The sequence below is a fragment of the Streptomyces sp. NPDC005492 genome (assembly GCF_040605995.1).
GTDB lineage: Bacteria > Actinomycetota > Actinomycetes > Streptomycetales > Streptomycetaceae > Streptomyces.
In genome coordinates this window covers 1-112,832 of sequence record NZ_JBEXDX010000014.1, presented here as the reverse complement: position 1 = coordinate 112,832, position 112,832 = coordinate 1, and the positions used below count along the sequence as shown (strand labels likewise).

Annotated in this window: 107 protein-coding genes, 2 pseudogenes and 1 riboswitch (1 of these 110 running past the window's edge); of the genes and pseudogenes, 47 read left to right on the top strand and 62 right to left on the bottom strand. The window is 70.0% G+C overall.

Annotated elements, in window-relative coordinates:
• The 5 genes from ABZT04_RS20900 to hisN all read right to left on the bottom strand — a co-directional run.
• Positions 1–819, bottom strand: the 5' portion of a protein-coding gene (locus ABZT04_RS20900; protein ID WP_356058214.1) for an ABC transporter permease. The gene continues 45 nt to the left of window position 1, outside the view; the window shows 819 of its 864 coding nt (coding positions 1–819); it begins with the start codon at positions 817–819; the stop codon falls past the left edge of the window.
• On the bottom strand, positions 816–1,583 hold the full coding sequence (locus ABZT04_RS20895) for an ABC transporter ATP-binding protein (protein WP_356058213.1): 768 nt from the start codon (positions 1,581–1,583) through the stop codon (positions 816–818). The genes ABZT04_RS20900 and ABZT04_RS20895 overlap by 4 nt, the downstream gene beginning before the upstream one ends.
• Before the next feature lie 151 nt (positions 1,584–1,734).
• Positions 1,735–2,151, bottom strand: a complete 417-nt coding sequence (locus tag ABZT04_RS20890; RefSeq protein ID WP_355917607.1) for a Fur family transcriptional regulator — start codon at positions 2,149–2,151, stop codon at positions 1,735–1,737.
• Positions 2,152–2,262: 111 nt separating this feature from the next.
• Positions 2,263–2,655, bottom strand: coding sequence for a CBS domain-containing protein (locus ABZT04_RS20885; RefSeq protein WP_356058306.1), 393 nt, complete (start codon positions 2,653–2,655; stop codon positions 2,263–2,265).
• A gap of 205 nt (positions 2,656–2,860) precedes the next feature.
• Positions 2,861–3,661: a histidinol-phosphatase gene (gene hisN, locus ABZT04_RS20880; RefSeq protein ID WP_356058211.1), complete on the bottom strand. Its 801-nt coding sequence runs from the start codon at positions 3,659–3,661 to the stop codon at positions 2,861–2,863.
• Positions 3,662–3,898: 237 nt separating this feature from the next.
• Between hisN and ABZT04_RS20875 the strand changes: the two genes are divergently transcribed.
• The gene (locus ABZT04_RS20875) at positions 3,899–4,504 is read left to right on the top strand and encodes a TetR/AcrR family transcriptional regulator (RefSeq protein WP_356058210.1); all 606 of its coding nucleotides are present in this window, start codon (positions 3,899–3,901) and stop codon (positions 4,502–4,504) included.
• Between the two features lie 10 nt (positions 4,505–4,514).
• Here the strand turns inward: ABZT04_RS20875 and ABZT04_RS20870 are convergent, their stop codons facing one another.
• The 4 genes from ABZT04_RS20870 to ABZT04_RS20855 all read right to left on the bottom strand — a co-directional run bounded on the left by ABZT04_RS20870 (position 4,515) and on the right by ABZT04_RS20855 (position 8,105).
• Complete coding sequence (locus ABZT04_RS20870) at positions 4,515–4,838, bottom strand: multidrug efflux SMR transporter (protein WP_355917598.1); 324 nt, start codon at positions 4,836–4,838, stop codon at positions 4,515–4,517.
• An 86-nt stretch (positions 4,839–4,924) separates the two neighbouring features.
• On the bottom strand, positions 4,925–5,935 hold the full coding sequence (gene rsgA / locus ABZT04_RS20865; RefSeq protein ID WP_355917595.1) for a ribosome small subunit-dependent GTPase A: 1,011 nt from the start codon (positions 5,933–5,935) through the stop codon (positions 4,925–4,927).
• Positions 5,936–5,947: 12 nt separating this feature from the next.
• Positions 5,948–7,282 carry a 3-phosphoshikimate 1-carboxyvinyltransferase gene (aroA, locus tag ABZT04_RS20860; protein WP_356058208.1) on the bottom strand — a complete coding sequence of 445 codons (1,335 nt, stop codon included), beginning with the start codon at positions 7,280–7,282 and terminating at the stop codon, positions 5,948–5,950.
• A 100-nt stretch (positions 7,283–7,382) separates the two neighbouring features.
• On the bottom strand, positions 7,383–8,105 hold the full coding sequence (locus tag ABZT04_RS20855; protein WP_356058206.1) for a M50 family metallopeptidase: 723 nt from the start codon (positions 8,103–8,105) through the stop codon (positions 7,383–7,385).
• A 50-nt stretch (positions 8,106–8,155) separates the two neighbouring features.
• Here ABZT04_RS20855 and ABZT04_RS20850 point away from each other — a divergent pair, with 50 nt between their 5' ends.
• The 8 genes from ABZT04_RS20850 (at position 8,156) to def (ending at position 15,404) form a co-directional block, all read left to right on the top strand.
• On the top strand, positions 8,156–8,971 hold the full coding sequence (locus tag ABZT04_RS20850) for an SOS response-associated peptidase (RefSeq protein WP_356058205.1): 816 nt from the start codon (positions 8,156–8,158) through the stop codon (positions 8,969–8,971).
• A gap of 1 nt (position 8,972) precedes the next feature.
• Positions 8,973–9,599, top strand: coding sequence for an alpha/beta family hydrolase (locus ABZT04_RS20845; protein WP_356058203.1), 627 nt, complete (start codon positions 8,973–8,975; stop codon positions 9,597–9,599).
• Between the two features lie 246 nt (positions 9,600–9,845).
• On the top strand, positions 9,846–10,529 hold the full coding sequence (gene sigR, locus ABZT04_RS20840; protein WP_019058309.1) for an RNA polymerase sigma factor SigR: 684 nt from the start codon (positions 9,846–9,848) through the stop codon (positions 10,527–10,529).
• Positions 10,526–10,828, top strand: coding sequence for a mycothiol system anti-sigma-R factor (gene rsrA / locus ABZT04_RS20835; protein ID WP_356058201.1), 303 nt, complete (start codon positions 10,526–10,528; stop codon positions 10,826–10,828). Before sigR ends, rsrA begins: the two co-directional genes overlap by 4 nt.
• A 125-nt stretch (positions 10,829–10,953) precedes the next feature.
• A complete protein-coding gene (locus ABZT04_RS20830) occupies positions 10,954–12,261 on the top strand; it encodes an HD-GYP domain-containing protein (RefSeq protein ID WP_356058200.1) in 1,308 nt (435 codons plus the stop codon).
• Positions 12,258–13,514: an HD domain-containing protein gene (locus ABZT04_RS20825; protein WP_356058198.1), complete on the top strand. Its 1,257-nt coding sequence runs from the start codon at positions 12,258–12,260 to the stop codon at positions 13,512–13,514. The genes ABZT04_RS20830 and ABZT04_RS20825 overlap by 4 nt, the downstream gene beginning before the upstream one ends.
• Positions 13,515–13,618: 104 nt before the next feature.
• Complete coding sequence (locus ABZT04_RS20820; RefSeq protein WP_356058197.1) at positions 13,619–14,599, top strand: hypothetical protein; 981 nt, start codon at positions 13,619–13,621, stop codon at positions 14,597–14,599.
• A 154-nt stretch (positions 14,600–14,753) separates the two neighbouring features.
• Entirely contained in the window at positions 14,754–15,404 is a 651-nt protein-coding gene (gene def / locus ABZT04_RS20815; RefSeq protein ID WP_356058195.1) for a peptide deformylase, read from the top strand.
• Here the strand turns inward: def and ABZT04_RS20810 are convergent.
• A complete protein-coding gene (locus ABZT04_RS20810) occupies positions 15,380–16,360 on the bottom strand; it encodes a helix-turn-helix domain-containing protein (protein ID WP_356058193.1) in 981 nt (326 codons plus the stop codon). The two genes, def and ABZT04_RS20810, sit on opposite strands and share 25 nt — an antisense overlap.
• Before the next feature lie 93 nt (positions 16,361–16,453).
• Between ABZT04_RS20810 and ABZT04_RS20805 the strand changes: the two genes are divergently transcribed.
• The gene (locus ABZT04_RS20805) at positions 16,454–16,612 is read left to right on the top strand and encodes a hypothetical protein (protein ID WP_356058191.1); all 159 of its coding nucleotides are present in this window, start codon (positions 16,454–16,456) and stop codon (positions 16,610–16,612) included.
• On the opposite strand, the gene ABZT04_RS20800 is transcribed toward ABZT04_RS20805, so the two are convergent.
• The 10 genes from ABZT04_RS20800 to ABZT04_RS20755 all read right to left on the bottom strand — a co-directional run bounded on the left by ABZT04_RS20800 (position 16,590) and on the right by ABZT04_RS20755 (position 29,030).
• Positions 16,590–17,045, bottom strand: a complete 456-nt coding sequence (locus ABZT04_RS20800) for a hypothetical protein (RefSeq protein ID WP_356058189.1) — start codon at positions 17,043–17,045, stop codon at positions 16,590–16,592. The two genes, ABZT04_RS20805 and ABZT04_RS20800, sit on opposite strands and share 23 nt — an antisense overlap.
• Before the next feature lie 140 nt (positions 17,046–17,185).
• Positions 17,186–19,267 (bottom strand): putative Ig domain-containing protein, encoded by a 2,082-nt coding sequence (locus ABZT04_RS20795; RefSeq protein ID WP_356058187.1) that lies wholly within the window; start codon positions 19,265–19,267, stop codon positions 17,186–17,188.
• Between the two features lie 298 nt (positions 19,268–19,565).
• Complete coding sequence (locus ABZT04_RS20790) at positions 19,566–20,585, bottom strand: ribonucleotide-diphosphate reductase subunit beta (RefSeq protein WP_356058186.1); 1,020 nt, start codon at positions 20,583–20,585, stop codon at positions 19,566–19,568.
• Positions 20,585–22,975, bottom strand: a complete 2,391-nt coding sequence (locus ABZT04_RS20785) for a ribonucleoside-diphosphate reductase subunit alpha (protein WP_356058185.1) — start codon at positions 22,973–22,975, stop codon at positions 20,585–20,587. The genes ABZT04_RS20790 and ABZT04_RS20785 overlap by 1 nt, the downstream gene beginning before the upstream one ends.
• Positions 22,976–23,119: 144 nt before the next feature.
• Positions 23,120–23,197, bottom strand: a riboswitch (cobalamin riboswitch).
• A gap of 77 nt (positions 23,198–23,274) precedes the next feature.
• The gene (locus ABZT04_RS20780; RefSeq protein WP_356058184.1) at positions 23,275–23,781 is read right to left on the bottom strand and encodes a GNAT family N-acetyltransferase; all 507 of its coding nucleotides are present in this window, start codon (positions 23,779–23,781) and stop codon (positions 23,275–23,277) included.
• Between the two features lie 76 nt (positions 23,782–23,857).
• Complete coding sequence (gene mctP, locus ABZT04_RS20775; RefSeq protein ID WP_356058182.1) at positions 23,858–25,468, bottom strand: monocarboxylate uptake permease MctP; 1,611 nt, start codon at positions 25,466–25,468, stop codon at positions 23,858–23,860.
• Positions 25,465–25,716 carry a DUF3311 domain-containing protein gene (locus ABZT04_RS20770; protein WP_356058181.1) on the bottom strand — a complete coding sequence of 84 codons (252 nt, stop codon included), beginning with the start codon at positions 25,714–25,716 and terminating at the stop codon, positions 25,465–25,467. The genes mctP and ABZT04_RS20770 overlap by 4 nt, the downstream gene beginning before the upstream one ends.
• Positions 25,717–25,854: 138 nt before the next feature.
• On the bottom strand, positions 25,855–26,055 hold the full coding sequence (locus ABZT04_RS20765) for a YbdD/YjiX family protein (RefSeq protein WP_356058180.1): 201 nt from the start codon (positions 26,053–26,055) through the stop codon (positions 25,855–25,857).
• Positions 26,027–28,177, bottom strand: coding sequence for a carbon starvation CstA family protein (locus ABZT04_RS20760; RefSeq protein WP_356058178.1), 2,151 nt, complete (start codon positions 28,175–28,177; stop codon positions 26,027–26,029). Before ABZT04_RS20760 ends, ABZT04_RS20765 begins: the two co-directional genes overlap by 29 nt.
• An 88-nt stretch (positions 28,178–28,265) precedes the next feature.
• Positions 28,266–29,030, bottom strand: coding sequence for a GntR family transcriptional regulator (locus tag ABZT04_RS20755; RefSeq protein WP_356058177.1), 765 nt, complete (start codon positions 29,028–29,030; stop codon positions 28,266–28,268).
• A 309-nt stretch (positions 29,031–29,339) separates the two neighbouring features.
• On the opposite strand from ABZT04_RS20755, the gene ABZT04_RS20750 reads away from it, so the two are divergent.
• The 4 genes from ABZT04_RS20750 (at position 29,340) to ABZT04_RS20735 (ending at position 34,257) form a co-directional block, all read left to right on the top strand.
• On the top strand, positions 29,340–30,626 hold the full coding sequence (locus ABZT04_RS20750) for an extracellular solute-binding protein (RefSeq protein ID WP_356058175.1): 1,287 nt from the start codon (positions 29,340–29,342) through the stop codon (positions 30,624–30,626).
• A 98-nt stretch (positions 30,627–30,724) separates the two neighbouring features.
• Entirely contained in the window at positions 30,725–31,711 is a 987-nt protein-coding gene (locus ABZT04_RS20745) for a sugar ABC transporter permease (RefSeq protein ID WP_356058174.1), read from the top strand.
• Positions 31,708–32,571 (top strand): carbohydrate ABC transporter permease, encoded by an 864-nt coding sequence (locus tag ABZT04_RS20740; protein ID WP_356058172.1) that lies wholly within the window; start codon positions 31,708–31,710, stop codon positions 32,569–32,571. The genes ABZT04_RS20745 and ABZT04_RS20740 overlap by 4 nt, the downstream gene beginning before the upstream one ends.
• Before the next feature lie 9 nt (positions 32,572–32,580).
• Positions 32,581–34,257: a glycoside hydrolase family 3 protein gene (locus ABZT04_RS20735; protein ID WP_356058171.1), complete on the top strand. Its 1,677-nt coding sequence runs from the start codon at positions 32,581–32,583 to the stop codon at positions 34,255–34,257.
• A 75-nt stretch (positions 34,258–34,332) separates the two neighbouring features.
• Here ABZT04_RS20735 and nagB read toward each other — a convergent pair whose 3' ends face one another.
• Positions 34,333–35,118: a glucosamine-6-phosphate deaminase gene (gene nagB / locus ABZT04_RS20730; RefSeq protein WP_356058170.1), complete on the bottom strand. Its 786-nt coding sequence runs from the start codon at positions 35,116–35,118 to the stop codon at positions 34,333–34,335.
• Between the two features lie 207 nt (positions 35,119–35,325).
• Here nagB and ABZT04_RS20725 point away from each other — a divergent pair, with 207 nt between their 5' ends.
• A complete protein-coding gene (locus tag ABZT04_RS20725; RefSeq protein ID WP_356058168.1) occupies positions 35,326–36,396 on the top strand; it encodes an SIS domain-containing protein in 1,071 nt (356 codons plus the stop codon).
• A gap of 350 nt (positions 36,397–36,746) precedes the next feature.
• On the top strand, positions 36,747–38,213 hold the full coding sequence (locus ABZT04_RS20720) for a PAS domain-containing sensor histidine kinase (protein ID WP_356058304.1): 1,467 nt from the start codon (positions 36,747–36,749) through the stop codon (positions 38,211–38,213).
• Positions 38,214–38,369: 156 nt separating this feature from the next.
• Here the strand turns inward: ABZT04_RS20720 and ABZT04_RS20715 are convergent, their stop codons facing one another.
• Positions 38,370–38,627 (bottom strand): WhiB family transcriptional regulator, encoded by a 258-nt coding sequence (locus ABZT04_RS20715; protein WP_006142322.1) that lies wholly within the window; start codon positions 38,625–38,627, stop codon positions 38,370–38,372.
• Positions 38,628–38,947: 320 nt separating this feature from the next.
• On the bottom strand, positions 38,948–39,916 hold the full coding sequence (locus tag ABZT04_RS20710) for a diacylglycerol kinase family protein (RefSeq protein WP_356058167.1): 969 nt from the start codon (positions 39,914–39,916) through the stop codon (positions 38,948–38,950).
• Positions 39,917–40,032: 116 nt separating this feature from the next.
• Between ABZT04_RS20710 and ABZT04_RS20705 the strand changes: the two genes are divergently transcribed.
• Positions 40,033–40,491 (top strand): hypothetical protein, encoded by a 459-nt coding sequence (locus ABZT04_RS20705; RefSeq protein WP_356058166.1) that lies wholly within the window; start codon positions 40,033–40,035, stop codon positions 40,489–40,491.
• 16 nt (positions 40,492–40,507) lie between these two features.
• Here the strand turns inward: ABZT04_RS20705 and ABZT04_RS20700 are convergent, their stop codons facing one another.
• The 3 genes from ABZT04_RS20700 to ABZT04_RS20690 form a co-directional block, all read right to left on the bottom strand.
• Positions 40,508–41,623: a SigB/SigF/SigG family RNA polymerase sigma factor gene (locus ABZT04_RS20700; RefSeq protein ID WP_356058165.1), complete on the bottom strand. Its 1,116-nt coding sequence runs from the start codon at positions 41,621–41,623 to the stop codon at positions 40,508–40,510.
• A 17-nt stretch (positions 41,624–41,640) separates the two neighbouring features.
• Entirely contained in the window at positions 41,641–42,054 is a 414-nt protein-coding gene (locus ABZT04_RS20695; RefSeq protein ID WP_004925829.1) for an anti-sigma regulatory factor, read from the bottom strand.
• Positions 42,055–42,320: 266 nt separating this feature from the next.
• The gene (locus ABZT04_RS20690) at positions 42,321–42,581 is read right to left on the bottom strand and encodes a UBP-type zinc finger domain-containing protein (RefSeq protein WP_355917503.1); all 261 of its coding nucleotides are present in this window, start codon (positions 42,579–42,581) and stop codon (positions 42,321–42,323) included.
• Between the two features lie 62 nt (positions 42,582–42,643).
• Between ABZT04_RS20690 and ABZT04_RS20685 the strand changes: the two genes are divergently transcribed.
• Positions 42,644–44,239 (top strand): Na+/H+ antiporter, encoded by a 1,596-nt coding sequence (locus ABZT04_RS20685; RefSeq protein ID WP_356058164.1) that lies wholly within the window; start codon positions 42,644–42,646, stop codon positions 44,237–44,239.
• A 205-nt stretch (positions 44,240–44,444) separates the two neighbouring features.
• Here the strand turns inward: ABZT04_RS20685 and ABZT04_RS20680 are convergent, their stop codons facing one another.
• Both ABZT04_RS20680 and ABZT04_RS20675 read right to left on the bottom strand, forming a co-directional pair.
• Positions 44,445–45,344, bottom strand: coding sequence for a pyridoxal-phosphate dependent enzyme (locus ABZT04_RS20680; RefSeq protein WP_356058163.1), 900 nt, complete (start codon positions 45,342–45,344; stop codon positions 44,445–44,447).
• A gap of 31 nt (positions 45,345–45,375) precedes the next feature.
• Complete coding sequence (locus ABZT04_RS20675; protein ID WP_356058161.1) at positions 45,376–45,966, bottom strand: N-acetylmuramoyl-L-alanine amidase; 591 nt, start codon at positions 45,964–45,966, stop codon at positions 45,376–45,378.
• Positions 45,967–46,265: 299 nt separating this feature from the next.
• Between ABZT04_RS20675 and ABZT04_RS20670 the strand changes: the two genes are divergently transcribed.
• The 6 genes from ABZT04_RS20670 to ABZT04_RS20645 all read left to right on the top strand — a co-directional run bounded on the left by ABZT04_RS20670 (position 46,266) and on the right by ABZT04_RS20645 (position 50,462).
• Complete coding sequence (locus ABZT04_RS20670; RefSeq protein ID WP_356058160.1) at positions 46,266–47,672, top strand: family 2B encapsulin nanocompartment shell protein; 1,407 nt, start codon at positions 46,266–46,268, stop codon at positions 47,670–47,672.
• Positions 47,673–47,785: 113 nt separating this feature from the next.
• Positions 47,786–48,883, top strand: a complete 1,098-nt coding sequence (locus ABZT04_RS20665) for a family 2 encapsulin nanocompartment cargo protein polyprenyl transferase (RefSeq protein WP_356058302.1) — start codon at positions 47,786–47,788, stop codon at positions 48,881–48,883.
• 172 nt (positions 48,884–49,055) lie between these two features.
• On the top strand, positions 49,056–49,664 hold the full coding sequence (locus ABZT04_RS20660; protein WP_356058159.1) for a GNAT family N-acetyltransferase: 609 nt from the start codon (positions 49,056–49,058) through the stop codon (positions 49,662–49,664).
• 4 nt (positions 49,665–49,668) lie between these two features.
• Positions 49,669–49,866, top strand: coding sequence for a hypothetical protein (locus tag ABZT04_RS20655; RefSeq protein WP_356058157.1), 198 nt, complete (start codon positions 49,669–49,671; stop codon positions 49,864–49,866).
• Positions 49,867–49,875: 9 nt separating this feature from the next.
• Positions 49,876–50,217 carry a DUF952 domain-containing protein gene (locus ABZT04_RS20650; protein ID WP_356058156.1) on the top strand — a complete coding sequence of 114 codons (342 nt, stop codon included), beginning with the start codon at positions 49,876–49,878 and terminating at the stop codon, positions 50,215–50,217.
• Positions 50,214–50,462 carry a hypothetical protein gene (locus ABZT04_RS20645; protein WP_356058154.1) on the top strand — a complete coding sequence of 83 codons (249 nt, stop codon included), beginning with the start codon at positions 50,214–50,216 and terminating at the stop codon, positions 50,460–50,462. The genes ABZT04_RS20650 and ABZT04_RS20645 overlap by 4 nt, the downstream gene beginning before the upstream one ends.
• Here ABZT04_RS20645 and ABZT04_RS20640 read toward each other — a convergent pair.
• From ABZT04_RS20640 to ABZT04_RS20630, 3 genes are read right to left on the bottom strand one after another with little or no spacing between them, the layout of a single operon-like run.
• Positions 50,449–51,201 carry a VOC family protein gene (locus tag ABZT04_RS20640; RefSeq protein ID WP_356058153.1) on the bottom strand — a complete coding sequence of 251 codons (753 nt, stop codon included), beginning with the start codon at positions 51,199–51,201 and terminating at the stop codon, positions 50,449–50,451. The two genes, ABZT04_RS20645 and ABZT04_RS20640, sit on opposite strands and share 14 nt — an antisense overlap.
• 43 nt (positions 51,202–51,244) lie before the next feature.
• Positions 51,245–51,661: a VOC family protein gene (locus tag ABZT04_RS20635; protein ID WP_356058152.1), complete on the bottom strand. Its 417-nt coding sequence runs from the start codon at positions 51,659–51,661 to the stop codon at positions 51,245–51,247.
• 10 nt (positions 51,662–51,671) lie between these two features.
• Positions 51,672–52,082: a helix-turn-helix transcriptional regulator gene (locus ABZT04_RS20630; RefSeq protein ID WP_019058262.1), complete on the bottom strand. Its 411-nt coding sequence runs from the start codon at positions 52,080–52,082 to the stop codon at positions 51,672–51,674.
• A gap of 209 nt (positions 52,083–52,291) precedes the next feature.
• Here ABZT04_RS20630 and ABZT04_RS20625 point away from each other — a divergent pair, with 209 nt between their 5' ends.
• The 3 genes from ABZT04_RS20625 (at position 52,292) to ABZT04_RS20615 (ending at position 54,328) form a co-directional block, all read left to right on the top strand.
• On the top strand, positions 52,292–52,489 hold the full coding sequence (locus ABZT04_RS20625; RefSeq protein WP_356058151.1) for a 4-oxalocrotonate tautomerase family protein: 198 nt from the start codon (positions 52,292–52,294) through the stop codon (positions 52,487–52,489).
• Between the two features lie 131 nt (positions 52,490–52,620).
• Positions 52,621–53,547, top strand: coding sequence for a LysR family transcriptional regulator (locus ABZT04_RS20620; protein ID WP_356058150.1), 927 nt, complete (start codon positions 52,621–52,623; stop codon positions 53,545–53,547).
• Between the two features lie 292 nt (positions 53,548–53,839).
• Positions 53,840–54,328 carry a hypothetical protein gene (locus ABZT04_RS20615; RefSeq protein WP_356058148.1) on the top strand — a complete coding sequence of 163 codons (489 nt, stop codon included), beginning with the start codon at positions 53,840–53,842 and terminating at the stop codon, positions 54,326–54,328.
• A 355-nt stretch (positions 54,329–54,683) separates the two neighbouring features.
• Here ABZT04_RS20615 and ABZT04_RS20610 read toward each other — a convergent pair whose 3' ends face one another.
• From ABZT04_RS20610 to ABZT04_RS20600, 3 genes and pseudogenes are all read right to left on the bottom strand, one after another.
• On the bottom strand, positions 54,684–54,950 hold the full coding sequence (locus ABZT04_RS20610) for a hypothetical protein (protein WP_356058147.1): 267 nt from the start codon (positions 54,948–54,950) through the stop codon (positions 54,684–54,686).
• Positions 54,950–60,169 (bottom strand): DUF6531 domain-containing protein, encoded by a 5,220-nt coding sequence (locus tag ABZT04_RS20605; protein ID WP_356058146.1) that lies wholly within the window; start codon positions 60,167–60,169, stop codon positions 54,950–54,952. Before ABZT04_RS20605 ends, ABZT04_RS20610 begins: the two co-directional genes overlap by 1 nt.
• 692 nt (positions 60,170–60,861) lie before the next feature.
• Positions 60,862–61,153, bottom strand: a pseudogene (locus tag ABZT04_RS20600) (hypothetical protein); the annotation flags it as partial.
• A 30-nt stretch (positions 61,154–61,183) separates the two neighbouring features.
• Here ABZT04_RS20600 and ABZT04_RS20595 point away from each other — a divergent pair.
• Positions 61,184–61,539 (top strand): annotated as a pseudogene (locus ABZT04_RS20595) (tyrosine-type recombinase/integrase); the annotation flags it as partial.
• A gap of 7 nt (positions 61,540–61,546) precedes the next feature.
• On the opposite strand, the gene sodN reads toward ABZT04_RS20595, so the two are convergent.
• On the bottom strand, positions 61,547–61,942 hold the full coding sequence (gene sodN / locus ABZT04_RS20590) for a superoxide dismutase, Ni (protein WP_020123534.1): 396 nt from the start codon (positions 61,940–61,942) through the stop codon (positions 61,547–61,549).
• Between the two features lie 145 nt (positions 61,943–62,087).
• Here sodN and sodX point away from each other — a divergent pair, with 145 nt between their 5' ends.
• Positions 62,088–62,522 (top strand): nickel-type superoxide dismutase maturation protease, encoded by a 435-nt coding sequence (gene sodX, locus ABZT04_RS20585; protein ID WP_356058145.1) that lies wholly within the window; start codon positions 62,088–62,090, stop codon positions 62,520–62,522.
• Here sodX and ABZT04_RS20580 read toward each other — a convergent pair.
• Positions 62,426–63,055, bottom strand: coding sequence for a CGNR zinc finger domain-containing protein (locus ABZT04_RS20580; RefSeq protein ID WP_356058143.1), 630 nt, complete (start codon positions 63,053–63,055; stop codon positions 62,426–62,428). The genes sodX and ABZT04_RS20580 overlap by 97 nt on opposite strands.
• Before the next feature lie 100 nt (positions 63,056–63,155).
• On the opposite strand from ABZT04_RS20580, the gene ABZT04_RS20575 reads away from it, so the two are divergent.
• Entirely contained in the window at positions 63,156–63,914 is a 759-nt protein-coding gene (locus ABZT04_RS20575) for a class I SAM-dependent methyltransferase (RefSeq protein ID WP_356058142.1), read from the top strand.
• Positions 63,915–64,014: 100 nt separating this feature from the next.
• On the opposite strand, the gene ABZT04_RS20570 is transcribed toward ABZT04_RS20575, so the two are convergent.
• Genes ABZT04_RS20570 through ABZT04_RS20560 form a run of 3 tightly spaced genes read right to left on the bottom strand, consistent with a single transcriptional unit; the run spans position 64,015 to position 66,746 of the window.
• Positions 64,015–64,821: an amino acid ABC transporter ATP-binding protein gene (locus ABZT04_RS20570; protein ID WP_356058141.1), complete on the bottom strand. Its 807-nt coding sequence runs from the start codon at positions 64,819–64,821 to the stop codon at positions 64,015–64,017.
• Positions 64,818–65,756, bottom strand: coding sequence for an amino acid ABC transporter permease (locus ABZT04_RS20565; RefSeq protein WP_356058139.1), 939 nt, complete (start codon positions 65,754–65,756; stop codon positions 64,818–64,820). The genes ABZT04_RS20570 and ABZT04_RS20565 overlap by 4 nt, the downstream gene beginning before the upstream one ends.
• A 33-nt stretch (positions 65,757–65,789) precedes the next feature.
• A complete protein-coding gene (locus tag ABZT04_RS20560; RefSeq protein ID WP_356058138.1) occupies positions 65,790–66,746 on the bottom strand; it encodes an ABC transporter substrate-binding protein in 957 nt (318 codons plus the stop codon).
• A 500-nt stretch (positions 66,747–67,246) separates the two neighbouring features.
• On the opposite strand from ABZT04_RS20560, the gene ABZT04_RS20555 reads away from it, so the two are divergent.
• The 4 genes from ABZT04_RS20555 to ABZT04_RS20540 all read left to right on the top strand — a co-directional run bounded on the left by ABZT04_RS20555 (position 67,247) and on the right by ABZT04_RS20540 (position 70,575).
• Positions 67,247–68,470 carry an NADP-dependent malic enzyme gene (locus ABZT04_RS20555; protein WP_356058137.1) on the top strand — a complete coding sequence of 408 codons (1,224 nt, stop codon included), beginning with the start codon at positions 67,247–67,249 and terminating at the stop codon, positions 68,468–68,470.
• A 247-nt stretch (positions 68,471–68,717) separates the two neighbouring features.
• Entirely contained in the window at positions 68,718–69,683 is a 966-nt protein-coding gene (locus tag ABZT04_RS20550) for a zinc-binding dehydrogenase (RefSeq protein ID WP_356058136.1), read from the top strand.
• Positions 69,684–69,796: 113 nt separating this feature from the next.
• Entirely contained in the window at positions 69,797–70,006 is a 210-nt protein-coding gene (locus ABZT04_RS20545; protein ID WP_355917422.1) for a helix-turn-helix domain-containing protein, read from the top strand.
• On the top strand, positions 70,006–70,575 hold the full coding sequence (locus ABZT04_RS20540) for a Clp protease N-terminal domain-containing protein (protein ID WP_356058135.1): 570 nt from the start codon (positions 70,006–70,008) through the stop codon (positions 70,573–70,575). Before ABZT04_RS20545 ends, ABZT04_RS20540 begins: the two co-directional genes overlap by 1 nt.
• A gap of 103 nt (positions 70,576–70,678) precedes the next feature.
• Here ABZT04_RS20540 and ABZT04_RS20535 read toward each other — a convergent pair whose 3' ends face one another.
• The 7 genes from ABZT04_RS20535 to ABZT04_RS20505 all read right to left on the bottom strand — a co-directional run bounded on the left by ABZT04_RS20535 (position 70,679) and on the right by ABZT04_RS20505 (position 79,863).
• Positions 70,679–71,758, bottom strand: a complete 1,080-nt coding sequence (locus ABZT04_RS20535) for a helix-turn-helix transcriptional regulator (RefSeq protein ID WP_356058134.1) — start codon at positions 71,756–71,758, stop codon at positions 70,679–70,681.
• Position 71,759: 1 nt separating this feature from the next.
• Complete coding sequence (locus ABZT04_RS20530; RefSeq protein WP_356058133.1) at positions 71,760–72,668, bottom strand: hypothetical protein; 909 nt, start codon at positions 72,666–72,668, stop codon at positions 71,760–71,762.
• Positions 72,669–72,856: 188 nt separating this feature from the next.
• Positions 72,857–73,048: a DUF6104 family protein gene (locus ABZT04_RS20525; RefSeq protein WP_168530193.1), complete on the bottom strand. Its 192-nt coding sequence runs from the start codon at positions 73,046–73,048 to the stop codon at positions 72,857–72,859.
• Positions 73,049–73,134: 86 nt separating this feature from the next.
• Entirely contained in the window at positions 73,135–76,947 is a 3,813-nt protein-coding gene (locus tag ABZT04_RS20520) for a multifunctional oxoglutarate decarboxylase/oxoglutarate dehydrogenase thiamine pyrophosphate-binding subunit/dihydrolipoyllysine-residue succinyltransferase subunit (RefSeq protein ID WP_356058132.1), read from the bottom strand.
• Between the two features lie 281 nt (positions 76,948–77,228).
• Entirely contained in the window at positions 77,229–78,335 is a 1,107-nt protein-coding gene (locus ABZT04_RS20515) for an ATP-binding protein (protein ID WP_356058130.1), read from the bottom strand.
• A complete protein-coding gene (locus ABZT04_RS20510; protein ID WP_019075191.1) occupies positions 78,332–79,072 on the bottom strand; it encodes a response regulator transcription factor in 741 nt (246 codons plus the stop codon). The genes ABZT04_RS20515 and ABZT04_RS20510 overlap by 4 nt, the downstream gene beginning before the upstream one ends.
• A gap of 113 nt (positions 79,073–79,185) precedes the next feature.
• Positions 79,186–79,863, bottom strand: a complete 678-nt coding sequence (locus ABZT04_RS20505) for a spermidine synthase (RefSeq protein ID WP_356058129.1) — start codon at positions 79,861–79,863, stop codon at positions 79,186–79,188.
• Between the two features lie 193 nt (positions 79,864–80,056).
• On the opposite strand from ABZT04_RS20505, the gene ABZT04_RS20500 reads away from it, so the two are divergent.
• Positions 80,057–80,866, top strand: coding sequence for a rhomboid-like protein (locus tag ABZT04_RS20500; protein WP_356058127.1), 810 nt, complete (start codon positions 80,057–80,059; stop codon positions 80,864–80,866).
• Between the two features lie 362 nt (positions 80,867–81,228).
• On the opposite strand, the gene ABZT04_RS20495 is transcribed toward ABZT04_RS20500, so the two are convergent.
• Entirely contained in the window at positions 81,229–82,050 is an 822-nt protein-coding gene (locus tag ABZT04_RS20495; RefSeq protein WP_356058126.1) for a GNAT family N-acetyltransferase, read from the bottom strand.
• 555 nt (positions 82,051–82,605) lie between these two features.
• On the opposite strand from ABZT04_RS20495, the gene lon reads away from it, so the two are divergent.
• Positions 82,606–85,023, top strand: a complete 2,418-nt coding sequence (gene lon / locus ABZT04_RS20490; protein ID WP_356058124.1) for an endopeptidase La — start codon at positions 82,606–82,608, stop codon at positions 85,021–85,023.
• A gap of 73 nt (positions 85,024–85,096) precedes the next feature.
• Here the strand turns inward: lon and ABZT04_RS20485 are convergent, their stop codons facing one another.
• Positions 85,097–85,912: a lysozyme gene (locus ABZT04_RS20485; RefSeq protein ID WP_356058122.1), complete on the bottom strand. Its 816-nt coding sequence runs from the start codon at positions 85,910–85,912 to the stop codon at positions 85,097–85,099.
• A 201-nt stretch (positions 85,913–86,113) separates the two neighbouring features.
• On the opposite strand from ABZT04_RS20485, the gene ABZT04_RS20480 reads away from it, so the two are divergent.
• Positions 86,114–86,596 (top strand): MarR family transcriptional regulator, encoded by a 483-nt coding sequence (locus ABZT04_RS20480; protein ID WP_356058121.1) that lies wholly within the window; start codon positions 86,114–86,116, stop codon positions 86,594–86,596.
• A 21-nt stretch (positions 86,597–86,617) separates the two neighbouring features.
• On the opposite strand, the gene ABZT04_RS20475 is transcribed toward ABZT04_RS20480, so the two are convergent.
• Positions 86,618–87,406, bottom strand: coding sequence for a protein phosphatase 2C domain-containing protein (locus tag ABZT04_RS20475; RefSeq protein ID WP_356058120.1), 789 nt, complete (start codon positions 87,404–87,406; stop codon positions 86,618–86,620).
• A gap of 353 nt (positions 87,407–87,759) precedes the next feature.
• Between ABZT04_RS20475 and ABZT04_RS20470 the strand changes: the two genes are divergently transcribed.
• From ABZT04_RS20470 to ABZT04_RS20450, 5 genes are read left to right on the top strand one after another with little or no spacing between them, the layout of a single operon-like run.
• On the top strand, positions 87,760–90,429 hold the full coding sequence (locus tag ABZT04_RS20470; RefSeq protein ID WP_356058119.1) for a nitrate- and nitrite sensing domain-containing protein: 2,670 nt from the start codon (positions 87,760–87,762) through the stop codon (positions 90,427–90,429).
• A complete protein-coding gene (locus ABZT04_RS20465) occupies positions 90,426–90,929 on the top strand; it encodes a roadblock/LC7 domain-containing protein (RefSeq protein WP_356058117.1) in 504 nt (167 codons plus the stop codon). Before ABZT04_RS20470 ends, ABZT04_RS20465 begins: the two co-directional genes overlap by 4 nt.
• On the top strand, positions 90,926–91,336 hold the full coding sequence (locus tag ABZT04_RS20460) for a DUF742 domain-containing protein (protein WP_356058116.1): 411 nt from the start codon (positions 90,926–90,928) through the stop codon (positions 91,334–91,336). The genes ABZT04_RS20465 and ABZT04_RS20460 overlap by 4 nt, the downstream gene beginning before the upstream one ends.
• Entirely contained in the window at positions 91,317–91,958 is a 642-nt protein-coding gene (locus ABZT04_RS20455) for an ATP/GTP-binding protein (protein ID WP_356058115.1), read from the top strand. Before ABZT04_RS20460 ends, ABZT04_RS20455 begins: the two co-directional genes overlap by 20 nt.
• A 36-nt stretch (positions 91,959–91,994) precedes the next feature.
• Complete coding sequence (locus tag ABZT04_RS20450) at positions 91,995–93,248, top strand: styrene monooxygenase/indole monooxygenase family protein (protein ID WP_356058113.1); 1,254 nt, start codon at positions 91,995–91,997, stop codon at positions 93,246–93,248.
• On the opposite strand, the gene ABZT04_RS20445 is transcribed toward ABZT04_RS20450, so the two are convergent.
• From ABZT04_RS20445 to ABZT04_RS20430, 4 genes are all read right to left on the bottom strand, one after another.
• Complete coding sequence (locus ABZT04_RS20445; RefSeq protein ID WP_356058301.1) at positions 93,221–94,255, bottom strand: C40 family peptidase; 1,035 nt, start codon at positions 94,253–94,255, stop codon at positions 93,221–93,223. The genes ABZT04_RS20450 and ABZT04_RS20445 overlap by 28 nt on opposite strands.
• A 142-nt stretch (positions 94,256–94,397) precedes the next feature.
• Positions 94,398–94,718, bottom strand: coding sequence for a hypothetical protein (locus ABZT04_RS20440; RefSeq protein ID WP_356058112.1), 321 nt, complete (start codon positions 94,716–94,718; stop codon positions 94,398–94,400).
• Entirely contained in the window at positions 94,711–95,361 is a 651-nt protein-coding gene (locus ABZT04_RS20435) for a helix-turn-helix domain-containing protein (RefSeq protein WP_356058110.1), read from the bottom strand. Before ABZT04_RS20435 ends, ABZT04_RS20440 begins: the two co-directional genes overlap by 8 nt.
• Positions 95,362–95,416: 55 nt before the next feature.
• Complete coding sequence (locus tag ABZT04_RS20430; RefSeq protein ID WP_356058109.1) at positions 95,417–96,355, bottom strand: diiron oxygenase; 939 nt, start codon at positions 96,353–96,355, stop codon at positions 95,417–95,419.
• 316 nt (positions 96,356–96,671) lie between these two features.
• Here ABZT04_RS20430 and ABZT04_RS20425 point away from each other — a divergent pair, with 316 nt between their 5' ends.
• Positions 96,672–97,322 (top strand): hypothetical protein, encoded by a 651-nt coding sequence (locus ABZT04_RS20425; protein WP_356058107.1) that lies wholly within the window; start codon positions 96,672–96,674, stop codon positions 97,320–97,322.
• 16 nt (positions 97,323–97,338) lie between these two features.
• Here ABZT04_RS20425 and ABZT04_RS20420 read toward each other — a convergent pair whose 3' ends face one another.
• From ABZT04_RS20420 to ABZT04_RS20390, 7 genes are all read right to left on the bottom strand, one after another.
• Positions 97,339–97,854, bottom strand: coding sequence for a DUF3291 domain-containing protein (locus ABZT04_RS20420; protein WP_356058105.1), 516 nt, complete (start codon positions 97,852–97,854; stop codon positions 97,339–97,341).
• Between the two features lie 45 nt (positions 97,855–97,899).
• Complete coding sequence (locus tag ABZT04_RS20415) at positions 97,900–99,357, bottom strand: penicillin-binding transpeptidase domain-containing protein (RefSeq protein WP_356058300.1); 1,458 nt, start codon at positions 99,355–99,357, stop codon at positions 97,900–97,902.
• 8 nt (positions 99,358–99,365) lie between these two features.
• Entirely contained in the window at positions 99,366–100,724 is a 1,359-nt protein-coding gene (locus ABZT04_RS20410; RefSeq protein WP_356058104.1) for an FtsW/RodA/SpoVE family cell cycle protein, read from the bottom strand.
• A 61-nt stretch (positions 100,725–100,785) separates the two neighbouring features.
• Positions 100,786–101,256: an SH3 domain-containing protein gene (locus ABZT04_RS20405; protein WP_356058103.1), complete on the bottom strand. Its 471-nt coding sequence runs from the start codon at positions 101,254–101,256 to the stop codon at positions 100,786–100,788.
• 69 nt (positions 101,257–101,325) lie between these two features.
• Positions 101,326–102,531, bottom strand: a complete 1,206-nt coding sequence (locus ABZT04_RS20400; RefSeq protein ID WP_356058298.1) for a HAMP domain-containing sensor histidine kinase — start codon at positions 102,529–102,531, stop codon at positions 101,326–101,328.
• A gap of 65 nt (positions 102,532–102,596) precedes the next feature.
• Entirely contained in the window at positions 102,597–103,313 is a 717-nt protein-coding gene (locus ABZT04_RS20395) for a hypothetical protein (RefSeq protein ID WP_356058101.1), read from the bottom strand.
• A gap of 93 nt (positions 103,314–103,406) precedes the next feature.
• On the bottom strand, positions 103,407–103,913 hold the full coding sequence (locus ABZT04_RS20390; RefSeq protein WP_356058100.1) for a dual specificity protein phosphatase family protein: 507 nt from the start codon (positions 103,911–103,913) through the stop codon (positions 103,407–103,409).
• Positions 103,914–104,009: 96 nt separating this feature from the next.
• Here ABZT04_RS20390 and ABZT04_RS20385 point away from each other — a divergent pair, with 96 nt between their 5' ends.
• Together ABZT04_RS20385 and ABZT04_RS20380 are read left to right on the top strand one after the other, a co-directional pair.
• Positions 104,010–104,813 carry a nuclease-related domain-containing protein gene (locus tag ABZT04_RS20385; RefSeq protein ID WP_356058099.1) on the top strand — a complete coding sequence of 268 codons (804 nt, stop codon included), beginning with the start codon at positions 104,010–104,012 and terminating at the stop codon, positions 104,811–104,813.
• Positions 104,814–104,888: 75 nt separating this feature from the next.
• Positions 104,889–105,581, top strand: coding sequence for a Clp protease N-terminal domain-containing protein (locus ABZT04_RS20380; RefSeq protein ID WP_356058098.1), 693 nt, complete (start codon positions 104,889–104,891; stop codon positions 105,579–105,581).
• A gap of 639 nt (positions 105,582–106,220) precedes the next feature.
• Here ABZT04_RS20380 and ligD read toward each other — a convergent pair.
• On the bottom strand, positions 106,221–107,102 hold the full coding sequence (gene ligD / locus ABZT04_RS20375) for a non-homologous end-joining DNA ligase (protein WP_356058097.1): 882 nt from the start codon (positions 107,100–107,102) through the stop codon (positions 106,221–106,223).
• 54 nt (positions 107,103–107,156) lie between these two features.
• Between ligD and ABZT04_RS20370 the strand changes: the two genes are divergently transcribed.
• Positions 107,157–108,182, top strand: coding sequence for a Ku protein (locus ABZT04_RS20370; protein WP_356058096.1), 1,026 nt, complete (start codon positions 107,157–107,159; stop codon positions 108,180–108,182).
• 21 nt (positions 108,183–108,203) lie between these two features.
• Here ABZT04_RS20370 and ABZT04_RS20365 read toward each other — a convergent pair whose 3' ends face one another.
• Positions 108,204–109,961, bottom strand: coding sequence for a beta-ketoacyl-[acyl-carrier-protein] synthase family protein (locus ABZT04_RS20365; RefSeq protein WP_356058095.1), 1,758 nt, complete (start codon positions 109,959–109,961; stop codon positions 108,204–108,206).
• Between the two features lie 395 nt (positions 109,962–110,356).
• Here ABZT04_RS20365 and ABZT04_RS20360 point away from each other — a divergent pair, with 395 nt between their 5' ends.
• Positions 110,357–112,744 (top strand): endonuclease/exonuclease/phosphatase family protein, encoded by a 2,388-nt coding sequence (locus ABZT04_RS20360; RefSeq protein WP_356058297.1) that lies wholly within the window; start codon positions 110,357–110,359, stop codon positions 112,742–112,744.
• Positions 112,745–112,832: the final 88 nt, after the last annotated feature.

Here is a 112,832-nt window from a genome sequence, read left to right as displayed (position 1 = left end):
CAACCGGCCTGCCACACGCACCAGTTCGGAGAAGACGACCCCCAGGACCGCGACGCACACGATGCCGACGAACATCACGTCGTTCTCGAACAGTGCGCGGGAGTCGAAGATCAGATGACCCAGGCCGTTCGTCGCGGCGATCTGTTCCGAGGCCACGATGACCAGGACGGCCACGCCCGCCGCGATCCGGGCGCCGACCAGGACCGCGGGGAGCGAGGCGGGCAGGAGGACGTGGCGGAACATCTGCCACGGGCCGGCGCCGAAGACCAGGCCCGCGTCCCGGTGGCCGGAGGGGATCGCAAGGACAGCCGACATCGTCGAGATCCACACGAAGAAGAAGACCGTGGCGGCCACCAGCGCCACCTGCGGGCCCTCGCCCAGGCCGAACATGTTCAGGAAGATCGGCAGCAGGGCCAGTTTCGGTACGACGTACAGGGCGTCCAACAGCGGTTCCAGCGCTGCCCGGACGAGCGAGAGGGAACCCATCAGCAGGCCCAGCGTGTACCCGGCTGCCGTGCCGATCGCGTAGCCGCCCAGGACGCGCTTGGTGGTGGCCCACACGTCCGGCCACAGGTCGCCGGCGGCGGCCCGGTCCCAGCCGTCGGAGAAGATCGTGGAGGGAGCCGGGTAGACGCGGGGGTCGATCCAGCCCTGGGTGGCGGCCAGTTGCCACCACAGGATCAGGACGAGGGGTACGGCGACGGCGAGCGAGAGTTCCAGTGCGCGTCGGCGGCGGTGGGTGCGGACCGGATGGAGTTCGTGCGGGCCAGGACGGCGGACCAGGACCGGTTCCTCGCGGCCGGGGGCGATCGTGGTCATGCGGGCACCGCCTCCTTCCGCAGCAGTTCCCACAACTCGCCCTTCAGAGCGGTGAATTCGGGGGTGTCACGGATGTCGCCGGTGCGCGGGCGCGGGAACGGCGGGCGATGCTCGGCGATGATCCGGCCAGGCCGGGCGGACATCACCAGCACGCGGTCGCCGAGGACCAGCGCCTCCTCCAGGCTGTGCGTGATGAAGAGGGTGGTCGTGCGCAAGGTCTGGGTGATCTCCAGGAGTTCGTCCTGGAGGATCGTGCGGAGCTGGGCGTCCAGGGCGGCGAACGGCTCGTCCATCAGCAGGAGTTCGGGTTCTACGGCGAGTGCGCGGGCGATGGCGACCCGCTGGCGCATACCACCGGAGAGGGTCGCCGGGTAGGCGTGCGCGAAGTCGGCGAGGCCCATGCGGGCCAGCCACTCGTCGGCGCGGGCGTTCGCCTCGCGGCGCGGTACGCGCTGGACGTCCAGGCCGAAGCGGACGTTGGCGCGGACCGACTTCCAGTCGTAGATGCCGTAGTCCTGGAAGATCATGGCCGCCGGGCGCGGGCTGGACGTGCGGATCTCCAGGGTGCCCGTGCTGGGGCGCAGCAGGCCCGCGGCGATGCGCAGGAGGGTGGACTTGCCGCAGCCGGACGGGCCGACCAGGCAGACGAACTCGCCCGGGGCGACGGCGAGTTCGAGCGGGCCGAGGGCGCGGACCTGGTGCGGGGCGCGGCCGAAGGCGCGGGTCAGTTGGGTGGCGTGGAGTTTTGGGTGCGGGTCTCCCACGGTTGCTCCTCGCGGAGTGCGGTACGTCCGTCTGCACGGGTGGGGGGTGCCGGACGACGATATGACGGACCGTCAGATTCGGGAAGGCCGTACGCAGCACAAAGCCCCGGCATCCGTGTCGAACGGATGCCGGGGCCTGCGAAGGGACTTGCTACGCGCTCGCGCAGTTCGGGCACAGTCCGCGGTACGTCACCTCGACGTCCGAGACCGTGAAGCCGAAGCGCTCCGAGTCGGGGAGGTCGGCGAGCGGGTTGCCGCCCGGGTGGACGTCGCGGATCTGGCCGCACTGGGCGCAGACCAGGTGGTGGTGCGGGCTGTGCGCGTTCGGGTCGTAGCGCTTGGCTCGCTTGTCGGTGGCGACTTCGAGGACCTCGCCGAGGGAGACCAGCTCACCGAGCGTGTTGTAGACCGTCGCCCGGGAGATCTCCGGGAGCTTGGCCACGGCGCGGGAGTGGACCTCGTCGGCGGTCAGGTGGACGTGGTCGCCGTCGAGCACTTCGGCCACGACACGTCGCTGTGCGGTCATCCGCCATCCGCGTCCGCGCAGCCGCTCCAGAAGGTCACTCATGCAGGCCAGCCTAACAGCAACGTGACCAGTTCACGAATAGGTGTGACTTTGGAGGGCTGCTGGACTTGGACTGAATCCAATCACTGCTCAGGTCACTGTTCAGGTCACTGCTCAGACGGGGACCTGCTGTCGTGCGGGTGCCCAGCAGCGGATGATGTCGCGGACCGAGACGATTCCGGCGGGCTCGGCGCGGTCGAGGACGATGAGATGGCGGAAGCCGCCGTGGGCCATCGCGCTCGCCGCGTCCTCCAGCGTCCAGGCCGGGGTGGCGAACACGACGTCGGTGGTGGTGTGGGCGCCGGCGCGCTCGGTGTCCGGGTTCTGGCCCCGGCCGATCGAGTTGAGGATGTCGCGTTCGGTGAGGATCCCGATACCGCCGGCGTCGGGATCGAGGACGACGGCCGCGCCGACATGACGCGAGGACATCAGGGCGGCTGCCTGGCGGAGGGTGTGGGCGGGGCCGATGGTGAGAACCACCGTGCTCATGGCGTCGCGGACCAGGATGGGATGCAGCATGGGGTGAGGCCACCTCCTAGGGAATCCGTGTCGGTTCACGGGTCTCGGGCCCGTCGGTTGCCGGCCGAGGCTTCGCTAGTTACCGGATTCACAAGTTCACAAGTGGGGGGACTCTCAGGGTCGCAGGTAAAGCACGGGTCAACAAGGGGGCGCGGGTGGCTGGTTGGGGGCGTGTACAGGCGTCCCGTCAGGCTCAGTAGCGCTGGTTGAGATACCCCAGAAACTCGTCGTGCAGGATGCCGTTCGACGCCGCCGCGTTGCCGCTGTGCGGGCCCGGGCGGCCGTCGAGGCCCGTGAAGGTGCCGCCGGCCTCGGTGACGATGATCGCGTTGGCGGCCATGTCCCACAGGGAGAGTTCGGGTTCGGCGCAGATGTCGACCGAGCCCTCGGCGACCATCATGTAGGGCCAGAAGTCGCCGTACGCGCGCGTGCGCCACACCTCGCGGGTCAGGTCCAGGAAGCCGCCGAGGCGGCCCTGGTCCTCCCAGCCGGTGAGGGAGGAGTACGCGAAGGAGGCGTCCGAGAGCTCGGAGACCTGGGAGACGCGCAGGCGGGTGGCGGAGGACAGGCTGCGGCCGGTGTAGGCGCCGTGGCCCTTCGCGGCCCACCAGCGGCGGCCCAGGGCGGGCGCGGAGACCAGGCCGACGACCGGCTGGAAGCCGCCCTCCGACGCCTCCGTCAGGGAGATCAGCGTGGCCCACACCGGGACGCCGCGTACGTAGTTCTTGGTGCCGTCGATCGGGTCGATCACCCAGCGGCGGGGGCCGGTGCCCTCGATGCCGTACTCCTCGCCGAGGACCGCGTCGCGCGGGCGGGCGCGCTGGAGATGGCCGCGGATCAGTTCCTCGGCGGCCTTGTCCGCCTCGCTGACCGGAGTCATGTCCGGCTTGGTCTCGACCTTGAGATCGAGCGCCTTGAACCGCGCGGTCGTCGCGGCGTCGGCGGCGTCCGCGAGGACATGGGCGAGGCGCAGGTCATCGTGATAGTCGGCCATGCGTGAACCGTATCTTCAGCGGTCGCGCCGGGGCTACAGGGTCCGGTGCGCGAAACGGGAGGTGACGGGAGGTGACGAGAGGTGGGGGACCGTCATGTCCTTCCCCTGAGCGGCGCTCTCCCCGTCAACTCCCGCGCGCGATGGCCGAAGTGCGCCCCCTGGCGCCGCCGCGAACCCTTGACAGTGCTCCTGTGCGCGTCAAATCTGGGCGCAGAGCCGCTCGTCCCCGGGAGGCGGATGATGCCTGCAGCGCGGGAATCCCTGTTGGACGCCGCTTATACGGCGCTGGCACGCCGGTCGTGGTCCACCGTACGGATGGTGGACGTGGCCGCCGCGGCCGGAGTGTCCCGACAGACGCTGTACAACGAGTTCGGCAGCAAGGAGGGGCTCGCGCGGGCCCTGGTCAGAAGGGAGGCCGACGGATATCTCGTCGGCGTCGACCGGGCGCTGGGCGCCCATGCCGACGCCCGGGACCGGCTGACCGCGACCGCCGAGTGGACCGCGTCGGCGGCCCGCGAGAACGCGCTGGTACGCGCCATGCTCACCGGCTGCTGGAGCGAACGGCTGCCCTCGCCGACCCTGTCCGCCGTGCCGTCCTCCTCGGCCGTACCGGCACAGCGCCGGGCCGACGGACCGCTGCCCTCGCCCGGCGACTTCGTGGCCGTCGTCCGCGATCGCGCGGTTGCGGCACTGGCCGGACCTGGAGCGGCCAGGCCGGACACCGCCGACCTGGCCCGGTCCTGTGAGCTCGTCGTACGTCTGGCGCTGTCCTGTGTGTCCGCGCCGCCCGGCGAGGGCGGGGTCGGGGAGTTGGTGCGCAGCGCGCTGGGGCCCAGCAAGTAACAACCGGTGGTCAGTGTGCGGAGCCCGACAGTTGGAGGCCGATCACGCCGATGATGACGAAGCTGATCGACACGATCTTCAGGGTCGACACCAGGTCGCCGAGGAAGATCATGCCGTAGATCGCGGTGCCGGCCGCGCCGATGCCGGTCCACACCGCGTAGGCGGGGCCCACGTCCAGCTTCCGGAGGGAGAGGGTGAGGAGGCCGAAGCTGCCCAGGGCGAAGGTGCAGAAGGCGACCGTGGGCCAAAGCCGGGTGAAGCCGTGGGACAGCTTCAGGCACACGGCGAAACCGGTCTCCAGAATTCCGGCCACGACAACCAGCAGCCACGCCATGTGCTGTCCTCCCGTTTGTCCGGCTCGGTGCGATTATGCACTTACCGAACTTGAGTCCCCACAAACACGCGGTGGTCGGCCGGTGATCAGTCGCCCTCGGTCCGCTCCCGGGTGGCCAGCAGCCGCCGTAGCGAATAGAGCCGCTGCGGGTCGGCGTGGCCGTCGGCGACCCACTGGTCCAGGGCGCAGTCCGGCTCGTCGTGGCTGCACGCGCGCGGGCAGTCGGCCGTGCCCGGCTCCAGGTCGGGGAAGGCCTTGATGACCCGGGACGGGTCCACGTGGTGCAGGCCGAAGGAGCGGACGCCCGGGGTGTCCACGACCCAGCCCGAGTCGTCGGGCAGCGGGATCGCGCGGGCCGAGGTCGTGGTGTGCCGGCCGCGGCCGGTGACGGCGTTGACGATGCCGGTGCTGCGTCGGCGGTCCGACGACACCAGGGCGTTGACGAGGGTCGTCTTGCCGACGCCGGAGTGCCCGACGAACGCGGTGATCTTGCCGTCCAGTTGCTTGCGGACCCGCTCCACCGCGCTGCCGTTCTCCAACTCCTCACGGCTCGTCACGACGTACGGGACACCCAACGCGCCGTACAGCTCAAGGAGTTGGTCCGGGGACGCCAGGTCCGACTTGGTGAGGACGAGCAGCGGTTCCAGGCCGCCGTCGTAGGCCGCCACGAGGCAGCGGTCGATGAGGCGGGGGCGCGGCTCGGGGTCGGCGAGGGCGGTGACGATGGCGAGTTGGTCGGCGTTGGCGACGACCACCCGCTCGTAGGGGTCGTCGTCGTCGGCCGTGCGGCGCAGCACGGAGGTGCGCGGCTCGATGCGGACGATCCGGGCGAGGGTGTCCTTGTCGCCGGACAGGTCGCCGATGATGGCCACCTGGTCGCCGACCACCGCGGCCTTCCGGCCCAGTTCGCGGGCCTTGATCGCCATCACGACCCGGTCCTCGACGAGGCAGGTCAGCCGGCCCCGGTCGACGGTGACGACCATGCCCTCGACCGCTTCCTCGTGCTTGGGGCGGATGTTGGTGCGCGGCCGGTTGCCCTTGCGGTTGGGGCGCTGGCGGATGTCGTCCTCGTCGGTGTTCTTGCCGTAGCGACGCATGGCGTGAGTCCCCTACGCCCCGTCCGCCCCGTCGCTCCCGAGCATCCCGGTCCACAGGTCGGGAAAGTCCGGGAGGGTCTTCGCCGTCGTCGCCACGTTCTCGATCCGCACGCCCTCGACCGCGAGGCCGATGATCGCGCCCGCGGTGGCCATGCGGTGGTCCTCGTAGGTGTGGAAGACCCCGCCGTGCAGGGGGCGCGGGCGGATGTGCAGACCGTCGGCGGTCTCGGTCACGTCGCCGTCCAGTTCGTTGATCTCCTTGGTGAGCGCGGCGAGCCGGTCCGTCTCGTGCAGCCGCAGGTGCGAGACACCGCGGAGCGTGGACGGCGAGTCCGCGAGGGCGGCCACGGCCGCGATGCCCGGGGTCAGTTCGCCGACCTCGCCCAGGTCCACGTCGATGCCGTGGATCGCACCCGAACCGGTGAACTCCAGCCCGTACTCGGTGAGTTCGCAGGAACCGCCCATCTCGGTGAAGATCTCCCGCAACCGGTCACCGGGCTGGGTGGTGCGCGCCGGCCAGTCCGGTACGAGCACCTTGCCGCCGGTCACCAGCGCCGCCGCGAGGAACGGCTGGGCGTTCGACAGATCCGGCTCCACGGTCAGGTCCCGGCCCAGCAGCGCGCCCGCGGTCACCCGCCAGACGTTCGGCTCGCCTCCCGACTCCGGGGTGTCCACCTGAGCGCCGACCGCGCGCAGCATGTCGACCGTCATCCGGATGTGCGGCATCGAGGGGAGGGAGGAACCGATGTGCCGGACCTCGACGCCCTGGTTGAAGCGGGGCCCGGACAGCAGCAGCGCGGACACGAACTGGGACGAGGACGAGGCGTCGATCTCCACCGGCCCGCCGTCCAGCGCGCCCCCGCCGTGCACGGTCAGCGGCAGCGCGCCCCGGCCGTCGTCGTCGATCCGGGCACCGAGCACGCGCAGCGCGTCGATCACACCGTGCAGGGGACGTTCGTACGATCGGGGGTCGCCGTCGAAGCGGATGGGGCCGTCGGCCAGCGCGGCGACCGGCGGCAGGAAGCGCATCACCGTGCCCGCGTTGCCCACGTCCACGGTGGCCGGGCCGTGCAGGCCCGAGGGGATGACCCGCCAGAACTCGCCGGAGCCGTCCGGGCCCACGCCCTCCTCGATGCCGACGCCCATCGCGCGCAGGGCTCCGGCCATCAGCAGGGTGTCGCGGGAGCGGAGCGGGCGGCGCAGCCAGCCGGGTTCGCTCGCGAGGGCGGCGAGGACGAGGGCGCGGTTGGTGACCGACTTGGACCCGGGCACATGGACCGTCGCGTCGACGGCTCCGGCGGCGGTGGGGGCGGGCCAGAGGGCGGTTTGGTCGTTGTTCGGGGCCATGCGCCCCACTGTATAAGCAGGCCGTCTCCCGGGTGCCGCGCCGTTGTGGCCGGTCGTACCCGCACGGCGGTACCGCGGCTCGGGTCGGCTCCGCGCCGCGTCACCACTCCAGCAGCCACCTGCCGCCGCCGATCAGCGAGCACAGCGACACCAGGTGGAACAGGAACAGCCACAGGCCCCCCGGTACGTGGGTCAGCCGGGCCAGTTGGTCCGCGTCCGAGTCGCCCGCGCCGCCCCTCGACCTCTTGGCCTGCAACTCGAAGGCCGGGCGCACCCCGCCGAGGAGCAGGAACCACACCACCGCGTACGCGAAGGCCGCCTGGACCTGAGGACCGGTCAGCCAGGAGACCAGGAGGAAGGCCGCGCCGCTGAGGATCACCGTGAGGGCGCCGTAGGCGTTGCGGATCATCACCAGCATGGCGATCAGCAGGAGGGTCGACAGCCACAGGAGGAGCGTGATGTGGCCGGCGCCGAGGAGGGCGGCGCCGCCCAGGCCCAGGAGCGGGGGAGCGGTGTAGCCGGCGGCCGCGGTGAGGATCATGCCGAGGCCGTGCGGCTTGCCCCGGCTGACGGTGAGGCCGCTGGTGTCCGAGTGCAGGCGGATGCCGGTGAGGGTACGGCCGGTCAGCAGCGCCACCAGGCCGTGACCGCCCTCGTGGGCGATGGTGATGGCGTTGCGGGAGAGGCGCCACACCCCGTGCGGGACGACCACCGCCAGCGCGGCGACCAGGGTGGCGATCACCACCCACAGATCCGGGTCGGGCTGGCTGCCGAAGACCTCGTCCCAGAGTGCGGGTATGGAGGCGATTGCGGTGCTGTCCATTGGTGGCGGAGGCTCCCGTGGGTGTCGTCGAATCTGGCAGTCTGGCACGTATGTGCGGACGGTATGCAGCGAGTCGTGGGCCCGAGGATCTCGCAGGAGTCTTTGAGGTTGAGAAGTGGGAGCCCGAGGAAGTTCTGGCTCCCGACTACAACGTGGCCCCGACCAAGGAGGTCTATGCCGTCCTCGACCGTCCCGTTAAGGACGCGGACAGTGCTGAGCCGGTTCGGCAGTTGCGCCGGCTCAAGTGGGGACTCGTGCCGAGCTGGTCGAAGACCCCCGAGGGCGGCGCGCGGATGATCAACGCGCGCGCGGAGACCGTGCACGAGAAGCCGTCGTACCGCCGCGCCTTCGCCGCCCGGCGCTGCATCATCCCCGCCGACGGCTACTACGAGTGGGTCACCGCCAAGGACGAGCGGGAGCTGGAGGTCGAGGGCAAGAAGAAGCGGCAGCGCAAGCAGCCCTACTTCGTGCTCCCCGCCGACGGCTCGGTGTTCGCGATGGCCGGGCTCTACGAGTTCTGGCGGGACCGGACCCTGCCCGACGACCATCCGCTCGCCTGGTGGGTCACCTGCTCGGTGATCACCACCGAGGCGGAGACGACCCCGCTGGCGGTCGCCCCGGCCGACGGACCGCACGCGCTGGCCGACATCCACCCGCGGATGCCCCTGATGCTCACCCCGGACCGCTGGGACTCCTGGCTCGACCCCGCCCGCACCGACCCCGACGAACTGCGCGAACTGCTCGCCCCGCCGCCCGCCGGACTGATGCGCGCCTACCCGGTGTCCACGGCCGTCAGCAACGTCCGCAACAACGGACCGGAGCTGCTGAAGGAGCTGGAGGGGCCCGAGGAGGGCACACTCTTCTGATGTGAGCGAGATCATCGAGACCGAAGCGGGAACGGCCCGCATCACCTGGCACCGGGCGAAGAAGGCGCGGCTCGTCCTCGCCGTCAGTCATGGCGCGGGCGGTGGCATCGAGGCCCGCGACCTCCAGGCCCTCGCCGCCGCGCTCCCCGCGCACGGGGTCACCGTCGCGCTGGTCGAACAGCCGTGGCGGGTGGCCGGGAAGAAGATGGCACCCGCGCCGAAGACGCTCGACACCGGCTGGCGCGGGATCTGGCCGACGGTGGCGAAACCGGGCCTGCCGGTGATCTCCGGTGGCCGGAGCGCGGGCGCCCGCGTGGCCTGTCGTACGGCGACGGCGCTGGGCGCCGCCGCCGTCCTCGCCCTGAGCTTCCCGCTGCACCCGCCCGGCAGGCCCGAGAAGTCCCGCGCCGCCGAACTGCTCGGGGCCGGGGTGCCCACGCTCGTCGTACAGGGCGGAAACGACCCGTTCGGGAAACCGGAGGAGTTCCCGCCGGGCGAACACGAACTCGTCGAGGTGCCGTACGGCGACCATGGTTTCGCCGTGCCCAAGCGGGCGGAGATCGGTCAGGAGGAGGCCCTGGAGATCATCACGGGGCGCGTGGTGGAGTGGACTCGAACACTGGGGTAAGGGGCGGGAATGCCGAGCCCGTTACCACTGTTGAGGCGGACAGAGAGAGACCTTCAGAGCCGTAGAGAGGAAGTCCGCCGCATGGGTTCGACCTTCTGCCCGGCCCGTGGCAGCCGCCCCGACCTGGACTGGTCGGTGCTGCACGCGACCAAGGCCACCCCTATTGGGGCGGCGGGCGGACCGGATCGTCGTCTATCCTCCGATTCTGGTGGCATCGGCTTCGGTGCCACCCGGAATCTTGAGGAGGTGGGTCCGGTTCCCGGTACCGACGCAGGGACCGAACACGGCCAGGCGGAGCAGCCCGAGGGCCAGGGCACGAGCACGGAGTCCACGACGGAGCGCAGTGCGCGCTTCGAGCGGGACGCGCTCGAATTCCTCGACCAGATGTATTCGGCCGCGCTGCGGATGACCCGTAATCCGGCCGACGCCGAGGACCTGGTGCAGGAGACGTACGCCAAGGCGTACGCGTCCTTCCACCAGTTCCGTGAGGGCACCAACCTCAAGGCGTGGCTGTACCGGATTCTCACCAACACGTTCATCAACTCGTACCGCAAGAAGCAGCGTGAACCCCAGCGCTCGGCGGCCGAGGAGATCGAGGACTGGCAGCTCGCCCGTGCCGAGTCGCACATGTCGACCGGTCTGCGCTCCGCCGAGTCGCAGGCGCTCGACCACCTGCCCGACTCGGACGTGAAGGAAGCGCTCCAGGCGATCCCCGAGGAATTCCGCATCGCCGTCTATCTCGCGGACGTCGAGGGCTTTGCGTACAAGGAGATCGCGGACATCATGGGGACACCCATCGGTACGGTGATGTCCCGGCTGCACCGGGGCCGCCGTCAACTGCGCGGCATGCTCGAGGACTACGCGCGTGACCGCGGACTGGTCCCGGCCGGCGCCGGAGAGTCGAACGAAGCGAAAGGCTCGGGCTCATGAGCTGCGGAGAGCCGCACGAGACGGACTGCAGTGAGGTCCTCGCCCATCTCTACGAGTTCCTCGACAGGGAGATGCCGGACGCGGACTGCACCAAGTTCGAGGTGCACTTCGAGGAGTGCTCGCCGTGCCTGGAGAAGTACGGCCTGGAACAGGCCGTGAAGAAGCTCGTCAAGCGCTGCTGCGGACAGGACGACGTGCCGACGGATCTGCGCTCCAAGGTGATGGGACGCCTGGAGATGATCCGGTCCGGACAGGCCGTGCCCGAGCACGATGTGACGGCCTCCCCGCAGGAGTCCTGACCCTCCGTCTCTTCCCTGCCCATCACCCGTTCGTGCTAATCCGCGGGTGATAAGCCCGCACGCCTCCCGCGACCGCCCTAGGCTCCTCGGCCTGGACAGGCATGGTCGGGGGAAGGGCACTGGGCATGGAGGCGACACCGGCACGCGCACGTGCGTACGTCGTCTGCGTCGCCGTCGGCGCCCTGTGCTGTCTGCTTCCGCTGCCGGCCGTCCACACACCCTGGTGGGCGGTCGCGCTGCTGGCCGCCCTCTACGCCGGGTGCGAGCAGGTCGCCCGCCGACGGTTCGCCGGCACCTTCTACCCCGTGCTGCTCGCCGCGGCCTTCCTCCTGCCACCGCCCGCCGCCGCGCTCGTACCGCTGCCGGGCGCCCTCCTCTCCCATGTCGAGCAGGGTCCGCCCTGGCTGCGCCGGAGCTGGCGGGCCGCGCAACTCGCGCTCGCCGTCTGGGCGGCGGGACGCGTGCACTGGGCGCTGGGCGGGCGCGACGCGGTCGTCGCGTCCGACTTCCCGTACGCGCTGGTGCCCGCCCTCGCCGCCGTCCTCGTCTTCTGTCTGGCCCTCACCGTCCTCGACGGCGGGATTCTCGCGCTGGCCGCGGGGATGCCCGTACGACGGACCTGGCGCGGCCTGTTCCTACGGTCCCTGGCGCCCATCGGCGTGCACGGGCTCGCCGGGCTGATGATGGCCGTCCTGTGGCGCAGCCCCTACGGCCCCGTCGCCGCGCTGCTCGTGCTGTTGCCGATGGGAGTGTCCTGGTGGGTGTTCGCCCAGTACCACCAGGAACGCGCCGCCCATCAGGCCACCATCCGCGCGCTCGTCCAGGCCGTCGACATCAAGGACGGGTACACCCGCGGGCACAGCGAGCGGGTCGGGCAGGCCTCGATGATGATCGCGCGCGAACTGGGCATGGACGACGCCCGGGTCGAGGTCCTGCGCTTCGCCGGGATCCTGCACGACGTGGGGAAGCTGGGCGTGCCCACCCGGCTGCTGCGCAAGGACGGGCCGCTCACTCCCGAGGAGCGGCGGGTGATCGAACTGCATCCCGAGTACGGGCACGAGATGGTGCGCGGAATCGGTTTTCTCGGCGAGGCCCGGGCGGCTGTCCTGCACCATCACGAGCGGTTGGACGGGAGCGGGTATCCCTACGGGCTGCTGGGCAGTCAGATCCCGGAGTCCGCGCGGGTGGTCGCGGTCGCCGATGCCTTCGACGCGATGACGTCCACGCGGTCGTACCGGCGGGCTCGGCCGGTGTCTGCCGCGCTGGAGGAACTGTCGCGCTGTGCCGGTACGCAGTTCGACCCGTTGATGGTGCGGGCGTTGGTGCGGGCCCTCGGGCGGTGTGGGTGGCATCCCTCGGTCACAGCCGACGAGGTCCACTCACCCATTGCTTTCCCACCCACTCCACCCGTTTCCAGCGGGGTGAGAGGTTGACGAACAGACCATCTCCCTCCCGCCCCATCCGCCTCCTCATCCACACCTCCGCCACCCTCCTCGCCACCACCTCCCTCGCCCTCACCCTCTGGACCGGCATCGAAGAACGCGGAGTCGCCCTCGCCTTCGGAGTGCTCGTCGCCGTAGGGGAGTTGAGCCGCTGGAACGGGACGACCGGCCTGCGGGAGACCGCGCCCCTCGGCGCCGCCGGCGCCCTCTCCTACGCGCTGCTCGGCGCCGATGCCGGGCAGCCCACCCACCACGGTCTCTTCCAGGTCGTCGCCGTGGTCGTCGCCGCCTCGCTCGTGGGCTGTGTGCCGCACATCGCGCGCGGTCGCAGCCGGACGCCCGACCATCTGGCGCGCCGCGTCCTGACCGTCGGCTTCGCGGCCGTCTGCTTCCAACCCCTGTACAGCCAAGGGGTGTTCGGACACTGGGGCGGCCCCGCCTACGCCCTGCTGCTGCTCGCGCTGCTCTCCCTCACCGCCCTCTGCGACGCCGTGCTGGCCGCCGCGCTCGCCCACTCCCGCACCGGATGGCGCTTCGGCCCGCTGCTCCGGGACGAGCTGCGCGGGATGCCCGGGATCGGGTCGGCGGTCTGCGCCACCGGCGCGGTGATGGCGCTCGCGGTCGCGGTGGTCGGGCTGTGGGCGGTGCCGGTGTTCTCCGTGCCGCTGCTGCTGACCCAGCTCTCCTTCCGGCGGTACGCGGCCGTACGGACCACCTACCGGCAGACCATCGCCTCCCTCGCCCGCTCCACCGAGATAGCGGGGTACACCCCGGCCGGGCACGCCCGCCGGGTCGCCGCGCTCTGCCAGGCGGTCGGGCGGGACCTGGGGCTGTCCGAGCCCGACCTCACCGTCCTGGAGTACGCCGCCCTGATGCACGACATCGGCCAGCTCAGCCTCGTCGACCCGGTACCGGCCGGCGCCACCGCCGTCCTCCCCGTGGAGGAGCAGCGGCGGATAGCACTGCTCGGCGGGGCCGTCGTACGGCAGACCGGGGTCAGTCCTCAGGTGGCGGCCGTCGTGGAGCGGCAGGCCGACCCCTACCGGGAGCAGCCGCTCAGCGCGCGAATTGTCCGGGCCGTGAACGCGTACGAGGAGAAAACCCGGGCAGGCGGCCCGGGCGGGCCTCTTCGGGCGCTGGAGGAGCTGCGCCTCGGGACCGCCGGGGACTACGCTCCCGAGGTCGTGGAAGCGCTGGCCCGGGTGCTGTCCCGGGACTGTCTGACCTTGCCCTCGGCTGGGTAACCCATGGGTAATGAGCGCCCTTCCAGTCGTACATGGTTGGATGCGAAGAAGAGGGTGTCCGGGGGCATGGCCAGCCCACTGAACGGAACTGGCAGGCGGGAATCGTGAGGATCTTCGGCAAGGGACGGCACCGGCCCTCCGCCTCCTGGCGGCAGGCCACAGACCGCGCGTTCACGCTGATCGGCGACGGTCGGTACGAGGACGCGGGCGCGCTGCTGACGCGGGCCGCCGATCTGGAGCCCTGGCTCTCCGAGTCCTGGTTCAACCTCGCCCTGCTGCACAAGTTCCGGCACGACTGGGAGCAGGCCCGGGCGGCCGGTCTGCGGGCCGTCGCGCTGCTCGACCGGGAGGCCGGCGCACCTGACTGGTGGAACGTGGGCATCGCGGCCACCGCCCTCCAGGACTGGCCGCTGGCCCGGCGGGCCTGGCAGGCGTACGGCCTGCGGGTGCCGGGCGGGGTCGCCGCCGCGGGCGAACCGGCCGGTATGGACCTCGGCAGCGCGGCCGTACGGCTGTCGCCCGAGGGCGAGGCCGAGGTGGTGTGGGGGCGGCGGCTGGACCCGGCCCGTATCGAGGTGCTCTCCATCCCGCTGCCCTCGTCCGGGCGGCGCTGGGGCGAGGTCGTGCTGCACGACGGAGTGCCGCACGGCGAGCGGACCACCGCCGCCGGGCACTCCTACCCCGTGTTCGACGAGATCGAGCTGTGGGCGCCGTCGCCCGTGCCGACGTGGGTGGTGCTGCTGGAGGCCGCGACGGAGGCGGACCGGGACGCGCTCGAGCAGTTGGCCGCGGACGCGGGGTTCGCGGCGGAGGACTGGTCGTCGTCGGTGCGGTTGCTGTGCCGGATGTGTTCCGAGTCGCGGATGCCCTCCGACGAGGGGGACGGGGAGCATCTTGATCCCCATGACCACAGTGAGCCCGGTCATCCCGGGCCGCTGGGGCATCGGACGGACGGGCAGTTGTGGGTGCCGGAGCGGGAGTGCGGGTTGGCTGCGCCGGCTTCGCTGGTGCGGGGGTTGTTGGACGGGTGGGTTGCCGACAGCCCTGATTCTCGGGACTGGCGGGATTTGGAAGAGGTCTGCTGAGGCGGCTCGCATGTGCGGGCTCGTTGTAGCTGGCCGCGCCCACGCGGCGGAGCCGCATATCGGGCACAGTCCCGCGCCCCTAAAAGACAAAGCACTGCACGTACCCTGTATCAGCAACTTCACCCCCTTGGTTTTGAGGAAGGCGTTCGTCGGCATGGCGCAGCAGGACACCGATCAGCAGCACGTGGGCGTGCTCCCCGTGGATGACGAGGGATTCGTCGTCGACACCGAGGAGACCGAGGAGCGTGAGGCGGCCTGGCGGGAGCGGGGGACCTCGCGGGCGATCACGGTCGTCGGGAATCCGGTGCTGCACAAGGAGTGCGCGGACGTCACCGATTTCGGTGCGGAGCTTCAGACGTTGGTCGCGGACATGTTCGCCTCGCAGCGCACCGCCGAGGGGGTCGGCCTCGCCGCCAACCAGATCGGCGTGGGCCTCAAGGTCTTCGTCTACGACTGCCAGGACGACGAGGGCAAGCGGCACGTCGGGGTCGTCTGCAACCCCAAGCTCGTCGATCTGCCCGCGGACAAGCGGCAGTTGGACGAGAGCAACGAGGGGTGTCTGTCGGTGCCGACCGCGTACGCGCCGCTCGCCCGCCCGGACTACGCCGAGGTGACCGGCCAGGACGAGCAGGGCAACCCGATCAAGGTGCGCGGCACGGGCTACTTCGCCCGGTGCCTGCAGCACGAGACCGACCACCTCTACGGCTACCTCTACATCGACCGGCTCTCCAAGCGCGACCGCAAGGACGCGCTGCGGCAGATGGCCGAGAACGAGCCCCGCTACCCCGTGGTCGCCAACGACTGAGCCTCCGGGCCTCGGAACGTGCGCCGGTAGGCGTTCGGGGTGATGCCGAGGGCCCGGACGAACTGGTGGCGCAGCGCGGGCGCGGTGCCGAAGCCGGTGCGCCAGGCGATCGCGTCCATCGTCTCGTCCGTCCCCTCCAGCAACTGCTGGGCCAGCAGCACCCGTTGGCGCAGGATCCAGCGGTACGGCGTGGTCCCGGTCTCCTGCTGGAAACGGCGGGCGAAGGTGCGCGGTGACATATGGGCACGGGCGGCGAGCTGTTCGACGGTGACCTCCTGGTCGAGGTGCTCGGCCATCCACACCAGCACCTCGCCCACCGTGTCGCACTGCGAGCGCGGCAGCGGCCGCTCGATGTACTGGGCCTGGCCGCCGTCCCGGTGCGGCGGTACGACCATGCGCCGGGCGATGGCGTTGGCGACCTCAGGGCCCTGTTCCTTGCGCACGATGTGCAGACAGGCGTCGATGCCGGCGGCCGTACCGGCGGAGGTGATCACCGGGTCCGCGTCGACGTACAGCACGTCCGGCTCCACGACGATCTTCGGGTACCGGCGGGCGAGCAGCTCCGCGTGGTGCCAGTGCACCGCGCACCGGCGCCCGTCCAGCAGCCCGGCGGCGGCCAGCACGAACACGCCCGAGCAGACACTGAGCACCCGGGCGCCCCGGTCCACGGCCCGCCGCAGCGCGTCGAGCAGTTCCTCGGGATACTCCCGCGCCGCGTAGGTCGCACCGGCCGGTACGGCGATGAGATCCGCGCTCTCCAGCCGCTCCAGGCCGTGCTCGACAGCCAGCGAGAAGCCCGCGTGGGTGGACAGGGTCGGACCCTCGGCCGAGGCGACCGCGAAGTCGTAGACCGGCAGGCCCTCGTCGCTGCGGTCGAGGCCGAACACCTCGCAGACGACGCCGAGTTCGAAAGGGTGCACGCCGTCGAGCAGGACGACGGCCACGTTCTTCAGCATGCTGCCAGTGTGCGCCAGATGTGGCAGTAAATCGAGGGTGGACGGCAGTACTGCCACTCACGGTAAGGAGTGTAAGGCGGGACAGTGGTGTCTATGAACACAGCCATGGACAACCTCATCGCCCTCCTGACCGTCCTCGGCATCTTCGTCGCCGTGACCTTCCCTTCGCTGCTCGGCATCGCGCGCGAGCGGCGCATCGACCGTCAGATCAGGACGGCCCACCGACTCATCACTTCGTCACCACGACGGTGACCGACCACTCCTGAATGCCCTTGCAGGAGATCTTGTGCGGGGCGGTCGCGCACAGCGGCCGGGACGAGGTGAGCTTCACGGTCCCGGCCTTGACCGCCTTGTACGCGTTGCTCGCGTCGCCGGGCCGGATCAGGATCCCGCTGTTGGTGGCCTCCAGGCCGGTGCCGGCGGTCTTGACCGGCGCCCAGGGCCGGGCGGTCGTCCCGTCCAGCAGGATGCGGACGGTGTGACCGGTCGCCAGGCAGAACGTGCCGTTGGTGTCACTGGCGGCCAGGTTCTCCTTCGCCGTACAGCCCGATGTGCTCTTGCTCGGTGTGGGGGACGCGGACGGCGACACGCTGCCGCTTCCGGTGTCGGACTTCGTGCCGCAGCCCGCGAGGGCGAGCGCCAGGGTGGCGACGGCGAGGGACGGACCAAGGATCGATCGACGCATGGGGGGCCTCCTTGCCCCTTTGACGTGTCACGGACGCATCCGGATCCCCTGTGAGGGGTGAAGTATTCGTGGACATGACAGGGCCCGCATGACAGAGCCCCGGCCGCTGCGAGACGGCCGGGGCTCAGCTCATGAGGAGGTCAGCTGGTCGTCACGGCGGTGTCGTCGAGGACGAAGCTGGTCTGGAGGGAGGAGTCCTCGACGCCGCTGAACTTCAGCGAGACGGTGGAGCCGGCGAAGGAGGACAGGTCGAAGCTCTTCTGCGCGTACCCGGTGGCCTTGTTCAGGTTCGAGTACGTCGCGAGCGTGGTCGAACCGGCGGTGACCGTCAGCTTGTCGTACGCGGTGCTGGTGGAGGTCTCCGCGGTGTCGATGTGCAGGTAGAAGGTGAAGGTGGCCTTGCAGCCGGACGGGACGGTCACCGACTGGGACAGCGTGTCGGTGTGGGTCGAGCCGTAGCCGTCGAGCCACGCGTAGTACGAGCCCGCGTGCGCGGCCTCGCCGGTGTCGTTGGTGATGACACCGCTGCTCGCGGTCCAGGTGGTGCTCCCGGACTCGAAGCCCGCGTTGCCCAGGAGCTGGGTCGAGGTGCAGGTACCGCCGCCGGAGGTGCTGACCGTCCAGGTGAAGGAGGCCGAGCCGGAGGCGCCGGTGGAGTCGGTCGCGGTCACCGTGACGGCGTAGGTGCCGGCGGTGGACGCGGTGCCGGAGATGAGACCGGTCGAGCTGGAGATGGACAGCCCGGTCGGCAGCCCGCTCGCGCTGTAGGTGAGGGTCGCGCCCGCGCTGTCCGAGGCCGAGATCTGGAGGCTCGCCGAGCTGCCGGTCGCGGTGGACTGGCTGCCCGGGTTGGTGACCGTCACCGTGTTGCCGGTCGTGGTGCCGGAGGTGAAGGCGGCGGTGCCGTCCGGGGTGCCCCAGCCGGTCGGGCCGTCGTAGCCGGTGCCCGCGGTGCAGAAGTAACTCGGCGAGCAGGAGCCGTTGTTGCCGCTGGTGACGTCGTACAGGTTGCTGGTGTGGGAGTAGGGGTACTTCGCCGGGTAGTCACTGGAGCCCGGCGTGCCGGCCAGCGCGTAGACGCCCGCGATGATCGGGGACGAGGCGCTGGTACCGCCGTAGACCGCCCAGCCGGAACCGCCGTAGGTGTCGTAGACGGCCACGCCGGTGGCGGGGTCGGCGACGGCGGAGACGTCGGCCTCCATGCGCTTGGTGCAGCCCGTGTCGGTCTGCCAGGACGGCTTCGCGTCGTAGGCGGAGCAGCCCGAGCCGGTGCCCTCGGTGCTGCTCGTCTTCCACACGGACTCGGTCCAGCCGCGGGAGTTGGAGGAGGAGGAGAGGGCGGTGCCGCCGACGGCCGTCACGTACTGGGACGTCGCCGGGTACTCGGCGCCGTAGGCCTCGTCACCGGAGGAGACGGTGATCGCGACGCCCGGGTGCTTGAAGTACGAGGTGTCCTCGCTGGTCTGCGAGGAGGACTCGCTGCCGCCCCAACTGTTGGAGACGAACTTCGCGCCCAGGGCGACGGCCTCGTTCTCGGCGGTGCCGAGGTTGGCGTCGGTGGCCGAAGTGGCCTCCACCAGAATGATGTTGCAGTTCGGGCAGACCGCGCTGACCATGTCGATGTCGAGCGCTTCCTCGCCCGCCCAGCCGGTGTCGTTCGTCGGCAGGGACGTGGTCGAGCCGGTCTGGCTGACCTGCTTGAAGCAGCCGCTGGCCTTGGTGCAGGCGGAGAGGCCGAAGTTGGAGCGGTACGTGGCCAGGTCCGACTCGGCGTTGGGGTCGTTGTACGCGTCGACCACGGCGACCGTCATACCGGAACCACCGGTCGAGGGCAGCGCGTACGCGCTGTGCAGGTTGGCCGGGCTCAGGCCGGACACGGCCGCGGCGGCGTCCGCGTGTACGGCGGCGGCCAACTGCTGCTTGATGTCGGTGCGCCGCTGCGCGAAACAGGCCGCCTGACCGGGGGCCGCGGTCGCGCACAGGTGCTCGGTCGGCACCTTCTGCCCGGCCTTGCCGGTCGAGTGGACGGCCTGGGCCGCGGGGGCGGTCAGGGCCTTGGAGTTCTGGGTGACCTTGGAGACCTGGGCGGACTGGGTGGTGGCATGGGGGACCGTCTGCGCACCGGCGGGCGCCGCGGCCACCAGGCCGAAGACGCTCAGGGTGAGGGCGGGTATCGCGGCCGTAAGGAGTCTTCGCAGACTGCGTCTGGGCTTCTCACGCATGGGGGTACTGCCTCCGTCGAGTCGATGGGAGTGGGGTTCCTCGGCGTGGTGGCAGGCCTGTGACGCGCGTAGCGGCGGCGTTGAACGTCGTCATGGGCATGACACTTTGAGCGTTCTGTGATGCCGTCCGTGGAGTCGTTGTGCGTGACATGAACAGGACGGGCAGAACGTAGCCGGGGCGAGGAGACCGGGAACAGATGCCCCCCAAGAACTTTGCCGCCCCATAGAAAGTCCATGGACGGCCCATGGAAGCTCCATGGGCCGTCCCAGTCCTTACGACTGCCTCGCGGTCCTACGGCTAGAAGTCCTCGTCGAGGTCGACCGACCCCTCCACCGCGACCTGGTACGCCGACGGGCGGCGCTCGAAGAAGTTGGTCAGCTCCTGCACACCCTGCAACTCCATGAAGGAGAAGGGGTTTTCGGAGCCGTAGACCGGGGCGAAGCCCAGCCGCTGGAGGCGCTGGTCCGCGACGCACTCCAGGTACTGGCGCATCGAGTCGGTGTTCATGCCCGGCAGCCCGTCACCGCACAGATCACGCCCGAACTGCAGCTCCGCCTCGACGGCCTCTTTCAGCATGTCCGTGACCTGCTGCTGGAGTTGGTCGTCGAACAGCTCCGGCTCCTCCTTGCGGACGGTGTCGACCACCTCGAAGGCGAAGCTCATGTGCATGGTCTCGTCGCGGAACACCCAGTTGGTGCCGGTGGCGAGGCCGTGCAGGAGACCCCGGCTGCGGAACCAGTAGACGTAGGCGAACGCGCCGTAGAAGAACAGGCCTTCGATGCACGCGGCGAAGCAGATCAGGTTGAGGAGGAAGCGGCGGCGGTCGGCCTGGGTCTGGAGGCTCTCCAGCTTCTCGACCTCGTTGATCCACTTGAAGCAGAACTCGGCCTTCTCGCGGATGGAGGGGATGTTCTCCACCGCGTCGAACGCCGCCGCGCGGTCCTCCGGGTCGGGGAGGTAGGTGTCCAGCAGGGTCAGATAGAACTGGACGTGCACCGCCTCCTCGAACAGCTGACGGCTCAAGTACAGCCGCGCCTCGGGGGAGTTGATGTGCTTGTACAGCGTCAGCACGAGGTTGTTCGCCACGATCGAGTCGCCCGTCGCGAAGAACGCGACCAGCCGGCCGATCATGTGCTGCTCACCCGGCGTCAGCTTCGCGAGGTCGGCGACGTCGGAGTGGAGGTCGACCTCCTCGACGGTCCAGGTGTTCTTGATCGCGTCCCGGTAGCGCTCGTAGAAGTCCGGGTAGCGCATGGGGCGCAGGGTCAGCTCGAAGCCCGGGTCGAGAAGGTTCTTCTCGGTGTTCGGGGTGGTCATTACTGGCAGGCCTCGCAGGACTCGGGGTTTTCCAGGGAGCAGGCGACCGCGTCTTCGTCGGGCGTCGACTGCTGTACGGGGACGGTGGCTTGGGCTTGCGCCTGGGCGGCGCGGGCGATGCGGGTCGCCGGGCGGGAGCGCAGGTAGTACGTCGTCTTCAGGCCCTGCTTCCAGGCGTACGCGTACATCGAGGAGAGCTTGCCGATCGTCGGCGTCTCCAGGAACAGGTTCAGGGACTGGGACTGGTCCAGGAACGGGGTGCGGGCGGCGGCCATGTCGATCAGGCCGCGCTGCGGGATCTCCCAGGCCGTGCGGTACAGGTCGCGGACGTCCTGCGGGACCCAAGTGAAGCCCTGCACCGAGCCGTTGGCCTCGCGCAGCGCCTCCCGGGTCTGCGCGTCCCACACGCCGAGCTGCTTCAACTCGGCCACCAGGTAGGAGTTGACCTGAAGGAACTCGCCGGACAGCGTCTCGCGCTTGAAGAGGTTCGAGACCTGCGGCTCGATGCACTCGTAGACACCCGCGATGGACGCGATGGTGGCCGTGGGCGCGATGGCCAGCAACAGGCTGTTGCGCATGCCGACTTGGGCGATGCGTTCCCGCAGCGCCGCCCAGCGCTCCGGCCAGGTCACCTCCACGCCGTAGTGGTCGGGGTGCAGGACGCCCCGGGCGGTACGGGTCTTCTCCCAGGCCGGGAGCGGGCCGTTGCGCTCGGCGAGGTCGGCGGAGGCCTCGTACGCGGCGAGCATGATGCGCTCGGCGATCCGCGTGGACAACGCCTGCGCCTGCGGGGAGTCGAAGGGGACGCGCAGCTTGAAGAAGACGTCCTGGAGGCCCATCGCACCCAGGCCCACCGGGCGCCAGCGCGCGTTGGAACGGCCCGCCTGCTCGGTCGGGTAGAAGTTGATGTCGACCACGCGGTCCAGGAAGGTGACGGCGGTACGGACCGTCTCGTCCAGCCGCTCCCAGTCGATGTCACGGGTCGCCGTATCGACAAATGCCCCCAGGTTCACGGAACCCAGGTTGCAGACCGCCGTCTCGCCGTCGTCCGTGACCTCCAGGATCTCCGTGCAGAGATTCGAGGAGTGGACGGTGTGGCCCGGCTCGGCCGTCTGGTTGGCGGTGCGGTTGGCCGCGTCCTTGAAGGTCATCCAGCCGTTGCCGGTCTGCGCGAGGGTGCGCATCATGCGGCCGTAGAGGTCACGGGCCGGGATGGTCTTGAGCGCGAGCCCCTCGGCCTCCGCCTTGCGGTAGGCCGCGTCGAACTCGTCGCCCCACAGGTCGACCAGCTCGGGCACGTCGGCCGGGGAGAACAGCGACCAGACGCCGTCCTCGTTCACCCGGCGCATGAACTCGTCCGGGATCCAGTGCGCCAGGTTGAGATTGTGCGTACGCCGGGCGTCCTCACCGGTGTTGTCGCGAAGCTCCAGGAACTCCTCGATGTCGGAGTGCCAGGTCTCCAGGTAGACCGCGGCGGCACCCTTGCGCCGGCCGCCCTGGTTCACCGCGGCGACCGAGGCGTCCAGCGTCTTCAGGAACGGCACGATGCCGTTGGAGTGCCCGTTCGTCCCGCGGATCAGCGAACCGCGGCTGCGGATACGGGAGTACGACAGGCCGATGCCACCGGCGTGCTTCGAGAGGCGGGCGACCTGGTGGTAGCGGTCGTAGATGGAGTCCAGCTCGTCCAGCGGGGAGTCGAGGAGGTAGCAGGACGACATCTGGGGGTGCCGCGTACCGGAGTTGAAGAGGGTGGGGGAGGAGGGGAGGTAGTCGAGGCGGCTCATCAGCCGGTAGAGCGCGGCGACTTCGTCGAGCGCGCGGACGCTGTCGTCCTCGGCGAGACCGGCGGCCACGCGGAGCATGAAGTGCTGGGGCGTCTCGATGACCTTGCGGGTGATCGGGTGCCGCAGGAGGTAACGGCTGTACAGGGTGCGGAGCCCGAAGTAGCCGAAGCGGTCGTCGCCCTCGGTGTCGATCAGCGCGTCGAGGCGGGCCGCGTGGAGCCGCGCGAACTCGGCGGTGCGGTCGGCGATCAGGCCCTCGCGGTGGCCCACGGCGACGGACCCGGTGAAGGTCGTGACGCCCTGGGAGGCGGCCTCGGCGGCGATGCCGATCGTCAGCAGCCGGGCGGCCAGCCGGGAGTAGACCGGGTCCTCGGAGATGAGGCCGGCGGCGGCCTCCGTGGCCAGTTCGCGCAGTTCCGTCTCGTCCGCATGCGCGGAGCGGCCGCGCAGGGTGGCGGCGGCGACCCGGCCGGGGTCGGCGTCGGGAAGGTCGGCGGTCAGCTCGGTCAGGGTCCGCAGGATCGCGGTGCCGGGGCCGTCGGCTCCGGTCGCGGTGTCCTCGTTCGCCTGGGTCGCTGAGGCCGGCTCTGCTGGCGCGATGGTCACGGTGGGGCTCTCCCTCGCTCGGCACGGGGCCTTGCGGGGGCGGACGGCAGCTCACGAGCGCATGGCGCGTCGCGTCCACCGGCCCACTCCACGAGGCCCGGACGTCATGCGCCCGGACCGGGTCGGCCGGGCACGCCGTCGGCAGGTCCTCGGACTGACCAGGTGCGCGTATACGCACAAGTACACCGTTGCGGGACAGTTCCGGATTCGCACCGGATTCCCCTGCGGCGACAGCGAGCATGAGCATACATCTTGTGCCGGGCTGCCGTGGCACCCCCAGATGTTGTGTCGCGACGGTTTCACAGCGTCAGTTGATAGGTGAGCAGAGTGAGATCGTCCAGGTGCGGCACGGGATTCCAGTCCCGGTCGGGTGTACGGACGAAACCCAGACGTTCGTAGATGCGGTGGGCCGCGTGCATGGAGCGCTGGGTCGACAGGACGACGGTTGTGCAGCCCCCTGTGGCCCGGGCGCGGTCGACGCAGGCGCGGACGAGGGCTTCGCCTGCGCCGCGGCCGCGGGCGGCATGGTCGACGGCGAGGGCGCGGATCTCGGCCTCGCCGGGGCGCGCTATGTCGGCCACGGGTCCGGGCCCGGGGACGAAGGTGACTCCGCCGAGCAGCCGGTCGCCGTCCACGGCGACCAGGACCTCGGCCGCGGCGGCCCGTCTCGCGACGTCCTTCAGCACGGGCAGGTACTCGTCGCCCTCGCCGTAGTCGAGGAGACCGTCGTCGAGGTAGGCGCGGGCGGTCATCTCGCCGAGGGGTTCGTACTCGTCGGGGGTCGCCTGGCGGATCACGAAGTCCATGCGACCGAGTGTGCCGGACGGGTACGACAACGGGCCGCCGGATTTCTCCGGCGGCCCGTCGCTCCGTCCGCGGCGACTAGTGGGATGCCCCGGCCGTCGCCGGCGGCAGTTCCACCTCTACGCCCGGGTCGCCCGCGTCCGCCGTGTAGTCGTCGGGGCTCGTCTCGTCGATTCCCTCCGGGGCCTTCAGCGCCTTCAGGGCGAAGGTCAGGACCACCGTGACGACGACGTTGAGCATGAACGCCGTCAGGCCGATGTAGCCGATCTCGCCGATCCCCGGGATCTCCTTCGCGGAGCCGCCGAAGTGGGCCTGGGTCGGTGAGGCGACCCCGTACGCGGCGAGGGTGCCGTAGATCATGCCGACCGCCCAGCCGGCGAGGAGGGCCCAGCGGTGGAACCAGCGGGTGAACAGGCCGCCGACCAGGGCCGGGAAGGTCTGGAGGATCCAGATGCCGCCCAGGAGCTGGAAGTTGATGGCGACCGTCTTGTCCATGGTGAGGACGAAGACCAGCGCGCCCACCTTCACCAGGAGGGAGACGATCTTGGAGACTTTCGTCTCCTGGGCCGGGGTCGCGTCCGGCTTGATGAAGTCCTTGTAGATGTTGCGGGTGAAGAGGTTCGCGGCCGCGATGGACATGATGGCCGCGGGGACCAGGGCTCCGATGCCGATCGCCGCGAAGGCCACCCCCGCGAACCAGTCCGGGAACATGTTCTCGAAGAGCTGCGGGATCGCCAACTGGCCGTTGGTGACCTTGACTCCGGCCGCGATCGCCATGAATCCGAGCAGTGCGAGCAGCCCCAGCATCAGTGAGTACAGCGGCAGGATCGTGGTGTTGCGGCGGATCACGTTGCGGCTCCGCGAGGAGAGCGTGGCCGTGATCGAGTGCGGGTACATGAACAGCGCCAGCGCCGAGCCCAACGCCAGGGTGGCGTACGTCCATTGGCCCGCCGGGGCCGGTACGAGACCGCCCGCTCCGGCCGCCTTGAACTTGGCGCCCGCCGCGCTGAAGATGTCGTCGAAGCCACCGAGCTTGATCGGGATGTAGATGATCGCCACCGCGATGACGATGTAGATCAGCCCGTCCTTCACGAACGCGATCAGCGCGGGCGCCCGCAGACCGGACGAGTAGGTGTACGCGGCCAGTACGGCGAAGGCGATCAGCAGCGGCAGGTCCTTCACGAACCAGTTGGAGTTCGCGCTGCCACCCACCCCCATGACGTCCAACACGGCCTGGATGCCGACCAGTTGGAGCGCGATGTACGGCATCGTCGCCAGGATGCCGGTTATCGCCACCGCCAGCGACAGGCTCTTGGAGCCGAAGCGGCCGCGCACGAAGTCCGAGGTCGTCACATAGCCGTGCCGGTGCGACACCGACCAGAGGCGCGGCAGGAACGTGAAGATGAGCGGGTACACCAGGATCGTGTACGGCACCGCGAAGAAGCCGGCCGCGCCCGCCGCGTAGACCGCCGCCGGTACCGCCACGAACGTGTAAGCGGTGTAGAGGTCGCCGCCGAGCAGGAACCAGGTGACCCAGGTGCCGAACGACCGTCCGCCCAGGCCCCATTCGTCGAGGCTGTGCTCGTTGTCGGCCCGGCGCCAGCGTGCGGCCAGGAAGCCCAGGACCGTGACAGCCAGGAAGAAGAAGATGAAGACGCCGAGGGCGACGCCGTTCACGCCGTCGTTCACCGGGTGCCTCCGTGGCGGGTCCGCTGGTCGTGCTGCCAGAGCTTGTAGGCGGTCATCGTCAGCGCCGTCGAGATCAGCACCCAGAGCATCTGGTACCAGTAGAAGAAGGGGATCCCGATGAACGTGGGGCCCGTCTTGGCGTAGGAGCCCACCCAGAGCATCGCCACGAAGGGCGCGAGCAGACAGACGGCGATGATCACCCGTACTGGTGTGACCACCGGCTGTCTCACTTCGGGCGCATCTGACATGTCGCGGCTCCGTCTCCTCGCTGATCACCTGTGTAATGCGCAGGCAATCTAGGTCACGGTGTCACCGGAGCGAAAGGCCTCGTCCGCATATCGGCATGTCGATTCCGTGAAAGTCCGACATCAGCTCTGACATCGGTGTCAGCAGCAGCGGAAACCCTGCCGGGGGTCGTTCTCCTGGCGTTCGGTCCGCATCCGTTCGAACGCGCGCCGGTCCGGGACCGCGGCCTCCGGGTGCTCCTTGCGTACGTGCGCCACATACCGCTCGTACGCGGACTCGTCGGTCAACTCCCGGACATACCACCGCACTCCGCTAACCGCCCGCCTGAACGCCGACCGCATCACGCGCCGCCGCCTCCTCCTCTTCCTTCTCCTCCCGGGTGGGGATCAGCCCGGCCGGTGCCACGATCTTCGACTCGACGTACGGCGTCTCGCTCAGCGTGGAGAGCGCCGGGCGGCGGAGGTGGCGCAGACAGACCCGGAGCGCGTCGGCGATCACGACCACGACCAGCACCGCGAGAATGGCCGAAAGCACCCCGTCCACCGTGGAGTTGGTGACCACGGTGTGCATGTCGTCCATGTTCTTGGCGGGCGGCAGGACCTTGCCCGCGTCGATCGCGTCCTGGAACACGGACCGTTGCTTGAAGAAGCCGACCTTCGGGTCACTGGAGAACACCTTCTGCCAGCTCGCGGTCAGGGTGACCGTCGCGTCCCAGGCGAGCGGAATCCCGGTGATCCAGGCCCACTTGAGACGGCCGGACTTCACCAGGAGGGTGGTGCAGACGGCCAGGGCGACGGCGGCGAGCAGCTGGTTGGAGATGCCGAAGATCGGGAAGAGCTGGTTGATCCCGCCGAGGGGTTCGTGGACGCCGACCCAGAGGAAGTAGCCCCACAGGGCGCACACGATCGCGCTGGTCAGCGCCAGGCCCGGCCGCCAACTCACGTTCCTGAAGGGCCGGTAGACGTTCCCCAGCATGTCCTGGAGCATGAACCGGCCCACCCGCGTGCCCGCGTCCAGCGCGGTCAGGATGAACAGCGCCTCGAACATGATTGCGAAGTGGTACCAGAAGGCGCGCAGACTCCCGCCGGTGACCTTGGCGAAGATCTCCGAGACCCCCACCGCGAGGGTGGGCGCACCGCCAGTGCGGGACAGCAGACTCGACTCGTCGACGTTCTTCGCGGCCTGCGCGAGGTCGGCGGGGGAGATGTGGTACCCCCAACTGCTCACCACCTGCGAGGCGTTCTGCACCGTCGTGCCGATCGCGCCCGAGGGGGCGTTCATCGCGAAGTACAGACCCGGGTCGATGATGCTCGCGGCGACCAGCGCCATCACGGCGACGGACGACTCCATCAGCATGGAGCCGTAGCCGATCATCCGGATCTGGGTCTCCTTCTGGATCATCTTCGGTGTCGTACCGCTCGATATCAGCGAGTGGAAGCCGGACAGGGCACCGCAGGCGATCGTGATGAAGACGAACGGGAAGAGCGAGCCGGCGAACACCGGGCCGTTGCCGTGCTTGGCGAAGTCGGTGATGGCGGGCATCTTCAGGGCGGGCAGGGCGACCACGACCCCGATCGCCAGCAGGGCGATGGTGCCGATCTTCATGAAGGTGGAGAGGTAGTCGCGCGGGGCGAGCAGCGTCCACACCGGCAGGATCGAGGCGATGAAGCCGTACGCCACCAGCCAGATCACCAGCGTCGAGGGCGCGAGCGTGAAGGCGCCGGCCCAGGACGACTCGGCGACCCAGCGGCCCGCGACCAGCGCGAGCAGCAGCAACGCCACGCCGATCAGGGAGACTTCGGAGACCCGGCCGGGGCGCAGGACCCGCAGATAGAAGCCCATCAGCAGCGCGATCGGGATGGTCATGCCGATGGAGAAGGTGCCCCAGGGGGAGGAGGCCAGCGCGTTCACGATGACCAGGGCCAGCACCCCGAGCAGGATGATCATGATGGCGAAGGTGGCGAGCAGTGCCGCGGCGCCGCCGAACGGGCCGATCTCCTCGCGGGCCATCTGACCGAGTGACCTGCCGTCGCGCCGGGTGGAGAAGAACAGCACCACCATGTCCTGGACCGCGCCCGCGAAGACGACACCGGCGATGATCCAGATCGTGCCGGGCAGGTAGCCCATCTGCGCGGCGAGCACGGGCCCGACGAGCGGTCCGGCGCCGGCAATCGCGGCGAAGTGGTGGCCCAGCAGGACACGGCGGTCGGTGGGGTGGAAGTCGATGCCGTTGTCGAGGCGTTCGGCCGGGGTGGCCCGGGTGCCGTCCACCTTCAGGACCTTGTACACGATGAACTTGGCGTAGAAGCGGTAGGCAATGGCGTACGAGCCGAGCGCGGCGGCGACCATCCAGGCGGCCGACACGTTCTCGCCCCGCGCCAGCGCGAGGACGGACCAGCCCGCCGCGGCGACGAGCGCGACGAGGGTCCAGACGACGATGGTTCGGACGTTCGCGGTACGCACCGGGGTGTCCTCCCGTCCATGCGGCGACGGGAGGAACGTAGAGCAGGAGCGGGAGTTGCGCTACACCGCGTGCATCACCTCGACCGGCTCAATCCTGCGGGCGCTTGAGGCGGGCCACGAACTTGTACCGGTCCCCCCGGTACACCGAGCGCACCCACTCCACCGGCTTGCCCTCCTTGTCGAGGGAGTGGCGGGAGAGCATCAGCATCGGCAGGCCGACGTCGGTGCTGAGCAGGCCGGCCTCGCGCGGGGTGGCCAGCGAGGTCTCGATGGTCTCCTCGGCCTCGGCGAGGTGGACGTCGTAGACCTCGGCCAACGCCGTATATAGGGACGTGTACTTGACCAGGGACCTGCGCAGCGCGGGGAAGCGCTTCGCGCTGAGGTGGGTGGTCTCGATCGCCATCGGCTCGGCGTTGGCCATGCGCAGCCGCTCGATGCGCAGGACCCGGCCGCCCGCGGTGATGTCGAGCAGGTCGGCGAGGGTGTCGTCGGCGGTGATGTAGCCGATGTCCAGGAGCTGCGAGGTCGGCTCCAGGCCCTGGGCGCGCATGTCCTCGGTGTACGAGGTGAGTTGGAGGGCCTGCGAGACCTTCGGCTTGGCGACGAACGTGCCCTTGCCCTGGATGCGCTCCAGGCGGCCCTCGACGACCAGTTCCTGAAGGGCCTGGCGGACGGTGGTGCGCGAGGTGTCGAACTCGGCGGCCAGGGTGCGCTCGGGCGGGACCGGTGTGCCGGGCGGCAGCGTGTCCGTCATGTCGAGCAGATGTTTCTTCAGGCGGTAGTACTTGGGCACACGCGCGGTGCGGACGGTGGCCCCACCCTCGTTCTCCGCACTGCTGACCTCGGTGCTCATGCTCTGCCTTCCCGGCTCCGGATGAGGGTCACTTCGTGATCCCTTCTGTATACCGTCGCGGTCGCTTTTGGTCTAGTCCACAGCGCCAAGTGGTCTAGCGGAAGAGAGTACTCCGGCACGGCTGTTTTCGCTGCCTTCTTACTTAAAGGTTCCTGCATATGTAGGTCCCATAACGGCTGGTCAGAGGGGTTTCGGGGACCCTTGACAGGCCCTCTGGTCTGGTCCAAGCTCCCGGTACTGGTCTACACCATTGGTTCAGGTCCCGGCCCATGGGCGGGAGGTGTGGCAGGTATCCCTGAGGAGGGTGGCGTGAAGCGCAAGCTCATAGCCGCGATCGGTATCGCGGGCATGATGGTCTCCATCGCGGCGTGCGGGGGCAACGACGACAAGAGCTCTTCGAACAGTGGCGCCGACGCCAAGGAGCTGACTGTCTGGCTCACCGTCGACGCGCAGAACAACTGGCCCCAACTGGTGAAGGCAGCCGACGCGGCCGTGCAGAAGGCGCACCCCGGCGTCAAGATCAAGCACGAGTACTACGGCTGGCCGGACAAGAACACCAAGCTCGACGCGGTCCTCGCCACCGACAAGGCCCCCGACGTGGTCGAGATGGGCAACACCGAGATGCTGGGCTACATGGTCAAGGGCGCCTTCGCACCCGTCGACCCCGCGAAGTTCACCAACTCCTCCGCCTGGCTGGACGGCCTCAAGGCCTCCGTGACCTACGACGGCAAGACCTACGGCGTCCCCTACTACGCCGGTGGCCGCGTCGCCAACTGGCGCAAGGACATCGCCGCTTCGGTCGGCATCAAGGCCCCGCCGACCACGTACACCGAGCTGACCGCCGACCTGGACAAGATCCAGAAGAAGGAAGGCGACAAGTTCAGCGCCTGGTACCAGCCCACCCGTGACTGGTACGCGGCCATGTCCTTCGTCTACGACGCCGGCGGCTCCATCGCCGTCGACTCGGGCGGCACCTGGAAGGCCAACTTCTCCTCGCCGGAGTCCATCAAGGGGCTCAACGAGTGGAAGTCGGTCATCGACAAGTACATGCACGGCGACAAGACCAAGGACGAGTCCGACCGTTACATCGTCTACGGCCAGGGCAAGGCGTCCATGATCTTCGCCGCCGCGTGGGAGGGCGCGACCGCCGCCGACCCGAAGAACGACAAGACCGGCGGCAAGCTGAAGACCGATCTCGTCAACTTCGTGATGCCCGGCCCGTCCGGCAAGAACATGCCCGTGTTCCTCGGTGGTTCGGACCTCGCGATCCCGGTGAAGTCCAAGGCGCAGGCGCTCGCCGCCGAGTGGATCAACGCCTTCACCGGTCCGTCCGGCCAGAAGGGCCTGATGGCCAAGGGCAACCTGCCGAACAACAAGACCGACCTCGCGACGCTGAAGAGCGACCCCGCGACGGCGGTCCCGGCCACCGCGGCCGAGTCCAACTGGTTCGTCCCGATGGCACCGGGCTGGGGCCAGGTCGAGAAGGCCCAGATCCTGCAGACCATGCTGCAGAACATCGGCACCGGCAAGCAGTCGGTCGAGGCCGCCGCGAAGGCCGCGGACACCGCGATCGACAAGGTCATCAACACCAAGTGACCTGAGGCAGGGCCCTGTTGGACACCGAAGGGTGTTCTCGGGGCAGGGCCCTGCTTCTCGTACGGCCGTACGACCAGAGGGACCGCGAGGAGCGCGTGATGAGTGCCGCAGACACGACCACCCCCGCCAAGGTGCCGCCACAGCGGCAGGCGCCGCCACCGGACATCCCCGACGCACCCCGCAGAAAGCGGTCGTCGAGAGCGACCGGGGTTCCCTGGCTGCTGCTCGCCCCCTGCCTGCTGATCCTGGCCCTGGTCATGGGCTATCCGCTGGTCCGGCTGGTCACGCTGTCCTTCCAGTCCTTCGGGCAGTCCCAGCTCTGGGGCTTCAAGCCCGCCGAGTGGATCGGCTTCGACAACTTCTCGGGCGTCCTCGGCGACGGAGAGTTCTGGGGCGTCGTCGTCCGCACGATCGTCTTCGCGGCCGGTTCGGTCATCTTCACGATGGTCGCGGGCATGGCCATCGCCCTGCTCCAGCAGAAGGTCTCGGGCTGGCTGAAGACGCTCATCAACATTGTCCTGGTGGCCAGTTGGGGCATGCCGGTCATCGTCGCGACCACCGTCTTCAAGTGGCTCTTCGACTCGGACTACGGCGTCTTCAACGCCCTGCTCAGCAAGCTCCCCGGCGTCGACATGATCGGCCACAACTGGTTCGCCAGCGGACCGCAGGGTCTGCTGGTCATCATGCTGCTGGTGGTGTGGGGCGCGGTGCCCTTCGTGGTGATCACCCTCAGCGCCGGACTCACCCAGGTCCCCGCGGAGTTGGAGGAGGCCGCCCGCCTCGACGGCGCCGGCGCCTGGGGCGTCTTCCGGTACGTCACCCTGCCCATCCTCAAGCCGATCATCGTGATGCTCACGACCCTGTCGGTGATCTGGGACATGGGCGTCTTCCCCCAGGTGTTCGTGATGCGCGGGGGCCACCCCGAGGCCGAGTTCCAACTGCTGAGCACCTACTCGTACGACCGCGCGTTCGTCGTCAACGACTACGGGCAGGGCTCGGCGATCGCCCTGGTCACCGTGGTGCTGCTGCTCGGTGTCGTGGCCGTGTACATGCGTCAGATGCTTCAGATCGGAGAGGTCGAATGAGCGCGCTCACGACCGATGCGCCCCGCACACCGACCGGCGGGCGCAAGAAGTCCAAGCTCGGCTGGAACCTCGTCGGCCTGCTCGTCTTCGTCGTCGTCGGCTTCCCCCTCTACTGGATGCTCGACACGGCGTTCAAACCGGCGCGGGACGCCATCGACCCGGACCCGAGCCTGCTGCCCACCGGCATCACCCTCGACAACTTCCGCCGCGCACTGGACATCGCCGACTTCTGGGGCCCGGTGGGCCGCAGCCTGATCGTCTCGCTCTCGGTCGTCGTGATCGGCGTGGTCGTAGGCCTGCTCGCCGCGCTCGCGATCTCCCGCTTCGCCTTCCGCGGCCGCAAGATCGTGATCGTCGGCATCCTCGCGGTCCAGATGGTCCCGCTGGTCTCGATGATCATCCCGGTCTTCCTGCTGCTGAACGACCTCGACCAGTACGACAAACTCTCCGGCCTGATCATCACGTATCTGACCTTCATCCTCCCGTTCACGGTGTGGACCCTGCGCGGCTTCATCGTCAACATCCCGAAGGAACTGGAGGAGGCGGCCATGGTCGACGGCTGCTCCCGCACCGGCGCCTTCATCCGCGTGGTCTTCCCCCTCCTCGCCCCCGGCATGGTCGCCACCTCGGTCTACGGCTTCATCCAGGCCTGGAACGAGTACCTGTACGCCCTCATGCTGCTCAGCCAGGAGCACCAGACGGCGACCGTCTGGCTCGGCAACTTCACCACCAAGCACGGCACCGAGTACGCCCCGATGATGGCGGGCGCCACGATGATGGCCGTGCCGATCGTCGTCCTGTTCCTCATCGTCCAGCGCAAGATGGCCGCGGGTCTGACCGCCGGCGCCGTGAAGGGATAACGCCCACCGATGACGACACTCGCCAGCGGTACAGACACCCTCACCCGAGACGCCCTGACCGTCCTGCAACCGGGCTTTCCCGGCACCACGGCCCCCGACTGGCTGCTCCGCCGCCTCGGTGAAGGCCTGGCGTCGGTGGGCCTGTTCGGCCGCAACATAGCCTCACCCGAGCAACTGGCCTCCCTGACCGCCCAGTTGAGGTCCGAACGGGACGATGTCCTGGTCGCGATCGACGAGGAGGGCGGAGACGTCACGCGCCTGGAGGTGCGGACGGGCTCGTCCTTCCCCGGCAACCACGCGCTGGGCGCGGTGGACGACGTCGACCTGACGAGGGCGGTGGCCCAGGAGTTGGGCCGCAGGCTCGCCGAATGCGGCGTGAACCTGAACTGGGCCCCGTCCGCGGACGTGAACTCCAACCCCGCCAACCCGGTCATCGGCGTCCGCTCCTTCGGCGCCGACCCGGAGTTGGTCGCCCGCCACACCGCGGCCTACGTCACGGGCCTCCAGTCGGCGGGCGTCGCCGCCTGCACGAAGCACTTCCCGGGTCACGGCGACACGGCGGTCGACTCCCACCACGCGCTGCCGCGCATCGACGCGGAGGCGTCGGTCCTGGAGCACCGCGAACTGCTCCCCTTCCGCGCGGCCATCGCCGCCGGCACCCGCGCGGTGATGAGCGCCCACATCCTGGTCCCGTCCCTGGACCCGGACCACCCCGCCACCCTCTCCCTCCGCATCCTCACCGACCTCCTCCGCGGCCGCCTCGGCTACGACGGCCTCATCGTCACCGACGCCATCGAAATGCAGGCCATCGCCGCCACCTACGGCATCGAACGCGGCAGCGTCATCGCCATCGCCGCCGGCGCCGACGCGCTCTGCGTGGGCGGCGGCCTGGCGGACGACGAGACGGTACGACGACTGCGCGACGCGCTGGTGGGCGCGGTTCGGTCGGGGGAGTTGCCGGAGGAGAGGCTGGCGGAGGCGGCGGAACGGGTGCGGGAGTTGGCACGGTGGGCGGCGTTGGCGCCGGTGTCAGGATCGGCGTCGGCGCCGGCTTCGGGGGCGGGCGCAGCCTCGGAGGCGGGTCCCGCTTCGCACCCGGGCTCGCCCTCGGAAGCAGGCTCGGCCTCGGACGGGAGCCCGGCTTCGGGCAGGCGTCCCGACGCGGACACCCGCTCAGCACCGGACCCGCACACCCATTCCCCCGCCGACCAGAAGCCCGCGCCCGCCCCAGAGCCGGCGCGCGTCGACATCGGCCTCGTCGCCGCCCGCCGCGCCCTCGCGCTCACGGGCACCGGAGACTTCACCCCCCTCACCGAACCGCCCTACGTCGCCCTCCTCACCCCCGTCGCCAACATCGCCGTCGGGGACGAGACGCCCTGGGGTGTGGCCGCGGAACTCGGTCGGCTTCTGCCCGGTACGGAGACGGGCGGCTTCGGTGGGGAGGGTGCGGGGAGTGCGGTGCTGAAGGCGGCCGGGGCGCGGCGGGTCGTGGTCGTGGTCCGGGACGAGCACCGGCACCCCTGGATGGCGGCCACTCTCGACACGGTGTTGGCGGCTCGCCCCGACACCATCGTGGTGGAGATGGGCGTGCCCCAGGCTCCACCCCGAGGCGCTCTCCACATCGCGACCCACGGCGCGGCCCGAGTCTGCGGTCGTGCGGCGGCGGAGGTCATCGCGGGGGAGTGACCCCGAGAACACCGGTGCCGGGCGACCCCACGAGGATCGCCCGGCGCCAGCACGTAGGCCCAAGGAGTCTGTGCCTCAGATCCCTTGCCAGTCGGGCTTGTTGACGAACGTGTGCCGGAAGTAGTCCGCGAGCTTCAGCTTGGACGCGGCGCCCTCGTCGACCACGACCGTCGCATGCCGGTGCAACTGCAGCGCCGACGCCGGGCACACCGCGGCCACCGGCCCCTCCACGGTCGCGGCGACCGCGTCCGCCTTGCCCTCGCCGGTCGCGAGCAGCACCAGGTGCCGTGCCTCCAGGATGGTGCCGATGCCCTGCGTGATGACGTGATGCGGGACCTGCTCGATGTCGCCGTCGAAGAACCGCGCGTTGTCCACCCGCGTCTGCTCGGTCAGCGTCTTGATCCGGGTCCGCGAGGCCAGCGACGAGCAGGGTTCGTTGAACCCGATGTGCCCGTCCGTCCCGATCCCCAGCACCTGCAGGTCCACCCCGCCGGCCTCACCCAGCGCCCGGTCGTACGCCTCGCACGCCCCCTGCACGTCCTCGGCCGTCCCGTCCGGCCCGAGGAACGCCTCCATCCCGATCCCGAGCGGCTCCAGCACCTCACGACGGAGCACCGAACGGTACGACTCCGGGTGCTCGGCCGGCAGCCCCACATACTCGTCGAGCTGTGCGATCCGGGCCCGCGAGGTGTCCACGTCCCCGGCGCGGACCTTGGCGGCCAGGGCTTCGTAGATGGGCAGCGGCGTCGACCCGGTGGCCACACCGAGCAGGGCGTCCGGCTTGCCCCGGAGCAGTTGTGCCATGGCCTCGGCGATCAGCTCGCCGCCCGACTTGGCGTCCGGAACGATGACAACTTCCACGCTGGGCCTGCCGATCTGAAGTGAGCCATGTGGTTTAGACCAATCGTGATCGAGGCTCAATCTAACAGAATCGGTTCCGGCCGCCCAGGTGGCCGGGGCTCCCGCACCCCGCGCGGGCGCGGCCCCCGGCAGGGGAGTCCAATGGACCCGACGGACACTTGACCGGCCCCCTCGGACATCCCCGCGCGCACCTCCGGAGGAACCCGCATGACCGCCACGACCCCGACCCCCCAGAACGACGTACCGGGCCGGATCATGGCCCGCGAAACCGCCGAACAGCCCGCCGTCCTGCGCCGCATCCTGGACGAGGGCGCCCCGCGCATCCGCCAGGTCGCCCAGGACGTGGCCGCCCGCAAACCCCGCTTCGTCCTGCTCACCGCCCGCGGCACCTCGGACAACGCCGCCCTCTACGCCAAGTACCTCCTGGAGATCCGCCTCGGACTGCCCTGCGGACTCACCTCGATGTCGACCACCACGGCCTACGGCGCCCGGCCCGACCTGACCGACGTCCTGGTCGTCACCGTCAGTCAGTCCGGCGGCTCCCCGGACCTGGTGGCCTCGACCCGGGCCGCCCGCGAGGCCGGCGCGATCACGGTCGCCGTGACCAACAACCCGGACTCACCGCTGGCCGCCGTCTCCGAGTACCACATCGACATCATGGCCGGACCGGAGAAGGCACTCCCCGCGACCAAGACGTACACCGCCTCGCTCCTCGCGCTCTATCTCTTCGTCGAGGGCCTGCGCGGCGGCGACGGCGCGGCGGCCAAGGCCCTGCCCGACCTCGCCGCGCAGCTCCTCGCCCGGCAGGACGAGGTCCGCACCCTCGCCTCCCGCTACCGCTTCGCCGAACGCATGGTGATCACCTCACGCGGCTACGGCTACCCCACCGCCAAGGAGGCTGCCCTCAAGCTGATGGAGACCAGCTACATCCCCGCCCTCGCCTACTCCGGCGCCGACCTGCTGCACGGCCCCCTCGCCATGGTCGACAACGTCTCCCCGGTCATCGCGGTCGTGACCGACGGCAAGGGCGGCGCCGCCCTCCAACCGGTGCTCGACCGGCTGCGCGGCCGGGGCGCCGACCTCGTCGTCATCGGCCCGGCCGGCCAGGTCGAACAGGCCTCGGCCGGCTTCGTCCTGCCCCCCGAGGGCGTCCCCGAGGAACTCCAGCCCATCCTGGAGATCCTCCCGCTCCAGCTCCTCGCCTACGAGGTCACCATCGCGCGCGGCCAGGACCCCGACGCACCCCGCGCACTGGCCAAGGTGACCGAGACCCGCTGATGGAAAAATGCCAAGACCATCCAGCCCCGCACAGGACTCAACACCGTTAGGCTTCCAACGAACATCCTTCAACGCATGGACACGGATAGTGGTCTAGTCCAGAATGTGTATGTGTTAAAGGCGCAAGCCCCCGCCCTCCCCGCACAGGAGGACGGACCGAGGAACCGAGGCTCTCTGCCCTGACTGCCCCGGCTCCTCATCCATCGGCCGATCGGGACCGCACACCCCGTGGCCGTTGCTGCTCCGGGCTGCGGTGCCGGGAGGGTTGAGGGTCCCTCCCAGGCGCCGCGGCCCGCGGGTGTTTTTAGGACAGGTACAGACCGGCGGGTACGCTCGCAGACGTGCCCTCCATGAACGAACTCGTACGCCAGCACACCGCACTCGACGACTCCGACCTCGAGTGGCTCCACCTGCTGGTCTCGGAGTGGCAGTTGCTCTCCGACCTCTCCTTCGCCGACCTGGTCCTGTGGGTTCCCACGCGCGACGGCACCCGCTATGTCTCCGTTGCCCAGATGCGGCCGAACACCGGCCCCACCTCGTACCAGGACGACATGGTCGGCCACCTCGTCCCGCGCGGCCGTCGCCCCATGCTGGACGTCGCCCTCGACGAGGGCCGGATCGTGCGCGAGGGCGACCCGGAGTGGCGCGAAGAGGTTCCGGTCAGGGTCGAGTCCATTCCGGTACGACGGGACGGACGCGTCCTGGGTGTCATCGCGCGCAACACCAACCTGCTCACCGTGCGCACCCCGAGCCGACTCGAACTGACCTATCTGCAGAGCGCGTCGGACCTCGCGCAGATGATCGCGGCCGGTTCCTTCCCGTTCCCGAATCAGCAGGTCGACATGGACGCCTCGCCGCGCGTCGGCGACGGACTGATCCGCCTCGACGGCGACGGCATCGTGCAGTACGCCTCGCCGAACGCGCTGTCGGCGTACCACCGCATGGGCCTCGCCACCGACCTCGTCGGCCAGTACCTGGGGGTGACCACCGCCGAACTCGCCCCGACCCGGGGTCCGGTGGACGAGGCGCTGGCCAAGGTCGCCAGTGGGTGGGCGCCGCGCGAGTTCGAGATCGAGGCGCGTGACGGGGTGATCCAGTTCCGGGCGATCCCGCTCAAACCCAAGGGCACCCGCATCGGTTCACTGGTGCTGCTCCGGGACGTCACCGAACTGCGCCGCCGCGAGCGGGAGTTGATCACCAAGGACGCGACCATCCGGGAGATCCACCACCGGGTGAAGAACAACCTCCAGACGGTCGCCGCCCTGCTCCGCCTCCAGGCCCGCCGGATCGACTCCGAGAGCGGCCGGGAGGCGTTGGAGGAGGCCGTACGACGAGTCGGTTCGATCGCGATCGTGCATGAGACGCTGTCTCAGAACCTGGACGAGCGGGTGGAGTTCGACGAGATCGCCGACCGGGTGCTCGCGATGGTCGCCGAGATCTCGCCGGGCAAGGTCACCGGCCGGCGCAGCGGTCGCTTCGGAATACTGGACGCCGAGGTCGCGACCCCGCTCTCCATGGTGCTCACCGAGATCCTGCAGAACGCGCTGGAGCACGGTTTCCGTGAGGGCGAGACGGGGACGGTCGAGGTCTCGGCCGTCCGCGGCGGCACCTCCAAGGAGGCCCGCCTGCTGGTCACCGTGCAGGACGACGGCGTAGGACTCCCGGAGGGATTCGACCCCCACCGCTCGGGCAACCTGGGCCTGCAGATCGTACGGACGCTGGTGGAAGGCGAGTTGGGTGGCACCTTCGACATGGTGCCGGCACCGGAGCGGGGGACCAGGGTGATCCTGGATGTGCCGGTGGAGGCGCACAAGTAAGCGGCGAGACAAGCAAAGAGCCCCGGATCACTGGTGATCCGGGGCCAGTCGCTCGTTGCTATGCGCATCGGGGGTACTGCGCGCTGCGGCTCGGGGGCGGGAGATGCGTACGCGCTGTACGCGCCGCCAAGCTCAGGCTGTCGAACGGGGTGCGTGTCAGGCGGAGGCCTGACGGGCCCGGTTGCGAGCGGCGCGGCGCTTCATGGCGCGGCGCTCGTCCTCGCTGAGACCACCCCAGACGCCGGAGTCCTGGCCGGACTCGAGCGCCCACTGCAGACACTGGTCCATGACGGGACAGCGACGGCAGACGGCCTTGGCTTCCTCGATCTGCAGCAGCGCAGGACCGGTGTTGCCGATGGGGAAGAAGAGCTCGGGGTCTTCCTCGCGGCAAACGGCGTTGTGACGCCAGTCCATGGCTGCTACCTCTCCTTGGTATTACGTGCAGGTTGCTTGTGAATGTGAACGCTTTCACGAATCCCTCAACAAGTGAAGGGCCGCCCATCAGGTTTCCCTGATGTGGTCCTGTGAGTTGAAGAGGGGTTCTGATGGTCCGAGGACGCCGGTGTTGCGGGCTGTCCCGACCGCCACGTAGAGACTCGCAAACCTCAGCGGCGGATACAACCCCTTCTGGAAAGTTTTTTTTGATTCCTCGGTGTCGACTAGGTCACAGCCGTACTTCCATGGGGTGGATCCTGGTCTAAACGTTCGAGTGAAAGGACTTCAGCCCTTTCTGCTCACACAATCACACGCAGTGCACGGCGTACGCCTGTGAACGTCACGCTCGTACGCAGTCCGAGGTGGTCGCCGTCCATCTGGAGGGGCAGGGGGACCTTCGAATGCAAGGTGAACTCGCTCAGGTCGTGCAGAGCCGCAGCGTACTTGCCATGGGGTCCGCGCTCGGGGGACGAAGTGAGCAACTGGGTGCCATACCGGGCAACCGCGGCGCTGGACAGGCGGCTGAGGCCGAGTACGTCGAGGCCTTTATCGAACGACGCCTTAGGTGACGTGTACATCGGGCGATTACCCAGGTACGTCCAAGGGGACGTGTTCGAGACTATGGCCACCACCAGATCGGTGACCGGGTCCTCGCCGGGCTGCTCCAGAGTGATCGTCCCGTGCCGGCGGTGCTGTTCACCGAGGAACTGCCGGACCACCTGGCGCACATACAGCGCGTGCGTGGACTTCTTGCCCTGCTCCCGCTGCTGTTCGACCCGCCCGACGACCCCCGCGTCGAACCCGAGCCCGGCGTTGAAGGTGAACCAGCGGGACGGCACCGCCTCGTCCTCGGTGCCGGGTGTGCCGGAAGTCAGCCCGAGGCCGACCGTGCGCTCGCTGCCCTCGCGCAGGGCGTCGAGGATGGCGCCGGTGGCCTCGACGGCGTCGTTGGGCAGGCCCAGGGCGCGGGCGAAGACGTTGGTCGAGCCGCCGGGGACCACGGCGAGACCGGGCAGGCGCTCCGGATCGGGGCCGGTGTGCAGCAGGCCGTTGACGACCTCGTTGACCGTGCCGTCGCCGCCGAGGGCCACCACCAGATCCACGTTCCCGCTCTCCACGGCCTGTCGGCCGAGGTCGCGCGCATGGCCGCGGTACTCGGTGGTGACCGCCTCCAGCTTCATCTCGCTCGCGAGGGCGTGGAGCAGGACATCGCGCGTACGTGCGCTTGTGGTGGTTGCCGCCGGATTGACCACGAGAAGTGCACGCATGGGTTGCAGGGTACCTACTGGGTGGTACTCGGCCCATACCGAGGTAGGGGTTGGGTAAGAGGAGACGGCGTGAGCCTGAACACCAGGGGCCGTTTTACGAGGGCTACCCTTCTGGGGTGAGCGCTGAGCAGACCCCCGCCCCGGAGACCGCAGGCCCCGACGGACCCCGTCCGCGCCGGCTGACCTACGCGGCGGTCCTCGTCGCGCTGGAGGGGCTCGCACTGGCCGTCGCCGGGGTGTGGATGCTCGTCCTGGGCATCACCGGCGAGCCGGACGACCGTCAGCAGGCGGTGACCGGTGGCGTGACCCTGGTGGTGCTCGCGCTGCTGCCGCTGCTCGCCGCCCGCGGGCTGCTCGGCCGGCGCGGCTGGAGCCGGGGCCCGGCCGTCATCACGCAGGTCATGGCGCTGCCCGTGGCCTACAACCTGCTCCAGGCCGACAGTGCGGCGATCCCGGCCGGTATCGCGCTCGCGGCGGTCGCGGTGGCCTCGCTGGTGCTGCTGGTGAACCCGGCGACGACACAGGCCCTCGGAATCCGAGGGCCCGGTCGTCGTACCGAAGAGCCGAAGGGCTGAGCTTCGGCCGGGGCTGCTACTCCTCGACGAGGAGTTTCTCCCGGAGCTGGGCCAGGGTCCTGGCCAGCAGCCGGGACACATGCATCTGCGAGATGCCGACCTCCTGCGCGATCTGCGACTGCGTCATGTTGCCGAAGAACCGGAGCAGCAGGATCCGCTTCTCCCGGGGCGGCAGATCCTCCAGGAGTGGCTTGAGCGACTCCCGGTACTCGACGCCCTCCAGTGCCTCGTCGTACGCGCCCAGTGTGTCCGCGACCGCCGGGGACTCGTCGTCCGTGTCGGGAACGTCCAGGGACAGCGTGGAGTAGGCGTTGGCCGACTCCAGGCCCTCCAGGACCTCCTCCTCGGAGATGCCCAGCTTCTCGGCCAGCTCGTGGACGGTCGGGGAGCGGCCATGGCGCTGCGAGAGCTCCGCCGTCGCCGTGGTCAGCGAGAGGCGCAGCTCCTGGAGCCTGCGGGGGACGCGCACCGCCCAGCCCTTGTCGCGGAAGTGCCGCTTGATCTCGCCGACGACCGTCGGGGTCGCGTAGGTCGAGAACTCGACGCCGCGCTCCGGGTCGAAGCGGTCGACCGACTTGATCAGGCCGATGGTGGCGACCTGGGTCAGGTCGTCCAGCGGCTCGCCGCGGTTGCGGAAGCGGCGCGCGAGATGCTCGACGAGCGGCAGGTGCATACGGACCAGCCGGTTGCGCAGCTCCGCGTACTCGACGCTGCCGTCCTTGAGGGTGCGCAGCTCGATGAAGAGTGCGCGCGCCCCGCTGCGGTCCTCGTGCCGCGTGCTGTGCACGCTCGGTGTGCTCTGCACGCTGTCCTCGGCGTTCCGCTCGTGCTCGCTCATCGTCCCGCCTGTCGCCCTTCCCCGCGCTCTCGCCTCCTCCCCCACGCTCGAACCGGCCTGAGCGGGGGGACCCCCGGGTGCGGGGGAGGCCCCACCAATACGCACAGCACCGTCCTGCTCATGTGGACCGTCGTCCATCAAACCGGCCTCCGAGGGTTCTTCCTCCGGGTGCGGCCGGGCCTGCTCGGGAATTCCGCCGCGGGGCACGAGGGAGCCGCTGTCCGCCGTGCGGCGGGATCCGTCTGAGCCGCCCTCGGCCGGCAGCTCCCGTGTGCCGCGCTCTTCGTCCCGCACCGGCCCGTCCCCGTTCCTCACGCCGGACCGGGTCCCGCGCCGCGCTGTTTGTAGAGGCTGATCGAAACGGTCTTGTCCTCGTCGACTGCCGATGAGACCTTGCCCGCGAGGGCCGAGAGCACGGTCCAGGCGAAGGTGTCGCGCGAGGGGGCGTGACCGTCCGTCGTCGGGGCGGAGACGGTGACTTCGAGTGAGTCGTCCACGAGGCGGAAGACGCAACTGAGCACCGAGCCCGGCACGGCCTGCTGGAGCAGGATCGCGCACGCCTCGTCCACCGCGATGCGAAGGTCCTCGATCTCGTCGAGGGTGAAGTCCAAACGGGCCGCGAGGCCGGCCGTGGCCGTACGCAGCACCGACAGGTAGGCACCCGCAGCCGGCAGCCGGACTTCCACGAAGTCCTGGGTCGCGGGCTCGCCTGCGATCTGGGACACCCTCACCTCCAAGGTGGTACAAGCTCTTTCGGGGGCCCAGGGGTCGCCCCCCGGGGTAACGCGATACTTGGTTCAGCGGTGACGCTACCGCGCTCCGAACTTTTCTGTCCCCGGGACCCCAACCCCATGCTGTCACTCATAGTAAACCTACGGATACGCTCCGTGGCTAGGGGTCCTGCGGGCCCAATTGGGAAGAGCGCGCGCCGGGTTGACGTACCCAGACGTCAGACGGTCGAACCGTCGAAACCGGCGGTCGGATGACTAGGTCACAGGAGTACGTGGTCCACGAAGCACCAGCGCCAGCTCTCCCCGGGTTCGAACGTGCGCATCACGGGATGTCCGGACTCCTTGTGATGTGCTGTCGCGTGGCGGGCGGGCGAGGAGTCGCAGCAGGCGACATGGCCGCAGAAGAGGCAGAGTCGCAACTGCACGGGGTGGGTGCCGGCCGCCAGACACTCCAGACAGGTCTCGCTCTGGGGCCCCGGCTCGGGGAGCGGCAGCGCGTCGGCGTGCGTGCACTGTTTCATGATTGCCAGATTACGACGGGTGTGCGGTTGGCCGCGCGGAAAAACGAGGGCGGGCGAGGACGATGGACGTGATGCCACTGCTGTTGCTGGTGGCGGGAAGCGCCGTGGTGGCCGCGGCGGCCCGGCGCACCCCGGTGCCGGCACCGCTGCTGCTGGTCGCGGTCGGGCTGGTCGTCTCGTACGTCCCGGGGGTGCCCGACTACACCCTCGACCCCGAGGTCGTACTGCCGCTGCTGCTGCCCCCGCTGCTGTACACGTCGGCCATCGACAGCTCGTATCTCGACCTGCGGGCCCAAGTGCGGCCCGTGGCGCTGCTGTCGGTGGGGTACGTGCTGTTCGCCACCTTCGTGGTCGGCTGGGCCGCGTACGAGATCGTGCCGGGGCTGCCGCTGACCGCGGCGCTGGTGCTGGGCGCGGTGGTGGCGCCCCCGGACGCGGTCGCGGCGACGGCGGTGGCCCGCCGGGTGGGACTGCCCTCCCGGATCACGACGATCCTCCAGGGCGAGTCCCTGCTGAACGACGCCACCGCGATCACCGCCTACAAGGTGGCCCTCGCGGCCGCGGTCGGCGAGGGCGCCACCTGGGCCGGCGGCATCGGGGAGTTCCTGCTCGCGGCCGTCGGCGGGGTCGGGGTCGGGCTCCTGATGATGGTGCCGATCCACTGGCTGCGCACGCACCTCAAGGAGGCGCTGCTCCAGAACACGCTCTCGCTGCTGATCCCGTTCGTCGCCTACGCGGTCGCCGAGCAGGTGCACGCCTCCGGGGTGCTCGCCGTCGTGGTCGTGGCGCTGTATCTGGGGCACCGCGCGTGGGAGGTCGATTTCGCCACCCGCCTCCAGGAGGAGGCCGTGTGGAAGATGGTCGCCTTCGTGCTGGAGTCCGCGGTGTTCGCCCTGATCGGGCTGCAACTGCCGGTCGTCCTCAAGGGCCTTGGGGAGTACGAGGGCATCGACGCCGCCTGGTACGCGATCGCGGTGTTCGCGGTGGTCGTCGCGACCCGGTTCGTGTGGGTGTTCCCGGCGGCCTTCCTGCCCCGGATGCTGTCGCGGCGGATCAGGGAGCGGGAGGAGAACCCCACCTGGAAGGGGGCGATGACCACCGGGTGGGCCGGGATGCGGGGCGTGGTCTCGCTCGCCATCGCCTTCTCGATCCCGCTCACGGTGCACGGCGGCGACCCCTTCCCGCAGCGCAACATCATCCTGTTCCTGACCTTCACGACGGTCATCGGGACGCTGGTGGTGCAGGGGCTGAGCCTGCCGCCGATCATCCGCCTGCTGAACTTCCCAGGCCGCGACGCCCAGGCCGAGACGCTCGCCGAGGCCAACGCCCAGGCGCAGGCCTCCAGAGTGGCCGAGAAACGCCTGGAGGCCCTCCTGGAGGACGAACGCAACGCCCTGCCCCCTCCGCTCGCCGACCGCCTCCGCGAGGTCCTGGAGCGCCGCCGCAACGCCGTCTGGGAGCGCCTGGGCGCCACCAACCCCGTGACCGGCGAGACCGTCGACGACACCTACCGCCGCCTGTCCCGGGAGATGATCAGCGCCGAACGCTCGATGTTCGTGCGCCTGCGCGACGGCCGCTACATCGACGACGAGATGCTCCGCACCCTGCTCCGCCGCCTCGACCTGGAGGAGGCGGCGGCTTATCGGGAGGCCGCCTGAGCCGTCTCCGCACAGCCCCGCCTGCCGCGCGACGCCCGGCACGGACTCTCGCCGCACCGGACGAAAGCCCGAGGACGCGCCGCACGAGGACTTCCGTCCGGCACGCCGAGAACACGCAGTGGTTGCGACGCCGATCGCTTCCGCGGCGGAGGGGAGTGCCGCCCCGCCGGCGAACGACGGGACTTCGCGGACGCGAACCGGAAGATCATGGAAAGGGCCGCCCGGTGACCACCGCCGCGATCGTCGTCCCGCGCGGGAACGCGCCCTCGTCGGCCAGGGCGACAAGCCCGTAGAGCAACTTGGCGACATAGAGACGCTCGACCGGCAGCCCGTGGCGCTGCTCGAAGTCCTCGGCGAAGGTGTCGAGTTCGGTGGGCACGCGCGCGTAGCCCCCGAAGTGGAAGCGGTCGTCGAGTGACCAGTCGCCCCGGCTGCCGCCGAAGGCCCGCTGCTGAAGGCCCTCTATGTCGGTGGTCAGGAAGGCGCCCTTGAGGACCGGTATCCCGAGCGCGCGCTGGTCGGGAGCCAGGCCGGCGGCCAGGCCGGCCAGTGTGCCGCCGGTTCCGCAGGCGAGGGCGACGACATCGGCACGTGCGCGCAGTTCCTCGCCGAGGGCCTGGCAGCCGCGTACGGCAAGGGAGTTGCTGCCGCCCTCGGGGACGACGTATGCGTCCTGCGCGTCCGCCGTGCGCAGGAGGGCGGCCAGGGTCTCCGGCTCGGTCTTGCGCCGGTACGTCGACCTGTCGACGAAACACAGACGCATTCCGTCGGCCGCGCACCGGGACAGGGACGGGTTGAGCGGGCGGTCCGCCAGCTCCTGGCCGCGGACCACGCCGACCGTGCGCAGACCCAGGAGGCGACCCGCGGCGGCGGTGGCGCGCAGGTGGTTGGAGTAGGCGCCGCCGAACGTGACGACCGTACGTCCGGCCGCCGCCGTGAGGTTCGGCGCGAGTTTGCGCCACTTGTTGCCGATCAGGTCGGGGTGGATCAGGTCGTCCCGCTTGAGCAGCAGCCGGATGCCGTGCCGGTCGAAGCGTCCGTCCGCGATCTCCTCCACCGGTGACGGGAGCCGGGGCCGCAGGGCGGCGAGGTCGGGGCTGGTCACGGCACCATTGTCGCCCGGGTCCCGCTGGAGGCTACTTCAGCCGGTCGCGGACCCGTGCGCGCAGCCAGTCCATCGTGAACCCGCGCGGGTCCACCTTCCCTGGCTGCCACTCCAGGTGCCCGATCACCGACCGCTCCGACCAGCCGTGGTGGCGGCAGATCGCCGCGGCGACCTTCTCGATCGTCGCCAACTGGGCCTCGGGCCACGGGTCCTCGCCGTCGCCGAGGTTCTCGCACTCGAAGCCGTAGAAGTGCCGGTTGCCGTCGGTGTTGGCCTCGTTGTCGTGCGGCAGCGCCTTCTCGGCGATCACCGCGCGCAGCACGTCGTCGTCGCCGAGCCCCGCGTGGTTGGCGCGGCCGTAGCCGACGAGGTGGAGGGTGCCGTCCTTGGTGATGACGCCGTGGCACAGCGGGCCGGGCAGGTCGGGGCGGCCCTCGCGGCAGAGGTTCACCGTATGCGCGCTGCCCTTGGTGACCGTGTGGTGGATCATCACGCCGTGGACGGGCCCCCACGGGCCCTTGTGGTTGCGGTTGTGATGCTCCCAGTCGCCGACCTCGACGACCGTGACGCCCTCCGCCTTCAGACCCGCCAGAAAGCCGCCCGCGGACATGGGTGAGGCCATGAACGCCTCCTTCGTGCTGCGCGACGGCCGACGTGCACGACCGCCTGTTATCGCCGCTTGTACCGAAAAAATCCGGTACAGACGACTTGTTCGTACGGCGTGCGAGCCGATCCGGACATCAGCGGCCCCGGCGGCAACTCGAACAACATTCGACGTAAAGAGGCCCCGTGCCCAGGCAGGTGATGATCCATTCCCGCTCTTTCGGGTAATACCACCGGCACGTTCCGTGAGGAAGGCTGGTGCGCGGGAACGATGCCGGACGCACAGGCGCCGGGCATGAATGGGGAGGGCATTTCTCTATGTCGGTAGGCGAAGAGGTCCGCGCGGAGCAGAACAAGCCGCAGCAGAGCCTTGGCACGGCGGCTGCGCGGAACCTGGCCACGACCACGAAGTCCGCGCCGCAGATGCAGGAGATCAGCTCCCGCTGGCTCCTGCGCACACTGCCGTGGGTGAACGTGCAGGGCGGCACATACCGGGTGAACCGACGACTGAGCTACTCCGTGGGCGACGGCCGGGTGACATTCGTGAAGACCGGCGACCGCGTCGAGGTCATCCCCGCGGAGCTGGGCGAACTGCCCGCGCTGCGGGACTACGAGGACGAGGAGGTGCTCTCGGAGCTGGCCACCCGCTGTCGGCAGCGCGAGTTCGCCGCGGGGGAGGCGATCGCGTCGTTCGGCAGCCAGGCCGACGAGGTGTACTTGCTGGCGCACGGCAGGGTGGAGAAGATCGGCACCGGCCCCTACGGCGACGACACGGTCCTCGGAGTCCTCGCCGACGGCGCCTACTTCGGGGACCAGGCACTGCTCGACCCGGAGGCCATCTGGGAGTACACGGCCCGCGCGGACACCGCCTGCACGGTGCTCGTGCTGGCGCGCCAGGACGTCGAGCAGGTCGCGGAGCGCTCCGACACCCTGCGCGACCACCTCGCGCAGTTGCGCGCGATCCCCGAGCAGCGCACCAACAAGTACGGCGAGAAGGCGATCGACCTCGCCGCGGGCCACTCCGGCGAGCCGGACATCCCGCACACGTTCGTCGACTACGACGCCCGGCCGCGCGAGTACGAACTGAGCGTCGCCCAGACCGTCCTGCGCATCCACTCGCGCGTGGCCGATCTCTACAACCAGCCGATGAACCAGACCGAGCAGCAACTGAGGCTCACCGTCGAGGCGTTGAAGGAGCGCCAGGAGCACGAGCTGATCAACAACCGCGAGTTCGGCCTGCTCAACAACTGCGAGTACGACCAGCGGCTCCAGCCCCACGACGGCGTCCCCAGCCCGGACGACCTCGACGAACTGCTCAGCAGGCGGCGCGGCACCAGGATGCTCCTCGCCCACCCGCGCGCGATCTCCGCGTTCGGCCGCGAACTCAACAAGCGCGGACTGGTCCCGGAGTCCATCGACATCGGCGGCAACCGCATCCCGACCTGGCGCGGGGTGCCGATCTACCCGTGCAACAAGATCCCGGTCAGCGACCGCCGGACCACCTCGATCATCGCCATGCGTACCGGCGAGGCCGACCAAGGTGTCATCGGCCTCCAGCAGGCCGGCATCCCGGACGAGATCGAGCCGAGCCTCTCGGTGCGCTTCATGGGCATCAACGAACAGGCGATCATCAAATACCTGGTGACGGCCTACTACTCGGCGGCGGTCCTCGTGCCGGACGCCCTCGGCGTTCTGGAGAACGTCGAGATCGGCCGCTGGAGGTGACGTTCCACCAGGTGGACACCGTGTCCCCGCCCGTCGGGGCGGGTACACCCCGGTCGTATGCCGGCGGCCGCGGCACGGACGCCGCCGTGCGCGGACTCTCCGAGGGGGACCCGATGGCCGAGTTCAGGACGGAGACCACCGAGTTCGGGACGGGGACACCACAGGGCGCCGACGGGTCGCGGCCGCCCGACGGACACGAGGCGGCGGGGATCCTGGAGGGGGCCCGGGCGTCCGTCGACCCCGAACTGCGCTCGGCGCTCGACTCGCTGCCCGGCTCGATGCGCCGGATCGCGCTCTACCACTTCGGGTGGGAGCACGCGGACGGCACACCGGCGGCGGGCAACGCCGGCAAGGCGATCCGCCCCGCCCTCGTCCTGACCGCGGCCACCGCGCTCGGCGGCGAGCGGGCCCGGGCGAGCGCCCTGCGGGCCGCGGCGGCCGTGGAGCTGGTCCACAACTTCACCTTGCTGCACGACGATGTGATGGACCGGGACACCACCCGCCGGCACCGGCCCACCGCGTGGACCGTGTTCGGCGACCCGGACGCGATCCTCGCCGGGGACGCGCTCCAGGCGCTGGCCCTCCGGCTGCTCGCCGAGGACCCGCACCCCGCGCACTCGGCCGCCGCCGCCCGGCTCGCGGACTGCGTCGTCGAACTGTGCGCGGGCCAGCACGCGGACACGGCCATGGAGAAACTCGGCCCCGGCGAGGTCACCCTCGACGAGGTGCTCGCCATGGCCGAGGCCAAGACCGGCGCGCTGCTCGGCTGCGCCTGCGCGGTGGGCGCGCTGTACGCGGGGGCCTCCGCCGAGGACGTCGAGGCGCTGGACGCGTTCGGCCGCCAGGCCGGGCTCGCCTTCCAGTTGATCGACGACGTCATCGGCATATGGGGCGACCCCGGCCGCACCGGCAAACCGGCCGGCGCCGACCTCGCCGTGCGCAAGAAGTCCCTGCCCGTGGTCGCCGCCCTCACCTCGGGCACACCGGCGGCGGCCGAACTCGCGGAACTGTACGGAACGCCGTATCAGGAAGGGGAGTTGGAGCGCACCGTGCTCGCCGTCGAGCGGGCCGGCGGCCGGGACTGGGCGCAGACCCAGGCGGCCGACCGGATGGCTCGGGCCGTGCACGAGCTGGCCCGGGTGATCCCGGACCCGCAGGACGCGGGCGGTCTGCTCGCGCTGGCCGAGTTCGTGACCCGGCGCAGCAGTTGATGACTCCGGAGCCTTCGAAAGCCGCGTGGCCCTGACTCCGCGCGGCCACCGGGGCTCCGGACCGCAGGGTCCCGCGCATCCCCACGGTGCGCGGGGCCCGTTCCCGTCCGGCGAAATCCCGATAGGCTCAACACCCGTACGGAATACGACTGTTGAGACCTAGGGGCGGGACATGGGCGTGGCGATACGGGCGGCTGGCGAGGGTGACCGGGAGCTGGTCGTCCGGCTGTTGGACGAGGCATTCCAGGACGATCCGGTGAGCGGCTGGATCTTCCCCGACGCCGAGTACCGCCGCACGACCCATCCCAAGCTGATGGCCGCCTTCACCGACGCCGTCCTCGCCGACGGCCGTATCGACCTCGCCGAGGACGGCGCGGCCTGCGCGCTGTGGCTGTCGCTACCGGGCGAGGCGCATCCGCAGGACGACGGCCCGGACGAAGCCGTACAACTGCGTGAGGCGGTCGACCCGGGCAACGAGCGGGTCGAGACGATCGCCCGGCTCATGGACGCGGGGCATCCCGCCGACCGGGCACACGAGTACCTGTGGATGATCGCCGTGAAACCCGCCCGCCAGGGCGAGGGCCTCGGCGCCGCGCTCATCCGGCACGTCCTGGACCGCTGCGACCGCGAGGGCCTGCCCGCGTACCTGGAGGCAAGCAGCGAGCGCAGCACCAAGCTGTACGAGCGCCTCGGCTACGCGTTCACCGACCGCACCCTCGACCTCCCGGACGGTCCGCGCATGTATCCGATGTGGCGCGAGCCGCGCACGGCTCTACGCTGAGGACATGGGCAGCGAAGAGCACACCTGTCCCGTCTGCGGACAGCACGTGAGCACGGTCGTCCGGCGGTACAAGACACTCGGCGCCTGGGTGCCGAAGTGGGTGGACGGCCCGTGCCGGAACCCCGAGTGCGGGGCGTACGTCCCCGAGGGCGCCGAGCCCGATGAGCCGGGGGCGCGCACCCCGGCCGGGCCGACGTCGTAGCGTGATCCCATGCCGGACAACGAACCCACCACCATCCTCCACATCACCGAGCGCGCCCTCTGGGACGCGGCCCGCGAGCGCGGCGTCTTCGAGTGGTCGACCCGCGGCCGCACCCTCCAGGAGGAGGGCTTCATCCACTGCTCGACCCGCGCCCAACTCCCGCGCGTGGCAGCCTTTTTGTACGGTTCCTACGACGGCCCCGACGACCTGGTGGTCCTGGTCGTGGACCCGGCACGGCTCACGGCGCCGCTGAGGTACGAGGCGCCCAAGCCGGGCGGTGAGGAGTTCCCGCACGTGTACGGGCCGATCCCGGTGGACGCGGTGGTGGCCGTGGAGGAGTGGACGGCGTGAACCGGTTATGGCGCCGGGCCCTCGTCGCGTGGGCGGTCGCCGTGGTCGTCGGGGGCGGGCTCACGCTGTGGTTGCGGGACTCCGGTGAGCCGGGCGGGCCGTACACCTGGCAGGTGGACAGTCCGGGCGTGACACCGACGCCATCGCTGAGCCATAACCCCGAGGACACGGAGAGCCCCTGTCCGGCACCCACCATCTCGCCGCACGACGGCACCGGGGCGACCCTCTGCCTCACGGTCGGTTAGGCAGCCCGCCGGTCTCCGGGTCGCGGCCCGTCAGGCAGTACGTGCCGCCCGCAGGGTCCCGCATCACCGTCCAGTGTCTGCCGTGGGAGACGACACTCGCGCCGAGTTCCTCGTGCCGGGCCCTGGTCGCCTCGATGTCCGCGCAGGCCAGGTCGAGATGGGCGGAGGCGGGCCGGTCCTCGCCGAGGCGCTGGAGCAGCACGCGGATCGGCAGGCCGGGCGGCGGCTTGAGCACATGGAACTCGGGGAGAGCGCCCGCCAGCGAGGCCCAGTCGGGCAACAGGGCGCTCCAGAAGGCGACTTCGGCGTCGTAGGAGCCGGGTCCGATGTCGATGCACACCTGGTCGAGGCGGCTGCCGGCCACCACGGGCGGTCGTACGGACTCGCCGTGCCAGGGGACCGCGCAGAACAACTGCCCGGCGGGGGACCGGAGTACGGCCCAGCCGTCGTGCTCGGCGACGGTGTCCGCGCCGAGCCGCAGCGCGGACGCCACGAAGGCCGGCACGTCCGCGACCGAGAAGTCGAGGTGAGCGCCGCCCGGACCCGACTCGACCCCCTGGACCTTCACACAGGCGTCCGCCCCCGCCGCCAGCAGGGTGACGAACTCCTCCTGCTCACCGCGCGGTTCGGACAGCCGGGTGTCCGTCACGGCCGTCCAGAAGGCGCGGGCGGGAGCGGAGAGACCGAGCGGGCGGTCGACGAAGGCGTAGGTCCAGCGGGGGCCGGCGGGGATGCTCATCGCGCGATCGTAAACGGGACACCCCGACCCGGCCGCGCGGTTTTCAGTCCTCGCTGCGCTGCATGAACCGCAGCATGTTCCCGGCCGGGTCGCGGAACGCGCAGTCGCGGACGCCGTACGGCTGGTCCGTCGGCTCCGAGACCACCTCGGCGCCGGACTCCCGCACGCGGGCGAACAGGGCGTCGCAGTCGGTGGTGGTGAAGTTGACCCCGCGCAGGGTGCCCTTGGCGAGCAGCTCGGCCATGGCCTGCTTGTCGGCGGGGGAGGCGTCCGGGTTCGCGGCCGGCGGCTCCAGGACGATCTCCACGTCCGGCTGCGCCGGCGACCCCACGGTCACCCACCGCATGCCCTCGAAACCGACGTCGTTGCGGATTTCCAGCTCCAGGACGTCGCAGTAGAAGGCGAGCGCCTTGTCGTGGTCGTCGACGGCGATGAAGCACTGGCGGAGTTTGAGATCCATGCCACACAGGCTAGGGCCGCAGGGGCGGTCCCGCCCGGTTGGGGCGGGTGAAAGTGCGGGCCACGCAGGACGGGATCACCGCGCCGGCCTCGTGCGAGCGGGCCCGGTAGGCGCTCGGGGTCTCGCCGACCAGTTCGGTGAAGCGGGAGCTGAAGGAACCGAGGGAGGTACAGCCCACGGCCATGCACACCTCGGTCACGCTCAGGTCGCCGCGCCGCAGCAGCGCCTTGGCGCGCTCGATCCGCCGGGTCATGAGGTAGCTGTACGGCGTCTCCCCGTACGCGGCGCGGAAGCTGCGCTGGAAGTGGCCCGGTGACATCAGCGCGGTCCGCGCGATCGACGCCATGTCGAGCGGTTCGGCGTACTCGCGGTTCATCCGGTCGCGGGCCTGACGCAGCCGTACGAGGTCGTCGCGGTTCACGGGGTCCAGGATGGCACGCCGGGGAGCCGAGGTTGAGGGGCGTGCGACCCGGGTGGCAAGTCATCACGAATCGTGATCGTCGTCAGACGGGATCGCGTCTGGGACGGGCCGCCCGTCGGTGCTGGACTTGATCCATGACGGAGCGCCGCCGTTCAGGTGCGCGGCGAGGACCCCGTCGTATTCGCCGCCAGTCCCGATCGGAGATCTCCATGCCCCTCATCCACGTTCAGCAGACCCCCGGCAAGACCACCGAGCAGAAGAGCGAGCTCGTGCGCGAGCTGACCGAGGCCTATGTGCGGGCGACCGGGGCGAAGCCGGAGAGCGTCTGGGTCACCGTGCAGGAGATCGCCACCGACAGTTGGTCGATCGCCGGGGAGACCCTCGCGGCCCGCGCCGCCCGGAGCTGACGCCGGCCGCACGGCGGACCCCGGCACCGGCCGGGGTCTATGGATAGTCAATTCCTGCCGTTGATCCTGTGAGCCATGAGAAGGTCACCTCCGTGACAGCGACCCTGCCTGGCAGGGGGTACGGGGGCCCAGTGGAATTGCGTCAGATCCAGTACTTCGTGGCGGTGGCCGAAGAGTCGCATTTCGGCCGGGCCGCCGAGCGGCTGAACATCGGACAGCCGGCCGTGAGCCAGCAGATCCGGCGGCTGGAAAGAGAACTGGGCACAGACCTTTTCGACCGATCACGTCGCACCATTCAGCTGACTCCCGTCGGCCGGGAACTGCTGGCCGAAGGGAAAGAGATTCTGCGTGCGGTGGATTCTTTTTCGGCCAAGGCCAGAAAAGTGGTCGCGCGCGAGAGCGACACCTTCCGGCTCGGTATCAGTTCGGCGCTCGGGCGGCGTCTCGACTATTTCCTGGACGCCCTGCCCCGGCACGGTTCGAGCACCCGCTTCGAATTCCAGACACTCGGCGTGCAGGAGCGTCTGGACGAACTGCGGGCCGGAACGCTGGACGCCGCCTTCGTCCGCGGCGTCGAGAGCGTCCCCGGTCTGACCCTGCTCACCCTCTGGTACGACCCGTTGCTGGTGGCCCTCCCGGCAGCGCACCCCCTGGCCGCAAAACCCGACCTCAACCTGCGCGATCTCGCCGAGGTCCCGCTGCGCATCGCCGAGCGGGCGCAGAACGAGGTGCTCTACGACTCGGTCGTGCAGGCCTGCCGTGAGTCCGGTTTCCAGCCGGTGATCGGCCCGCCCTTCACCGGCCTCCAGGACGCCCTGGCCGAGATCGGCGCCGGTTCGACCGGCTGGACCCTGATGTACCCGACGGCGGTGAGCGCGGTGTCCTCACGACGTATCGCGCTGAAAAGGCTCGTCAATTTTCCCATCACCATGAGAATGTCATTGGCGCTGCGCCCGGACAGCGACCAGGGGTGGTCCTCGATGCTTTCCGAGGCCTGTTCCCGAGTTCGACGCCAGGTCGCCGAGGAGAATTCGACCATTCTCGGAGGACTGCACTGAGTGCGATTGGATTTCACGCGGCCGTAAACTTGCGGCGCTTGCTCCGTCGATAACGGAGATGCCAATGTTCGTGATGCCTTGGCCGCTCGGCAGTGATTCCGTCCGCAAATCCGTCGAGCCGTAAGGCGGGCCCGTTGCAGTGTAAAACGGTAACGGGGAAAAGTATATCGGCGCCGTGCTGCTGATATTCCCTCGCGGTTCACGACGCGACCCATCGACCGCGACCGCGGGCTCACGACGCGCCCCTCCCGTGCTCACCACCGCTACCACGGGCAGGCAATGCAGGAGACGCATGGTCACCAACCTCGGCTACCGGAACGGGTCCTTCCAACCCAAGCCGGGCGTGGGACCGACCGGTGTCGGCCCCGACGACTACATGTACGAGGCGGGTGTACGGCTCGTCCGGTTCTGCCTGCCGTCGAAGACCCCCGATCCGGGGCCGGCCATGCTCCGCAAGGCAGCCGACCTCGGCTTCACCACCACCGTCAACCTCACCCGGGTCAGCCAGCTCGACCGCCGACGGCTGGTCGAACTCGCCGCGCTCTCCGAGGACGCCGGGACCGACGTCATCTACCTGGCGGACTCCAACGGCAGCCTCCTGCCGGACGAGGTCTCCGGACTCGTCACCCTGGTGCGCTCGGTGACCGGCTCGGCCATCGGCCTGCACGCCCACAACAACCTCGGCCTGGCCCTGGCCAACTCCATCGCGGCGGTCGAGGCCCCGGTGCCACCTGGATCGAGTCGTCGGTCCTGGGCATGGGCAAGGGGCCGGGGAACCTGATCACCGAGCAGCGGCTGGCCTACCTGGCACGGGTCGAGGGGGCCGAGCGCTACGACTCGGCCGGATGGACATCGAGGAGTGGCAGGCGAACACAGAGACCTGGTTCACCAAGGCGGGCCTTGACGAGGCACGGATCGCGGAGATCGCACGGGACGCTCCCCTGCGGATGCTCGGATCGTGAACTACCCGGGAACGCGCTGAAGGGTTCCGGCCGAAGAACCGGCCGGAACCCTTCACCTTGCCAAGTGACCCGCGATGGTGCACCGATCGCCGGTCACCAGGCCTGACGGAGCGTCAGGCCTTCTTGGTCTCCTAGTAATGGGCCGGATCGGTGACCGGCGGGGATCAGGGCGCGTCAGAAGAGGTCGAGCTCGGAGGACTCGACCGCCCCCAGGACGCGGCACTGCCCAGTCTTCCCGTCGACGGATACGTAGCCCACGCCGATGGCCATGTCCGAGAAGTCTCCACTGCGGAGGTAGGCGACCGACTGGCAGCCGAAGTAGAACGTGCCGCCCACTTGCGCGCGTTCCCCTTCCGCCAGAGCCAAGGGCACGTCGCTCGGCCCCGCCTCCTCATCCAGGAAGCGCTGAGCCAGCCTGGCCGCTTCTTCGATGCCCAGCATCAGCCCGTCCTCAGCAGCGAATAGCTCCGCCATGTCGACACATGGCTGGCATGTCCGGTCTGGCCGTCCAAGAAGATGACATCTCCCTTGACGTTCACGACGTTGAAGGCGTGCGCGAACTTGCCCTTCACTCCCACGACGATGCCACGTGCGCCATCACCGGCCGTTTTGATCTCGTTGACGATACCGGAGAGGGTGGCCCCCTTGAACTGCCGTCCGTATATGGACTCGAGGGGACCGACAGGACCGGCTTTCAGGCCGCCCGGAGCCGCAGAACGAGATCCGTCCCGCAGCAGATGATCTACCGCCACGGCACACGCGCGGCAGTTCTGCATACCCCCCTGGGGGTTCACGGCGGCTTTGAGTTCCGGGGTGATGGGCGTCTTGTAGGGAATGCCGCCGTATCCGAGCGTGACGCCTCCGCCGCCGGGCCCGAATCGCAGATTTCCGACGGCGAGTCCAGCTTCCTCCGGGAGCACAGCAGCTCGCCGCCACCCGGTGAGCCCGCCGAGCCCCACGACTGCGATCTGCTGGGCGAGTTCGTCCGCTGCGTCGGCGTACAGGTCGGCGAGCGCGTCGCAGCCCTGCTGGCGGAGCAGGTACTCGGCCCGATAGAGCCGGTACGCGGGGCGGACCGGCAGGTATTTGTCAACGAAGGCCCCGACGCCGCCGTTCTGTCCGGTGATGGCGTCGTGGGCGTCGCCCATGAACTCGAAGGGCGCCTTCAGACCCTGCAGGAAGCCGTTGCCGAAGATCTTCAGACCTTCGCCGAGGCTGTCGACCTTTCCGTTGCCGTTGTCGCCTGGTACGGGTGTCATACCGCTCGGATCGGTGTACAGCGTGGGCGTGTTGTCGGCGTAGGCGTATGCCGAGACGTAGGCGCTGTTCCGGTCGGGAGACGCCGGGTCGGGGCGGTTGAAGCGGCCGGTGCTGGTGTTGTACTGGCGGGCGTGCAGGTCGAGGTTGCCCGTGGTGGTCTCGTAGCGGGCGCCCGTGTACGACGGGGTGCTCGCGGGAGCGCCGGTGGTGACTGTGCCCAGGACGCGGGTGCCGTACGGGTCGTAGGCCCAGCGCTGGTAGAGCGTCCCGGTGCTGCCGGTGACGTCGAGCGGGGAGCCCTGGGTGTCGTGGTGGTAGTAGAAGAGCGCGCCCGCGCCGGTCTCCGTGGCGCTGGGCTGACCTAGCGGGTCGTAGCGGTACGACTGTTTGACGGCCCAGGCGCTGTCGTACTCGGTGGCCATGATCGGCAGCGGGGCGTTGGGGTCCCACTGGGTGCGGGTGGTGACCGTTCCGTCCTTGCTGGCGGTCACCTGGTTGCCACTCGGGTCGTGGTCGTAGGTGTAGTTGCTGCCGGCGACGGTGGCGGCGGAGATCTGTCCGGCCAGGTCGTAGGTGTAGGTGTCGGCGCCCGCCTTGGTCTGGTTGCCCTCGCCGTCGTAGTCGTAGGCGGTGGTCGTGGTGCCGCTGGTCGTGGACGTCAACTCGTCGGCCGCGTCGTAGACGTAGCTCGAGCCGGTTGCGCCAAGGGTTGAGGTCAGACGGTTGCCGACCTTGTCGTAGGTGTACGAGGTGGTACGGGTCGACGCGCAGCCGGTGACCCAGGGCTGCGGGTAGCAGCCGGATGTCAGGCGACCGGCGGTGTCGTACGTCTGGTCGTAGCCGCCGCTGCCCACGCTGGCCCGGGTGACGTCGACGTGGGTGGGCAGTCCGGCCGCGGACAGGGTGAGGGCGGTCTTGGTGACCGTGGTGCCTGCCTTGGCGGAGGTGACTGCGGTCAGTCGGCCGGCCCGGTCGTAGGCACGGTCCTCGGTCTCGGTGTTGGGGAGCGTGGATCGGGTCAGGTTGGCCGCGGCGTCCCAGAGGTAGTTGGTGGTGACTCCGTCGGCGGTCATCGACGATGTGCGGCCGTCGTTGTCGTAGGCGTAGGCGATGGTGTTGCCGTCGGAGTACTTGCGGGTGAGCATCTGCCCGGCGGCGTCGTAGGTGTACGCGAAGCTGCGGGTCTTGGTGAGGTGACCGGCCGCGTCGTAGCCGAAGTCCTCGGAGATCTTGGAGTTGGCGCGGGTCGTCATGCGTCCCGCGGCGTCGTAGGCGTATGACACGTCGGGGGTGCTGTCCGCGTAGTCGACCTTGGTGAGCTGCCCGCGAGCATCGAAGAGATAGCTGGTGGAGCCGACCGGGGTGGTCTTCTTGGTGAGGTTGCCCTCGGCGTCGTACGCGTAGGAGGTCGCGCGGTTGAGCGGGTCGGTGATCGTGGTCAGTTGGCGAGCGCCGTCGTAGGCGTACGACGTGGCGTGGCTGTTGGCGTCGGTGCGCTTGGTGACGTTGCCTGCCGCGTCGTACTCGTAGGCGGTCTTGCCGCCGTCGGCGGCTGTGACCGTGGTGAGTTGGTCGAGTTTGTCGTAGCCGTACGTCGTCACGCGCTTGTCGGCGTCGGTGCGCTTGGTGACGTTCCCCGCCGCGTCGTACTCGGTGCCGGTCACACCGTTGAGCGGGTCGGTGACGGTCGTGAGGTTCCCGGCCGGGTCGTAGCCGTTGGTGGTGGTGAACTGCGCCGGGTCGGCACCGGAGACGTTGCCGCGCGGATCGACCGAGGTGGCCTGGCGGCCGTCGCCGTCGTAGGTCCAGGACTCCTTGTTGCCCAGCGGGGAGGTGCGGCTGAGCAGGTTGCCGTCGGTGTCGTAGGCGTAGGTGGTGGTCTTGCCGAGCTGGTCGGTGGTGGTGCTCAGCCGGTCGTTCTTGTCGTAGACCGAGGAGACGCTCTTGCCGAGGGGGTCGGTGACCTTGGTGACGTTGTCGACCGCGTCGTAGGCGTAGGCGGTCACGTTGCCCAGAGGGTCGGTGACCTTCGTCGGCCGGTTCACGGCGTCGTACTCGGTGCTGACGGTCGCGCCGGTGGGGCCGGTGACCTTGGTGCGGTTGCCCACCTCGTCATAGGCGTAGCTCGTCGTGTAGGCGGCGGGATCGGTGCCGGAGACGTTGCCACGCGCGGAGACCGTGCTCAGCAGCCGCCCGAGCTTGTCGTAGGTGTAGGTCGTCTTGTCGCCCAGAGGGTCGGTCTCGGAGAGGAGGCGGCTGCCGGAGTCGTAGGTACGGGTGACCGACTTGCCGGCCGCGTCGGTGGTCCGCAGGAGGTTTCCGGCGTCGTCGTAGCCGTACGCGGTGGTGTTGCCTGCCGGGTCCTTGGCCGAGGTCAGTTGCTCGGCGCCGTTGTAGCCGTAGGTGGTGGTGCGGCCCAGCGGGTCGGTGGCGGTGCTGAGGAGACCGCGCCCGTCGTAGGTGTACTTCGTGGTGTAGGCGGCCGGGTCGGCGCCGGAGACGTTCCCGCGGGGGTCGGTCTTGGACAGGATGCGGCCCACACCGTCGTAGGTGAACGTCGACTTCTCGCCGAGCGGGGTGGTGACCGAAGTCCGGTTGCCCGCCGCGTCGTAGCCGTACGTCGTCACCTTGCCGCGCGGGCTCGTCACCGTGCCCAGGGCGCCCAGCGACGTGTACGTGTACGACGTCTTGCCGGCGAGCGGATCAGTGCTGGAGGTCAGCTGGTTGGCCGTGTTGTAGACGTACGACGTCTTGTTGCCGCGCCCGTCGGTGTGGCTGAGGATGTTGCCCGCGCTGTCGTAGGTCCAGCTCTCGGAGTAGCCGAGTGACGACGGCGCGCTGCGGGTGAGCATGCGTCCGGCGCTGTCGTAGGTCATCGACGTCGTGTTGCCGCGCTGGTCGGTGATCTCCACCGGGCGCAGATAGCGGTCGTAGTCGTACGAGACGGTGTTGCCGTACGGGTCGATGCTCTCCATCAGCATGTTGCCGGCGTAGATGTCGCTCCACACACCGCCGTCGGGGGCCGTGGTGTGCGCTACCCCGCTGTTGTCCCAGATGAAGTTCGTGGTCTTGCCGTTGGGATCGGTCTGGGAGTTGACCCGGCCGGTGGAGTCGTAGGTGTTGGCGACCTTGCCGCCCGCGGGATCGGTATAGGAGGTGAGTCGCTTGTCGGCGTTGTATCCGTAGGAGGAGACCTTGCCCGCCGGGTCGGTGACCCCCGTCAGCAGACCGTCCGTGTAGGCGTACGACACCGAGGTGGAGTCCGGGAGGCTCACCTTGGTGGCCTGGCCGTCCGCGTTCAGGGTGAAGCCCGTGGTGCGGCCCGCCGCGTCCTTGACGGACGACAACTTGCCCGAGGTGTACGTCAGCGTCAGCCCCTTGCCGGCGTTGTCGACGAGCGACGTGAGTTGGCCGGTGCTGTTGAAGGTCCTCGATGTGTGGTCGGGGGTGGTGATGGTGTAGGTGCTGGTGCCTTTGACGAGCTTCGCGACCGACCCCGCGGGTGTGGTGTACGTGCCGTTACTGGCCTGCGGGAACACGAACTGGGCCCCGTCATCGGCCTGATAGGTGACCTTGTCGGAGGCGATCGTCAGCTTCGTGTCGAAGGGAGTTGCCCAGCCGCGGCCGAGTAGTCCGGTCGTCGTGGAGTCGGAGCGATACGTGCGGTCGAGGGCCACTTGCTTGCCGACGCCGATCGTCTGGGCGTCAGTGAGTTGCTCGAAGAACATGCCGGTGGCCGTGCTGACCGGGTCCGCGCGGTGGGCCTGCCCGTAGCAGGAGCAGATGCCGGCCTGGGCGCCGGGGATGTCAGGGGTGTAGAACGCCTGGACCAGCGGAGAGGTGGTGCCATTCGGGCTGTAGGTACCGTCCGCACCCTTGAGGTAGATGTGGGCGTAGTAGTTCTTGCCGTCTTCGAGGTATCCGCCCAGAGTGTTCCCACCCCACCAGAAGCATTGGTCGTCGGCGTGGGGCTCGTTCGGCCACCAGCCGTAACACCAGGCTCCGTTGTCCAGTTGTCCCTTGCCCACCGGATCATCGGTGGCCTTGTTGATCTCCTGGGCATAGACGACCGTTCCTGCCTCGTTCCGGATGAGCAACAGCAGCCCTGAATAGGACGAACCGGTGCCGGAGGAGAACTGCAGGTATCCGCCGATGCTGAGCCTCCCCGGAGAAGCCAGGGCCAAGCTCGAAACCCATGCCGGATCGGCGGTTGCCGCCGCCGTGAGGGGCTGGCGCGTCGTGTTCCCCTCGGCGATGAGGCGGCGCTCGAGAGCGCTTTTGCCGGGTCTGGGGTGGGGCTTGCCCACCGGCTTCTTGGTGGGCAAGTCTCTGTAGGCGCGCATGGGTGACAGATCGTCCCGGGACTGCTTCACCTGCTTCCGGCGCTCCGTCAAGGTCATGGCCTTGGGAGGCTTCGGCCGATCGGCCTGGACTTTCTGGACGGAAGCCGAAGTCGATGCCGATGCCGATGCGGTGACGGTGTCGGTCGACTTGCCGGTCGATCTGCTGGGCAGGGCCCACGCGGGTGCGACGCCTGCGACTGCTATCAGAGCCAGGCTCAGGATCGCGATGACGAATCTTCGTGCTCGTGTGTGCACTGCGTACCCCCTGTGTTTCTGCTGTGAAGGGTGTGACGCAGTGATCCTTGGCCTGAGCACCTGTGGGTGAACCTGTTGGATGGGGGTTGGCTGAAAGCCTCGGAAAGGTGATCAGCCTGTCATTGCGAATTGCCTGGCCGCGTGGACGTGATACGCCCAACTCCATGGGAATGGCGCGAACATGCCTATTGTTGGTGGCGGGCCATCTGAATTCCTCATAGATCTCGGATGAATTAGAGGTAACTGATGGATCCGTCTTCTGTTTGTGTGACAGGAACTGTCGTCCGTGAGGGCGGAAACGGGCAGGCGAGCCTGCCCATGACTGCTGAGGTGGTTGCTGTCGCCTTCGCGTCGAGTCGGTCGGCATCTGCATTGGCCCTACCCGCGTCCGTACGGAACTTCCTGCAAGGCACCGTTGGCCGTTCCCTCGCCGTCAAGCAGCGCCTCAAAGTCGGGGGACGTGTTTACCCGCTTGACGGGGCGTCGGTCATGGCCTCTGGCAAAGAAGCGCGGCCCTCGCGGATCAGCGACTTGGGCAACTTGGCGCCGGTGTCGGTGACGACCTGGGGGCAGAACAGGCGGGTCGCGAGCTGGTCATGGGTGAGGTTGCGGTACAGCGTGGCCAGGTCGAGGTAGGCGCCTTCGGCCGGGACGACGCGGGCCTGGTAAGGACCGCGGTGAGCGCACGTGCGGCGTGCCGGTGGAGGGTGCCAGCCACCAGCGGGCGGCATTGAGTCGGGGCAGGAGCCGTAGCCAGGTGCGGCGGAAGTTCTCGCCGGCCTGCTGCCACTGTAGGTCTTCACCCGGCGCGAGTCCCTCAACTACCGCCGTTGGAAGACCGAATGGAACTGCGCTCGCAAGGCGCTCCAGACGGCGGAGAACGAGGCGGCCGAGAACGAGGGCCGCAAGCCCGTCGAACTCCCGCACATGGTGACCCACGACCTGCGCCACTTCTACGCCTCCGCCCTCATCGCCGGCGGAGCGAGCGTCAAGCAGGTCCAACTCGTCCTCGGCCACGCGTCCGCAGTCATCACGCTGCGGATCTACGCCCACCTGTGCCGGGCGAAGAAGACCGCACCCGGACCGTCATGGACGCCGTTCTCGGCGGCCTGCGGACCGGGTGCGGACAGGTAGGCGATGCGACCCGCGAAACCGCAGGTCAAACGGCCTAGCCATAGATCAAGCCTTCTTGGTCTCCCAGAAGATCTTGTCGATCTGGGCGATGTAGTCGAGCGCCTTCTGGCCCGTCGCCGGGTCGGTGGACGCCTTGGCGGCCGAGAGGGCCTTCAGGGCGTCGTTGACCAACTGGTGCAGCTCGGGGTACTTCTCGAAGTGCGGGGGCTTGAAGTAGTCGCTCCAGAGCACCGAGACGTGGTGCTTGGCGAGCTCGGCGCGCTGCTCCTTGATGACGGTGGCACGCGCCTGGAAGTGCGGGTCGTCGTTGGCGGCCATCTTCTCCTGGACGGCCTTCACCGACTCCGCCTCGATGCGGGCCTGGGCCGGGTCGTACACACCGCAGGGCAGGTCGCAGTGCGCGCTGACCTTCACCTTGGGGGCAAACAGGCGGGAAAGCATGGAGCGTTCCTTCCTCGTGATCGTCTTCTCAGGTGGGACATTACTCCCTGGGGAACCTGATTTCGCGAGTGCCCCCATGGGCTTAGGACAAAAGTCCAGGGTCGGACTCAGACTGGTGGAGGATAGGACCGGGGAGGTGCCGGGGATGCCGGAGCTGTCGCAGGAGACCGAGCGCGGGAGGGCCGTACTGCCCTTCGGGACGGCCGAGGTGACCGGGCCGTCCATGGTGCCGACGCTGCTGCACGGGGATCTGCTCGTGGTGCAGTACGGCGCGCGGATCAGGCCCGGCGACATCGTGGTGCTGCGGCATCCGTTCCAGCAGGACCTGCTGGTCGTCAAGCGGGCCGCCGAGCGCCGCGACGGAGGATGGTGGGTGCTCGGGGACAACGCGTTCGCGGGTGGTGACAGCACCGACTACGGCACCGTGCCCGAGGACCTGGTGCTGGGCAGGGTGCGCTTCCGGTACCGGCCGCCGAAGGCCGGTCAGCGCTCGCCGTTCGCGCTGGTGCGCTGGGCGCTCTCGGCCGCCAGGCCCGTCTTCCCCGACCGGTCGGCCTCCAGGCGTTTCCGGGCCCGGTAGGCGGCCACGTTGGCGCGGGTCGCGCAGCGGTCCGAGCAGTAGCGCCGGGAGCGGTTCGTCGAGGTGTCCAGGTAGGCGTTGCGGCAGGGCGCCGCCTCGCACAGGCCCAGGCGGTCGACGCCGTACTCGGTGAGATGGAAGGCCAGGCCCATCGCCGCGATCGCCGCGTAGCCGGAGGTGGCGTTCGACGGGTGGTCCGCGAGGTGCATGTGCCACAGCGGGCGGCCGTCCGCGTCCCGGTGGTTGTGGCCGGAGATCTGCGGGCTCACCGGGAACTCCAGGAGGAGCGAGTTCAGCAGGTTCACGGAGAGGGTCTCGTCGCCGCCGTCGGCCGCCTCGAAGACGGCCCGCAGCCGGGCCCGGACCGAGCGGAAGCGGGTGACGTCGGCCTCGGTGGCGCGGCGGGCCGCGTCCTTGTTGGCGGCGAACAGGTCCCGCACGGCCTCGACCGAGGTCAGGACGTCCTTGCCCCGGGCCGGTTCCTCGGTGTTGACGAGGCGTACGGCGTAGTCCGAGTAATAGGCCAGTTCCACTTGTAGTCCTTACGGAGGCGCTCTATGGTCGTGGATGCGGTCGGGTAACACCTGATCGTGCTTCCAGGGTATTACGACAGTGAGTGGACAGGGGGTCCTCATGGCGACCGGTGTCGGAACCGACTGGCAGGCCTGGCAGGAGAGCTGGGACCGGCAGCAGGAGTGGTACATGCCCGACCGGGAGGACCGCTTCTGGATCATGCTCGACATGGTCGAGGCCTGCGTCGGGCCCGAGCCGCGCATCCTCGACCTCGCCTGCGGCACCGGCAGTATCACGGCCCGGCTGCTGGCCCGCTTCCCGGACGCCACCAGCACCGGAGTCGACCTCGATCCCGCTCTCCTCGCCATCGCCCGGGGCACCTTCGAGGGCGACAAGCGCGTCTCCTTCGTCACGGCCGATCTCAAGGACCCGGAGTGGACGAAGAGGCTGCCGTACGAGTCGTACGACGCCGTCCTGACCGCCACGGCCCTCCACTGGCTGCACAGCGAACCCCTCGCGGCTCTCTACGGTCAGGTCGCGGGACTCGTCCGCTACGGCGGCGTCTTCATGAACGCCGACCACATGATTGACGACACGACGCCAAGGATCAACGCGATCGAGCGCACCCAACGTCACACCCGCATGGATCAGGCCCTGCGGAACGGCGCCCTCGACTGGGCCGAGTGGTGGCAACTCGCCGCCAAGGACCCGGTTCTCGCCGAACCGACCGCCAGACGCTTCGAGATCTACGGCGACCACGCCGACGGCGACATGCCCTCCGCCGCGTGGCACGCGCGTGTGCTGCGCGAGAAGGGGTTCGGGGAGGCCCGGGCGGTGTGGTGCTCGCCCTCGGACACCCTTCTGCTCGCCCTGAAGTAGCCCCACCCTGTGCCTTGTTGAAGGGCCGGCGGTAGGGAGAGCAGGAAGGCGAAAGGGGCGGTACGAGGATCTCGTACCGCCCCCTTCAACTGCCGTAGCGCTAGAGCACCTTGGACAGGAACCCCTGGGTGCGCTCGTGCTGAGGGTTCGTCAGGACGTCGCGCGGGTGGCCGGATTCGACCACCACGCCGCCGTCCATGAAGACGAGGCTGTCGCCGACCTCGCGGGCGAAGCCCATCTCGTGGGTGACGACGATCATCGTCATGCCGGACTCGGCGAGGTCGCGCATGACGTCGAGGACATCGCCGACCAGCTCCGGGTCGAGGGCCGAGGTCGGCTCGTCGAAGAGCATCAGCTTGGGGTCCATCGCCAACGCGCGGGCGATCGCGACCCGTTGCTGCTGGCCGCCGGAGAGCTGCGAGGGGTAGCTCTGCGCCTTGTCGGCCAGTCCGACCCGCTCCAGGAGCTGCATCGCGCGCTCCCTGGCCTGGCCCTTGTTGACACCCCTGACCTGCACGGGCGCCTCGATGATGTTCTCTGCGGCCGTCATGTGCGGAAACAGGTTGAAGCGCTGGAAGACCATGCCGATGTCCCGGCGCTTCACCGCCACTTCGCGGTCCCGCAACTCGTAGAGCTTGTCGCCCTGTTGGCGGTAGCCGACGAGTTCGCCGTCGACGTAGAGCCGGCCGGCGTTGATCTTCTCCAGGTGGTTGATGCACCGCAGGAAGGTCGACTTGCCGGAGCCGGAGGGGCCGATGAGGCAGAACACCTCGCCGGACTTCACCTCCAGGTCGATGCCCTTGAGGACCTCGACCGGGCCGAACGACTTGTGGACGCCCTCGGACTTCACCATGGGGACCGACGGGTCGGTCGTGGCGGACTCGGACTTGGTGAGCTTGTCGGTCATGCCGCTGCTCCCTTCGGACGGCCGATGGACAGCAGGTTCGCCCGGATCTTCTGCAGCGGGGTCGGCGGGAGCGCACGGCTGGAGCCGCGGGCGTAGTACCGCTCGACGTAGTACTGCCCGACGCTCAGGACGGAGGTCATGATCAGGTACCAGGCGGCGGCGAGGAAGTACATCTCCACCGGGGCACCGGAGTTCTGGCCGATGTCCTGGGCGTACCGGAAGAGTTCTGGATACTGGACGGCCGCCACGAGCGAGGTCGTCTTCAGCATGTTGATCACTTCGTTGCCCGTGGGTGGCACGATCACCCGCATCGCCTGCGGGATCACGATCCGGCGCAGCGTCTTGGCGTGGCTCATGCCCAGCGCGTGCGAGGCCTCGGTCTGGCCCTCGTCGACCGCGAGCAGGCCGGCGCGGCAGATCTCCGCCATGTACGCGGCCTCGTTGAGACCCAGGCCGAGCAGCGCCGTCAGCAGCGGCGTCATGAAGTCCGACCAGTAGTTCTTGTAGATCGGACCGAGGTTGATGTACTCGAAGACCAGGCCCAGGTTGAACCAGAGGAAGAGCTGGACCAGGACCGGGGTGCCGCGGAAGAACCAGATGTAGAACCAGGCGATCGACGACGTCACCGGGTTCTTCGACAGCCGCATGACCGCGAGGCCGATGCCGCCGACGATGCCGATCAGCATCGACAGGACCGTCAGCAGGAGGGTCTTGTAGACGCCGGTCAGGATCCGGTGGTCGAAGAAGTAGTCCGGTACGGCATGCCAGTTGATCTTGCCCTGGCCGAACGCGTAGACGATCGCGGCCAGCACGGCGATCGCGATGACGGCGGAGACGTAGCGCCCGTAGTGCCGGACCGGAATGGCCTTGACGGCCTTCGGGCCGGCCGGGGGCGTGTCGCTCGGCCCCGCCGTCTTGTCGATGTCAGAAGTCACGGATGTTGCCTCTCAGCGACTGCGGATCCGCGGTCACTTGCCGCCGTTGATGACCGACGACTTGACCGCGCCGTCCTCGGCGCCCCACTTGGTCAGGATCTTCTGGTACTCGCCGCTCTTGATCACGGCGTCCATCGCGGCCTGCAGCGCGTCCCGGAGCTGGGTGTCGCTCTTGGCGACCGCGATACCGTACGGCGCCGCCTCGACCTGGTCGCCGACGAGCTGGAAGTCCTTGCCGCCGCCCGAGGTCTTCACCGCGTAGGCCGCGACCGGGAAGTCGGAGGAGGCCGCGTCGGCGCCGCCCGAGCGCAGTCGGGTCTGGGCCTGCTGGTCGTCGTCGAAGGCCTCGACGGTGATCTTCTTGCCGCCCGTGCACTTCTTCGTCTCGGTCTTGGCGAGGTCCTCGGAGACCGTGCCGCGCTCGACCGCGAGCTTCTTGCCGCACAGGTCGGCCCAGGTGGTGATGTTCCCGGTGTCGCCCTTGCGCGTGTAGATCGAGACACCGGCGGTCAGGTAGTCGACGAAGTCGACGCCCTCGCCGACCTTCTTGCCGGTGTCGGGGTCGACACCGTCCTGGCGGTTCTTGTTGTCGGTCATCGCGGACATGGCGATGTCGTAGCGGTTGGACCGCAGACCGGTGAGCAGCGCGTCGAAGGTGCCGTTCTCGAACTGGAACTTCACCCCGAGCTGCTTGCCCATCGCGGCCGCGAGGTCCGGGTCGAGGCCCACGACGTTGCCGGCGTTGTCCTTGAACTCGACCGGCGCGTACGCGATGTCCGAGCCGACCTTGACGACGCCCGCGCTGCGGATCGAGGCGGGGAGCTTGCTCGCCAGGGGCGCCGAGCTGGTGGACGCGCTGCTGGAGTCGCTGTCCTTCTTGGTCTGGTCACCGCAGCCGGTGAGCAGCAGGGCGCCGGCGACCGCGATCGCACCGACCGCTGTGAGCCGGGTGTGCGCGGCGGTCGTACGACGGGTGAAGCTTGCGGTCATGGTGGATTCCTCCGGCGGATGGATGGCGGTGCCGACGGGTCGACGAGAACACACACCTTCGGGTGTCGCGACCTCGTGTGATTAGGGCATCTTGCCATTCGGACTGAACCATTCAGGGGACCCGCTATGTCAAAATCGGATAACGGGTGACCCCCGAATCGCATCAGGTCGGTACATCAGGACGGCCTCGGCCCGGACCATCTGCGGGAATCACTCCCTCCGGCCGGAAGATCTTCAGCATGTCTCGCCATGTGATCGATCATCGTTCCGCCTTCGGCGGACGAGATGTGACCTTGCGCCTATTGGACTCGTCGTCGGTGCGGTCCGTCCGGTAAGAAGGTTCTTTACACCCCTCATCCGGGGCTCAGGGCGCGTGTGCGGCGCGCCCGTCGCGCAGATGCTCGTACGCATCAACTCTCAGGGCTCTGCGCGGTGCCCGCCCACCCCTCACCAGGGAGTGGCCACCCTCAAATCAATGAAGACCTAAGGGGTAAGACAAAGTGGCAGCGGAGATCGTCAATCCTCGCAGCGACAGCAGTACGGATCAGGACGGCGGGGCCGAGCCCCTCGATTCCTTCGATCCGGCGTTCGCGCTGCACCGCGGCGGCAAGATGGCCGTGCAGGCCACCGTGCCGATCCGCGACAAGGACGACCTGTCCCTCGCGTACACACCCGGCGTCGCGCGCGTGTGCACCGCGATCGCGGAGCAGCCGGAACTCGTCCACGACTACACCTGGAAGTCGTCCGTGGTCGCCGTCGTGACGGACGGCACGGCCGTGCTCGGACTCGGCGACATCGGGCCCGAGGCCTCCCTCCCCGTGATGGAGGGCAAGGCGATCCTGTTCAAGCAGTTCGGCGGCGTGGACGCGGTGCCGATCGCGCTGGACTGCACCGGCGTCGACGAGATCATCGAGACCGTGGTGCGGCTCGCCCCCTCCTTCGGGGGCATCAACCTGGAGGACATCTCGGCGCCGCGCTGCTTCGAGATCGAGCGCGAACTCCAGGAGCGCCTCGACATCCCGGTCTTCCACGACGACCAGCACGGTACGGCGATCGTGACGCTGGCCGCGCTGCGCAATGCGGCGAAGCTGACCGGGCGGGAGCTGGGCGACCTGCGGGCCGTCATCTCCGGCGCGGGCGCGGCCGGGGTCGCCATCGCCAAGTTCCTGCTGGAGGCGGGGCTCGGCGACGTGGCCGTCGCGGACCGCAAGGGCATCGTCTCCCGCGACCGCGAGGACCTGACGCCGGTCAAGCGCGAGCTGGCCGAGCTGACGAACAAGGCGGGCCTGGCGGGCTCCCTGGAGGACGCCCTGGCGGGCGCGGACGTCTTCATCGGCGTCTCCGGCGGTACGGTGCCGGAACCGGCGGTGGCCTCGATGGCCGAGGGCGCGTTCGTCTTCGCCATGGCCAACCCGAACCCCGAGGTGCACCCCGATGTGGCGCACAAGTACGCGGCGGTCGTCGCGACGGGCCGGTCCGACTTCCCGAACCAGATCAACAACGTGCTGGCGTTCCCGGGCATCTTCGCGGGCGCGCTCCAGGTGCGGGCGTCCCGGATCACCGAGGGCATGAAGATCGCGGCGGCCGAGGCGCTGGCCGGCGTCGTCGGCGACGACCTCGCCGCGGACTACGTCATCCCGTCACCGTTCGACGAGCGCGTCGCCCCGGCGGTCACGGCGGCGGTCGCGGCGGCGGCGCGGGCGGAGGGTGTTGCCCGGCGATGAGTTGAATTCGGCCCCGCCCGTTGTGGGCGGGGCCATTTTCTTTGCCCACCCTCTCACCCGTTCGGGTGATTGAGAGGTAGGCGTTTTACGTGGGGGCCGGTGTCGTTCGGCGGCCGCCGAATCTGATCGGCGCGGGTCGGCAATCTCAGCCAGACGGTCACCCAAACACCCCCGCCCCTGACAAGAGGGCATGTGTCACACCGCGAGGTAGTTCCCCGCGCAACCGGCGGAGCCTATCGTCAAGGTCATGTTCGCCGTCTACGCCGCCCGAATCGACCGCGACCAGCCGCTCTCCGGCCTTGAGTTGGGGGAGCGTCCCGCCCCTGAGGCCCGGCCGGGCTGGAGCACGATCGACGTCAGGGCCGCCTCCCTCAACCACCATGACCTGTGGTCCCTGCGCGGCGTCGGCCTCGCCGAGGACAAGCTGCCGATGATCCTCGGCTGCGACGCCGCCGGCGTCGACGCGGACGGCAACGAGGTCGTCCTGCACTCCGTCATCGGCCAGACCGGTCACGGCGTCGGCCCCAGGGAACCCCGTTCCATCCTCACCGAGCACTACCAGGGCACCTTCGCCGAACAGGTCGCCGTACCGACGTGGAACGTGCTGCCGAAGCCGAAGGAGCTGTCCTTCGCGGAGGCCGCCTGTCTGCCTACGGCCTGGCTGACGGCGTACCGCATGCTCTTCACCAACTCCGGTGTACGGCCCGGCGATTCGGTGCTCGTGCAGGGCGCTGGCGGCGGTGTAGCCACGGCCGCCATCGTGCTCGCCAAGGCGGCCGGGCTGCGGGTCTTCGCGACCAGCCGGGACGAGGCCAAGCGGAAGCGGGCGGTGGAACTGGGCGCCCTGGAGGCGGTCGAGCCGGGCGCACGACTGCCGCAGCGCGTCGACGCCGTCATCGAGACCGTCGGCGCCGCCACCTGGTCCCACTCGGTCAAGTCGCTGAAGCCAGGCGGCACACTGGTCATCTCCGGTGCCACGAGCGGCGACCGTCCCTCGCACGCCGAACTGACCCGCATCTTCTTCCTCGAACTCAAGGTCGTCGGCTCGACCATGGGCACCAAGGACGAGCTGGAGGACCTGCTCGCCTTCTGCGCCGCGACCGGTGTCCGCCCGGTCATCGACGAGGTGTTCCCGCTGGACCGGGCCCGCGAGGGCTTCGAACGGCTCGACTCCGGCGACCAGTTCGGCAAGATCGTGCTCACGAACGGCTAGCACCGCACCCCCTTCCTTCTGTCCGGCTCACGGCCGGCCCGGTTTCCGGGCCGGCCGTCGGCGTATGTCAACTTCGATTGACAGATGGGGGTCTGTCAACGTAAGTTGACGTCATGACCGAAGCAACGGATCTCGCCCAACGCGCGGGTGACCGTGATCCACGGGTCGGCCTTCGTGCCGTGTCCGCGCTGCGCCGACTGCTGGAGCAGTTGGAGGCGGTGCAGGTGCGCAGCGCGCGCAACCAGGGCTGGTCGTGGCAGGAGATCGCCGCGGAACTCGGTGTCAGCAGGCAGGCCGTCCACAAGAAGTACGGGAGGCAGTGATGTTCGAACGGTTCACGAAGGACGCCCGGGCCGTGGTGCGGGGCGCGGTGGAGCACTGCGAGCGGTCGGGGGCAGGGGCCGTCGAGGCCGAACACCTGCTGCTGGCCCTCCTCGACCGCCGGGGCAGCCGGGCCTCCTTCGCCCTGACCGCCCTCGGCCTCGCCGCCGAGGAACGCAAGGAGTCCGTACGACAGGCTCTGGGCGACGCGCGCCGACGGGCCGGGCTCTCCCAGTCCGAGGCCGACGCCCTCGCGGGGCTCGGTATCGACGTCTCGGAGATCGTCGCCCGGGTCGAGGAGGCGCACGGCGCCGGGGCGATGTCCGGCGACCGCAAGGACAAGGAGTGGTGGTCTGGCCGGCGCACCTTCGGCCGCGGCGCCAAGAACGTCCTGGAGAAGTCTCTGCGCATCGCCGTGGCCCATCGCGACCGGCACATCGGCGACGAGCATCTGCTCCTCGCCCTGACCATCCTCCCCGGTGTGCCGGGCGAGGTGCTCGCCGATCACGGGGTGACCCACGAGGCGGCGACGCGTGTGCTGTACGGCGGGGGAGAGGCGAAGGCGGGCTGAGGGGCGGGGCGGTGCGCCTTGGGATGATGTCCCGGCGCACCGCCTGCGGTCCGGCCCCGTCTGTTCCGGTCCGGCCGACGTCGGTATCGGCGTCGGCGTTGACTCAGGAGATACGCCCGCCCCGCAGCACCGCCCCGATGTGCGCCGCCGCCGCCGACAAGTGGCGGCGGGTGTCGCGGAGTTGGTCTTCGGTGACGCCACGGTCGCGGGCCGCGTCGCGGATGTCGTCCCGGAAGCGGTCGAGGAGCCGGTCCAGGTCGCGGGCCGGGTCGCCGGTGGAGTCCTCGTGGGCCCAGGCCGGTTCGTACTCCGCGGGGAAGTCCTCCGGGGTCTGGCTGTACTCGGGCGCCGGTGTCGGGGCTGACTTGCCCGCCCCGGTCCCCGCACCCGCCCCCGGCCGACCGAACCCGAAGTCCTTGCCGAAGCCCTTCCCGAAGTCGCCGAATTCCTTGGCCAGTTCGGTCAGGCTCTCGCGCACTCCCGTGGGCCAGTCACCGCGCGCGAAGTGGTCCTGGGCGTGCTCCTGGACCTGGCGGCCGATGCGCTGCATCTCCTCCTGGGCCTGCGCCCACGCCCGGGCCTGCGCCTCCTTGGCCTGACGCCGGGCCTGCTGGGCCTCCTCGCGGGCCCGCCGGCTCTCGTCCTTGGCGCGCCGGGCCTGCTCCTTCCACTCCTGCTTGGCGCGGCGCATCTCCTCCTTGGCGGCGCGCCACGACTCCTTGTCGCCGAGATCCGTGAAGTCCCCTGCGGGACTGTCGTGTTCGCCCGGGCGGCCCCGTCCGGTCCCGGCTCCCCGCTGTGCCTCGGTGGCCGCCGCGCGCATCTCGCGCCGTAGATCGCCCGCCGCCCCGCGGACGTCGGCCCGGATCTCGGCGGCCAGTTCGGCGACCGACTCGCGGATCTCCAGCTCCAGGTCGGCCAACTCGCCGCTGCGATCGGCCAGTTCGGCGCGGCCGGCGTCCGTGATGGCGTACACCTTGCGGCCGCCCTCCGTGGTGTGGGTGACCAGGCCCTCGGCCTCCAGCTTGGACAGGCGCGGGTAGACGGTGCCCGCCGACGGCGCGTACAGCCCCTGGAAGCGCTCTTCCAGGAGGCGGATGACCTCGTAGCCGTGGCGGGGGGCCTCGTCCAGCAGCTTCAGCAGATAGAGGCGGAGGCGGCCGTGGGCGAAGACGGGGGGCATGTCAGAGCACCTTCTTGTCGGTCGAAACGGAATTGTCCCCCGACTCGCCCCGAACCCCGTCCCCAGGGGTGTCCGCCTCCCACGGCCCGTCCTCGTCCTCGTCCTCAGCCGCCGGGCGGCGCAGCAGGGCGATCGAGCCGGAGACGGTGGTGGCCCGCAGCTTCCCGGTGCCCGCGCCCAGGCGACCGGTGATCTTGTGGGCGCCCCACTGGCCGTGCACCCGCAGTCCGTCGAAGGCGTTGGAGATCGAACCGCTCGCCGTGTTCGCCTCGACGTCCGCGTCCGCCGGGTGCGGCAAGCGGATGGCGATCTCGCCCGAGACATTGCTCAGTCGGACGTCGGTCGGGCCGTCCGGGTCGAGGTCCACGATCATGGAGCCGCTCACCGACTCGGCGCGCACGGAGGGCCCCGAGCCCTCGACGACGGTGAGGTCGCCGGAGACGGAGTGGAACCGGAGGTCGCCGGTGACCGCCTGGGCCTCCAGGTTTCCCGAGACCGTCTCGGCGCGGACCGGTCCGGAGAGGCTGACCAGGGTTGTGTCGCCCGTGACGCCACGCACCAGCGAGTGTCCGCTGATCCCGGAGACGACGGCGGCGGCGCCGACCACCCCGACCTCGACCCGGGTGCTCGTGGGAACGGCCAGGGAGACCACCGCGCTGCGCCGCCAGCCCTTCCGGTCGAACCACTTGAGGAAGCCCTTCCAGGGCAGGTCCTCGTACGCCACCGTCAGCGTGCCGCGCTGCTGGGTCACCACCAGGGGCGGCCCGTCGATCTCGGAGACTTCGAGACGGGCGGAACTCTCGTCGGTCCCCACGACGTTCACCGTTCCGTTGACGATGCGCACGTGGAGATCTCTCACGGGCTCGTCGAACGTGAGCTTCCTGGGCTCTGCGACGGACCACTCGGACATGATGCGGACCTCCTCGACCAGACGGACGGGACACGACGCGCCATATCGCGTCTTCCGTGAAACACGATATATCGTGGATCCCGAAAGTCAAGACACCCGATCAGGTGGTCCCGCGCACGGCAACGGCACCCCGGGCCGCGCCCGGGGTGCCGTGAAGTCGCAGAGGAAGGAGACGAAGCGAGAACGGACTACTCGTCGTCGTCTTCGTCGTCTTCGTCGTCCAGCCGGGCCAGCCAGGTCGCCAGGCGTTCCACCGGGACCTCGAAGTCGGGGTTCAGATCGACGAACGTCCGGAGCTGCTCGGCGAGCCACTCGAAGGTGACCTCTTCCTCGCCGCGCCGCTTCTCCAGTTCCTCGATGCCACGGTCCGTGAAGTACATGAGGTCAAGGATAAGTGCGCGCAAACGGCCGGGCCGCACCCCCGGAGTGGGGGTGCGGCCCGGCCGTCGGCGAGGGTGCGGGGCGGTTACGCCTCGAACACCTCACGCACCAACTGCTCCTGCTCGGCCTGGTGCCGCTTGGCGGAACCGACGGCCGGGGACGAGCTGTGCGGACGCGAGATCCGCCGCAGCCGCTCGCCGTGCGGGACGTCCGCGCCGACCGCGAGGTCCAGGTGGTCGATCAGGTTGAGGGCGATGAACGGCCAGGCGCCCTGGTTGGCCGGCTCCTCCTGGGCCCACAGGTACTTCTCGACGTTCGGGTACTTGTTGACCTCCGCCTGGAGCTCCGCACCCGGCAGCGGGTACAGGCGCTCGACGCGGATGATCGCCACGTCCGTGGTGCCGCGCTTGGTGCGCTCGGCCTCCAGGTCGTAGTAGAGCTTGCCCGTGACGAAGACGACCTTGCGGACGGACGCGGGGTCCGTCACCGTCTCGTCGCCGATGACCGGGCGGAACTGACCCGACGTGAACTCCTCCGTCTTCGACGCGGCGGCCTTCAGGCGCAGCATCGACTTCGGGGTGAAGACCACCAGCGGCTTGTGGTGCGGGTTGTGCACCTGCCACCGCAGGAGGTGGAAGTAGTTCGACGGGAGCGTCGGCATCGCGACCGTCATGTTGTTCTGGGCGCAGAGCTGGAGGAAGCGCTCGACGCGGGCCGAGGAGTGGTCCGGGCCCTGGCCCTCGTAGCCGTGGGGGAGGAGCAGGGTGACGCCGGACGTCTGGCCCCACTTCTGCTCCGCCGCCGAGATGTACTCGTCGACCACGGACTGCGCGCCGTTGACGAAGTCGCCGAACTGCGCCTCCCACATCACCAGCGCGTCCGGGCGGGCCAGCGAGTAGCCGTACTCGAAGCCCATGACCGCGTACTCGGAGAGCAGCGAGTCGTAGACGTTGTAGCGGGCCTGGTCCTCGGAGAGGTACTGGAGCGGGGTGTAGTCCTCGCCCGTCTGGCGGTCGATGAGGACCGCGTGACGCTGGCCGAAGGTGCCTCGGCGGGAGTCCTGGCCGGAGAGGCGCACCGGGGTGCCCTCAAGGAGCAGGGAGCCGATGGCGAGGGTCTCGCCCATGCCCCAGTCGATCGTGCCGTCCTCGACCATCGTCGCCCGGCGCTGGAGCTGGGGCAGCAGCCGCGGGTGGACGTGGAAGTGGTCGGGGATGTTGACCTGGGACTCGGCGATCCGCTTGACGACCTCCGAGGAGATCGCGGTGGAGACCGCGACCGGGAACTCGGCCTGCGGGTCCGACAGCGGGGCGGCGCCGGGCTGCGCGGTGGCCTCGCGGACCTCCGTGAAGACCTTCTCCAGCTGGCCCTGGTAGTCCTGGAGAGCCTGTTCGGCCTCTTCCAGGGTGATGTCGCCGCGACCGATGAGGGACTCGGTGTAGAGCTTGCGCACCGAGCGCTTCTTGTCGATCAGGTCGTACATCAGGGGCTGGGTGAAGGCCGGGTTGTCCGACTCGTTGTGACCGCGGCGGCGGTAGCAGATGAGGTCGATGACGACGTCCTTGTTGAACGCCTGGCGGAACTCGAAGGCCAGGCGAGCGACGCGGACGACGGCCTCGGGGTCGTCGCCGTTCACGTGGAAGATCGGGGCCTCGATCATGCGCGCCACGTCGGTGGCGTACATCGACGAACGCGACGACTCGGGAGCCGCCGTGAAGCCGACCTGGTTGTTGATGACGATGTGGACCGTGCCGCCGGTGCGGTAGCCGCGCAGCTGCGACATGTTGAGCGTCTCGGCCACCACGCCCTGGCCCGCGAAGGCCGCGTCACCGTGCAGGGCGACCGGCAGGACGGTGAAGTCCGTGCCGCCCTTGTTGATGATGTCCTGGCGGGCGCGGACGATGCCCTCGATGATCGGGTCGACCGTCTCCAGGTGGGACGGGTTCGCCGCCAGCGTGACCTTGATCTGCTCGCCGTCCAGGCCGGTGAAGGTGCCCTGGGCGCCCAGGTGGTACTTCACGTCGCCGGAGCCGTGCATCGACTTCGGGTCGAGGTTGCCCTCGAACTCGCGGAAGATCTGGGCGTACGACTTGCCGACGATGTTGGCGAGCACGTTCAGGCGGCCTCGGTGGGCCATGCCGATGACGACCTCGTCCAGGCGGGACTCCGCCGCGCTGTCGATGACCGCGTCGAGCAGCGGGATGACGGACTCGCCGCCCTCCAGGGAGAAGCGCTTCTGGCCGACGTACTTCGTCTGCAGGAAGGTCTCGAAGGCCTCCGCCGCGTTCAGCCGGCGCAGGATGCGCAACTGCTCCTCGCGCTCCGGCTTGGAGTGCGAGCGCTCGATGCGGTCCTGGATCCACTTGCGCTGCTTGGGGTCCTGGATGTGCATGAACTCGATGCCGGTGGTGCGGCAGTAAGAGTCGCGCAGCACTCCCAGGATGTCGCGCAGCTTCATCAGCGACTTGCCGGCGAAGCCGCCGACCGCGAACTCCCGCTCCAGGTCCCACAAGGTGAGGCCGTGCTCGGTGATGTCCAGGTCGGGGTGCTTGCGCTGGCGGTACTCCAGCGGATCGGTGTCGGCCATGACGTGGCCGCGGACCCGGTAGGAGTGGATCAGCTCGAAGACGCGGGCGGCCTTGGTGACGTCGTCGTCGTGGCTGGCGTCGATGTCCTTGAGCCAGCGGACCGGCTCGTACGGGATGCGCAGCGCCTCGAAGATCTCGTCGAAGAAGCCGTTCTCACCGAGCAGGAGGTTCGCGACGATCCGCAGGAACTCGCCGGAGGCGGCGCCCTGGATGACCCGGTGGTCGTAGGTCGACGTGAGCGTCATGACCTTCGAGATGCCGAGCTTGTTCAGGGTGTCCTGAGAGGTGCCCTGGAACTCCGCCGGGTAGTCCATGGAGCCGACGCCCATGATGACCGACTGGCCGGGCATCAGGCGGGGGACGGAGTGGACCGTGCCGAGACCGCCCGGGTTCGTCAGGGAGACCGTCACGCCGGTGAAGTCGTCCATCGTGAGCTTGCCCTCGCGGGCGCGGCGGACGATGTCCTCGTAGGCCTGCCAGAACTCGAAGAAGTTCAGCGTCTCGGCCTTCTTGATGCCGGCGACGACAAGCTGGCGGTCGCCGTTGGGCTTCACCAGGTCGATGGCGAGACCGAAGTTGACGTGCTCCGGCTTGACCAGGGTCGGCTTGCCGTCCTTCTCCTGGAAGGAGTAGTTCATCGACGGCATGGCCTTGATGGCCTGCACCATCGCGTAGCCGATGAGGTGGGTGAAGGAGATCTTCCCGCCCCGGGCGCGCTTCAGGTGGTTGTTGATGACGATGCGGTTGTCGAAGAGCAGCTTGACCGGGACCGCGCGCACGGACGTGGCCGTGGGCACCTCGATCGAGGCGTTCATGTTCTTCGCGACCGCGGCGGCGGGGCCGCGCAGCGTGACGAACTCGGGGCCACCGGGGGCCTCGGTCGCGGGCTCGGCCTGCTTCGGCTTCGCGGCCGGTGCCGGAGCGGCGGCCTTCGCGGGCGCCGGGGCGGCGACGGGAGCCGGTGCCTGGGCGGGCGCGGGTGCCGGGGCCGGAGCGGCGGCTGCGGGCGCCGGCGTGGGGACCGCCGGAGCAGCGGGCGCCGCGGGGGCGGCCGGGGCCGGTGTGGAGGTCGCTGCGGCCCCCGCGGCCGCAGTACCCGCCGAGGTCGGGGCGGCGGCTGCCGCGCCCGGCTTGTAGTCGGCGAAGAAGTCCCACCAGGCTCGGTCGACCGAGTTCGGATCCTGGAGGTACTGCTGATAGATCTCGTCGACGAGCCACTCGTTGGGACCGAACGCCGCCGCGGGATTCTTACCCGCGGCTTGGTCGGACTCGTTCGAGATGGTCGAGTTACTGGGGGACTGTGACGACACGGCGGCAACCGCCCTCTTCCGCTTCACAAGGTGATGGACAGCGGGAATTAAGGCTACGCCCCCCTGACCGCCAAGGTCAGGTCGGGCCGGTGCATCGTCGCGTAAGTCACACCGGAAAGTGGGTTTCGCGGGCCGAAATGGCGGGAAACAAGCGTGGTTCCAGTGCACAAGGGGCGCACGGAGGCAGGGAGGGCGCACGAACGGCGCGGGCCTGTGCCTGATCACACGTGTCCGTCAGCGCGGACCGTCGTGGATCTTGGGGCTCCGGTTCGAACTTTACGTCAACTTGGCACGGATGACAGTCCCGGAAGAGTGACGATAATCCTGCAGCCGCGGTCGGATTCGGCCACGCCGATCCGGCCGCCGTGCAGATCCACCGCCCAGCGGGCGATCGCGAGGCCGAGGCCCGTACCGCCGTCGCTGCCGGGTCCGTGGGGGGAGCTCACCGCTCCCCGGTTGAACCGCTCGAAGATGTGCGCCCACTCCGCCTTCGGGATGCCGGGCCCCTCGTCCAGGACCTCCAGCTCCAGCGACTCCGGCAGCGAGCCGCGCCGCGCCTTGACCGTCACGCGCCCGTGCGCGGGGCTGTGCTTGACCGCGTTGTCGATCAGGTTGGCGACGACCTGGTGGATGCGCTCCGGGTCCGCGAGCGCGGTCAGCTCCGGCGGGGACACGTCCAGGTGCAGATGGACGTCCGTCCGCGTGTGACTGCCCGAGCCCGACGCGATGCCCGCGCGCAAGGAGGTCACCATGTTGGCCTCCTTGAGCACGCCCGAGAGATACGGCCACACCTCGAAGCGGCGCGTCTTCAGCGGTACGACGCCGTTGTCCAGGCGGGAGAGGTCCAGCAGCGTCTCGACCAGGCGCCCGAGACGCTCGGTCTGCTTCAGCGCCGTACGCATGGTCTCCGGATCGGCGGCCGAGACGCCGTCGACGACGTTCTCCAGGACGGCGCGCAGGCCGGCGATGGGGGTGCGCAGCTCGTGCGAGACGTTCGCGACGAGTTCCTTGCGCTGGCGCTCCTGGGCCTCCAGCTCGTCGGCCATGACGTTGATCGTCTCGGCCAGGTCGCCCAGTTCGTCGCGGCGGTTCTCGCGCACCCGGCGGGTGTAGTCGCCGTGCGAGATGGACCGGGCCACCGCGTTCATCTCGTCCAGCGGCGCGGTGAGCGAATGGGCCACGAACTGCGTTATCAGCAGTGTGGCGATCATCGAGAAGACCGTGATGAAGCGCAGCTCCGTCGCGGTGCGCATGGCGATCATCATCAGCCCGGTGGTGATGAGCACCGCGATGACCACCAGCGCGCCCAGCTTGGTCTTGATCGAGAACGGGCGTACGCCGCCCCAGGGCTCCCCGGGACTCCTCCGTGACGTCGGCCCGTCGCTCATGGCGTCGGTGTCTCCAGGGCGTAGCCGACGCCGTGCACCGTGCGGATCCGCTCGGCGCCGATCTTCCGGCGCAGCGCCTTGATGTGGCTGTCCACGGTGCGGGTGCCGGAGGCGTCCGCCCAGTCCCACACCTCGGCGAGCAACTGCTCGCGCGAGAGCACGGCACGCGGGGTGTTCGCCAGGCACACCAGCAGGTCGAACTCGGTGGGCGTGAGATGCACGTCCTCGCTGCGCACCCGTACCCGGCGCTGCGCGTGGTCGATCTCCAGCTCACCGAGGCGCAGGATGCCCGAGCGCGGGGTGGACGCGGCCACCACGGCACGCTCCACGCGGCGCAGCAGGACGTGCACCCGGGCCGCCAGCTCCCGCATGGAGAACGGCTTGGTCATGTAGTCGTCGGCGCCGACCCCGAGCCCGACCAGCATGTCGGTCTCGTCGTCGCGCGCGGTGAGCATCAGCACCGGCACCGGGCGGGCGGCCTGCACACGGCGGCAGACCTCCAGCCCGTCGAAGCCGGGCAGCATGATGTCGAGGATCAGCAGATCGGGCTGCCAGGCCTCGGCGGTGTCGACGGCCGAGGGCCCGTCGCCCGCGGTCTGCACGAGGAATCCCTCGGCGCGCAAACGGGCCGCGATGGCGTCGACGATCGTCGCATCGTCCTCGACCACGAGCACCCGGCGCTGTGCGCCCGGCGTGGCCGTGGCCGTGCCGTTGTGGGAGGTGTGTGTCTGCTCCATCGCCCGCCCCTGAAGTGTGCTTTCCGGAACCAGTGGGGTGATCCCATGACTGCGCTTGACGCTTGAATGATCGGCGTCAGGGAAGCAGGGTACGGGCAGTCACGGCGCCTTTGCTATCCAGGTCGGACGGCGAGGTGCACGACGTCGGGAACTCCTCGGGCAACGGGGATCTCTTCGGTACGCACCTGTTTGAACCCGGCATTCCATAAGGTTCGCTCAAATTCCGGAGAGGGCTGCGCGGACCATACGGCCAGTACCCCGCCGGGTCTCAACACCCTTGCGCAGCTTGCCAGTCCGGCCGGTGAGTAGAGGTTGTCGTTGCCTTCTGTGACGGTCCAGTCGGGGCCGTTGTCGATGTCGAGGCAGAGCGCGTCGAAAGTGGCGCATGTCTCATTGACGAATGCGACCAGGTCCGTTTTCAGAATCTCGGTCCGGGGGTCGGCCAGGGCGGACGCGGAGAGCGCGGACAGCGGTCCCGAGCGGTGCCATTCGACGATCGCGGGCTCGCGCTCCACGACCGTGATCCGGCCCCAGCGTGGATCGGCGGCGGCGTGCGCCAGGGAGAACCCCACGCCCAACCCGCCGATCAGTACGTCCGGTTCGGGGCGCCCGTCGAGCGCGTCGCAGGCGACGTCGACCAGCAGGCGCTCCGAGCGCCCGTCCGAGGTGTCCATCAGGAAACAGCCGTTGGCGATGATCTGCAGCAACTCGCCGTGCCGGCGCAGCACCACCTCGCCGTAGGGGCCTTCGCGGCGGTCCAGGACGACGGGAGTGCCGTACGCGGTGGTCATGGAACCCATCCTGACAGTTTCACCGGAGCGGGCAGCCGAATTAACCCTGGGGGGCCAGGTCCGGGCGCACGGCGGGGGCGGACGCGTGTGGAAGCTTTCAGGTTGCTGTGAATCGGCTCTCGCGTGGCGTCGGTCATAGACAGCGACAGGTGGGACGACGAAGGGTGGGGTGATACGGAAGGAGCGCCTCGGCGTGGAACGGATCGCGACGGAGCCCGGACCGGATCCGGTGGTGGACTCCGCTCTGCTCGACGCGCTGCCCCGGCAGCGGGAAGTCGCGGAAACGGTCGGGGAGTTGGGCCTGTCGGCCGCGGCTCCGGCGGCGGTGTCCGTCTCGGCGTCCACCCCCGCCCTTCCCCGCGAGCCACGGCTCCTGCCCGCCCTGCGCCAACTGCTGCCGACGCCCACCGGGACGCCGTTCACCTTCGGTTACGCGGCGTTGCTCGTCGTCACCTCGCTCGTCGCGCAGTACGCCTCTCCCGCGCTCGTGAGCCAACTCCACCAGGCCTCCAGCACCGATGTCGCCCACCTCGTGCGCGACCCGCTGCTGGTGCTGGTCGCCAGCGCGCTGTGGATCGTCGGCGGGATGCTGTCGCCGTACGCGATCCTCTTCCTGCTCGTGCTGACCGCGCTGGAGCGGCGGATCGGCGGGGCACGGGCCGCCGGGGTGTTCCTCTTCGGGCACGTCGTGGCCACGCTCGCCACCGAAGGGACCGTGGGGATCGCGGTGTTGGCCGGGCAGCTGCCCGACAGCTCGCTGCACCGCCTCGACTACGGCATCAGCTTCGGCGTCGCCGCGAGCATAGGAGCGCTGGCCGGCCTGCTGCGGCCGTGGCTGGGGCTGCCGCTGGTCGCGCTGTTCGGCTGGACGCTGGTCGAGGGCCTGATCGAGTTCACCGACCCCATGACGAACTGGGGGCATCTGATCGCCCTGACGCTGGGCATGGCGACCTGGCCGCTGATACGGCGTTGGCAGCGGGCCGCGCGGGTCACCGCGGCCTGACTCCCCGCCCGTCCGGCCGCGTTCAGCCCCTTCGCCGGCGCCGGAACGCCAAGTCGCCGCTCCTCTTGGGCGGTTGCGGTGTGCAGCGTGTTGGTGAGCTGGTAGGGATCGCGCGCAGGTCGTAGTACTCAGGAAGAGCACCTTGCCGTCGCGGTCCGTCGCCAGGCCGTTCTTGCCGCCGCCGTCGCCATCACGGCGGCCCCGGCCACGACCGTCCGCCTGCGCGGCCCACGCCGCGATCGCTCGCCGTTCACTTGATCCCTCATGTCCCCGTATGCGCGCGCCCGCACGCTGTGAATCGGCTGGTGTTTTGCGGCAGTTGCCTGTGATCGCCGTTGCGGGGATGTGGCGGGTGCCTTCGCCTACTTCAGCCGCACGATCTCCTGCTCCGGTGACCACACGTAGGGCGTGGTCGTCGTGACCGCCCGGAATCCCAGCCGTCGCAGGATGGGCGCGCTGTCGTCGGACGCGTCCACGTGCAGATAGCGCACTCCGCGGGCGGCGGCGAGGGCGGCCCGGGTGGCGACCAGGGCGCGGTAGATGCCCTTGCCACGCCACGCGGGGAGGGTGGAGCCGCCGAGCAGGCTGGCGAACTCCGTGCCAGGGCGGAAGGCCAGCCAGGCCACGGAGACCATCTCGTCCCCGGCCTCGACGACGTAGACGGCCATCTGGTCCGGAGCGGCGGCGATCCGGCCGAGCAGGTCGGCCACCAGCCAGTTGAGGTCCATGTCCCAGACGGCCGACTGCAGGGTCCCGAGCCGCCGCAGATCCGCCTCGGAGCCGACCTGGCGGATCGTGACACCGTCCGGCAGCACGGGCTGCGCCGCGGCCATCTCCTCGGGCCGCCCGACGAGCACCGTCTCCCGCTCCTCGGCTACGAAGCCCGCCGCACGCAGCCGCTCCGGAATTTCGGCCGGTACGTCATGGGACCGGGTCTTCCACTCCACGCTCTCCCCACGCGCCGCGAAGAAGTCCCGCTGCCGGACGATCAGTTCGTCGAGCTCCGGCCCCTGCACCCCGAGATCCTGCGGCCCGCTCACAAAGCCCCGGAAATTCCCGACCGCCCGCAGCAGCGGCCCGTCCTTCTCGTACGTCACTCCGACGGGCGGAATGGGCGGGTTGGCGCGCAGTTGGTCGTCGTAGGCGGAGAGGAGGGCGAGGGTCTGCGGGTCTGTTTCCGTCACGGGGAGACGGTACGGAACGGGGGCGCCGGGGCAACCGATTATCGGCGGCAGCGGCAGGACGCCCTGTTCTGTGCGGCCGGGGACTCCTGGCAGCCGCACAGAACGGATGCGTTACGCCAACGATCCTTGCCCAGCGGTCACCGGGCACCGCCTGCGTCGCTCATGCCATCGCCCGCGGTCCGAACGTCGCCCCGAGTCCGGGCAGGTCGAGGCGCCGCACGCCGCCGAAGGCAGCGCTGTGGAGCGCGCGCGTGCGGAGACACAATCGCCGGGGCCGAGGCAGGAGCGGCGGCAGGCCGGCTCCTTGCCGAAGGGCACCTCTCCATCCGCACCGAGCTGCGCCCGTACGGGCAGTGGGACGGGTTTCCGTCCGGGGCGCCGCCGGCGGCCCACAACACTCCACACCCCGGGAAGTTCCTACCCCCATTCAGCGTTCACCTGCGATGAGACAGCCATCGCCCCCTGATCGCTCACGGCGAACACCCCCTGGGGAACAATCGAGGCCGCGCAAGCATTGAGTCGGCATAGCTCAACTTGACTGCCTAAGGGGAGATCATGGCTTCGACGTCCACACCGCTCACCCTGCCCGTGCTGCCGCTCGACGACGAGGTCGTGCTGCCCGGAATGGTGGTTCCGCTGGACCTGAACGACACTGATGTACGCGCCGCAGTGGAGGCCGCCCAGGCCGCCGCGCGGTCCGAGCCCGGAAAGCCCAAGGTCCTGCTGGTGCCGCGCATCGACGGGACGTACGCGAGCACAGGTGTGCTCGGCACCGTCGAGCAGGTCGGCCGACTGGCCGACGGGGACCCGGGTGCGCTGATCCGCGGCCGTAGCCGCGTGCAGATCGGCGCCGGGACCACCGGCCCGGGTGCCGCCCTGTGGGTGGAGGGCACCGCGCTCGACGAGAGCCTGCCCGAACCGTTGCCCGGCTCGGTGACCGAGCTGGTGAAGGAGTACAAGGCGCTGGCCACCGCGTGGCTGCGCAAGCGGGGGGCCTGGCAGGTCGTCGACCGCGTGCAGGCCATTGATGACGTGTCGACGCTGGCCGACAATTCCGGTTACTCGCCCTTCCTGACCACCGAGCAGAAGATCGAGCTGCTGGAGTCCGCCGACCCGGTGGCCCGCCTCAAGCTCGCCACCCAGCATCTGCGCGACCACCTCGCCGAGCAGGATGTCGCCGAGACCATCGCCAAGGACGTGCAGGAAGGTGTCGACAAGCAGCAGCGGGAGTTTCTGCTGCGGCGTCAGCTCGAAGCCGTCCGCAAGGAGCTGCGCGAGCTGAACGGCGACGCGACCGAGGGCGAGGAGTCCGACGACTACCGGGCCCGCGTCGAGGCCGCCGATCTTCCCGAGAAGGTCCGCGAGGCCGCGCTCAAGGAGGTCGAGAAGCTGGAGCGGTCCTCCGACCAGTCGCCCGAGGGCTCGTGGATCCGGACCTGGCTGGACACCGTTCTCGAACTCCCGTGGAACGAGAGGACCCAGGACGAGTACGACATCCAGGGCGCCAAGGCGATCCTGGACGCCGAGCACGCCGGCCTGGAGGACGTGAAGGAGCGCATCACCGAGTACCTGGCCGTGCGCAAGCGCCGCGCGGAGCGGGGCCTGGGTGTCGTGGGTGGCCGGCGCGGCGGTGCCGTACTGGCCCTCGTCGGGCCGCCCGGCGTCGGCAAGACCTCGCTCGGTGAGTCGGTCGCCCACGCGATGGGACGGAAGTTCGTCCGGGTCGCGCTCGGCGGCGTCCGGGACGAGGCGGAGATCCGCGGTCACCGGCGTACGTACGTCGGTGCGCTGCCCGGCCGGGTCGTCCGTGCCATCAAGGAGGCCGGGTCCATGAACCCGGTGGTCCTGCTGGACGAGATCGACAAGGTGGGGTCCGACTACCGGGGCGACCCGGCGGCCGCCCTGCTCGAAGTCCTCGACCCCGCGCAGAACCACACCTTCCGTGACCACTACCTGGAGGTCGAACTCGACCTGTCCGACGTCGTGTTCCTCGCGACGGCGAACGTCCTGGAGGCCATCCCGGAGGCGCTGCTCGACCGGATGGAACTGGTCCGGCTGGACGGCTACACCGAGGACGAGAAGGTCGTCATCGCCCGTGACCACCTGCTCCCGCGTCAACTGGAGCGGGCGGGGCTCAAGGACGACGAGGTCGTCATCGACGAGAGCGCGCTGCGCAAGCTCGCCGGTGAGTACACCCGCGAGGCGGGCGTCCGCACCCTGGAGCGGTCGATCGCCCGGCTGCTCCGCAAGATCGCCGCGCAGCACGAACTGGGCGAGCGGGAGCTGCCGTTCACCGTCACGGACGCCGACCTGCGCGCCCTGATCGGCCGGCCGCACCACGTGCCCGAGTCCGCCCAGGACCCGGCGGAGCGCCGTACAGCGGTCCCCGGAGTCGCCACCGGCCTCGCGGTCACCGGCGCGGGAGGTGACGTCCTCTACGTCGAGGCGTCCTTGGCCGACCCGGAGACGGGCGCGGCGGGTCTGACCCTGACCGGTCAGCTCGGTGACGTGATGAAGGAGAGTGCGCAGATCGCCCTGTCGTTCCTGCGCTCGCACGGCGCCGAACTGGAGCTGCCGGTCGGTGACTTGAAGGACCGGGGCGTGCACATCCACTTCCCGGCGGGCTCGGTGCCCAAGGACGGCCCGAGCGCGGGCGTCACGATGACGACGGCCCTGGCGTCGCTGCTCAGCGGCCGACTGGTCCGTACGGACGTGGCGATGACCGGTGAGGTCTCGCTGACCGGTCGGGTCCTGCCGATCGGCGGCGTGAAGCAGAAGCTGCTCGCCGCGCACCAGGCCGGGGTCACCACGGTGATCATCCCGAAGCGCAACGAGCCCGATCTGGACGACGTCCCGGCCGAGGTCCTGGACAAGCTCGACGTCCACGCGGTGACGGACGTCCGCCAGGTCCTGGAGCTGGCGCTGGCACCGGCGACGAACGGTGCGGCGACGGAGGTTCCGGTGGCGGCGTGACGGACGCTCACCGGTAGGTGAAGGCCCGGGTTCCCTCTCGCGAGGGGGCCCGGGCCTTCGCCGTACGCCCGTGTCAGCCGTTGGCGAGGGCGACCACGCGGTCCAGCGCCCCGTTGAACACGTCGTGGTCCCCGACCGTCGGCCCGGACGACGTGTACTGCCACATCGTGTAGTACGACCACCCGGCCGGCAGCGTCCCCGGGTCCGCGGCGTACCGCGCGATCCACAGCGGGCTCGCCGAGGCGAAGCCGCCGTAGTTGCCGGTGCAGGCGGTCCACCAGCTCGTCGCGGTGTAGATCACGGCGTCGCGGCCGGTCCGGGACTTGTACGTGGCGAGGAAGTCGGCGATCCAACTGACCATCGCCGCCGCCGACTTGCCGTAGCAGGACGCGCCGTACGGGTTCCACTCGATGTCGAGGACACCGGGGAGGGTCCTGCCGTCCTTGGACCAGCCGCCGCCGTGGGCGACGAAGTAGTTGGCCTGGGTGGCGCCGCTCGTCGTGTCCGGGGTCGCGAAGTGGTAGGCGCCGCGGATCATGCCGACGGAGTAGGAGCCGTTGTACTGCTGGGTGAAGTAGGGGTTCGTGTAGTACGTCCCCTCGGTCGCCTTGGTGTAGGCCCACCTGACGCCGCTGCTCCACAGGGTCGACCAGGCGACGTTGCCCTGGTAGCCGCTGACGTCGACGCCCTCCGTCACGGCGGCGAGGCCGACGGGGGAGCCGCCCTGGCCGTCGTGCGCCAGGACGCCGATGCCCATGTAGGCGGAGCCGCGGGCGGGAACCGTGGCCGCGGTGGCGGGGAGGGCGGGGAGCAGGCTGAGCGCGGCGAGCAGGACCGCGCAGACGGTGAGGTGCCGAAGTCGTGGCGTGCCGGGTCTGTGCACGGGCATGGCGTGCCTCCGAGAGGGGGGAAGATCGTGCGGGGGTGGCGTGGGCATGCCGGCATTCGCCTGGGGCAAGAAGCTACGCACCGGGAACACCGGGTGGGAAGGGGGTCCGGGGGACGCCGTTGGTCTAGCCCTGCGAAATACTGGCGGAGCTGCGGCGATGACGGTGTTCTGCGGAAACTTTCACGATCGGGAAAGCTGGCCATGGGTGCTGATGTGCACAAGGACGAGGACAGAGGCGACGGCGGGCTCGCCGCGGACCAGGAATACCTGTCCCTGGAACGCGAGTTGACGTTCCTCTTCCGCCGGGCCCGGGCCAACCAGGGGGAGATGGCCCGCGAGGTCCACCCCGATCTGGAGTCCGCCGCGTACGGCCTGCTGGTCCGGCTGGAGGAGTACGGCCGGCAGCGGGCCACCGAGCTGGCCGCCTACATCGGCGTCGGCAAGGCCACCATGTCCCGCCAACTGCGCGCCCTGGAGGAACTGGGCCTGATCGCCCGCGAGCCCGACCCGGCGGACGGCCGCGCCTGGCTGGTCGACCTCACCGACGAGGGCCGCCGCCGCGTCACCCACGTCCGCGAGGCCCGCCGGGCCCGCTATGTCACCCAGCTCGCCCACTGGGACCGCCGAGAGGTCGCCGAACTGGCCCGGCTGCTGCACCAGTTGAACGGCGTCATGGAGAAGTGAGGGCGGCACGGCCGTAGGGGTTCACCACTCGACGTACACGACCGTCGCGTCGTCGTGCGTCTTGCTCCGCCGCAGATATGTCCGGGTCTCCTCGTCGGCCCGCTCCAGCGCGCGGACGCGGGTCACCAGCTCGGACGGCCCCTGCTTGCGGACGAGGGTGAAGCAGTCCGTCCAGTCGCCCTCGTGGAACTTCTCCACCCAACGCGTCGCCCCGTCCGTCAGGGCGGCGAGGGCGCGGACGTCGTCGCGCGGGAGGGAACCCGTCACCGCCCGCGCCGCCACCGAGGGATCCGCGGCGGCCGTGAAGAAGCCGCCCTCCTTGTTACGCACCGTGGTGTCGACGAGGGCGTCCGTCGCCAGGGCGGCCCGCGGCAGGCGGGAAAGGCGGTCGTCGAGTACGGCGGTCACCTCGCCGGCGGGGGATTCCAGGAGCAGGGCCGAGTCCGAGAGGACCAGGTATTCGATCTCCCGCGCGGACCAGCGGGCCAGCACCACCGTTGCCTGAGGGGTGCGTGGGTGAGAAAGGTCACAGGTGGTGGAGTGGGCCTCGGATGTTCGGAGGATCGCCCGGGAGAGAATCTCCGCCAGGGTCAGATCCCGGGCGGAAACGGTCAGTTCGGTCAGTGCGCCGCCCAGTCGCGCGGTGAACCAGGGGACCGAATGCAGACAGCCCGTCTCCCCTCGGGGCGGGGTCACACCGTCCAGGACGATCAGCGAACCGCCCTGTCCCGAGGCCGGAAGGCCGACGCTCGCGAAGTCCTCGTTGGGGCGGGCCGGGTCACCGGGTTCCGACGCAAGTTCCGTACGCATTCGGCCAGTCTGCACGACCTCTTCACCAGGCCTGCAAAAGCTTGGAACTCTTGGCTGAATCGGTGCAGTCGTGCAGGTCAGACGACTGGTTTGGGGTGGAATGGATCACTCCGGGAATGCGTGGCGGCGAATCCTGCCAAAGCATGTCGCTCACGTCCAACCGGCGCGGCCTACCGGCCGGTAAGGCGGGCCGCGGGAACTTGCCCGCCAACTCCCGTCCGGGGTTCACTCCTTCGGGTGGCGGGCCGGACGATGCGCGACCACTGCCCACCGGCACTGGGAGGGTCGCCGTACCGGGATGACGGAGCGTCACCCGGCCCCATGGGTACCACGAGTCAGGAATGCGAGCACCGGTGCAGAAAAAGCGGCCTCGGCGCCCAGGCAAGCAGACGGCCCCCCAGGGGAGCGCCACCGGTGCCGCCACGCCCGACCCCGCGGGCCAGGGGCGAAGCACCCACGTACGCAACCGGCTCATCGTCGCCGTGGCCGTCGTGGCCGCCGCCATCGCCGCGGCCGGCGTCCCCTCGCTGATCACGGCCTCCGGGCAACTGAGCGACTCCCAGGACCTGGTGACGCTCGCCGGACAGACGCAGGACGCCCTGTCGCTGGCCCACTCGCTCGCCGACGAGCGGGACGAGGTCACCTCGTACATCGCCGCCGGCCGCCCCAAGTCCCAGGCGCCCGACGAGGACCGCAGCGCCCGCGTCGACCGGCAGGTCGACGAACTCCGCGCCGACACCGACACGCCCGCCGCGCTGCGCTCGGACCTCGACGACGTCGCCGCCGTACGACGGGCCGCGCTCACCGGCAAGAGCAGCGCCCTTGAGACGCACGTCGCGTACTCCGGCGCCATCACCGAACTGCGCCGGCTCGCCGAGCAGTTGGCGGAGAAGACGCCGCCACGCGCGGGCTCCGGCGCCTACGCGCTCGCCGAACTCGACGCGGCCGTCCAGCAGGCCGCGGCCGCCCGCGGACTGCTCCTCGCCGCCCTGAACGTGCCGACGACCACCGAGACGGTCATCAGCCAGACCACCGGTCTCCCGGTCACCGAGACCACCTCCACGGACGCCCAGACCAAGCAGCGCGACGCGCTGAGCGCCGCCGCCCAGCAGGCCCGGCTGCGCTCCGACGCGGCGCTCGCCGACTTCCGCGAGACCGCGACAAAGGCGGCAGTCGAGGGCTACGACTCCACGGTCACCGGACCCGAGGTCAACTCCGCCCAGAAGTACCTCGCCTCCCTCACCGACCAACCCACGCTGTCCGACAGCGAGTTGGACACCAGCACCAAGAAGGTCGACGCGGCGCTCTCCGCCCGGGTCGACCTGATGCGCGGCGAGGAGTCCGCGCTCTATGTGCAGCGCGCCAAGGACCTCGCCCAGCTCCGCGACGACGACGTCAGCGCGCTGGAGCTGCGCATCGCGATCCTCGGCGCCCTCATGCTGCTCGCCGTCGGCATCGCCACCGCCATGGCCCGCACCCTGACCCGCCCGCTGTCGGTGCTGCGCCGGGGCTCGGCACGGCTGGCCGGCGCCGAGGACCCGGCGGCCGAGGAAGCCATCAAGTTCACCGGCCGCAACGACGAGTTCGCCCAGGTCGTCCGCTCGGTCAACACCCTGCACGCGCACGCGGCAGCCCTCCACGAACGCATCGCCACTCTGGAGGCCGACCGCAAGCACCTGGTCGGCCAGCGCCAGAAGATGGCCGACGCCCGCGAGGAACTCCGCGCCGAAGTCGCCGACTCCGCGACCCAGTTGGAGCGCCTGCGCACCAGCATCGGCGGCACCTTCGTCAACCTCGCGCTGCGCACCCTCGGCCTGGTGGAACGCCAACTCGCCGTCATCGAGGGCCTGGAGGAGCGCGAGCAGGACCCCGAGCGGCTCTCCACCCTCTTCAAGCTCGACCACTTCGCCACGGTCATGCGCCGGCACAGCGAGAACCTCCTGGTCCTCGCCGGCACCGAACACGTCCAGCAGCACGCGGGCCCGGTCCCGCTCGTCGACGTCGTCCGCGCGGCCGTCAGCGAGATCGAGCGCTACGAACGCGTCCGCATCTCGGCGCTCCCGCCGCACGCCCATGTGGCCGGCTTCGCCGCCGACGACCTGAGCCATCTGCTGGCCGAACTCATGGAGAACGCCACGTCGTTCTCCCCGCCGGACACCCCCGTGGAGATCTCCGGCTGGCTCCTGGAGAACGGCGAGGTCATGCTCTCCGTCCAGGACGAGGGCATCGGCATGACCGTCAGCCGCATGGACAGCCTCAACACCCGCCTCGCCGAGTTCGACCCGGACTCCCCCTACGACCAGGAGGGCGAGGAGGGCCTCGGCCTCGGCCTGTACGTGGTGGCCCGGCTGGCCCACCGCCTCGGCGTCCGCGTCCAGCTCCGCGACCAGAAACAGGGCGGCATCGCGGCCGTCGTGGTCCTCCCGGGCCCGCTGCTGGCCACGGCCCCCACCTCGGCGGTCCCCTCGTCCGCCCCGGTGAGCGGCGACACGCACTCCTACTCCCTGCCGGGCGCGGACGCGGAGGTCAACTCCAATGTCCTCTACGGCCGTTCGGAGCACGCGGACCCGCTGGTCGCCCTCGCGGAGCAGGCGGTGCGGGACACCCCGGAGGCCCCGGAGGCAACGGACATCCGGGAGACCCCCGAGACCCCGGCGGAGACGACGATGGAACTCCTGCTGCCTCTGGCGGCGGAGGACCCGAAGCCCGCCGCAGGTGAAGCCGAGGCCGAGGCCGAGCACACCCGGGCCGACGAGGAACCGGTGACGGCCAAGGGCCTCCCCAAGCGCACCCCCAAGATCACCCAGCCCGCCCAGGCCCCGCGCCAGCGGACCGGCACCGTGGACGCCGACGCGCTGCGCCGCAGACTGGGCGGCTTCCGCGCGGGCGCCTCCGCCGGCTACCGGGACGTAGAAGCGGAGATCGCCGAACGGACCGGTCAGAACCCGGTCCCGGCACCGCGCAGCGAGACCGCACGATCCGAGGAACTCACGGGGGGCACCGTCGAGGAGGCAAGCAGTTGACCGCGCCCAGTACCTTCGGACTGAGCAGTGAAGCCCGCAACCTGCACTGGCTGCTGAGCAACCTCGTCGAGGAGGTGCCCGGCATCCAGTCGGTCGCGGTCGTCTCCTCCGACGGCCTGCTGCTCCTCTCCTCCGATCCGGGGAGGAACACGGAAGCCAGGGAGGCGCTCGAAACCACGCGCTCCACCCCGCGCGGCTCCTCCGCCGACCTCGCCACCATCGTCTCCGGCATCGGCAGCCTCACCATCGGCGCCGCCAAGCTGATGGACTCCGGCCCGGTGAAGCACACGATGGTCGCGATGGAGGAGGGCAGCCTCTTCGTGATGTCGATCAGCGACGGTTCGCTGCTCGGTGTGCATGGTTCCGCGGACTGCGACATGAGCGTCGTGGCGTACCACATGGCGCTCTTCGTGGGCCGGGCCGGCCATGTGCTGACGCCCGAACTCCGCAGCGAGCTACGGAAATCCCTCGAAGACGCGTCCGCCGGGAGCGCCCGATGAGCCGTACGCCCAACAAACTTCCGGTGCGCGGCGGCGACCGCAAACCCGCCCGTGTCCGCCCCTACTCGCTCACCGGCGGCCGTACCCGTTTCGGCCATGTGCTCCTCGTGGAGACCTTCGTGGCGGCGCTCGAAGCCCCGGAGGAACGCCGGGAGTTGACGAACGGTTCGCTGGAGACCCGGGTCATGCCGGAGATGCGGGCCATCGTCGAACTCTGCCGCCGGATGCGCACGGTGGCCGAGATCGCCGCGCTGCTGAAGATGCCGCTCGGTGTGGTCCGCGTGCTCCTGAGCGATCTCGCGGACCAGGGAAAGATCCGTGTGTACGGAACCGGAACCGCCCACGGTACGGGCCGTCCTGACCGCGCTCTGCTGGAAAAGGTGCTGAGTGGACTCCGTCGTCTCTGACGCCGCCGCCTACGGCGTCTCCCCGCTCCTCGACGACGAGGAGCAACTGCGGCCCTGGCAGACGGACCGCACCCGCGCGCCCGTCGCCACGAAGATCGTGGTGGCCGGCGGCTTCGGCGCAGGCAAGACCACCCTGGTCGGTGCCGTCTCCGAGATCGAGCCCCTCCAGACGGAGGCGCTGATGACCGAGGCCAGCGAGGAGACCGACGACCTCACGGCCACCCCGGGCAAGATGACCACCACCGTCGCCATGGACTACGGGCGGCTGACCCTCGACGACGACCTGGTGCTCTACCTGTTCGGCACGCCGGGCCAGCAGCGGTTCTGGTTCATGTGGGACGACCTGGTGCGTGGCGCGATCGGCGCCGTGGTGCTGGCCGACACCCGCCGCCTCAAGGACTGCTTTCCCGCGCTGGACTACTTCGAGAGCTGCGGGCTGCCGTACATCGTCGCGGTCAACCACTTCGTCGGCAGCGAGCGGTTCGACCCGGAGGACGTGCGGGAGGCACTGACGATCCCCGCGCACGTACCTGTCATGATCATGGATGCGCGACGGCGGATTTCGGCCATCGAGACCCTGCTCGCGCTCGTCGGCCACGCGCTGGACGTCACCCCCGAGTAGTCCCCGAGCAGTCGCGACCAAGGAGCCACCACCCGTATGCGGAAGATACTCGTCGTCGGAGCCGGCCAGTCCGGGCTCCAACTCGCCCTCGGACTCCAGTCGCACGGTTACGAGGTCACCCTGATGTCCAACCGGACCGCGGACGAGATCCGCTCCGGGCGGGTCATGTCGACGCAGTGCATGTTCGACACGGCCCTCGGGCACGAGCGCGAGCTCCAGGTGAACTTCTGGGAGTCCCAGGCCCCGAAGATCGAGGGACTCGGCGTCTCGGTCGCGGCCCCCGGCTCGCACGACCCGGGCCCGACCCAGCGCGCGATCGACTGGGTGGGCAGGCTCGACGGATACGCGCAGTCGGTCGACCAGCGGGTCAAGATGGCCGGCTGGATGGAGACCTTCGCCCAGCGCGGCGGCCAACTGGTCATCCACGGCGCGGCCGTCGGCGACCTCGACTACTTCTCCCGTACGTACGACCTCGTCCTCGTCTCGGCGGGCAAGGGCGAGCTGGTATCCATGTTCGCCCGCGACCCGGAGCGCTCCCCGTACACCGAGCCGCAGCGCGCGCTCGCCGTCTCCTACGTCCACGGTCTGGGCCCGCGCCCGGAGCACCCGGAGTTCGACGCGGTCCGCTGCAACCTGGTGCCCGGCGTGGGCGAGTTGTTCGTCATGCCGACCCTCACCACCTCGGGCCGCGCCGACATCCTCTTCTGGGAGGGCATACCCGGCGGCCCCCTCGACGTCTTCAACGGCGTCAAGGACCCGGCGGAACACCTCTCCCTGACCCTGGACCTCATGGAGAAGTTCACGCCGTGGGAGTACGACCGGGCGCGGAACGTCGAACTGACCGACGCGGGCGGCACGTTGGCCGGACGCTACGCGCCCACCGTCCGCAACCCCGTGGGCCAGTTGCCCGGCGGCGGTCTCGTCCTCGGCGTCGCGGACGTCGTCGTCGCGAACGACCCGATCACCGGTCAGGGCTCCAACTCCGCGTCCAAGTGCGCGGCTTCGTATCTCGCCTCGATCCTCGACCACGGGGAGAAGGAGTTCGACGGCGACTGGATGCGGGCCACGTTCGAGCGGTACTGGGACACCGCGCGCCACGTCACCAAGTGGACCAACGCGATGCTCGCGCCGCCGCCGGAGCACATCCTCAACCTCATCGGCGCGGCAGGCCAGTTGCAGCCGGTCGCGGACCGGTTCGCCAACGCGTTTGACGACCCGGCCGACTTCGAGAACTTCTTCTACGAGCCGGAGAAGACGGCCGCCTACCTCGGGTCGGTCGCCGGAGCGTAGCCGGACCGGTCCGGGCGCACCGCCCCGAGGATCGGGTAGGACGCGATCGGCGACACCTGGACCTTCTCGCCGGTGCGCGGGGCCTGGACGATCTTTCCGTCACCCAGGTACATCGCCACATGGGTCGCCTCGGGGAAGTAGATGACCAGGTCACCGGGGCGCAGCTCGTTCAGCGGGACCCTGGGCAGGTCGGCCCACTGCTCCTGGCTCGTCCTCGGGATCGGGGTCCCCGCGTGGCCCCACGCCTCGGACGTCAGCCCCGAGCAGTCGTAGGACTTCGGGCCCTCCGCTCCCCACTCGTACGGCTTGCCCATCTGCTGTACGGCGTAGCGGAGGGCCTGGTCGCCCGCGCGCGAGGGTTCGCGGTCGTCGTCGCCCAGGGCGCCCGAAGTGACCAGTTTCCGCTGGGCCTTGTCGACGTCGGTCTTCTCGAAGGCGGCCAGCGCGGTGAGTTGGTCGGAGCTGAGGGAGGTGAGGAGCTTCTCGACGTCGGCCAGCCGCTTGCGGACGTCGTCGCGGTCCTTCTTCTGCCGTGCGGCCAGGGTGAGTTGACCGTCCAGCGCCTTGCGGGCGGCGCGCGCGAGTCCGTCGCTCTTCTTCTCGCTGCCGACCAGCCGGCCCACCGTCTCGGCCCGCTCCCGCGCCACCTGCCCGATCACATGGCCCTCGTCGAGCGCGTGCTGCGGATCGCGGGCGAGCAGCAGCCGTACGTACGGGGAGAGCGCGGTGCTGTTCTGGTACTGCTCCCGGGCCAGCCGTCCGGCGGCGCCCCGGCTGTCGTGCAGGGTGAGGCGGGCGCGGGCCAGCGCGGAGTCGAGCCGGTCGACCTCGGCGCGCTGCTTCTTCAGCTTCTCCTCGGTGGCGTTGTACGTCTCCGTGGCCTGCTCGGCGTCCCGGTACAGGGTCTGAAGATCCGTCAGCAGCTCGGCCACGGGCCGCTGTCCGGGCGCCTGCGGATCGGGTACGGCCGCGGCGGGCAGCGGTGCGAGGACGATCCCGGCCGCCATCGCCGCCGTACAGACCAGACGCAGAAGCCTTCCTGACACGTCATCACCTCCGGTGCGCGGCGGGCCCTCCGCCCCGCACCGTGAGCATCAGTCGCGGTCGCCGGGTCCGCGCGCCGAGTGTGCGCGGTTCGGCCCAACCCGGTCACCCGTGGGTGTCGTCCGGCTTGCCGCCCGGCGTGGCGTCCGGCTTGGACCACGGCCAGCGCAGGGTGCCGCCACTCTTGCCTTCCGGGTCGTACTCGTACTTCCAGCCCTTGGGCAGACCGAGGCGTTTGCTGTGGGCCCTGGGCACCCGGCGGTACACGAGCACCGTGGGCCGGCCGCCGGCCGCGTCGGGGACCGGGATGCGGTAGGTCTTCGGCGGGTTCCCGGTCGGGCCGACCAGGACCGGCAGGGAGCGCCCGTCCATGGGGCCGCCCTCGAACGGGGTGTCTTCGCTCTTCACGCCACCAGTGTCAGCCATCCACCGCTAGGCCCTGGACCAGCGCGGCGGTCTGCGGGTCGCGCCGGGCCGTCACCGAGAGCACCGCCACGAACTGCTCGACCAGCCAGTCCCGCAGTTCGTCGAGGGACGGCTGCTTGTCCTCGTCGAGCCAGATCAGCGAGGCGGCTTCCACGGCCGTGATCCACATCCGTACGGTCATCCGCAGCCGTGGTCCGGGTTCGGCGACGCCGAGATGGCTGAGGATGTGCACGGCGGCGGCCCGCCGGACCCCGTCCACGATGGCCGTCGTACGGGACGTCTCCACGACGCTCCCGCCCTGGAGCAGTGCGCTGAACCCGGCGTCGTGCTGGTCGACGAAGCCGAGGTAGCGGTCGAGGGCGCGGGCGAGCCGGGGGAGGAGCGGGCCTTCGCGGGGTTCGTCGAAGCACTGCTGGAGTTCCTCGGCGGCGGAGCGCAGGGCGGCTTCGTAGAGCTGCTGCTTGCCGCCGGGGAAGTACCGGTACACCAGGGGCCGGGAGACACCGGCCGCCTCCGCCACGTCGTCGAGGGAGACGTCCTCGGGGGCGCGGTGGGCGAAGAGGCCGAGGGCGGCGTCGAGGAGCTGGGTCCGCCGCTGCTCCACGTTCAGGCGGCGGTAGGCGGGGGTCGCGGCCGGGGTCATGAAGTGCAGCGTAGCCGTGCGGGTCCAGGTCGGGTCCGTAGCGGCCGGCCGCCACCTATGCGAGGAGGCCCGACGCCTTCCACAGACGTCGCCGCACACCCCGCAGCACGCCGATGTCGTCGAGGAAGTCCGTCAGCTTCTTCGAGCCCGTCTGCATGACCTCGCGCCGGTGTCCGCTCGTCCGCACCTGCGCGACCGCCTCGCGCTTGTCGAGGCCCACATTCGTGTACACCTCGGGGTTCACGAAGGCGACGGAGAACATCCGCGCGAACTCGCCCGACGTCACCCGGGTGAACTCCTGGGACCACCTGGGCGCGGTCACCATCTGGCGCCTCAACTCCTCGCGGGCGTACCGCACATGGCGGGCCTCCTCCACCACGTGGATGCGGGTCACACCCCGCACCAGCGGCTGCACCCGCTCGTCCGGGAACGTCAGCCGCTGCATCCAGTCGAGGACCTCCTCGCCGAGCAGCGTGGCCGTGAAGGAGCCGGGGGTGGTGGAGATCGTCTTGAACAGCCGCCCCAGGTTCTGGTGGGCCCGGCTCACCGGATACCAGGGTGTGTCGCCGCGGGAGATCAGCCGCGCGAACATCTTCGAGTGCCGGCACTCGTCCTCGATCTCCGTGAGCGCGTAGCGGACGTGCGCGCTCGTCGCCGCCTTGTCGTAGATGTGGCGGACGAGCAGCTGCATCAGGATCAGTTCGAACCAGATGCCGAGCGAGGCGAGCGCGGCGGCCTCGTGCTGCGAGAGCAGGATGCGCTGCTCCTCGCCCATCCGCTTCCACAGCGGGGTGTCGTACAGCGAGACCAGCTCCGGCGGCCAGAACCACTTGCCCTCCTCGAAGGGCGCGTTCCAGTCCAGTTCCTTGTCGGGGTCGAAGGAGTGCTTGGCGGAGGAGGCGAGCAGCCGCTCGGCCACCTGCTCACGGTCCTTGAGCAGGCCGAGCGCGTCACGCAGCCCGTCGACCGCGTCGGCTTCGGTCAGGGTCGTCATGGTTCTCCCACCTCGCACATCGGCGTGTTACCCGGGGTCACATCCTCCGAAGTCTTATGAGACTGCTTGTCAGCAAGCTCGTCAATCCCCCATGCGGGACTTGTTGGTCGGACAGGGGTTCCTTCGCGGGTACGGTTCTGGAGTGTCCATGCCACCGCCGCCGCAGCAGCCCCCATATCCTCAACAGCCGTACGGGCAGCCGTCATACGGGCAGCCCTCGTACGGGCAACAGCCCTATGGGCAACAGCCGCCCGCCCCGCCTTATGGAGCGGCGCCGTACCCTCCCCAGCCCTACGGCTGGGGTGCTCCGCCGCCCGTGTTTCCGGCGCCGAAGAAGCGCGGGGTGGGGCTCGTCGTCGGCATCGTCGGCGGGGTGCTCGGTGTCGGTGTGGCGATCGTCGTGGCCCTCGCCCTGATCGGTGAGCGGGTCGAAAGCGGCTTCCCCGAGGCCGACTTCACGTTGACGCTGCCGAAGACGCTGATAGACGGCCGGTTCGAACTCGCTGCCGACCTCTCCGACACCGAGGGGCAGAAGATCGAGCAGGAGGCGGACGGGGCCTGGGACGCGAAGGACACCGTGGGAGTGGTGGGCACCTACGCCCTGAACGGCGACGCGACCAAGGGCACGCTGGCGCTCTCGGGGATGTACGGCCGGTTCAAGAACGCGGACGACGCCCGTGAGGGCCTGCTGAGGGGCGCCGGCCAGGCCACCGGGGTGACCGTCGCCGTGCCGCGGAAGGACTTCGCCGAAGGGGGTGTCACGATCTCCTGCCAGGTGATCACCCAGCGGAGGTCCGGCGCGGAGCTCACCTACCCGACGTGTGCCTGGGCCGACGGCAACACGGCGGCCGCCGTCGCCTGGACCACGCAGAAGACCCTCACCCAGGACCCCGCGGACGTGGATCTGGCGTTCTCGGCGAAGATGACCTCGCAGGTCCGCTCCGAGACCCGCAAGGCCATCCATTGATCGATCGCGCCGCCGCCTAGACCGAACAGCCCAGCTCCTCCGGGATGTTGACCGGTGCCACCGGTTCCGCCCCCTGCGCCGGGAACGACGTCCGCAGCGTGAACGCGTACGGGGTCGGGCCGTGGGCCCGCAGGTGCAGCAGGCGGTCCTCGGCCTCCGACACGGCGGGTCGGTGACCCGTCGGGACCCACCACAGGACCGCCATCGCCTCCCGCATCCGCTCGAACCACTCACGGCGGCGGGCCAGCAACTCCCGGTGCTGTCCTTGGTACATGAACGCGGTCAGGGCGTTCGTGTCGCGCCACGTCGACATGTTGATGATCAGCCAGTCGTCGCCGAGGACGGGGACGTCGGTCGCGTTGCCGCTCTCGGACTGAAGGCGCCACACGAAACCCTCGGCCGTGTCGGCTACGGCGTTCACCGGATCGAGGGCGTCCACGAAGTCCTTCAACTCCGGGGAGTCCAGCGGGAATCGGAGGCGTGCGATGTTGACCTGGGCGAGCTGAAACGGGCGCGTCAAGGACTCAGTCATGGACCGAACGGTAGGTCGGGCTGGGCGGCTTCCGGTACCCCCGTCTCACGAACCGAGCACGGCCTCCATCACCGCCTTGGCGATCGGCGCCGCGTCCCCGCCCCCGCTGATCTCCCCCCGGTGCGCCGACGCGTCCTCCACCACCACCGCGACCGCCACCTTCGCCTCCATGTCCCGCTCGCCCTGCGCCCAGGACACGAACCAGGCATACGGCGTACCGGAGTTGCCGATGCCGTGCTGTGCGGTGCCGGTCTTGCCGCCGACGGTCGCGCCGGGGATCGCCGCGTTGGTGCCGGTGCCCTCGGTGACCACGTCCTCCATGAGTTCCCTCATCCGTGCGGCGGTCGATGGACGCATCGCCTGCCGGGCGGGGCGCGAGCCCGCCGTCGACACCGTCGCGCCGCCGCGCCGCGTCGTGCGTTCCACCAGATACGGCTCCCGCACCTGCCCGCCGTTCGCGACCGCCGCCGCGACCATCGCCATCTGCAAGGGCGTGGCCCGCGTGTTGTACTGCCCGATCGACGACAGCGCCAACTGGGCCCTGTCCAGCGAGGTGTCGAAGGTGCTGGGGGAGACCGCGAACGGGATCCGCACACGGGTGTCGTTGAAGCCGAACGCCTGCGCCGTGGCGCTCATGTCCCGCACGCCGACATCCACGCCCAGCTTCGCGAACACCGTGTTGCAGGACCACTCGAAGGCGGAGCGGAGCGGCGCGTCCACACACCCGTCGCCCTCGTTCCTCAGCGTCGTCGTCGTGCCCGGCAGGGTGTACGGGTCGGGCGAGTCGGTCGCCGCGTCCAGGTCGCTCACCACCCCCGCGTCCAGCGCCGCCGCCGCGGTGACCACCTTGAACGTCGAACCCGGCGGATACGTCTGCCGCACCGCCCGGTTGAGCATCGGCTTCGCCGCGTCGGCGTTCAGCCGGGCCCAAGCACGGCTCGCGGCCCGGCCGTTGCCCGACAGGGCCCCGGGGTCGTAGGACGGCGTGGAGACCAGCGCGAGGACGCGGCCGGTCGACGGCTCGATCGCGGCCACGGCACCCGTGCGCCCGCCGAGTCCGTCGTAAGCCGCCTGCTGTGCGGCCCTGTTGAGGGTGGTGAGGACGTCGCCGCCGGGGTTCTGGGCGCGGGTCAGGTCGTTCCACAGGGGGAACGGCGAGAGCATCGAGTCGGTGCCGGAGAGGATGGCGTCCTCGGAGTGTTCCAGGAAGGTCGTGCCGTACTCCTGCGAGGCGAAGCCGGTGACCGGGGCGTACAACGGGCCGTCCTTGTACGTCCGTTCGTAGCGGAGCTGCTCGCGGGAGTCGCGGGAGCCGGTGACCGCTTCGCCGCCGACGAGGATGGCGCCGCGCGGCTGGTCGTAACGGGCGATGGTGTGGCGGCGGTTGGCGGGATTGCCGTCGTAGGTCCGGGACTGGAAGATCTGGATGCGGGTGGCGTTCACCAGCAGGGCCAGCAGGAGCAGGGTGCAGAAGGCGGCGGCCAGGCGGATGTGGCGGGTCATGGCGTCGTTCATGCGGCCACCTCGATGTCGTACGGACGGCGGGCGGAGTCGCTGACCCGGATCAGCAGGGCCACGATCGCCCAGTTGGTGACGACCGAGGAGCCGCCCTGGGCGAGGAAGGGCATCGCCATGCCGGTGAGCGGGATCAGGCCGGTCACCCCGCCCGCGATCACGAACACCTGGAGCGCGACGATCGAGGCGAGGCCGATCGCGAGCAGTCGGCCGAAGGGGTCGCGCAGCGCGAGGCCGGCCCGGTAGCCGCGCTCCACGAGCAGGCCGTAGAGGATGAAGATCGCGGAGAGGCCGGACAGGCCGAGTTCCTCGCCCGCTGTCGCGAGGATGAAGTCCGACTTCGCGGCGAAGCCGATGAGGACGGAGTGGCCGAGGCCCAGGCCCGTGCCGAGCATGCCGCCGGCCGCGAACGCGAAGAGGGACTGGGCGAGTTGGTTCGGGCCCTGGCCCGCGTCGATCGACGCGAAGGGGTGCAGCCAGTCGAGGACGCGGCTGTGGACGTGGGGTTCGAGCCGGCCGACCGCGACCGCGCCGAGGGCCGCGAGCAGCAGGCCGACCGCGATCCAGCCGGTGCGGCCGGTGGCGACGTAGAGGAGGGTCACGAACAGGCCGAAGAAGAGGAGCGAGGTGCCGAGGTCGCGTTCCAGGATCAGGACGCCCACGCTCAGCAGCCAGATCGCGACGATCGGGCCGAGCACCCGGCCGGTGGGGAGCGTCAGGCGCCAGACGCGGCGGCCCGTGTAGGCGAGCGCGTTGCGGTTGGCCGCGAGATAGGCGGCGAAGAAGATCGCCAGCAGCACCTTCGCGAACTCGCCCGGCTGGATGGAGAATCCGGCGATCCGGATCCAGACCCGGGCGCCGTTCACGGCCGGGAAGAAGACCGGCAGGGTGAGCAGGGCGAGGGCTGCGGCCACGCTGACGTACGCGTAGCGCTGGAGGACGCGGTGGTCGCGCAGGGCCAGCACCACCACGATGAACAGGGCCACGCCCAGGGTGGACCAGACGAGTTGGGTGGGGGCCGCCCGGTCGCCCGGGGTCTCCAGGTCGAGCCGGTAGATCAGCACCAGGCCGAGGCCGTTGAGCAGCACGCCGATCGGCAGCAGGAGGGGGTCGGCGTACGGGGCCCGCAGGCGCACCGCGCAGTGCGCCAGCAGGGCGAGCACGCCGAGCCCGGCGCCGTAGCCGGCGGCGCCGGGCGGGATCGTGCCGTGTCTCGCGAGACCCACAGCGCAGTAGCCGTACACGGAGAGCAGGACGGCCACGACGATGAGGGTGAGTTCGATGCCACGGCGCCGGGGGAGGCGTACAGCGGGTGTGGGATGGTCCGCTGTCACGGTGGTTCCGGCGTTGGTCATGTCCGGAACTTACCCAAATGGGACGGGTTGTGTGCCTTGGGCGTGGAGTGTGTCTCGCCCGTCAGCACCAGCGGGGCGCGGGCCCGATGTTGTCGATGTAGCGCGCCGAACCCCACGCCCAGGTGCCGTCCGTGAGGAGGTACCAGAGGTTGTTGCCCTGGACGTTGGAACCGCGGGTCTTGCAGAAGATCGAGACGCGCTCGCCGCGGTGGGCGTATCGGATGACCCTGCTGCCGCGGTCCGGGCGGGAGCGCAGGGCCAGGTGGTTCGCGGTGACGACGCCCCGGTACAGGCGCTGGTTGTCGTCGTGGCCGCCGCTCGGGTCGTGGTCGCCGCGGCCGTCGAGGCTGTCGGCGCTCTGTTGGTCGTCGCCGCCCTGCTGGTTCCACGCGCCGTCGTCCTGGCGGCTGACGCCCGGGTCTTCGTCGCCCCAGTCGTCGTCGGCCACGGCGGGTGTGACGGCGGCGGCGGTGACGAGCGCACCGGCGGCGACCGCTATGCCGAGGCGGCGGAGGGAGAGGCTGAGGGACATGGGGTACCTCCAGGAATGGGGCGAAGCTGACTAATCGCCACATTAGGAGGGGTTCACGCGGGGCGCTTCTCACACTGCGCCATCAGGGCCCCGGCCCGGTCGCTGAGGCAGCGTCAGGGTCGCCAGTGCCCCGCCGTCCCCCGCCGCGTTCGTGAACTCCAGCCGCGCTCCCAGCACCTCCGCCTGCCCCGCCGCGATGGTCAGTCCCAGGCCGTGCCCCCGCGCCCCGCCCTCCGTGCGGAACCGCTGCGGCCCGTGCTCCACCAGGTACTCCGGATATCCGTCCCCGTGGTCCCGCACGGTCACCACCGGCCCGTCCACGGTCAGCACGACCGGCTCCCGCCCGTGCTTGTGCGCGTTGGCGACCAGATTCCCGAGCACCCGCTCGAGCCGCCGCCGGTCCGTCTCCACCCACGCGTCCCGTACGACCCTGATCCCGGTGTCCGTCCCCGAGCCCCGCACGACCCGCTCGGCCACCGCCCCCAGCCGCTCGGTGTCCAGCTCGAGTCTCTCCCGACGGGTGTCCAGCCGGGAGATCTCCAGCAGGTCCTCGGTGAGCGTGCGCAGCGCTGCCACCCGGTCCCGCACCAGCTCGGTCGGCCGCCCCGGAGGCAGCAGTTCGGCCGCCGCGTGCAGACCTGTCAACGGGGTGCGCAACTCGTGCGCCACGTCCGCGGTGAACCGCTGCTCGGTCAGCAGCTTGCCCTGCAACGACGCGGCCATGGTGTCCAGCGCGGCGGCCACCGCGGCCACCTCGTCCTGGGGCAAGGTCGCGTCCTTCGTACGGGGATCGTCGACCCGCGCGTCCAGATCGCCGGCGCTGATCCGCCGGGCCACCTGCGCGGTCCCGTGCAGCCGCCGCGTCACCCGGGTCACCGCGAACGCGCCGACCAGCAGCGTCGCTCCGATCGCCAGCGCCGAGGACCACACGATCGCCCGGTCGAGCCCGGCGATGGTGTCGGCGCCCTGCGAGTAGTCGACCGCCACGGCCAGCACCCGGCCACCGTCGGCCGGGCCCGCGGCCCACATCGTGGGGCGCCCCCGGTGCTTGCCGACCATCGTGCCGCGCTCCCCGGCCGCCGCCAACTCCCGCAGCGGCACGGGCAGGTTCTCGGGATCGACGCCCGCGCCGTGCACCAGCGAGTCCCCGGCCTCGTACTGCGTCGTCGCCGTCCGCAGCCGCGACAGCGCCAGCTCACGGGCCTGGCCCACGGTCCGGTCGCTCACCGAGACATGCACGAGGACGCCGAGCAGGGCGGCCAGCGCACAGCACATCACGGTGATGAACACGGCGGACTTGAAGGCGAGGGTCCCGGCCCACCGGGGCAGCGCGGGCCGTCTCACGGGGACGCCGAGGGCGTGGGGGTCGCGCGCCGGACGCCGTGCTTGCGGCCGCCGGTGCGCAGGAACTCGTCGTGGGTCAGCAGCATCGCCTTCTGGTCGGCGTCCCAGGTCCACTGCACGCGGTACTCGTACCCCGCCAGCTCCGACGGCGAGCGGATGATCACCGAGTGGCCTGCCAGCTCGACCCCGCTCACCGCGTCGTCGTTGGCCATGACCTGCACCAGCCGGTGCTTCTCGACGGTGTAGACCCGCACGGCCGTCATCTTCGTGGGCAGCAGCCGGAAGCCCAGCGTCAGGTCGTCCCGTCCGTCGCCGGTCAGATCGCGGTAGTACGGCTTGAGGACGGGACAGCGGCTCCGGTCCCGGCCCTTCGCACAGTCGGCCATCCGCTCGGCGGTTCCCCGGTACGGCGCCTTGGCGCCCTCGTAGTCACTCCGGTGCGCGGCGATCTCGGCCCGTACGACGGCGACGGGATCCACCTTGCGGAGGTCGTCCCCGGGGACGGTGACGCCCTTCACGGTCTCGGTGTCCGCCTCGTCGAAGTCGTAGGCGGGGGAGGCGGCGGGCGACAGATCCGGCCAGAGCCGGGCCGGACTGGTCGCCGTCGGGGTCGCCCCCGCGCCACGCAGCGCGCCGGTGTCACCGCAGGCCGCGGCGGTCGCGAGGAGCAGGGCGACGGCGGCGGTGGCGCGGAGGGGGCGACGAAGCGGCACTGTTCTCCTGGCGAGGCGGTGATGCGGGACCCGTACACCCTATTCGTACGGAAGTCCTTTTTGTTCGCGTGCGTGAGTGGGTCGAGGAAACGGTTACTCGGCCAGTTCCTCCAGCAGCCGGGCCGTGGGCAGTCCCGCCCGCAGGTATTCGACGAAGAGGTCGTTGTGCAGCGCCCAGGGGGAGCGGCGGGCCCGGATCAGCCGGATCGCCTCCTCGGTGGAGTGCCCCCGGCGGACCAGCGCGTGCGCGACGACCAGCCCCGACCTGTTGTAGCCGTGATAGCAGCGGACGAGGACCTTCCGCCCCTCGTCCAGCGCGTCGCAGGCGGCCAGCGCCAGCCGCATCACGCCCGCGAGCTGTGTCCCGTCCAGCGGCCCGTCCGGAATCGGCCACACATGGTGCTCGACGCCGCTGTCGGGCCCGTGCCCCGGCAGTCGCAGCAGCGTCTGTACGAGATCGAACTCGTCTCGCGCCACCGCGAACTCCAGTTGCCCCGAACGCCCCCTGAACTCGTGTCCGCCCATCCACAGACCGGGTGTGATCTCGCTCCACGGACTGTCCGGAGCGGGTACGTCGGGTTGCTTCCTGCGCGTCCGCAACGGCGCCTCCCCAAGCCCCAGCGACTGACCCAAAGGTAACCGGGTTCTTGCCCCTTGAGCACCCCGCCTGTTCCCATGGTCGAGGGGTGATGGTGCATGAGCGGACTGCGCATCGTGCCGACCTGGCGCCATGGTCAGGAGCGGCTGTACGTCTGTCGCACGGACGGAAGGAACGTCGCCTGGTACGACAGGGAGGCGGCCCGGATCAACCTGCTGAGCGAGGACCGAAGAGAGGACGTCCTGCACGCCCTCGGCCCCTTCATCACCGGCCCGGTCACGGTGGGCCCGCCCCCGGTGCCGACCCCCGCGGAGCTCGCGCGGCTCAGCCTCCACCCGGACGACGACCTGGCCCCCAACCGCCCCGGCGAGGCACTCCACGTGGCCCTCGACCGGGACCCGGGTCCGCAGCACCGTCTCCGTCCCGATGCCCGCCGCCGCGCCCTGACCGCCGAACAGGCCGTCGGTGAGGCCCTGGACGCCCTCGACGGCGCCGGCTGGCACGCCCTCCACTCGATCCCGCTCCCCGGCGGCGACCGCCTCCACCACCTGGCGGTCGGCCCCGGCGGGCTCTTCGCGCTGCACACGCTGTACGCCCGTAAACAACGCGTCCGGATCACCGACCCCATGGTCCAGGTGGGCCGCCGCGACCCGCTCCCGCTGCTCCGCCGCGTCCGCGCCGACGCGGACCGGGCGTCCTACGCCCTCACCGCCGAGGTCCACCCGGTCCTCGCCCTGGCCGGTCCGACGGACGTCTCGGTGACGGCTCCGCTGCGCGAGGTCCGCGTGCTCCAGGACACGGAAGTGTCCGGACTGGCAAGAACGGGAGGGGTGTTGAAGCCCGCGGACGTGGAGGCGCTGCACGCGATGGCGCGGGATCGGCATACGTGGGGGCGGGTGTGAGGGGCCTGGCTTCGTGACTCGGAGAATCGTCAATTACAGATTGACGATGAAGTACCGTCAATTTAAAGTTGACGCATGAGTCCACTCGACATCAGCCTCGCCGACCTGATCGCGCGTCTCGACGAGGAACTCCCGGAAGCGGGCGAGCTGGCCCGCGTCAGCGAAGCGCGCCTGCGCGCCCAGACCCTGTCCGACCTCGGTGACCAGCTCATCGACCACTACGTCAGCAAGGCCAAGCAGACCGGCGCGTCCTGGACCGAGATCGGCGACGCCATCGGGGTGTCCAAGCAGGCCGCCCAGCAGCGCCACGCGCCGGGCCCCTTCGAGCGGTACACCAACCTGAACCGGCACAGCATCGTGCTGGCGCAGGAGGCCGCCCGCACCCACAAGCACGACTCCATCGGCACCGAACACCTCCTGCTCGGCCTGCTCGGCGAGCCACGGGGGCTGGCCTACGAGGTGCTGATCGCGAAGGCGGGTTCGGAGCAGCGCGTCCGCGACGCGATCGAGGAGGCGCTGCCGCCGGCCGGTGAAAAGGCGCTCCGGGGCCACATCCCGTTCCGCCCGGAAACCAAGGACTCCATCGGCCAGGCCCGCCGAGCCGCAGCCGACCTCGGCCACGACTGGGTCGGCACGGAACACACCCTGTTGGGCCTGATCCGCGTCGAGGGGAGCCCGGCGGCAAGGATCCTCAACGACCTCGGCTTCACCCCGGACGACCTCCAGGAGACGATCAGCACCGAGATCACCAAGCGCCGCGCGGCATAGGACAAGCGCTGACTGAGCAACCGGCAACAAGGGGAGACCGGGTCGACACGGGCTCCTGCGGGGTGCTCCGGCGGGTCGAGGGTGTCATGCAGGTCGTTCGGATCGCCGGGCTCTGATGGGGCCCCGGGATCGCCGCCGCCTGATCTATGCGGGTGGGCCCCTGCCGACCGGCAGTGCGCTCGGCGCCGCCGGTCTCAGCGCACTGCGTGCCGCTGCCCCTCCGAGCATCCGCCGACACGGCCAGGACCGGTGGTCGGGTGACATTCACGGCATCGCCCTCGCCCTCCCCTCGTCGAGCAGCGGCGTCAACAAATCCCGTACTCCGGCAGCCGTCCATATCGCACCCGCGCCACTACCCCCCCGGTCCGCCCGCCTCCCTGGCCGGAGCGGCGACGGCCCGCCACTCGCGGCACCGCCCTCGCCCCTCTCATCGAGCAACGGCGCCAACAAACCCCAGTACTCCGGCAGTCGCCCTCCCATGTCCGTTGCGAAAAAGGCGAGTTGACGCGCCGACCGGCCCCCTCCGCATGAGTGCTGGTGACTTCAAGGGGTGTCTCCGGCAGCCGTCCTTATCGCACCCAGCGCCACTGCCCCCGGCCACCCGCCGCCCCAGCCGGACCGGCGACGGCTGCCCGCCACTCACGGCACCACCCCGGCCCTCCCCCCACCCACCAACGGCGCCAACAAATCCCCGTACTCCCGCAGCCTTTCCCCCATGTCCGGTGCGAGAAAGGCGAGTTGATCCGCCGACCCGCACCCCTCCACCTCCCCCCACGTCACCGGAGCCGACACCCCAGGCTCCCTCCGCGCCCGCAGGGTGTAGGGCGTGGCCGTCGTTTTCCGTGCGGCGTTCTGGCTCCAGTCGACGAACACCTTTCCCGGTCGCAGACTCCGGGTCATCCGGTGGACGACGAGCCGTGGCAGGGCCCGCTCCGCCTCCACGGCCAGGTGCTTCGCGTACTCGACGGCCCGGCCCGACGGCACCGGCTCCACCCCCGCCAGCAGATGCAGCCCCTTCGCCCCGGACGTCTTGACGTACGCCTCGATCCCGTCCGCGGCCAACCGCTCCCGCAGCCACAGCGCGACCTCGCAGCACTCGACGACCGTCGCCGGCGCCCCGGGATCGAGGTCGAACACCAGCCGGTCGGCATCCCCCGGCGCCCCGATCACCCACTGAGGCGTATGGAACTCGGTGACGAGGTTCGCCGCCCACATCAAGGACGCCAGATCCTGCACCAGCACCATCCGGGCCGGCCCCTCCGACCTCGGCACCTCGGCCGTGGTGACCCAGTCGGGCGTACCCGGCGGCACGTTCTTGGCGAAGAAGACCTGGCCGTCGGGCCCGTCCGGATAACGCAGGAAGGACAGCGGCCGGTCGCGCAGATGGGGCAGCAGGACCTCGGCGGTCGTGGCGTAGTAGTGCAGGACCTCGCCCTTGGTGAAGCCGGTCGCCGGGTACAGCACCTTCTCCAGATTGCTGAGCGCGAGCCTTCGCCCCTCCACCTCTGTGATCGGCGTCATACGATGAGAATCCCACGTAAACGTGATGAATCGCCCAGAAGAAACGGAAGGCGGGTGCCGCAGGTGCGATCCATATGGAACGGTGCCATCTCCTTCGGCCTGGTCAGCATCCCGATCAAGCTGGTGAACGCGACCGAGAGCCACTCGATCTCCTTCCGCCAGATCCACACCGAGGACGGCGGCCGCATCCGCTATCGCAAGGTCTGCGAGCTGGAGGACCGTGAGGTCCCGCAGTCCGAGATCGGCAAGGCGTACGAGGACGCGGACGGCACGATGATCCCGATCACCGACGACGACCTGGCCCACCTGCCGATCCCGACGGCGAAGACGATCGAGATCGTGGCCTTCGTCCCGGCCGACCGGATCGACCCGCTCCAGATGGACGCGGCGTACTACCTCTCCGCCAACGGCGTCCCCGCCGCCAAGCCGTACACCCTGCTGCGCGAGGCGCTGAAGCGGAGCCAGAAGGTGGCCATCGCGAAGTACGCGCTGCGCGGCCGTGAACGTCTCGGCATGCTGCGCGTGGTCGACGACGTGATCGCGATGCACGGCCTGCTCTGGCCGGACGAGATCCGCGCCCCCGAGGACGTCGCCCCCGACACCGGCGTCACCGTCCGCGACAAGGAACTCGACCTCGCGGACGCCCTGATGGACACCCTGGGCGAGGTCGACCTCGCCGATCTCCACGACGACTACCGCGAGGCGGTCGAGGAGATGATCGCGGCCAAGGCCTCCGGCGAACAGCCCGCGGAGTCCCCGGCCCCGGCCCGCAGCGGCAAGGTCCTCGACCTGATGGCGGCCCTGGAGAAGAGCGTCCGCGAGGCGAAGGAGTCGCGCGGCGAGGGGGCGGGGGAGAAGGCCGAGGTCAGAGCGCTCTCGCCGCGCGCGACCCCCAAACAGGCCACCGGCAAGAAGTCGACCTCCACGGCGGCGAAGAAGACGGCGGCGAAGAAGTCCTCCCCGGCTCGCGCATCGACATCGACATCCGCGTCGGCGAAGAAGACGACACAGGGCAAGAAGAAGACCGCCGCAAAGAAGACCCCGGCGAAGAAGGCGACCCCGCGCAAGCGAACAGCCTGAGTCCTCGCCGACAGCGCCGCGCTACTCCACCCGCCGCAACGCCAGCACCGCGTTGTGCCCCCCGAACCCGAACGAGTTGCTGAGAGCGAGGTCCCCACTCCCGGGCAACTCCCGCGCCGCCCCCGTCACCACATCCAGCCCGATCGCCTCGTCCAACTCCCCGCCCCCCACGGTCGGCGGCACCACCCCGTGATGCAGCGTGAGGACCGTCGCCACGGCCTCGACCCCGCCCGCCGCGCCCTGCAGATGTCCGAGATGTCCCTTGAGTGCGGTGACAGGAAGGGCCCGTCGTCCGAACACGGCCCGCAGCGCCCCGGCCTCGGCGAGATCGCCCTCGACCGTCGCCGTGGCATGTGCGTTCACATGGACGACGTCCACGACATGCCCGCCCGCGTCCCGCACCGCCCGCCGCACCGCGAGCGCGACCCCGGCCCCCGAGGGATCGGGCGCCGCCATGTGGTGCGCGTCGGCGGACAGCCCCCACCCGGCGGCCTCGCAGTAGATCCGCGCCCCACGCGCGCGTGCGTGCTCCTCGGCCTCCAGGACGAGCACCCCCGCGCCCTCCCCGTTCACGAACCCGTCCCGGTCCTTCCCGAACGGCCGGGAAGGCGACGAACCGTCCGCCACCCCGCGCGTGGACAAGGCCCGCATCGCGGCGAACGACGCCATGATCGCCGGCGTGACGACCGCCTCGGCACCGCCCGCGAGGGCGATGTCGACACGGCCGTACCGTATGCGGTCGATGGCGGCCCCTATCGCCTCGGTGCCGGAGGCGCACGCGGCGGTGACCGTGCGGGCCTCGCCGGTGATGTGCAGATCGAGGGAGACCTGGGAGGCGGCCTGCGAGGGCACGGTCATGGGGGTGGTGAGCGGTGAGACGGAACGTCCGTCCCTGAGGCGGCGGTCGGCGCCGACGAGTACGGAAGCGTCTCCGAGGATCGCCCCGAGGCTGACGCCGACCCGTTCGGGATCGAGCCCGCTCTCCCGGGTGCCCCCGGCCGTGAACCCGGCGTCGCCCCACGCCTCCCGCGCGGCGAGCACGGCGAACTGCGCGCCCCGGTTCATCCGCCGCGCCGCCTGACGCGGCAGCAGTTCCGCCGGGTCGACGGGCACGGTGCCGGCCACCCGGACGGGCAGTTCCGCGAACTCCTCGCCGTCCAGTTCCCGGATCCCGTGCCGGCCGTCGAGCAGCCCCCGCCACAGCTTGTCGACGCCGACCCCGAGCGGTGTGACGGCACCGAGCCCGGTGACCACGACCCGCCGCGGCCCATGCGCGGTCGCCACCCGCTCCGGCCGCGGCTGATGCCGTACGACCCACTCCTCGTCCGCGCGCCCCCGTATCTCGGCGTCGGAGGCGACCTCCCCGGTGCTCCCGTCGAGGTCGCGATGCCACACACCCCAACGCCGTTCGTACGACAGCTCGTTGGCCTCCGGATCGACCACCCGCAGCGAGGTCACCCGGTCGCCGTCCCGGAACTCGACGCCGGTGAGGTCGTCGGAGACGAGTCGCGGCACGGCTCCGACGTCCAGGCGCCGGCCCGCGCTGGTCACCCGGCGGCTCCGGCCGAGCACCTCGTCGCGGTCACTCCCGCCGAGCGGCGGCCGCAGGGTGACCCGGATCGTCTCGGGCGTCTCGGGGAGGGTGTGGGTCACGACGTACCAGCGGGCGCGCTCGGCGTCGTCCGGGGTCAGGGCGATGAGGTCGCCCGGGATGACTTCGGCGGCGGTCACCGGGTGGGGAGCGAAGGGGACTTGTGACGATTCGGATGAATGGGACATATCTCTACACGCCTCCTGGGGACGGAACGGGCTTATGCCCTGCGGCAAACCATCCCGAGTGAACTGGACGAAACCGGAAAATGCCACGGTTGAAAGGTGAACCGGTTATGGTCCGGAGACCCTCAAGGCGCGCCCGAATAAGGTGAGTTGCCCGTTTTGATCACAGGGCTTATGTGTGGAAGGTCACTTTCGCGGCCCGTGCCCTATCATCGCCGCACGCACTTGTTCCCTGGATTTAACGCAAGGCCCTCTGGCAACTCCCTTTCTACGCGCGTAACTTGAGCCGACTCCCCACAGGCACCGGTATCGGCAGCTACACGAAGCACGAGGAGACCGCCAGCGTGTCCAGACCCGAGGGACGCAGACCCCGCGCCCGCCGCACCGCCTACGCGCTCATATCCGTCGGTGCGGCGGGAGCGTTCGCCTTCACCGCCCTGCCCGCCGCTTCCGCCACCCCGTCGGCCTCGGCGGTGATTGCCGAGGTGTACGGCGGCGGGGGCAACTCGGGGGCGACCCTGACCCGGGACTTCGTGGAACTCGGCAACGCCGGTTCCACCGCCTACGACCTGTCGGGCTACAGCGTGCAGTACCTGCCCGGTTCGCCCTCGGCGGCCTCCACTTGGCAGGTCACCGCCCTCACCGGCGCGATCGCCCCCGGCGCCCGCTACCTCGTCGGCGAGGGCACCGGCAGCGGCGGCACCACCGCGCTGCCGACCACCGACGCCGGCGGCTCGATCGCCATGAGCGCCACCACCGGCACGATCGCCCTGGTCTCCGGCACCACCGCGCTGACCTGCAAGACCGCCGCGGACTGCGCGGCCGACCCCAGCGTCGTCGACCTCGCGGGCTACGGCACCGCGGTCGTCCGCGAGGGCAGCGGCCCGGCCACCGGCGCCTCCAACACCGCGTCCGTCGCCCGCACCGACTCCCTCGCGGACACCGACGACAACGCGGCGGACTTCACCGCGGGCACCCCGACCCCGGTCAACTCGGCGGGCCAGACGCCCGGTTCGGGCGACGGCGGCGGTGGCGACGGCGGCTCGCCGACCGACCCCGGCACCGTCCGCGTCCACGACATCCAGGGCACGACCCGCCTCTCGCCGTACGCCGGCAGGACGGTCACCCGCGTCCCGGGCATCGTCACCGGCGTCCGGAGCAGCGGCTCCCTCGGCTACTGGATCCAGGACCCGACCCCCGACACCGACCCGCGCACCAGCGAGGCCGTCTTCGTCTACACCGGCTCCGCCAAGCCCACCGTCGCGGTCGGCGACTCGGTCCTGGTCACCGGCAAGGTCAGCGAGTACTACCCGAGCAGCACCAGCCAGTCGAACACCGAGATCGGCGGCCCGACGACCACCGTCCTCTCCAGCGGCAACGCCCTGCCGGACGCCGTGACGCTGGACGCCACTTCGGTCCCGGACGCCTACATCCCGACCGCGTCCGGCGGCAGCATCGAGTCCCTCGCCCTCCAACCCGCCGTCTACGCCCAGGACTTCTACGAGTCCCTGGAGGGCATGCGGGTCACCTTCGCCGACGCCCGCGTGGTCGGCGCCTCGGACGCCTACGGCGAGCTGTGGGTCACGGTGAAGCCGAACGAGAACGCGACGCCCCGCGGCGGCACGCTCTACTCCTCCTACGACCAGCCCAATACCGGCCGCATAGAGGTGATGTCGCTCGACACGACATCAACCCTCCCCGTGGCCAACGTGGGTGACGAGCTGTCAGGTACGACGGTCGGCCCCCTCGACTACTCCACCTACGGCGGCTACAACGTCCAGGCCACCCAGCTCGGCACCCTCGTCGACAACGGCCTGAAGCAGGAAGTGACCCGCCGTCAGAAGGGTGACGAGCTGGCGGTCGCCACGTACAACGTCGAGAACCTGGACGCGCTCGACACCCAGGAGAAGTTCGACCGGCTCGCCGAGGGTGTCGCGGTCAACCTCAACTCGCCCGACATCGTGGCCCTGGAGGAGATCCAGGACGACAACGGCGCCACCGACGACGGCACGGTGACGGCCGAGGCCACCCTCAAGCGCTTTACGGACGCGGTCCGCGCGGCCGGCGGCCCGGCCTACAAGTGGCGTTACATCTCGCCGACCAACGACCAGGACGGCGGCGAGCCCGGCGGCAACATCCGCCAGGTCTTCCTCTTCAACCCCAAGCGCGTCTCCTTCACCGACCACACGGGCGGCGACGCGACCACCGCCACGAGCGTGGTGAAGACCCGCAGGGGCGTCGAACTCACCTACTCCCCGGGCCGAATCGACCCGACCAACGCGGCCTGGGACGACAGCCGCAAGCCCCTGGTCGGCGAGTTCACCTTCCACGGCGAGCAGGTCTTCGTCGTCGCCAACCACTTCATCTCCAAGGGCGGCGACCAGCCCATCCACGGCCGCTATCAGCCCCCGGCCCGCAGCTCGGAGACCCAGCGCGCGGCCCAGGCTGCGGAGGTCAACACCTTCGTCAAGTCCCTGCTGGCGGCGGACAAGAACGCCAAGGCGATCGTCCTGGGCGACCTGAACGACTACGAGTTCTCGCAGACCGTCACCACCCTGACGGCCGGCAACGTCCTCAAGCCCCTGATCACCACCCTCCCCGCCGCCGAGCGCTACACCTACGTCTACGACGGCAACTCCCAGACCCTGGACCACATCCTGACCAGCCCCGCGGTGACGTCGTTCACCTACGACGTCGTGCACATCAACGCGGAGTTCGCGGACCAGGCGAGCGACCACGACCCGCAGATCGTACGGATCGACGTGTCCAAGTGCCGTAGCCACTGAGCCCGTTGGAGTCCGGAGGGGGGGGGGGGGTCGAGCAGGAACGCGCCCGCCCCGCTGACAATAAGAACCACCCGCACACAGACCACAC

Coding starts and splice junctions, on each gene's coding strand:
- ABZT04_RS20405 (WP_356058103.1), bottom strand. CDS start 101,256: ATGTCCCTCAGCCTCTCCCTCCGCCGCCTCGGCATAGCGGTCGCCGCC.
- ABZT04_RS20710 (WP_356058167.1), bottom strand. CDS start 39,916: ATGCGTGCACTTCTCGTGGTCAATCCGGCGGCAACCACCACAAGCGCA.
- ABZT04_RS20540 (WP_356058135.1), top strand. CDS start 70,006: ATGTTCGAACGGTTCACGAAGGACGCCCGGGCCGTGGTGCGGGGCGCG.
- ABZT04_RS20430 (WP_356058109.1), bottom strand. CDS start 96,355: ATGACGACCCTGACCGAAGCCGACGCGGTCGACGGGCTGCGTGACGCG.
- ABZT04_RS20440 (WP_356058112.1), bottom strand. CDS start 94,718: ATGGCTGACACTGGTGGCGTGAAGAGCGAAGACACCCCGTTCGAGGGC.
- ABZT04_RS20660 (WP_356058159.1), top strand. CDS start 49,056: ATGGGCGTGGCGATACGGGCGGCTGGCGAGGGTGACCGGGAGCTGGTC.
- ABZT04_RS20890 (WP_355917607.1), bottom strand. CDS start 2,151: ATGAGTGACCTTCTGGAGCGGCTGCGCGGACGCGGATGGCGGATGACC.
- ABZT04_RS20670 (WP_356058160.1), top strand. CDS start 46,266: ATGTCGGTAGGCGAAGAGGTCCGCGCGGAGCAGAACAAGCCGCAGCAG.
- ABZT04_RS20675 (WP_356058161.1), bottom strand. CDS start 45,966: ATGGCCTCACCCATGTCCGCGGGCGGCTTTCTGGCGGGTCTGAAGGCG.
- ABZT04_RS20550 (WP_356058136.1), top strand. CDS start 68,718: ATGTTCGCCGTCTACGCCGCCCGAATCGACCGCGACCAGCCGCTCTCC.
- ABZT04_RS20445 (WP_356058301.1), bottom strand. CDS start 94,255: ATGGCGGCCGGGATCGTCCTCGCACCGCTGCCCGCCGCGGCCGTACCC.
- ABZT04_RS20635 (WP_356058152.1), bottom strand. CDS start 51,661: ATGGATCTCAAACTCCGCCAGTGCTTCATCGCCGTCGACGACCACGAC.
- ABZT04_RS20830 (WP_356058200.1), top strand. CDS start 10,954: ATGGAGGCGACACCGGCACGCGCACGTGCGTACGTCGTCTGCGTCGCC.
- def (WP_356058195.1), top strand. CDS start 14,754: ATGGCGCAGCAGGACACCGATCAGCAGCACGTGGGCGTGCTCCCCGTG.
- ABZT04_RS20365 (WP_356058095.1), bottom strand. CDS start 109,961: ATGTCCCATTCATCCGAATCGTCACAAGTCCCCTTCGCTCCCCACCCG.
- ABZT04_RS20410 (WP_356058104.1), bottom strand. CDS start 100,724: ATGACCAACGCCGGAACCACCGTGACAGCGGACCATCCCACACCCGCT.
- ABZT04_RS20570 (WP_356058141.1), bottom strand. CDS start 64,821: ATGACCGACAAGCTCACCAAGTCCGAGTCCGCCACGACCGACCCGTCG.
- ABZT04_RS20545 (WP_355917422.1), top strand. CDS start 69,797: ATGACCGAAGCAACGGATCTCGCCCAACGCGCGGGTGACCGTGATCCA.
- ABZT04_RS20685 (WP_356058164.1), top strand. CDS start 42,644: ATGGACGTGATGCCACTGCTGTTGCTGGTGGCGGGAAGCGCCGTGGTG.
- ABZT04_RS20575 (WP_356058142.1), top strand. CDS start 63,156: ATGGCGACCGGTGTCGGAACCGACTGGCAGGCCTGGCAGGAGAGCTGG.
- ABZT04_RS20770 (WP_356058181.1), bottom strand. CDS start 25,716: ATGTCAGATGCGCCCGAAGTGAGACAGCCGGTGGTCACACCAGTACGG.
- ABZT04_RS20720 (WP_356058304.1), top strand. CDS start 36,747: ATGAACGAACTCGTACGCCAGCACACCGCACTCGACGACTCCGACCTC.
- ABZT04_RS20380 (WP_356058098.1), top strand. CDS start 104,889: ATGAGTCCACTCGACATCAGCCTCGCCGACCTGATCGCGCGTCTCGAC.
- ABZT04_RS20745 (WP_356058174.1), top strand. CDS start 30,725: ATGAGTGCCGCAGACACGACCACCCCCGCCAAGGTGCCGCCACAGCGG.
- ABZT04_RS20530 (WP_356058133.1), bottom strand. CDS start 72,668: ATGTCCGAGTGGTCCGTCGCAGAGCCCAGGAAGCTCACGTTCGACGAG.
- ABZT04_RS20515 (WP_356058130.1), bottom strand. CDS start 78,335: ATGAGCGACGGGCCGACGTCACGGAGGAGTCCCGGGGAGCCCTGGGGC.
- rsgA (WP_355917595.1), bottom strand. CDS start 5,935: ATGCGTCGCTACGGCAAGAACACCGACGAGGACGACATCCGCCAGCGC.
- ABZT04_RS20435 (WP_356058110.1), bottom strand. CDS start 95,361: ATGACCCCGGCCGCGACCCCCGCCTACCGCCGCCTGAACGTGGAGCAG.
- ABZT04_RS20755 (WP_356058177.1), bottom strand. CDS start 29,030: ATGAGCACCGAGGTCAGCAGTGCGGAGAACGAGGGTGGGGCCACCGTC.
- ABZT04_RS20765 (WP_356058180.1), bottom strand. CDS start 26,055: ATGCGGTCGGCGTTCAGGCGGGCGGTTAGCGGAGTGCGGTGGTATGTC.
- ABZT04_RS20475 (WP_356058120.1), bottom strand. CDS start 87,406: ATGCGTACGGAACTTGCGTCGGAACCCGGTGACCCGGCCCGCCCCAAC.
- ABZT04_RS20610 (WP_356058147.1), bottom strand. CDS start 54,950: ATGCTGGGCATCGAAGAAGCGGCCAGGCTGGCTCAGCGCTTCCTGGAT.
- ABZT04_RS20615 (WP_356058148.1), top strand. CDS start 53,840: ATGGTCACCAACCTCGGCTACCGGAACGGGTCCTTCCAACCCAAGCCG.
- ABZT04_RS20740 (WP_356058172.1), top strand. CDS start 31,708: ATGAGCGCGCTCACGACCGATGCGCCCCGCACACCGACCGGCGGGCGC.
- ABZT04_RS20795 (WP_356058187.1), bottom strand. CDS start 19,267: ATGCGTGAGAAGCCCAGACGCAGTCTGCGAAGACTCCTTACGGCCGCG.
- ABZT04_RS20420 (WP_356058105.1), bottom strand. CDS start 97,854: ATGACTGAGTCCTTGACGCGCCCGTTTCAGCTCGCCCAGGTCAACATC.
- ABZT04_RS20415 (WP_356058300.1), bottom strand. CDS start 99,357: ATGACCCGCCACATCCGCCTGGCCGCCGCCTTCTGCACCCTGCTCCTG.
- ABZT04_RS20605 (WP_356058146.1), bottom strand. CDS start 60,169: ATGACCTTGACGGAGCGCCGGAAGCAGGTGAAGCAGTCCCGGGACGAT.
- ABZT04_RS20450 (WP_356058113.1), top strand. CDS start 91,995: ATGCGGAAGATACTCGTCGTCGGAGCCGGCCAGTCCGGGCTCCAACTC.
- ABZT04_RS20650 (WP_356058156.1), top strand. CDS start 49,876: ATGCCGGACAACGAACCCACCACCATCCTCCACATCACCGAGCGCGCC.
- ABZT04_RS20505 (WP_356058129.1), bottom strand. CDS start 79,863: ATGACCACCGCGTACGGCACTCCCGTCGTCCTGGACCGCCGCGAAGGC.
- ABZT04_RS20800 (WP_356058189.1), bottom strand. CDS start 17,045: ATGCGTCGATCGATCCTTGGTCCGTCCCTCGCCGTCGCCACCCTGGCG.
- ABZT04_RS20510 (WP_019075191.1), bottom strand. CDS start 79,072: ATGGAGCAGACACACACCTCCCACAACGGCACGGCCACGGCCACGCCG.
- hisN (WP_356058211.1), bottom strand. CDS start 3,661: ATGGCCGACTATCACGATGACCTGCGCCTCGCCCATGTCCTCGCGGAC.
- ABZT04_RS20780 (WP_356058184.1), bottom strand. CDS start 23,781: ATGGACTTCGTGATCCGCCAGGCGACCCCCGACGAGTACGAACCCCTC.
- ABZT04_RS20625 (WP_356058151.1), top strand. CDS start 52,292: ATGCCCCTCATCCACGTTCAGCAGACCCCCGGCAAGACCACCGAGCAG.
- ABZT04_RS20385 (WP_356058099.1), top strand. CDS start 104,010: ATGAGCGGACTGCGCATCGTGCCGACCTGGCGCCATGGTCAGGAGCGG.
- ABZT04_RS20535 (WP_356058134.1), bottom strand. CDS start 71,758: ATGCCCCCCGTCTTCGCCCACGGCCGCCTCCGCCTCTATCTGCTGAAG.
- ABZT04_RS20525 (WP_168530193.1), bottom strand. CDS start 73,048: ATGTACTTCACGGACCGTGGCATCGAGGAACTGGAGAAGCGGCGCGGC.
- ABZT04_RS20400 (WP_356058298.1), bottom strand. CDS start 102,531: ATGTGCTGTGCGCTGGCCGCCCTGCTCGGCGTCCTCGTGCATGTCTCG.
- ABZT04_RS20870 (WP_355917598.1), bottom strand. CDS start 4,838: ATGGCGTGGCTGCTGGTTGTCGTGGCCGGAATTCTGGAGACCGGTTTC.
- lon (WP_356058124.1), top strand. CDS start 82,606: ATGGCTTCGACGTCCACACCGCTCACCCTGCCCGTGCTGCCGCTCGAC.
- aroA (WP_356058208.1), bottom strand. CDS start 7,282: ATGGCCCCGAACAACGACCAAACCGCCCTCTGGCCCGCCCCCACCGCC.
- ABZT04_RS20460 (WP_356058116.1), top strand. CDS start 90,926: ATGAGCCGTACGCCCAACAAACTTCCGGTGCGCGGCGGCGACCGCAAA.
- ABZT04_RS20850 (WP_356058205.1), top strand. CDS start 8,156: ATGTGCGGACGGTATGCAGCGAGTCGTGGGCCCGAGGATCTCGCAGGA.
- ABZT04_RS20655 (WP_356058157.1), top strand. CDS start 49,669: ATGGGCAGCGAAGAGCACACCTGTCCCGTCTGCGGACAGCACGTGAGC.
- ABZT04_RS20855 (WP_356058206.1), bottom strand. CDS start 8,105: ATGGACAGCACCGCAATCGCCTCCATACCCGCACTCTGGGACGAGGTC.
- ABZT04_RS20560 (WP_356058138.1), bottom strand. CDS start 66,746: ATGACCGCAAGCTTCACCCGTCGTACGACCGCCGCGCACACCCGGCTC.
- ABZT04_RS20690 (WP_355917503.1), bottom strand. CDS start 42,581: ATGAAACAGTGCACGCACGCCGACGCGCTGCCGCTCCCCGAGCCGGGG.
- rsrA (WP_356058201.1), top strand. CDS start 10,526: ATGAGCTGCGGAGAGCCGCACGAGACGGACTGCAGTGAGGTCCTCGCC.
- ABZT04_RS20810 (WP_356058193.1), bottom strand. CDS start 16,360: ATGCTGAAGAACGTGGCCGTCGTCCTGCTCGACGGCGTGCACCCTTTC.
- ABZT04_RS20640 (WP_356058153.1), bottom strand. CDS start 51,201: ATGAGCATCCCCGCCGGCCCCCGCTGGACCTACGCCTTCGTCGACCGC.
- ABZT04_RS20735 (WP_356058171.1), top strand. CDS start 32,581: ATGACGACACTCGCCAGCGGTACAGACACCCTCACCCGAGACGCCCTG.
- ABZT04_RS20715 (WP_006142322.1), bottom strand. CDS start 38,627: ATGGACTGGCGTCACAACGCCGTTTGCCGCGAGGAAGACCCCGAGCTC.
- ABZT04_RS20485 (WP_356058122.1), bottom strand. CDS start 85,912: ATGCCCGTGCACAGACCCGGCACGCCACGACTTCGGCACCTCACCGTC.
- sodN (WP_020123534.1), bottom strand. CDS start 61,942: ATGCTTTCCCGCCTGTTTGCCCCCAAGGTGAAGGTCAGCGCGCACTGC.
- ABZT04_RS20725 (WP_356058168.1), top strand. CDS start 35,326: ATGACCGCCACGACCCCGACCCCCCAGAACGACGTACCGGGCCGGATC.
- ABZT04_RS20875 (WP_356058210.1), top strand. CDS start 3,899: ATGATGCCTGCAGCGCGGGAATCCCTGTTGGACGCCGCTTATACGGCG.
- ABZT04_RS20480 (WP_356058121.1), top strand. CDS start 86,114: ATGGGTGCTGATGTGCACAAGGACGAGGACAGAGGCGACGGCGGGCTC.
- ABZT04_RS20790 (WP_356058186.1), bottom strand. CDS start 20,585: ATGACCACCCCGAACACCGAGAAGAACCTTCTCGACCCGGGCTTCGAG.
- ABZT04_RS20665 (WP_356058302.1), top strand. CDS start 47,786: ATGGCCGAGTTCAGGACGGAGACCACCGAGTTCGGGACGGGGACACCA.
- ligD (WP_356058097.1), bottom strand. CDS start 107,102: ATGACGCCGATCACAGAGGTGGAGGGGCGAAGGCTCGCGCTCAGCAAT.
- sodX (WP_356058145.1), top strand. CDS start 62,088: ATGCCGGAGCTGTCGCAGGAGACCGAGCGCGGGAGGGCCGTACTGCCC.
- ABZT04_RS20805 (WP_356058191.1), top strand. CDS start 16,454: ATGAACACAGCCATGGACAACCTCATCGCCCTCCTGACCGTCCTCGGC.